The sequence below is a fragment of the uncultured Cyclobacterium sp. genome (assembly GCF_963977555.1).
Taxonomy (GTDB): domain Bacteria; phylum Bacteroidota; class Bacteroidia; order Cytophagales; family Cyclobacteriaceae; genus Cyclobacterium.
This window is the reverse complement of record NZ_CAXBPD010000010.1, coordinates 115,344-230,686: the sequence shown is the minus strand read 5'-3', so window position 1 is coordinate 230,686 and position 115,343 is coordinate 115,344. Positions and strand designations below refer to the sequence as shown.

The 115,343-nt window shown below is 38.5% G+C and carries 75 protein-coding genes and 1 pseudogene (2 of these 76 cut by a window edge); 57 read left to right on the top strand and 19 right to left on the bottom strand.

Annotated features, from left to right (window positions below):
• On the bottom strand, positions 1-294 hold the start of the coding sequence (locus AAC073_RS14450) for a sulfatase (protein WP_339924491.1). 1,110 nt of this gene lie to the left of the window's left edge; the window shows 294 of its 1,404 coding nt (coding positions 1-294); it begins with the start codon at positions 292-294; its stop codon lies beyond the left edge, outside the window.
• Positions 295-796: 502 nt separating this feature from the next.
• Between AAC073_RS14450 and AAC073_RS14445 the strand changes: the two genes are divergently transcribed.
• Entirely contained in the window at positions 797-1,426 is a 630-nt protein-coding gene (locus tag AAC073_RS14445; protein ID WP_339924490.1) for a DUF4412 domain-containing protein, read from the top strand.
• Between the two features lie 234 nt (positions 1,427-1,660).
• Here AAC073_RS14445 and AAC073_RS14440 read toward each other — a convergent pair whose 3' ends face one another.
• Together AAC073_RS14440 and AAC073_RS14435 are read right to left on the bottom strand one after the other, a co-directional pair.
• Positions 1,661-2,083 (bottom strand): response regulator, encoded by a 423-nt coding sequence (locus AAC073_RS14440; protein ID WP_339924489.1) that lies wholly within the window; start codon positions 2,081-2,083, stop codon positions 1,661-1,663.
• Positions 2,084-3,663: 1,580 nt separating this feature from the next.
• Positions 3,664-4,677 (bottom strand): LacI family DNA-binding transcriptional regulator, encoded by a 1,014-nt coding sequence (locus AAC073_RS14435; protein ID WP_339924488.1) that lies wholly within the window; start codon positions 4,675-4,677, stop codon positions 3,664-3,666.
• 275 nt (positions 4,678-4,952) lie between these two features.
• Here AAC073_RS14435 and AAC073_RS14430 point away from each other — a divergent pair, with 275 nt between their 5' ends.
• The 14 genes from AAC073_RS14430 (at position 4,953) to AAC073_RS14365 (ending at position 31,948) form a co-directional block, all read left to right on the top strand.
• Positions 4,953-8,003 carry a TonB-dependent receptor gene (locus AAC073_RS14430; RefSeq protein ID WP_339924487.1) on the top strand — a complete coding sequence of 1,017 codons (3,051 nt, stop codon included), beginning with the start codon at positions 4,953-4,955 and terminating at the stop codon, positions 8,001-8,003.
• A gap of 12 nt (positions 8,004-8,015) precedes the next feature.
• Positions 8,016-9,704 (top strand): RagB/SusD family nutrient uptake outer membrane protein, encoded by a 1,689-nt coding sequence (locus tag AAC073_RS14425; protein WP_339924486.1) that lies wholly within the window; start codon positions 8,016-8,018, stop codon positions 9,702-9,704.
• Positions 9,705-9,819: 115 nt separating this feature from the next.
• Positions 9,820-11,220 carry a sulfatase-like hydrolase/transferase gene (locus tag AAC073_RS14420; protein WP_339924485.1) on the top strand — a complete coding sequence of 467 codons (1,401 nt, stop codon included), beginning with the start codon at positions 9,820-9,822 and terminating at the stop codon, positions 11,218-11,220.
• Between the two features lie 27 nt (positions 11,221-11,247).
• Positions 11,248-13,737, top strand: coding sequence for a hypothetical protein (locus tag AAC073_RS14415; RefSeq protein WP_339924484.1), 2,490 nt, complete (start codon positions 11,248-11,250; stop codon positions 13,735-13,737).
• Between the two features lie 19 nt (positions 13,738-13,756).
• Positions 13,757-14,863: a hypothetical protein gene (locus tag AAC073_RS14410; protein ID WP_339924483.1), complete on the top strand. Its 1,107-nt coding sequence runs from the start codon at positions 13,757-13,759 to the stop codon at positions 14,861-14,863.
• A gap of 7 nt (positions 14,864-14,870) precedes the next feature.
• Complete coding sequence (locus tag AAC073_RS14405) at positions 14,871-16,700, top strand: FAD-dependent oxidoreductase (protein WP_339924482.1); 1,830 nt, start codon at positions 14,871-14,873, stop codon at positions 16,698-16,700.
• A gap of 14 nt (positions 16,701-16,714) precedes the next feature.
• Positions 16,715-18,151 (top strand): sulfatase, encoded by a 1,437-nt coding sequence (locus tag AAC073_RS14400; RefSeq protein WP_339924481.1) that lies wholly within the window; start codon positions 16,715-16,717, stop codon positions 18,149-18,151.
• Positions 18,152-18,245: 94 nt separating this feature from the next.
• The gene (locus AAC073_RS14395) at positions 18,246-19,922 is read left to right on the top strand and encodes a sodium:solute symporter family protein (RefSeq protein ID WP_339924480.1); all 1,677 of its coding nucleotides are present in this window, start codon (positions 18,246-18,248) and stop codon (positions 19,920-19,922) included.
• Positions 19,923-19,946: 24 nt separating this feature from the next.
• The gene (locus AAC073_RS14390) at positions 19,947-22,226 is read left to right on the top strand and encodes an FAD-dependent oxidoreductase (RefSeq protein ID WP_339924479.1); all 2,280 of its coding nucleotides are present in this window, start codon (positions 19,947-19,949) and stop codon (positions 22,224-22,226) included.
• 5 nt (positions 22,227-22,231) lie between these two features.
• Positions 22,232-24,547, top strand: a complete 2,316-nt coding sequence (locus AAC073_RS14385) for a discoidin domain-containing protein (protein ID WP_339924478.1) — start codon at positions 22,232-22,234, stop codon at positions 24,545-24,547.
• Between the two features lie 111 nt (positions 24,548-24,658).
• The gene (locus AAC073_RS14380) at positions 24,659-25,879 is read left to right on the top strand and encodes an alginate lyase family protein (protein WP_339924477.1); all 1,221 of its coding nucleotides are present in this window, start codon (positions 24,659-24,661) and stop codon (positions 25,877-25,879) included.
• A gap of 810 nt (positions 25,880-26,689) precedes the next feature.
• Positions 26,690-28,681: an LruC domain-containing protein gene (locus AAC073_RS14375; RefSeq protein WP_339924476.1), complete on the top strand. Its 1,992-nt coding sequence runs from the start codon at positions 26,690-26,692 to the stop codon at positions 28,679-28,681.
• Between the two features lie 523 nt (positions 28,682-29,204).
• Positions 29,205-29,921: a hypothetical protein gene (locus AAC073_RS14370; RefSeq protein WP_339924475.1), complete on the top strand. Its 717-nt coding sequence runs from the start codon at positions 29,205-29,207 to the stop codon at positions 29,919-29,921.
• An 824-nt stretch (positions 29,922-30,745) separates the two neighbouring features.
• Positions 30,746-31,948 carry an ATP-binding protein gene (locus AAC073_RS14365; protein WP_339924474.1) on the top strand — a complete coding sequence of 401 codons (1,203 nt, stop codon included), beginning with the start codon at positions 30,746-30,748 and terminating at the stop codon, positions 31,946-31,948.
• Between the two features lie 94 nt (positions 31,949-32,042).
• On the opposite strand, the gene AAC073_RS14360 is transcribed toward AAC073_RS14365, so the two are convergent.
• Positions 32,043-32,654, bottom strand: coding sequence for a DUF2911 domain-containing protein (locus AAC073_RS14360; protein ID WP_339924473.1), 612 nt, complete (start codon positions 32,652-32,654; stop codon positions 32,043-32,045).
• A 729-nt stretch (positions 32,655-33,383) separates the two neighbouring features.
• Here AAC073_RS14360 and AAC073_RS14355 point away from each other — a divergent pair.
• From AAC073_RS14355 to AAC073_RS14315, 9 genes are all read left to right on the top strand, one after another.
• Entirely contained in the window at positions 33,384-34,622 is a 1,239-nt protein-coding gene (locus tag AAC073_RS14355; RefSeq protein ID WP_339924472.1) for a HAMP domain-containing sensor histidine kinase, read from the top strand.
• A gap of 250 nt (positions 34,623-34,872) precedes the next feature.
• Positions 34,873-35,637 (top strand): type I methionyl aminopeptidase, encoded by a 765-nt coding sequence (gene map, locus AAC073_RS14350; protein WP_339924471.1) that lies wholly within the window; start codon positions 34,873-34,875, stop codon positions 35,635-35,637.
• 118 nt (positions 35,638-35,755) lie between these two features.
• Complete coding sequence (locus tag AAC073_RS14345) at positions 35,756-36,043, top strand: hypothetical protein (RefSeq protein WP_339924470.1); 288 nt, start codon at positions 35,756-35,758, stop codon at positions 36,041-36,043.
• Between the two features lie 229 nt (positions 36,044-36,272).
• Entirely contained in the window at positions 36,273-37,040 is a 768-nt protein-coding gene (locus AAC073_RS14340; RefSeq protein WP_339924469.1) for an SGNH/GDSL hydrolase family protein, read from the top strand.
• Between the two features lie 519 nt (positions 37,041-37,559).
• Positions 37,560-39,074, top strand: coding sequence for a nucleoside hydrolase-like domain-containing protein (locus tag AAC073_RS14335; RefSeq protein WP_339924468.1), 1,515 nt, complete (start codon positions 37,560-37,562; stop codon positions 39,072-39,074).
• A 636-nt stretch (positions 39,075-39,710) separates the two neighbouring features.
• On the top strand, positions 39,711-39,995 hold the full coding sequence (locus tag AAC073_RS14330; protein WP_339924467.1) for a rhodanese-like domain-containing protein: 285 nt from the start codon (positions 39,711-39,713) through the stop codon (positions 39,993-39,995).
• Positions 39,996-39,999: 4 nt separating this feature from the next.
• Positions 40,000-40,317 (top strand): rhodanese-like domain-containing protein, encoded by a 318-nt coding sequence (locus AAC073_RS14325; RefSeq protein WP_339924466.1) that lies wholly within the window; start codon positions 40,000-40,002, stop codon positions 40,315-40,317.
• Between the two features lie 19 nt (positions 40,318-40,336).
• Complete coding sequence (locus AAC073_RS14320) at positions 40,337-40,813, top strand: Dps family protein (protein ID WP_339924465.1); 477 nt, start codon at positions 40,337-40,339, stop codon at positions 40,811-40,813.
• 211 nt (positions 40,814-41,024) lie between these two features.
• Positions 41,025-41,777, top strand: coding sequence for an AAC(3) family N-acetyltransferase (locus AAC073_RS14315; RefSeq protein WP_339924464.1), 753 nt, complete (start codon positions 41,025-41,027; stop codon positions 41,775-41,777).
• Here AAC073_RS14315 and AAC073_RS14310 read toward each other — a convergent pair whose 3' ends face one another.
• Positions 41,778-45,059, bottom strand: coding sequence for an amidohydrolase family protein (locus tag AAC073_RS14310; RefSeq protein ID WP_339924463.1), 3,282 nt, complete (start codon positions 45,057-45,059; stop codon positions 41,778-41,780).
• 99 nt (positions 45,060-45,158) lie between these two features.
• Here AAC073_RS14310 and AAC073_RS14305 point away from each other — a divergent pair, with 99 nt between their 5' ends.
• Complete coding sequence (locus AAC073_RS14305; protein WP_339924504.1) at positions 45,159-46,562, top strand: NAD(P)H-binding protein; 1,404 nt, start codon at positions 45,159-45,161, stop codon at positions 46,560-46,562.
• 220 nt (positions 46,563-46,782) lie between these two features.
• On the opposite strand, the gene AAC073_RS14300 is transcribed toward AAC073_RS14305, so the two are convergent.
• Genes AAC073_RS14300 through AAC073_RS14285 form a run of 4 tightly spaced genes read right to left on the bottom strand, consistent with a single transcriptional unit; the run spans position 46,783 to position 51,860 of the window.
• Positions 46,783-48,141 carry a Gfo/Idh/MocA family oxidoreductase gene (locus AAC073_RS14300; RefSeq protein ID WP_339924462.1) on the bottom strand — a complete coding sequence of 453 codons (1,359 nt, stop codon included), beginning with the start codon at positions 48,139-48,141 and terminating at the stop codon, positions 46,783-46,785.
• Between the two features lie 49 nt (positions 48,142-48,190).
• Positions 48,191-49,348: a mannonate dehydratase gene (uxuA, locus tag AAC073_RS14295; RefSeq protein WP_339924503.1), complete on the bottom strand. Its 1,158-nt coding sequence runs from the start codon at positions 49,346-49,348 to the stop codon at positions 48,191-48,193.
• Positions 49,349-49,371: 23 nt separating this feature from the next.
• Positions 49,372-50,187 (bottom strand): SDR family oxidoreductase, encoded by an 816-nt coding sequence (locus AAC073_RS14290; RefSeq protein ID WP_339924461.1) that lies wholly within the window; start codon positions 50,185-50,187, stop codon positions 49,372-49,374.
• 26 nt (positions 50,188-50,213) lie between these two features.
• Positions 50,214-51,860, bottom strand: a complete 1,647-nt coding sequence (locus tag AAC073_RS14285; RefSeq protein ID WP_339924460.1) for an altronate dehydratase family protein — start codon at positions 51,858-51,860, stop codon at positions 50,214-50,216.
• Positions 51,861-52,266: 406 nt separating this feature from the next.
• On the opposite strand from AAC073_RS14285, the gene AAC073_RS14280 reads away from it, so the two are divergent.
• Genes AAC073_RS14280 through AAC073_RS14270 form a run of 3 tightly spaced genes read left to right on the top strand, consistent with a single transcriptional unit; the run spans position 52,267 to position 55,056 of the window.
• The gene (locus AAC073_RS14280) at positions 52,267-53,262 is read left to right on the top strand and encodes a TRAP transporter substrate-binding protein (RefSeq protein ID WP_339924459.1); all 996 of its coding nucleotides are present in this window, start codon (positions 52,267-52,269) and stop codon (positions 53,260-53,262) included.
• 3 nt (positions 53,263-53,265) lie between these two features.
• Complete coding sequence (locus AAC073_RS14275) at positions 53,266-53,754, top strand: TRAP transporter small permease (RefSeq protein WP_339924458.1); 489 nt, start codon at positions 53,266-53,268, stop codon at positions 53,752-53,754.
• Positions 53,755-53,757: 3 nt separating this feature from the next.
• Positions 53,758-55,056: a TRAP transporter large permease gene (locus AAC073_RS14270; RefSeq protein WP_339924457.1), complete on the top strand. Its 1,299-nt coding sequence runs from the start codon at positions 53,758-53,760 to the stop codon at positions 55,054-55,056.
• A 360-nt stretch (positions 55,057-55,416) separates the two neighbouring features.
• Here AAC073_RS14270 and AAC073_RS14265 read toward each other — a convergent pair whose 3' ends face one another.
• The 5 genes and pseudogenes from AAC073_RS14265 to AAC073_RS14245 form a co-directional block, all read right to left on the bottom strand.
• Positions 55,417-55,617, bottom strand: a complete 201-nt coding sequence (locus tag AAC073_RS14265; protein WP_339924456.1) for a helix-turn-helix transcriptional regulator — start codon at positions 55,615-55,617, stop codon at positions 55,417-55,419.
• A complete protein-coding gene (locus tag AAC073_RS14260; RefSeq protein WP_339924455.1) occupies positions 55,614-56,021 on the bottom strand; it encodes a hypothetical protein in 408 nt (135 codons plus the stop codon). The genes AAC073_RS14265 and AAC073_RS14260 overlap by 4 nt, the downstream gene beginning before the upstream one ends.
• A 302-nt stretch (positions 56,022-56,323) precedes the next feature.
• Entirely contained in the window at positions 56,324-58,168 is a 1,845-nt protein-coding gene (locus AAC073_RS14255; RefSeq protein WP_339924454.1) for a RagB/SusD family nutrient uptake outer membrane protein, read from the bottom strand.
• 24 nt (positions 58,169-58,192) lie between these two features.
• Positions 58,193-60,781: pseudogene (locus AAC073_RS14250) on the bottom strand (SusC/RagA family TonB-linked outer membrane protein); the annotation flags it as partial.
• 18 nt (positions 60,782-60,799) lie between these two features.
• A complete protein-coding gene (locus AAC073_RS14245; RefSeq protein WP_339924453.1) occupies positions 60,800-61,315 on the bottom strand; it encodes a carboxypeptidase-like regulatory domain-containing protein in 516 nt (171 codons plus the stop codon).
• 859 nt (positions 61,316-62,174) lie between these two features.
• Here AAC073_RS14245 and AAC073_RS14240 point away from each other — a divergent pair.
• The 20 genes from AAC073_RS14240 (at position 62,175) to AAC073_RS14145 (ending at position 96,898) form a co-directional block, all read left to right on the top strand.
• Complete coding sequence (locus AAC073_RS14240) at positions 62,175-65,177, top strand: PSD1 and planctomycete cytochrome C domain-containing protein (RefSeq protein WP_339924452.1); 3,003 nt, start codon at positions 62,175-62,177, stop codon at positions 65,175-65,177.
• A 4-nt stretch (positions 65,178-65,181) separates the two neighbouring features.
• Positions 65,182-66,621 (top strand): DUF1501 domain-containing protein, encoded by a 1,440-nt coding sequence (locus tag AAC073_RS14235; RefSeq protein WP_339924451.1) that lies wholly within the window; start codon positions 65,182-65,184, stop codon positions 66,619-66,621.
• A gap of 223 nt (positions 66,622-66,844) precedes the next feature.
• Complete coding sequence (locus AAC073_RS14230; protein ID WP_339924450.1) at positions 66,845-68,131, top strand: M14 family zinc carboxypeptidase; 1,287 nt, start codon at positions 66,845-66,847, stop codon at positions 68,129-68,131.
• 699 nt (positions 68,132-68,830) lie between these two features.
• Positions 68,831-71,737: a SusC/RagA family TonB-linked outer membrane protein gene (locus AAC073_RS14225; RefSeq protein ID WP_339924449.1), complete on the top strand. Its 2,907-nt coding sequence runs from the start codon at positions 68,831-68,833 to the stop codon at positions 71,735-71,737.
• 11 nt (positions 71,738-71,748) lie between these two features.
• Positions 71,749-73,350, top strand: a complete 1,602-nt coding sequence (locus AAC073_RS14220; RefSeq protein ID WP_339924448.1) for a RagB/SusD family nutrient uptake outer membrane protein — start codon at positions 71,749-71,751, stop codon at positions 73,348-73,350.
• Between the two features lie 188 nt (positions 73,351-73,538).
• Positions 73,539-73,946, top strand: a complete 408-nt coding sequence (locus AAC073_RS14215) for a GNAT family N-acetyltransferase (RefSeq protein ID WP_339924447.1) — start codon at positions 73,539-73,541, stop codon at positions 73,944-73,946.
• Positions 73,947-74,688: 742 nt separating this feature from the next.
• Positions 74,689-77,823: a TonB-dependent receptor gene (locus AAC073_RS14210; RefSeq protein WP_339924446.1), complete on the top strand. Its 3,135-nt coding sequence runs from the start codon at positions 74,689-74,691 to the stop codon at positions 77,821-77,823.
• Between the two features lie 18 nt (positions 77,824-77,841).
• A complete protein-coding gene (locus AAC073_RS14205; protein ID WP_339924445.1) occupies positions 77,842-79,398 on the top strand; it encodes a RagB/SusD family nutrient uptake outer membrane protein in 1,557 nt (518 codons plus the stop codon).
• Between the two features lie 628 nt (positions 79,399-80,026).
• A complete protein-coding gene (locus tag AAC073_RS14200; RefSeq protein ID WP_339924444.1) occupies positions 80,027-80,839 on the top strand; it encodes a GDSL-type esterase/lipase family protein in 813 nt (270 codons plus the stop codon).
• Positions 80,840-80,918: 79 nt separating this feature from the next.
• Positions 80,919-81,824: an alpha/beta hydrolase gene (locus AAC073_RS14195; protein ID WP_339924443.1), complete on the top strand. Its 906-nt coding sequence runs from the start codon at positions 80,919-80,921 to the stop codon at positions 81,822-81,824.
• A gap of 2 nt (positions 81,825-81,826) precedes the next feature.
• Positions 81,827-84,178 (top strand): peptide-binding protein, encoded by a 2,352-nt coding sequence (locus AAC073_RS14190; protein WP_339924442.1) that lies wholly within the window; start codon positions 81,827-81,829, stop codon positions 84,176-84,178.
• 233 nt (positions 84,179-84,411) lie between these two features.
• A complete protein-coding gene (locus tag AAC073_RS14185; RefSeq protein WP_339924441.1) occupies positions 84,412-85,908 on the top strand; it encodes an IMP dehydrogenase in 1,497 nt (498 codons plus the stop codon).
• Between the two features lie 141 nt (positions 85,909-86,049).
• On the top strand, positions 86,050-86,742 hold the full coding sequence (locus tag AAC073_RS14180; protein WP_339924440.1) for a hypothetical protein: 693 nt from the start codon (positions 86,050-86,052) through the stop codon (positions 86,740-86,742).
• Between the two features lie 164 nt (positions 86,743-86,906).
• Entirely contained in the window at positions 86,907-89,234 is a 2,328-nt protein-coding gene (locus AAC073_RS14175) for a helix-turn-helix domain-containing protein (protein WP_339924439.1), read from the top strand.
• A 109-nt stretch (positions 89,235-89,343) separates the two neighbouring features.
• Complete coding sequence (locus AAC073_RS14170; protein ID WP_339924438.1) at positions 89,344-90,375, top strand: NAD(P)-dependent alcohol dehydrogenase; 1,032 nt, start codon at positions 89,344-89,346, stop codon at positions 90,373-90,375.
• A gap of 12 nt (positions 90,376-90,387) precedes the next feature.
• The gene (locus tag AAC073_RS14165) at positions 90,388-91,419 is read left to right on the top strand and encodes a serine hydrolase domain-containing protein (protein WP_339924437.1); all 1,032 of its coding nucleotides are present in this window, start codon (positions 90,388-90,390) and stop codon (positions 91,417-91,419) included.
• A gap of 283 nt (positions 91,420-91,702) precedes the next feature.
• On the top strand, positions 91,703-93,286 hold the full coding sequence (locus AAC073_RS14160; RefSeq protein ID WP_339924436.1) for a serine hydrolase: 1,584 nt from the start codon (positions 91,703-91,705) through the stop codon (positions 93,284-93,286).
• A 173-nt stretch (positions 93,287-93,459) separates the two neighbouring features.
• Positions 93,460-95,376 carry a glycoside hydrolase family 97 N-terminal domain-containing protein gene (locus AAC073_RS14155; protein ID WP_339924435.1) on the top strand — a complete coding sequence of 639 codons (1,917 nt, stop codon included), beginning with the start codon at positions 93,460-93,462 and terminating at the stop codon, positions 95,374-95,376.
• 136 nt (positions 95,377-95,512) lie between these two features.
• Entirely contained in the window at positions 95,513-96,328 is an 816-nt protein-coding gene (locus AAC073_RS14150; protein ID WP_339924434.1) for a helix-turn-helix domain-containing protein, read from the top strand.
• A 75-nt stretch (positions 96,329-96,403) separates the two neighbouring features.
• A complete protein-coding gene (locus AAC073_RS14145; RefSeq protein WP_339924433.1) occupies positions 96,404-96,898 on the top strand; it encodes a VOC family protein in 495 nt (164 codons plus the stop codon).
• A 114-nt stretch (positions 96,899-97,012) separates the two neighbouring features.
• On the opposite strand, the gene AAC073_RS14140 is transcribed toward AAC073_RS14145, so the two are convergent.
• Positions 97,013-98,149 (bottom strand): DEAD/DEAH box helicase, encoded by a 1,137-nt coding sequence (locus AAC073_RS14140; RefSeq protein WP_339924432.1) that lies wholly within the window; start codon positions 98,147-98,149, stop codon positions 97,013-97,015.
• A 449-nt stretch (positions 98,150-98,598) separates the two neighbouring features.
• Here AAC073_RS14140 and AAC073_RS14135 point away from each other — a divergent pair, with 449 nt between their 5' ends.
• The 4 genes from AAC073_RS14135 (at position 98,599) to AAC073_RS14120 (ending at position 100,693) form a co-directional block, all read left to right on the top strand.
• Entirely contained in the window at positions 98,599-98,985 is a 387-nt protein-coding gene (locus tag AAC073_RS14135; protein ID WP_339924431.1) for a VOC family protein, read from the top strand.
• On the top strand, positions 98,982-99,587 hold the full coding sequence (locus AAC073_RS14130) for a DapH/DapD/GlmU-related protein (protein ID WP_339924430.1): 606 nt from the start codon (positions 98,982-98,984) through the stop codon (positions 99,585-99,587). Before AAC073_RS14135 ends, AAC073_RS14130 begins: the two co-directional genes overlap by 4 nt.
• Before the next feature lie 63 nt (positions 99,588-99,650).
• Positions 99,651-100,286: an MOSC domain-containing protein gene (locus AAC073_RS14125; RefSeq protein WP_339924429.1), complete on the top strand. Its 636-nt coding sequence runs from the start codon at positions 99,651-99,653 to the stop codon at positions 100,284-100,286.
• Positions 100,287-100,441: 155 nt separating this feature from the next.
• A complete protein-coding gene (locus tag AAC073_RS14120) occupies positions 100,442-100,693 on the top strand; it encodes a hypothetical protein (RefSeq protein ID WP_339924428.1) in 252 nt (83 codons plus the stop codon).
• A gap of 59 nt (positions 100,694-100,752) precedes the next feature.
• Here the strand turns inward: AAC073_RS14120 and AAC073_RS14115 are convergent, their stop codons facing one another.
• Genes AAC073_RS14115 through AAC073_RS14105 form a run of 3 tightly spaced genes read right to left on the bottom strand, consistent with a single transcriptional unit; the run spans position 100,753 to position 103,908 of the window.
• A complete protein-coding gene (locus tag AAC073_RS14115; RefSeq protein ID WP_339924427.1) occupies positions 100,753-101,628 on the bottom strand; it encodes a bile acid:sodium symporter family protein in 876 nt (291 codons plus the stop codon).
• 44 nt (positions 101,629-101,672) lie between these two features.
• Positions 101,673-102,950, bottom strand: coding sequence for an ADP-ribosylglycohydrolase family protein (locus AAC073_RS14110; protein WP_339924426.1), 1,278 nt, complete (start codon positions 102,948-102,950; stop codon positions 101,673-101,675).
• Positions 102,937-103,908, bottom strand: coding sequence for a phosphotransferase (locus AAC073_RS14105; protein ID WP_339924425.1), 972 nt, complete (start codon positions 103,906-103,908; stop codon positions 102,937-102,939). The genes AAC073_RS14110 and AAC073_RS14105 overlap by 14 nt, the downstream gene beginning before the upstream one ends.
• 131 nt (positions 103,909-104,039) lie before the next feature.
• Between AAC073_RS14105 and AAC073_RS14100 the strand changes: the two genes are divergently transcribed.
• The 5 genes from AAC073_RS14100 (at position 104,040) to AAC073_RS14080 (ending at position 114,675) form a co-directional block, all read left to right on the top strand.
• A complete protein-coding gene (locus AAC073_RS14100; protein WP_339924424.1) occupies positions 104,040-106,991 on the top strand; it encodes an FAD-linked oxidase C-terminal domain-containing protein in 2,952 nt (983 codons plus the stop codon).
• Positions 106,992-107,239: 248 nt separating this feature from the next.
• Entirely contained in the window at positions 107,240-107,848 is a 609-nt protein-coding gene (locus AAC073_RS14095; RefSeq protein WP_339924423.1) for a sigma-70 family RNA polymerase sigma factor, read from the top strand.
• Between the two features lie 303 nt (positions 107,849-108,151).
• On the top strand, positions 108,152-111,256 hold the full coding sequence (locus AAC073_RS14090; RefSeq protein ID WP_339924422.1) for a TonB-dependent receptor: 3,105 nt from the start codon (positions 108,152-108,154) through the stop codon (positions 111,254-111,256).
• Between the two features lie 13 nt (positions 111,257-111,269).
• Positions 111,270-112,979 carry a RagB/SusD family nutrient uptake outer membrane protein gene (locus tag AAC073_RS14085; RefSeq protein ID WP_339924421.1) on the top strand — a complete coding sequence of 570 codons (1,710 nt, stop codon included), beginning with the start codon at positions 111,270-111,272 and terminating at the stop codon, positions 112,977-112,979.
• A gap of 13 nt (positions 112,980-112,992) precedes the next feature.
• Complete coding sequence (locus AAC073_RS14080; RefSeq protein ID WP_339924420.1) at positions 112,993-114,675, top strand: sulfatase; 1,683 nt, start codon at positions 112,993-112,995, stop codon at positions 114,673-114,675.
• Positions 114,676-115,074: 399 nt separating this feature from the next.
• On the opposite strand, the gene AAC073_RS14075 is transcribed toward AAC073_RS14080, so the two are convergent.
• On the bottom strand, positions 115,075-115,343 hold the 3' end of the coding sequence (locus AAC073_RS14075) for a RagB/SusD family nutrient uptake outer membrane protein (RefSeq protein ID WP_339924419.1). It continues 1,453 nt past the right edge of the window; only the last 269 of its 1,722 coding nucleotides appear in the window; its start codon lies beyond the right edge, outside the window; the stop codon is at positions 115,075-115,077.

Genomic DNA, 115,343 nt, shown 5'->3' with positions numbered 1-115,343 from the left:
ATAAACGCCATGTCGGGGGGTATTTTCACCACTCATCATGCAGGCCCTGCTGGGTGCGCAATTGGCCGCTGCAGCATAGGCTTGATTGAATATCATCCCTTTAGAGGCCAATAGGTCAAGGTTTGGGGTTTCATAGAACTCACTACCCATAAAGCCGGTATCTCTCCAGCCCATGTCATCGACATTGATTAAAATGATATTGGGTAAGGTTTTTTCTGAGGGTACTTTTTGATATCCAGAAACTTGCAATGAAATGAATAGCAAAAAGCAGGATAAGGTCAGTTCCTTTGTCATTTGGATAGGTTTACTTTTTAGGAAGAATAGGTTTAAGTCTACTAAAGTTGCTAAAAGAAGTTAAAAATGGGTAAAATGACTGATTTTCTAACAAGCCGGCATACCTTTTCTTTTAACTTAGAGTTAAAGTTAGATCAAGGTGTAAATTTTAGTAGTTATGATTTCTTTACAAATTTAATGGAAGGATAGTTAAATAATCGCATAAGTTCTTAATTGAATAAGGCAACTAAGGGATTTTCAAAATTCCTCCTAGGAATTGGGTTTTATCGTTATTGATATTGGGTAATTCTATCTATCTTGTAAAGAGATGATTAGTTTACCGTGATCTAAATGATCTTATTGTAAAATTAATAAAACCTGGTATCCGAGGAATGCTTTCCTAATATTATATAGTATCAAAAGAAAATAAAACTAAACCAAGCCTACAAAATACGGTTATATTGTGCAATAAAACTGCGCCTATAGAAACCTTATGCACAATTAAATTAATACAAAAGCAACAATGAAAAAATTATTTGCAATTACGATCTTGACACTTGTATTAACATCCTTCACTTCTGACAAAGAAACTTTTGTAGGAAAAATTCTTTACAAATATTCGTTCACAGACTTAAAGGGTAACGACATCACAGACCAATTAGTACCTTATTTTGGTCGAGAGCAACACTACTTCATCGACAACTGGAATTACAAAGCGTATGATGAAAAAAATTCGTGGATGCAACTATACAATAGTGAAACAAATAGTTACTATTATTTTAATAAGGACAATACCGCTCAAAAACATGACGGTTCGACACAAACTTCACAAAAATTTACAGTAACTAAACTTGATAAAAAGGAAAAAATTGCGGGTTACGACTGTGAATCCATTCAGGTGGAGACAGACAATGCCACCACAATATATTACTTCAACAAGACCATCAAGACCGACCGTAAGAATTTTATTGAACATGAATTCGGTGAATGGAATAAATATTTAGAAGCGACTGAAGGAGCCTTAAGCTTGAAGTTTGTAATGACTGATCATAAAAATGGTTTCATCTGGACAAGTGTTGCGACCGAAGTATCAAAACAAAAATTGACATCAAGCGACTTTGTATTTCCGGCAGACATCAAACTAAAAGATTAACTGTGTATTACATCACCTTGGATACAGCGGGTGTACCCGATTAAATATTAAAATTTTTATCTTTAAGGAGAGTGAGCCAACGATGAAGCCTCGAAAAGCAAATTACAATGCGAAAGACAGGTAATTACGGTTGTAGCTGTGACATGTGTGGCGGGGATCAGGTAGCTACTGGCTACACCCCATCTGGGGTAAAGTTGACAGTGCCTGTCCCTCTTCCGGAAAACGCATTCATAATTATGCGTTGGGATGTTTGCAATGCATCCAATATTCAAAGATATTTTTTAAAAGTTTCTTTAATTCATCATAATTACTACCTTTTACAAAAAAGCCCTGGATTGTTAAGTTAAGGTAGGCTTCATCTATATTTTTTTGGCTTGCTGCTGTTGAGAAAAAAACAAATGGAATACTTTTTTTTCGTAGCTCGGGTGTTGCATCTATTTCACGCTTAAATTCTAAGCCGTTTTTTCCTGGCATATTAATATCTGAGAAAATTAAAAACATCTTGTCCGATGTCGTACTTAAGTACTTATAAGCACTTTCGGCCTCAGCAAACCATTCGATCTTATTTTGAATATTTAGATCGCGAACTATCGATTCAAAAATCTCTACATCGTCTCTGTCATCCTCTACGATAACAATTGTTCCTGATTTTGACATAATAATATTTAACTATTTATAATTTACGGATTATTCCGCAAAAGTAGACCACCATTCCGCGGCAAAGTATACCAAGGTTTGATCCTGACATATTGATACTTAATTTTTTTTACCCTAAAAGCAAAAGATAAATTTACTTTAATTTTTTGTTTCTCCAAGACGCTCCTTTACGATCTGTTCTATCTGCTTTAGCTGACCGTGTCAATGGTTGCAACGGACAGGGAAGTTTCATTGATGGAATCATACGACCTACCTAAATGAAGTTGGGAGGTGAATATTATTGGCGGTTCGTAATGACATTCTTCTAAATATCCTACAATGGAAAAACCAGATAAAGAAGTGGAAAAGGATTATTTCCGGCTTTTTAGGGTAGGGTTGATGGTTGTTGAGTAGATGGGATCAATTAGAAAATTTGAACAGATCTCGCAAAGCCGCGAAGCCGCAGAGAAAATGTTTATTGCCATTAACTAAAAATAAACCCAATAATACCTGATAAAGAATAAGTATTAAAAATTATCCATACCCACTTTGCGCCTTAGCGAGCAAATAAATAGGGATGGATTCGTTTTTAGGAATGAATTTCTCGCAGAGCCGCAAAGTCGCAAAGGATTTATTATTTGTCCCAAACTAAAAATAAACCTAAAACTAACTGATTCAGCACAATGGTATTCTCTCAATCTTCTTAGCGTCTTAGCGCCTTAGCGAGCAAATAAAAAGGAATGGATTCGTATTTAGGAAAGAGTTGCACGCAGAGCCGCGAAGTCGCAAAGAACATTTTTATCCCCTAACTAAAATAAAACTTAATACTAACTGGTTAAAGACAAAGGTTTAAAAAAAACTATCCTTACCCCTTAGCGTCTTAGCGCCTTAGCGAGCAAATATTTAGGAATACAATCGTATTCTGGAAAGAATTTCACGCAGAGTCGCAAAGTCGCAAAGGATTTATTATTTGTCCCAAACTAAAAATAAACCTAAAACTAACTGATTCAGCACAATGGTATTCTCTCAATCCTCTTAGCGTCTCTGCGCCTTAGCGAGCAAATAAAAAGGAATGGATTCTTATTTAGGAAAGAATTGCACGCAGAGCCGCGGAGTCGCAAAGAACCTTTATAATCCCCTAACTAAAATAAAACTTAATACTAACTGTTTAAAGACAAAGGTTTAAAAAAAAACTATCCTTACCCCTTAGCGTCTTTGCGCCTTAGCGAGCAAATATTTAGGAATACAATCGTTTTCTGGAAAGAATTGCACGCAGAGCCGCGGAGTCGCAAAGAACCTTTATAATCCCCTAACTAAAATAAAACTTAATACTAACTGTTTAAAGACAAAGGTTTAAAAAAAAACTATCCTTACCCCTTAGCGTCTTTGCGCCTTAGCGAGCAAATATTTAGGAATACAATCGTTTTCTGGAAAGAATTGCACGCAGAGTCGCAGAGTCGCAAAGGATTTATTATTCGTCCCAAACTAAAAATAAACCTAAAACTAACTGATTCAAGGCACAGGTATTCAAAGGAATTACCTCTATCTCCTCTTAGCGTCTCTGCGCCTTAGCGAGAAAAAAATAAACGCAAATGCATTGCTCAGGTGCTCTCCCTAATAATAAGTTTTGGCATTATTATTTCTGTCCTTTTGATGCAGTACTCACCTGACAATTTTATCTCCTCCAGAATTATGTTAGCCGCCAGCTCTCCCATTTCAAAAGAGGGTTGGGACATGGTGCTGATAGATGGACTTATAAAACGACTGGTTTCATCATCTCCAAATCCGGCAACCGATAGTTCTTCAGGAATCTTTATACCAAAATTATGGGCAGCATGTATGGTACCAATGGCCAGAATATCGGCAAAACAAAGGATTCCATCTGGTTTTACAGGCAATTTCCAAAGTTTTTCCAATGCCTGCCCTGCTTGCTCATACCTAAAATCTTCAACTTCTATCACATACTCCTGCTTAAAGAGCAAACCTGCTTCTTGCAACGCTTTTTTATAACCCATTAATCTATCTCTGCAAACCATTAAAGAAATCGGACCGCAGATATAGGCTATATTTCTTCTTCCTTTATCTATTAAATGTTTTGTGATGGTGTAAGCACCATTTTTATCATCTGTACTTACTTTAGAAGCCTTTAGGTTTTCACTGGTTCTTTCGAGCATAACTACAGAAATGCCTCTTTCAATCACCTGCTGCACATGTATAAAGTCTTTGGTCTGCTTGGAGAATGCAATAATAATCCCGTCGACACGACTATTGGCCAGGGTTTCCACAATCTCGACTTCTTTGGTGAATAATTCCCCTGATTGAAAAATCATCACTTTATAGCCTTCTTTATAGGCGATGTTTTCAATCCCGGAAATAGAATTGGACCAAAAATACCTGTTGATGGTAGGAACGACCACACCGATTATTTTAGATTTTTTACTGCTAAGACTACTCGCTAGTAGGTTTGGGTGGTAATCCATTGCTTTGGCCATCTCCAGGACCGCCATTTTGGTTTCCTTCTTTATTTCAGTAGAACCTCTCAAGGCTCTGGACACTGTGGCAACAGAGATGTTTAACTTAAGCGCTATATCTTTTATCGTAATTGGTTTTGACATGCATTACTGGGTTTACTTATTTAAAGTCAAATCACCTAACTAAATAATTAATTATATGTTTTCTAAGAAAAGGCCAATTTATGATTTTTCAATAAAAGTAAGGTTTTATTGTCTTATTTCTAAATGATAACGTTATCGAAAACGTTTGCAATATAAAAATTGTAAATTTGGTAAAAAAATGATGATAATGATTGCGAATTATACGTAGCTTGGAATTTAATTTCGATCCATAGTGGTTTATCTACTTTGGCATGCTAACCTAAAAATAACCCAAAATGACAAAAAAACTACTTTTATTCCTATGCCTGGCCTTGATGCTGGAATTAGGTGATTCTTATGGACAATCTGTGCAGGTACAAGGTACCGTAACGGACGACACCGATTTACCCATTCCAGGGGTAAGTATCCTAGCCAAGGGTACCAATCAGGGAACAGTAACTGATATTGATGGCAATTACCAACTTAGTGTACCTAGTGCCCAATCCGTTTTAGTCTTTTCTTTTCTGGGGTTTAAAAACCAGGAAATAACAGTTGGAAACCAGGATAAAATTGATGTTAAACTACTATCAGAAATGTCTGACCTCGGAGAGGTAGTGGTAGTGGGCTATGGTACCCAGAAAAAATCTGACCTTACAGGGGCAGTTGCAACCATCGGAGGTAGAGATTTGGCCAATAGAAGGACTGCAAATGTTTCTCAGGCCTTGCAAGGACAGGTTTCAGGTGTAATGGTCACTCGTAACAACTCTGCTCCAGGATCATCTGCCAATATTAGGATCCGAGGCATTACTACTATAGGGGACAGCAATCCCCTAATAATTATGGATGGGGTGCCTGTAAATAGCATAGATCATATCAATCCCAATGACATCGAAAGTATATCAGTTTTGAAAGATGCAGCCTCAGCATCCATTTATGGGTCGAGAGCTGCTGCAGGAGTTATTTTGGTAACTACCAAAAGGGCTAAAAAGGGAGAGTTAAGCCTAAATTACAATTTTGAGTATGGCACAGAAGTACCTACCAGAATACCGGAATACGTGAACGTAACCCGGTATATGGATATGGTAAATGAATTGCGATGGAATGACAATGGAAATGATGGCAACGAATATCCCTTGTACCCCCAAGAAATGGTAGACAACTACATGGATTTAAATGCCTCCAATCCTGATTTGTACCCTAATACTGATTGGGTGGGATTAATCTTGAAAAAAAGTGCACCTAGACAGCGCCACTCCTTAGATATTTCTGGAGGTACTGATGCTATAAGGACTAAAGCTTCTTTTGTATATGATAAATTCGACGCTTTGTATGAAGGAAGAACCTTCGAAAGGTTTACAGCCAGGGTCAATACAGATGGGAACATTACAGATAAACTAGGTTTTACTGCAGATATTTTCCTTAGAAGAGAAATCCTGAATCAACCAAGTATGGATCCCATTTATATGATGAACATATCAGCTCCCGTATATGCTGCTGAATGGCAAGATGGTAGAGTAGCTGAAGGCAAAACAGGAGCCAATATTTATGGTCAATTAAAATATGGTGGAACACGTCAAAATTGGGAAAACCAAGTTGGTGGCCGTTTGGGATTGAATTATGAGATTACCAAGGGACTTAAAATTTCGGCCATAGCCTCTCCAAATTTTGGTTTTGACAAGGGGAAAAACTTCCAGAAAAAAGTGAGCTATACAGCATGGGATGATCCTACTGTGACACTCGGTAACCTGCAATGGGCCAATTCCACTTATTTAGAAGAAAGCAGAAATGACAGTCACCAACTGACAACTCAATTGCTACTCAATTACGATAAAGTTTTCGGAAAGCATACCTTAAACTTATTGGCCGGAAATGAAAGTTTTCAATCATTTAATGAAAACCTTTCTGCCTCCAGAGATCAGTTTTTATTGGACAATTACCCTTACTTGAACTTAGGACCACTTGAGTTTAGAGGGAATGGAGGAAGTGCCTATGAAAATGCCTATAACTCTTGGTTTGGACGTTTTTCTTATAATTATGACAGCAAGTATTTTCTTCAGGGAAATTTAAGGTACGATGCCTCTTCTCGTTTTGGTAGTGATTACCGTTGGGGATCTTTCCCTTCCTTTTCAGCTGGCTGGGTATTGTCTGAAGAAGACTTTTTGAAGTCCAATGAAGCCATTTCCTTCCTTAAAATTAGAGGTTCTTATGGTACTCTTGGCAACGAAAGAATTGGAAACTATCCTTACCAGTCTACCATTGGATTCAGTAACGTATTGTTCCATCAGGGGTCCAATGTAGTGTCTTCCCAATCCTCTGCACAATGGCAATATGCGATCCCAAATATTACTTGGGAAAAAACCTCTTCTTATAATATTGGTGTGGATGCCAATTTCCTCAATTATCGATTGAGAGTTTCTGGTGAATATTTTAATAAAACAACCAGAGACATGTTGTTGCCTTTGGAAATTCCAGATTATATAGGTTTTGACAACCCTGACCAAAATACAGGTAAAATGAATACCAAAGGCTGGGAATTGGACCTTGGCTGGGCGGATGATATCAATGAACTGGGCTACAGCGTTAGTTTCAATATTTCTGATTTCAGGTCTGTAATGGGCGATCTGGGAGGAATTCAGTTTCTAGGAAGTCAGGTAAGGAAAGAAGGTTCCGAGTTTGACGAATGGTACGGTTATGTATCTCAAGGTTTATTCCAAACGCAAGAGGAAGTAGACAATTCTCCAGTGATGAATGCCAATGTGAAACCCGGTGACGTTAAATACCTCGACATCAGTGGGCCTAATGGAGAGCCTGATGGTAAAATTTCCCCTGAATATGATCGAACTCTTTTGGGAGGTAGTATGCCAAGGTTTATGTATGGAGGGAACATCCAGTTGGATTTCAGAAACTTTGATTTTGGACTGGTAATTCAAGGAATAGGTAAACAAAATAGCCGGTTGTCAGGGCTAATGGTAGAGCCAATTGTTGAAAACTGGGGGTCGATCCCACAAATAATTGACGGAAACTACTGGAGCACTTACAATAGTCCTGCAGAAAATGAGAGTGTAAGTTACCCAAGATTATCTAGAAACAGCCAATCAAATAACTATGCCATGTCAGATTATTGGATGATTAACGGGTCTTATTTCAGGTTGAAAAATATCTCGCTGGGATATACCCTTCCTACAAGCATGGCCGAGAGACTGGGCATGCAAAATATCAGGGTTTATGGCAATGCCACAGACCTACTGACCATTGATAATTATCCACAAGGCTGGGATCCTGAGGTTTCTGTAACGGGTTATCCGATTACTTCCTCTTTCCTTATGGGTGTTTCTGTTCAATTTTAAACCAACTTTACCATGAAATTAAAAACAATATTAAATACCGCACTTTTGGTAGGAATGGTTGGCTGCGCTGATCTGGATTTAAATCCACTGTCAGAAGGTTCCAGTGAAGCCTGGTATTCTAATGCCACAGAAGTTGAAATGTCAGTTAATGATATCTTTAGATCTGTTTTTTGGCAGGGTTATGAAGATGCTTGGACAGATGACTTTACCAATAGAGAGGCGCTGACGCCTGTTACCAATGCTACAATCAATGGAGAATGGGGAACGTTAAATACGCTATGGGCCAATACCTATAAAGTAATCGCGAGATCAAATACACTGTTACTCAATATGGATAAAATTCAGGGGTCCGTTCCCCAAGCCACTATTGATACCTATAAAGGGAATGCACATTTCGTACGGGCAGCCAAGTATGGAGAATTGGTCTTTTATTTTGGTGATGTTATCTATTCTACTGACATTTTAAGTTTGGAGGAAGCATTTACAATGGGACGAACCGATAAGAACACCATAAAAGAAGCGGTTTATCAAGATTTCGATATTGCAGCAAGTTTACTTCCTGAAGCCTATGGTTCATCTGAAAACAAACTGGCAACCAAAGGCGCGGCTTATGCCATGAAAGCGAGGTTTGCTATGCAAATGGGTGATTTTGCCATAGCCAGAGATGCAGCTAAAGCCTGCATGGACTTGGGAGTTCATGAATTGTATCCCAATTATGAAGAACTGTTTCTAACAAGCACAAGAAATCCGAGTGAAGTGATTTTTGCCATGCCAAGGTCCAGGTCTCTGAATGTGACCTGGTCAGTAAGGAACTACCTTCCCAGAAATGTTGGTGGCTGGGGTGCGGCTTTTGCGCCATCATGGGATTTGTTACATGCCTATTTATGTACAGATGGGTTGCCTATAGATGAATCCCCCTTGTATGATCCAAGAAATCCATTTGAAAACCGAGATCCGAGGTGCGGGGCAACTATCGTTCCATTTCAATCTAGACACCTTAATTTTACCTACCAACCCCACCCTGATTCCACTCAGGTTATGAATTTTAATACAGGGAATTACCAAACCAATAATGATACACGTTCGGTAGCTGCATTTGCTTCTTTCAATGGATTGATGCGCAAAAAAGGCGTTGATGACCAATGGTTGCAAAATTATGCTGCGGAAAATGATGAAATATTGATGCGTTATGCCGATGTATTGCTAATGTATGCCGAGGCAAAAATAGAATTGGGAGAAATCGATGCCAGTGTGCATGAGGCCATGAATAGGGTTAGGGCAAGGGCTTACGGAGTGGACTTAGGGCAAGTGATGGAATATCCTGCTATAACCACCACCGATCAAGCAGCACTAAGAACCATATTGAGGACCGAAAGAAGAATGGAGTTTGGTTTTGAAGGCATCAGGTACAGTGATATAATCCGTTGGGAAATTGCAGAAAAAGTGCTTAACAGAGATGTTTATGGCATGTTGGATGTAGCGGAGTTAAAAGAAAAAGTAGTCGACCAAAACCTATGGTTTTTTTCTGTAACACCCGAGATAGATGAAGATGGGATAGCCGATCTTTTGCCTATGTACGAAGCAGGTCTTGTAAAAAGACTAGCTATAAGACAATTTGAGGCACCTAAACAATACCTCTGGCCAATCCCTTCAAAAGAGATTTTGATCAATAGCAATTTGGAACAGAACCCGGGCTATTAAATTACCAATTGGTTTATCAAATAAATTCCGGTCAGGAGAATTATACTTTTCTGACCGGATCCTTTATGTTTAAAAAATGCTTTTGATCAGGTGTCAACTGTTAAAATATAAAATAATGAAGCGTTTTAAATTTTCATGGTTTATAGCATGCATGGCATTGATTGGTCAATCTTTGGGTGTTTTAGCCCAGTCAAACACAAAGGAAAAGAAACCAAATATTATCTTTATTTATGCGGATGACTTGCGCTTTGATGGAATAGGCATAAATGGAAATCAGCATATAATCACCCCCATGTTGGACCGCATTGCTGAAAAAAGTGTGCGATTCAATCAGGCCAATGTGGTTTTTTCCCTATGTAGCCCTAGCAGGGCTGCACTCCTAACAGGTCGATATGGCAGTGCCAATGGCGTATTGGAATTGGGTAGTGACCTCAATGACGGGGAAATAACTATAGCCCAATATTTAAAAAAAGCAGGATACCATACTGGTATGTCTGGAAAATGGCACATCGGAAAGGAACCGAAAGCTGTAGGCTTTGACTTTTCTGTGTTTTTTAGAAGCAATGGCACCTATTATGGAAGAACAATTAATGATGAGGGTACAGTAGCGAAAGTGGAAAAACACTGTGACCTCTATTGTGCCGAAAGGTCGATGGACTTTATTAAAGAAGCGGCAAAAAATGAGGCTCCCTTTTTCCTCTTCCACAATACCCAATTGCCACATATGAATGGCGAATTGATATGGGATGCGCGACAAGAAACTAAAAAGAAGTATGAAACTTCTAAAATGCCGGTGGCAGCAAACCGGATGGACGACTTATCAGGTAAGCCAGAATACCTAAAATCGGTAAGGAATTTAAGCCAAGCAAAAGTCTATGGCTATCCGGATAGTTTGGCCATCCAAAAACATACCCTGGATTATTATTCAGTAATCACCGAAATGGATGAATACCTTGGCTTACTCTTTCAAACGATTGAGGACTTGGGTTTGAAACAAAATACCTATGTGTTTTTTATGAGTGACAATGGCTGGATGCTTGGAGAACATGGTTTTACAAGTAAAGTATTGCCATATCAACCTTCTACTAAGGTTCCTCTTTTTGTAATTGGGCCTGACTTAGTACCTGTTGATTTGGATCAGATGGTTGTTAATATAGACATAGCGCCAACCATATTAGAGTTGGCAGGAGTAGGGTTGCCAGATAATTTCCATGGAAATAGCCTTTTGCCACTTTTAAAAGGGGAGTCTCTAGATTGGAGAGATGCTTTTGTATATGAAGGTCTCGGTACTTATGGAGGGGCTTTACCTAATTTAACAGTAATCAACAAAGATTTTCGTTATATTGAAACTTATGAAAATAGAAGCTTGGAAAAAGTTATTTTTCGAGAGTTTTATGACCAAAATAAAGACCCATTGGAAGTAAATAATTTAATGGATTCTGCGGAAATAGACGAAAAAGTTAATGCCGCTCAAGAGCTTATCAATGCACATAAAACCAATATATTAAACCAATAATTATCTCTCAGAATCAAAGGAATAGAAATGAAAAACAATAGATTTCTGTATTTGTTATCGCTAATACTATTGGCTGCTTCAGCATGTCAGCCTGAGGAGGTTGAGCAGACCTCATCCCATAGATCAATTAGTGGGATTTACCCACATTTGGCTTACTATAACAATGAAGGAGAATGTGGAACAGGTGCTGTGGTGCCCTGGGCGGATAAATTGTGGGTGATCACCTATGGTCCCCATTTGCCCTTTGGCTCATCTGATAAACTTTATGAGATAGATCAAGACCTTAATTTGCAAATCAGGCCTGAAAGTATTGGTGGTACGCCTGCTAACCGAATGATCCATAAGGAAAGTGAACAATTGTTCATTGGCCCTTATGCCATCAGTAAAGATGGTGAGGTTAGGACGATCCCCTATACAGATATGCCCGGAAGGCATACAGGGAATGCCAGACACCTGACCGATCCAGCCAATAAAATTTACTATGCCAGTATGGAAGAAGGCTTTTATGAAGTGGATGTGCATGACCTTTCAGTCAAACAGTTTTATGAAGATGGGAATGTAACCAACAAAAAAAAGAATGACACGGATGCCAATCCGGCCGGCAGTCTTTTAAAGGGTGCCCATGGCAAGGGGTATTATTCCGGTCAAGGCGTTACAGTTTATTCAAACAATGGCGAGTCAGGAGGTTTGGCACAAAAGCAATTTGACATAGAAGCAGGCTCCCTTTCTGAATGGGATGGGAAGGATTGGAAGCTTGTTCGTAGAAATCAGTTTGTAGAAGTAACTGGTCCAGGAGGGATCTATGGCAATGCTAATCCGGAAACTGATCCCATATGGGCTACAGGATGGGACCATAAATCTGTAATTCTAGCCTCAAGGGATGCCGAAAAAGGCTGGTCATTTTATCGCCTGCCGAAAGCAAGTCACAGTTATGACGGGGCACATGGATGGAATACAGAATGGCCAAGAATCAGGAATGTAGGGACAGAAGGAGCGCCTGATTATTTGATGACCATGCATGGCATGTTTTGGAAATTTCCTAGCGAGTTCAACGAAGGCAATACTGCCGGAATTCGCCCTAGATCTGCTTATTTGAAGGTTATAGGAGACTTTACCCGATGGAATGATGGACTGGTATTTGGAACGGATGATTCTGCCAATAAGGAATTTTTGAATAAAAGAAGTGCCAAAGGTAATATTCAAGGCCCCGGACAATCCAATTCCAATTTATGGTTTGGGAACATGGATTTGCCTGACGCCTTAGGTCCCAATACCGCAAATGGGGCCGTGTGGTTGAATGAAGAAATAGCAGCCAATGCTCCTTCTGAGCCCATGTTGTTTGCAGGCTGGGAAAACAGGAACCTTTGGATAAAAAATGAAGGCAAAACCAATGTGAATTTCACCATAGAGATTGATGTCAAAGGTGATGGAAATTGGGAAAAACTTGATGAAGTAGCCTTGCAGGCAGGAGAAAGCACAAGGAAATACTTTGATCAAAACACCAATGGGGAGTGGATCCGATTGATTGCTAGCAAAAACACAAGGGCTACGGCCCATATTGCTTTTGCTAATTCGGATGATAGAAATGCCTATCAAACCGGAATTTTTGAAGGGGTCAATACCATAGCGCAAAATGATTTCACCGGAGGATTCTTGTATGGGTTGGGTGACGACCGAAGGAAGTTAGGCTTGGTGGCCAAGTCCTACAAAGATGGGCAGCCAACAGACATTGGGTATTATGAAATGGATGACAAATTCCAATTGGTAAAAAAAGAAGATCCGACAACCCAACAATTTATCAATGATAATTTCGAAATTCCTACCAACGTTTTTGAAGTAGATGAAGCTTCCGTTTTAATCATTGATGACAAGGGTAGAAGATGGCGTTTGCCAAAGGGAGATGAGAGGTATAGTAAACCGTCGTTAGCTGGCAACCTTAGAATAGACCGGGAAGTGGCTACAGAAAGAGACCTGTTCAATTGCCATGGCACTTTTTATGAGTTGCCTGCTGAAAATGCGGATGGATATGCTAAAATAAGACCGGTGGCATCGCACCAATTGAAAGTCAACGATTACGCCTCATATAGGGGAATGTTATTGTTAACAGGTGTTGATCCAGCAGCGGCAACTTCCAATGAGCACATCGTAGTTTCTGACGATGGCAAAGTAGCTGTGTGGACGGGAGCGATAGACGATCTTTGGCAATTGGGCAAACCTGTTGGGAAAGGTGGTCCATGGGCTAACTCAGTAATCAAAGCTGGAACACCTTCAGATCCATACCTTTTTGCATTCTATGACGATCGTTCTCTTGAACTTAGTCACGATTCGGACGAAGAGGTTACGTTTACCCTTCAAATGGAGCCGATAGGACATGGCCCATGGATGGATTGGAAAGAAGTAACGGTACCTGCAGGTAAAAAGCATGTGGAACAATTTCCTGATGGCATAGAGGCAAGATGGGTTCGATTGGTAGCCAACCAAAACTGCAAAGCAACTGCTCAGTTCACCTACAAGTAAGCTTAGAAACACAAAGCACATGATTGAACAATGTTCAAAACACTTTACCAGTGGTTTATTTTTAGTAGTTCTTACTTTGATCCTTGCTGGATTCCAAGGCAATGTTAAGTCGGGTAATAGAGTTTTGATCGAAAGTCTAGAGACGGATTCTTTGCGCTATGACATGTTTCTATTGGAAGATGACAGTGGACAACCAAAGGGCTATATGGCAGAAATTTTTACTCCAGTTTGTCATACCAACGAATGTTACCCTGTTTATGTAAATTTTTATTGGGATTTGCTGGGCAATTATCAAAGGTATGGTGTTCCGGATGGAGAGCTGCTAACCAAATTAGACCATGTTCCTTTTGATGCTGCAGATCATGAAAAGTTACAGGAAATTCTTAGCAATGAGAGGTCTTTACTTAAAGATTATAAAATCGAAGAACTGGTAGGAGGCACCCAGACAGCAGCTGCCAATGGGGTGGATGCAGTGACGGGTGCGACTCTTAAAACAATAAAGAATGAAGTGATTTATGGTGCGGTCTACTCATGTTATACCTTGTGGCACCTGGCACATGGTGATATGGCAACTATTGCAAAGGCTTATACCGCTGAAAATTATTCCGATGAACAATTGTTTAACTTTCTGGAAGGTGGTCATTACCCTTACCAGTATTGGGCCATAGAAAAGGTGCTGGCGAAGGGCTTAGAGAAAGATGATAAAATAGCCAAGGCAATGTTACAAATATTGCGAAGTGATAATATTTTCTTAGCAAGGCATTTAATAGCGGTTCTCCCCATTGAGGTTTATTCTTCCAGGGAAAGACAACTTCAACTATGGGAGACGCTGGAAAATAGTCAATACCGCTTGCAAATGGACCTATTTGACAAATTAAATGATTTGTCATTGCACCCTGAAATTCAAAACAAATTGTTAATTGGATTGAATGAAGCAAATCCTGCACAGCAAAGGAAAATCCTAACTGTACTCCAAAATCAGTCAAACCTAAACAGAGCTGAACAAATATTGGCCCTAAATTACCTTGCCGAAGGCAAATGGGCACCTGAAATGGAAGCACTCCTCAAAGGGCAGGAAAAATTAGATAAAAAAGTCAAAAAACAATTGAACACTCAAAATAAATAAACCTGAAATGAAACGAATACTATGGATTTTTGGCCTGTTGCTGGGCTTTACCCAAATAAACCCGTCACAAGCCCAAGACAGGGTTTTGGTGGAAGCAGAGTCATTTGAAAACACTGGAGGCTGGGTGATAGACCAGCAATCCTTTGATGTATTGTACAGTTCCTACCTGATGGCCCACGGTATGGGGAGAGTGGTAGAAGATGCGAGTACTAAAGTGAATTTTCAAAAAGCGGGAACTTACCATATGTGGGTAAGAACAAAAGATTGGGCACCCTATCCTACAGGACCAGGCGCTTTTAAATTGGCCATAAACAGCAAAGAACTTGATCAGGTTTTCGGACAAAGTGGCATTGTGGATTGGGACTGGTATTATGCGGGAGAAGTGGCCATGAAACAAGGAGAAAATGAATTGGTTGCCAAAGACCTTTCAGGGTTCAATGGTAGGTTTGACGCGATTTATTTTTCCACATCTAAAACGGACAAGCCAACCAATGACAATGAAAAACTTCTGACCCTTCGCAAGGAACTTTTAGGCTTAACAGATGGACCTGAAGAAATTGGAAAATTTGATTTGGTAGTTGTAGGGGGAGGTATAGCCGGTACCACGGCCGCCATTTCTGCAGCAAGAATGGGCTTGAAGGTTGCTTTGATCCAAAACAGACCCGTATTGGGAGGGAACAATAGCTCTGAAATCAGGGTGCACCTTATGGGTAGGGTGGATGTAAACCATTACCCAAAGCTAGGTAGAATTGTTAGGGAATTGGACAACGGGGATCCGGGGAACGGAAATCCTGATGACAAAAGGTATGGAGATGACAGAAAGCTAGAAATAGTAAGAGCAGAACCAAATATCTCCCTGCATCTCAATACCCATGTGTATGAAGTGGAAATGGATGGGAATAGCATCAAAGCGGTAATAGGCCGTGACATTGCGACCAACCAGGAGTATCGTTTTGAAAGTACTTATTTTTCTGATTGCACGGGTGACGGCACATTGGGTTATCTTGCAGGAGCCGAATACCGAATGGGACGAGAAAGTAAGGAAGAAACCGGAGAATCCTTGGCAGCCGAAACAGCCGATGATTTTACTTTGGGTACCTCAAATTTATGGGCTTCTTTAGAAAAGGAATATGAATCTAATTTCCCAGAAACCCCTTGGGCATTACAGTTTTCAGACGAGTACCACATAGATGAACACAAGGCGGATTGGCAGTGGGAAACTGGCTTTGGCAACTTTAATACTATCTATGAAGCGGAACAAATCAGGGACCATAATCTGCGTGCAATATATGGCAACTGGTCTTATCTGAAAAAGGAGAAAGCCGATAAGTACAAAAACCATGAATTGGCATGGGTATCTTACATAGGAGGTAAAAGGGAATCGAGAAGACTAATGGGCGACCATATTTTGACGCAAATGGACATACAGGATGGGGTAATGTATCCTGATGGCAGTGTTACAGCCACCTGGACCATTGACCTTCATTTCCCTGATGCCAAGAATTCAAAATACTTCGAAGGGGAGGAGTTTTTTGCTGCGACCAAGCACATTAGGGTGAAGCCTTATACTATTCCTTACCGGGCATTATATTCCAGAAATATTGACAATTTATACATGGCGGGAAGGAATATCAGTACTACACATGTAGCCTTTGGTAGCACTCGGGTGATGCGTACTTGTGGCATGATGGGAGAGGCAGTAGGCTATGCAGCCTATGTGGCCAATAGGAACAATGCCAGCCCTAGAGAGGTTTATACCCGTCATTTGGATGAGTTCATGGGTATTATCGAATCTCCCTTGAACATTTACAACTACCCGACATTGCCCAATAAATAAAGGCAACTTCAAAGATGAATTACTCAAAAATACCAATCCTTTTATTGTTGCCTTTCTTGCTGAGACCATTTGGAGTTTGGGCTCAAGATTCTTCTCCTAATTTCGTCTTTATTATTACAGATGATATTTCAGCGGAAGACCTCAGCATCTATGGAAATCAATCCATAGATACCCCTAACTTAGAAAGACTGGCGATGATGGGGTTGGTATTTGACAATGCCTATTTGACTACAAGTTCTTGCTCACCCAGCAGAATCTCCATGATTACCGGAAGGTACCCCCACAATACCGGCGCACCTGAGATCCATGTCGAGCTGCCTCCAAGTCAAAATACCTTTGTCAAAGAATTAAAAAAGAATGGGTACCATACCGTATTATCCGGTAAAAATCACATGGCTCCTCCCGCACAATTGGGATTTATGGAACATTCAGACAGTAAGCCTGCTGGTAGCGAAAACTGGCTGACCCATTTGAAGAACAGGCCTAAAGACCAACCTTTCTTTTTCTGGTTGGCTTCCCATGATGCCCATAGAGACTGGCAGATCAATGGGAAGGCTCGAATCTATCTTCCCAATCAAGTGGAAGTACAACCCTATTTGTATGACGGGCCACTCACCAGGAAAGACCTTACTGGGTATTACCATGAGATCAGTCGGCTAGATCATTATGTGGGCTTGGTATTGGATGAATTGGAGACTCAAGGTATTATAGACAATACTTACATCATATTTCTTACAGACAATGGAAGGCCATTTCCCAGAAGTAAAACTTACTTGTATAAAAATGGTATACAAACCCCTTTACTCATTGCCGGGCCACAAGTCAAGCAGGGAAGAACCAATGCCCTTGTAAGTGCCATAGATGTATCTGCCACGATCTTGGAGCTTGCAGGCTTAAGTGTCCCTGAAACCATTCAGGGCATAAGTTTTTCTGAAGTTTTTCAAAATCACGGAGCTGTTGTTAGGGAAGTGGCTTTTGCTGAACGTAATTGGCATCGATACAGTATGCATGAGCGGATGGTGCGTATGGGAGAATGGATTTACATTAGAAACAACTGGCCCAACAAGAGGAATCTTTCAGGAGAATCGGATCCCTCCGCCTTTCCTGCGGCAAAAGAATTGTGGAGCAAGCTTGAAGAGGGTCAATTGACACCTGCACAATCATTGATTACCTTATTGCCTCAACCCGCAGAAGAACTGTACCACATTAAAAAAGATCCTCATAATTTGAATAATGTGGTTTATGCCCCTGAAAATAGGGAGTTATTAAACCAAATGAGGATTTTACTTATAAGTTGGACCAATCAGACAGGGGATAATATTCCGGATGATCCCACACCACATAAAGCAACATTGGAAGGAAGGTTATTAGAATGGGAAAGAAGGGAAATGCCCGGAGATGCTACTAACGCTTCCCAAATCAATCAATCAGGGCCAATTAGGATAAAATGACACTTTATAAAGCCTTTCAACAGGCTGATGGTTTTAAAATAATGCGCTTATCTTTAAACTTCTTTAGTTTATTTCTGGCCTTTTTTTAATTGTTATGCATCAACTAGATTACCTAACCATATTTATTTTCACCCTTATCATTCTTGGAGCAGGATTGTCCTTTGGAAGGCAAGGTGGAGACATGAAATCCTTTTTTGCAGCCGGGGGAGCAGTTCCCTGGTCTATCAGCGGTCTATCCCTCTTTATGAGTTTTTTTTCCGCAGGAACCTTTGTGGTTTGGGGGTCTATTGCTTATGAGTGGGGCTGGGTGGCCATCACCATTCAAATGGCCATGTGTGTCAGTGGTTTCCTGATCGGTAAATACCTTGCTCCAAAATGGAAGGAAACACGGTCGATTACAGTGGCTGCTTACCTGACCAATAGGTTTGGTAAAAAAGTCCAACAATACTATACTTTTATTTTCCTCGTGCTATCTCTTGGGTATACAGGGGCATTTCTCTACCCTGTGGCCAAAATCTTAAATGTAGTAACAGGCTTTGATATCTACTATGCCATTTTGCTCTTAGGAGGCATGATCATGATCTATACTGCCGTAGGTGGCTTGTGGGCAGTGATTGTAACAGATGTCTTACAATTTGTCATCCTTACAGCTGCTGTTTTGATAGTATTGCCTCTGTCCTTAGAAAAAGTAGGTGGAATTAATCAATTCATTGCAGAAGCACCCGATACCTTTTTCAATATTTTTAATGGTGAATACACCTTGTGGTTTATTCTGGCATTTGTGGGTTATAATACTATTTTTATAGGAGGGAACTGGGCCTATGTACAACGCTATACCTCAGTAAAAGATACAACTTCAGCGAGTAAGGTAGGCTACCTCTTTGGCATTTTGTACTTGATAAGCCCTTTGATCTGGATGTTACCTCCCATGATTTACCGTGTTCTTGATCCTAGCCTCACCGGTTTGGAAACAGAAGGAGCCTACTTAAGAATGTGCATGACAGTGCTCCCTGTGGGTATGCTTGGACTAATGCTGGGAGGAATGATCTTTGCTACGGCCAGTTCCGTAAATACATCCCTAAACCTGGCAGCTGCTGTTTTAACCAATGATGTATACCATCCGCTAAACCCAAAGGCCAGTCACAAGACCCTGATGAAAGTAGCCAGGCTTGCCACTTTGCTTTTTGGATTGGGGACGATTGGTGTTGCTTTTATGGTTCCTTTGGCCGGTGGAATAGTTGAGGTAGTTTTAAGTATTGGCGCTGTTACAGGAGGTGCTTTGTATGCCCCTGCCATTTGGGGTTTGTTTTCTAAGCGTCAGACAGGGACCTCTATTTTGATGGTCACCGGGATTTCCTTGGTAATAAACCTGTTTTTTAAATTTATCTCTCCCTCTCTGTTTTCATTTTCTTTAGGCAGAAGTAGTGAAATGATTGTAGGCGTGTTTTTACCCATCGTTTTACTGGCAGCCTATGAGCTATATGCCAGGAAAAGAAATTTAGAAAGTAAGCAATATTCAACCTACTTGGCCAAAAACAAGCACAATAAGGATGATTTGACTGAAAGTTTAAATGATAGTCAAGGTCAGAATACTTTTGGATATAAAGTAATGGGCTGGGCATTTACCGGCATAGGCTTGCTATTCTTTGGTTTAGGGGTTTGGGGTGGAGGAGGAAGCATTTACCTCTTTATCATGGGAACTTTAATTTTATCCCTCGGAATTTATGCCATTCAATACGCGCAAAAAAAGGAAAAGGCGCAAACTTTATAATTATATCAGAACCAATTTTATTTAATGATCTTAGAAAATTTTACTGAAAAAAAACGATCCCTAAAAACTGAAACCATAGCTTCAGATTTAGTGATAGTTGGTGGAGGTCTTGCGGGGACATGCTGTGCCATTACAGCAGCCAGACAAGGTATCAATGTGGTATTGGTACAAGACCGACCCGTATTAGGCGGAAACGGCTCTTCTGAGGTTCGGTTATGGATCTTGGGAGCAACCTCCCATATGGGCAATAATAACCGCTGGGCGAGAGAAGGAGGGGTAATAGATGAGCTTTTGCTGGAAAACCTCTACAGAAACCCTGAAGGCAACCCATTGATTTTGGATACTATCCTGATTGAGAAAGTAACAGAGCTTCCCAATATAAGACTACTTTTAAATACTTCCATGTATGATTTGGAAAAGAAAAGTCCGGATGAGATTGATCATGTATGGGCTTTTTGCAGTCAAAACTCAATGCAGTACAAGCTTAAAGCCCCTTTGTTTGTAGACGGATCCGGAGATGGTATCATGAGTTTTATGGCTGGAGCTGCTTTCCGTATGGGTGCAGAATCCGCTGATGAATTTGACGAGGCCTTTGCGCCGGATCATCAATATGGCGAATTGTTGGGACACAGTTTGTACTTCTACAGCAAAGACACAGGAAAGCCGGTTCGCTTTGTTGCTCCAAAATATGCCAATACGAAAATCGACGAATTACCTCGGTTCAAATCCTTCAATTTGAAGGACCATGGTTGTCGACTTTGGTGGGTAGAATATGGCGGAAGAAAAGATACCATTCATGAATCTGAAACGATAAAATGGGAATTGTGGCGGGTGATCTATGGCATCTGGAACCAGCTGAAAAACTCCGGAGAATTCCCAGAAGTGGAAAACCACACCCTGGAATGGGTAGGCACAATTCCGGGTAAAAGGGAGAGTAGAAGATTTGAAGGAGATTATATTTTGTCCCAAAAAGATTTGGTTGAACAACGGGAATTTGAGGATGCCATTTCTTTTGGAGGATGGGCGCTTGACCTACATCCCGCAGATGGTGTTTACGGGGAAAAACCGGGCTGTACACAATGGCATACCAAAGGGGTTTATCAGATTCCATACCGGACCATGTACAGCAAAAACATCAAAAATCTTTTGCTTACTGGAAGGATAATAAGTGCCAGTCATGTGGCCTTTGGATCCACTAGAGTGATGGCCACTTGTGCCCACAATGCACAGGCTGTAGCCATGGCCGCTGTGCTTTGCAAAGAGCAAGGAATTTCTCCTTCAGAAATCCTAAAAGAGGGTAGGATGGAAGCCTTAAAAGATCGCTTGGTTTTACAAGGACAATACATTCCCAATCATGTTTTAAAGTTGGAAAAAGACCTGACCCAGACCGCCAAAATTTCTGCTTCCTCTACCATGCAATTGAATGGACTTCCCTTTGATGGGCCTTGGAAATCATTGACCTTTGCAGCGGCTCAGATGTTGCCGCTCTCTTCCGGGAATTTACCGGCAATGAAATTTCAGTTTAAGGCCTCAGAAAACACTACAATTGTAGTGTCTTTGTTGAAAAGTGAGAAGAAGGGAAATTTTAGCCCAGAGATAACTCTTGCTGAAAAAGAATTCGAATTAACTTTAGGTGAGCAATCATTAACAATTGATTTAGAGTTTAATATAAAGGAAACAGAATATTATTTTGTAGCCTTTTCTGCCAACGAAAAGGTCTCAATAAGAAATTCTCAAATCCGAGCTACAGGGCTATTAACTGTCTTTCAAAAATTCAACAAAGCCGTGGCTACCACCAGTAGGCAAGAACCTCCAAAAGGTATTGGTATAGAGGCATTTGACTTTTGGCTGCCGGAAAGAAGACCTGAAGGTTATAACTTGGCATTTGAATGCTCACAAGCCATTGACCTTTATTCAACAAAGTTTTTAGGTAATGGAATTTTCCGTCCCACAATAAGGACAAATGCTTGGGCAGCGTGCCTGGATGATACTAATCCTAAGATTGAGATGGTTTGGGATAAAGTTCAGAATATTCGTGAATTAAAGCTGTATTTTGATACTGATTTTGACCATGCGCTGGAATCAACCCTGATGGGCCATCCGGAATCTGAAATTCCTTTTTGTGTAAGTGATATTCAATTGACTGACGGAAGTGGAAAAGTCTTGGCTGAAATCCAGAATAACCATCAAACAGTAGTAACATTTAAATTTAAAACCCCGGTACAAGCGGACAAGTTGTTGCTTACATTTAAGCAGCAAAATGCACATGTTCCGGTGGCCTTATTCGGAATAGTATGTTTGTAAATTGTATGAATAAAATTGGTATGTTGTATCCAAAATATTGGGTATTTGCAGTGCTCTTTTTCTTTGGGATTTCATCAGTTCTAGCCCAAAAAAACTTGTCCTTTTCGGCCACTGCAAGCAGTAGTTCTTCGCAAGAAAATCATGCTGAAAAATTGTCCATAGATGGAGACCTGCAGACTCATTGGAGCAGTTCGGCTGAGGATGAAAATGCATGGTTAGTTTTGCGTTTTCCGGGAGCCACGGAAGTTATAAAAGTAGAAATAAATTTTGCTCAAAGCGCTGTTCCCAATGAGACTATTTACCTGCAATATTTACTAAATGGAGAATGGAAGACTTTCCATAAAGTGGAAAATAATAAGGCAGAAAAAATAGAAATTGAACTGAAAAAACCTCAATTAATTGACCGAGTTCGGCTGGCTGCTAAAGATGAAAAAGTGATGGAGATAAGTGAAATATTTTTGCTCGGTCAACAATATTCGGATGAAAGTGGCTTGGAAAACAAACCTATTCTTGTCAATCAAAGTGGCTATAATCTTTACCGAAGCAAACGATTCACGGCCCCGGGAATTTCTGACAATACTCCATTTTCTATTGTAAATGTCAAAACTGCTCAGGTCCAATTCTCAGGAAAAGTTTCTGCCGAAAAAGGAGATTTTTCAGATTTTAATCCGCTAACTGAAGAGGAGTTTTTGGTTCAAATTAAGGATCTCCAATCTTTCCCATTTAGGATTGCGCCCAATTGGATCGAGCGGGTCACTTACCGAAACATGGTGGATTTTATGTTAGGGGCACGACATTATGTAGGCACAGTGGATGATATCCGGCGCATCAGTTTCGCTTGGAGGGATGGAGATTTCTTCAACTGGGCCATGCAAAGTTTGGTCGCCATGTACTTGAGCAATCCAGAAGCTTATGAACGCATGGAAAAGAAAGGTCGATATGTTTCTAATGAAGCATTTCCTGAAAACTACAAAGGACTTTGGGGACAATTGGAGCCATATGCCGAAGATACACCAGACATTGTGCAATTAATGCATTGGGATGCTGATGTAAAAATAAGCCAGCAACTGGATCATGAAATGCAAAAGGCCGAGTTGGCTCATTTTTTATATGCCTGGCCTTATTTAAAGCAATGGCTACCTCAGCAAAACTTTGATCTGGTTTACCAGTATGTAAAGGACAATTGGGAGAAAGAAACGGTTTCTGAGCATTCTCTTTCCCAGTACAATTTAAGCAAGGAGCACGATCTTCTTTCCTTGAAAACCCAATTGGGAACGACCAAAGGGGAGATGCCTCCAGGTTTTTCTGTGATTCCAAATTTGATGCTGTATGAAGTGGCCAAACTGGAAGATGAACCAGATGCAGAAAAGTATTTTGAGGCAGCTTACCAACAAATGAATTGGATGGTGCAAAATCTCGATTGGGCCGACCCCATGACCACCAAAGGACAAAGGATGTCTGAGCACATGACCATGCGGGCTTTTGCTTACTTTCAGGAACAGTTTCCAGACAGAGCTCCCAAAGGAATCCCTGAAAAGGTCAAGGAATGGGCAAAAATGATGCTGGAGCGATCTGACAACCTTTGGGATTTTAGAAAATACAGTGCCGATGAATGGACCCCTCCGGGCTGGAATGAAACTGGAAATATTTTGGGATTTCCAGCGGCAGTTTTTGCAGCAAATGGCATTTTGGAGGATAAGGCCTTAATCAAGGATTTGGAAATGCTAGCTTGGTCTCATTTTGAAAATGCCTTTGGAAGGAATCCCACAGGCAGGCAATTTTCCTACAAAGGGCCTGAAGAAATAGAAGGAGTAGATCTGGGTTGGTACAGTCGGCATAGGGGAGGAATTGGTTTATTGGATGACGTTCGATTTGTTTTTGATGGCTCTCCAAAATCTTTCCACTATCCCAATTTTCCTGAGGCAGGTGACTTGGGATGGACGGAAGGCTGGGTACAATTCAATACCGCTTTTAATTTGAGTATGGCCTATATGGCCAATTATTATACGGATATAGCATTGGAGAAAACGGGTAATGGCAAATACATGGTTGTTCTCACTGCTCCACTAAATTTTGATTACGAGAAAGTAGAAAAGGCTTCTCTCAAAATTTCCAATGACGCTGGTGATAGCATTATTGTAGAACTACAGGAAGATCAACGGTTGGGGCCAAATTTAATCGGTACCATTGTATTAACTGGAGATGGCATTCTTTTCGAAAACAAAAAGCTACCTTTTGGTAAGGATGATACCCTTAGCCTGAGTTATGGTCATGGTTTTTTTCAGCGAAAGCTTGTTTTATCAAGTTCTGATTTTAAATAAATGCGATAAAAAAAAGGATTGGGGCATCTTTCATCTTTTTACCTATCCTTTTATATTTTCCCTTTTCTACTTAGTTTTAAAACCAAAAATAGTTAAACCCAAATCCTTAAAATGAACTTGAACCCAAAATTTTGCCATACCCTTTTTGTTGTCTTGTTTATTGTGTTTTCTCCAAGTTCGCTTTGGGCTCAGCAAGAATTTATTCTATGGGAGGAATCTGTTTTAGCCAAAGCAAAACAAAATGCAGGCACATTGAAGTATAGTTCTGCAATAGAGAAACTGAAAGTTGAGGTGGATAAGGCTTTGGAAAGTGGGCCTTTTTCAGTGGTTCATAAGAAGCAACTGCCACCAAGTGGTGATATCCATGATTACACCAGTATGGGGCCTTATTGGTGGCCTGACCCCGAAAAAGAGGATGGATTACCTTATATCCGGCGGGATGGTGAAGTAAACCCTGAATTTCATGATTACAAGGATCACAATGAATTTGGTGCCTTAATGAAATCTTTGAAAACATTAAGTCAGGCCTATTATTTTACCGCGAATGAAAAGTATGCCAAATATGCATTGAAACTGGTCAATACATGGTTTCTGGATGAGGGCACTAAAATGAATCCAAACCTGAATTATGCCCAACGAATACCTGGAAGAACAGAAGGCCGAGGAATTGGAATTATAGACACTAGGCAGATGGCACTATTGCCAGATATTTTAAAAGTTCTTTCTGCTTCTACACATTGGGATGCTGGATTAGAAAAAGGAATGGAGAATTGGTTGACTACTTATGTTTCCTGGTTAATTAACAGCAAACATGGAAAAGAGGAAGCCGTTCATGGTAACAACCATACCACCTGGTATTTTGCTCAGATAATTCCTTTGACCTTGTATATTGGAGAAACAAATAGGGCGGATAGTTTGGCCAAAGCAGGACTGCCTTTGATCATAGAAGAAATGATTGAGAAGGATGGGAGTCAACCTGCGGAGCTTGCAAGGACCATTTCCTGGAATTACAGCAGCATGAACTTGCTGGCGATTATGTATTATGCACAAGCTTGTGAAAAGGTTGGTATCAATCTTTGGGATGTTGTTAACCAAAAAGGAGGGGGCATACAAAAGGGTTTGGACTTTTTGTTCCATTATATCCAGCAAAAAAATGAGTGGCCCTATCCGCAAATTAAAGCTTTGAAGCTATCACTTATTAAAGAGCAACTGAATCTTGCTGCCTTTGAATATCAAAACAAAAAATATAAGAAAGGTGCTGATCAAATGAAAGGTGAGGATACTGAATTTAGTTATTGGGACCTGGTAAATTTTAAGCAAATGCGGAGATAGTTGAATTGAATAAGTAGCTAGTATTGATATTTTTAAGCTTTTAATAGCCAAAAAATTAATGAGATAAATTTTAAGGTGGAAATGAGTAAAGTAATTAGCTAATTAAATCCAATTTTATCCTATCTAATTATGCTTTTGCAAAAAATTTGATTTTTCATCGTTCCTATTTAATAATGAAATAGGATTTTGCTATTGTGGGGATTAGCTGCGAAGGTCAAAATCAGCCATTTTGTTAGTATTTTGACATCACCATATGTAGTGCGATAAATCATTTTTTTAATCGCCAGTTTTCCTTTGATTACTGCCATGCCTGATATGGGTCAGGGCAGGCAATAGGGATCCTGTTTAAATCCTGATTAAAATTAAAAATCGTTAAACATTTTGGTTGTAATTAAATATTTAAAGCAGGTAAATCCCTTAGCACCAATACAGCATTTTTGTATTCTCCATTTAATTATTTAATTTTAGACCCACATTCAAATTATGAAACAACATTACTTTTAACAATTATTTCGTATAGGATTTTCTATGAACTTTTAACTTTAATCTAAAGTATTAAACAAATTAATATTTTGGTTTTTAAAACTTTTTACCCATTTCACTAAATCGCTATTATACATAAGTGTTTTACGATTTTTTTTCAAAGTTTTGAAAGATATTAGAACTCGTTTAGCAAAGTCGAAAAATTGAGGGAGCTCTAAGGTAACACCAAGATTCATCATAAACGATTTAATTAATTATAGTATAATAATAGGTATTCAATTTTTTTGAATCAGGGTTAATCGAACCAAAACAGCAAATACCAAAAATATGAAAACTGCCATAAATTTCTTTTTAAAAATCAGTATAACTGTACTATTATTTTACGGTTGTAATTTTCCCACAAATGATGATATTGATGATTTAGACGATGATATTAATTCGTTAACTATACCGGTAGGATTTGACTTTAGTACTTATCATGATGTAACCGTAACCATAAATGACAACGGTGGTTACGCAAAATATGACGTTTATGCTTATACGGATGAATTATACGATGCCGGTACAGAGACCTTTGAAGATGAATCGGGCGAAACAGTGACAGAAACAGTCTATAAGTCTGAAGTTTTAGATAAATTAATTTTTAGTGGCGTGCCGGTTAATGGGCAGTTGATACAGACTGTTAATATTCCTAAATTTTACGATAAAATATATATTCGTAGAAACGAGCATTTGAATTATACTTCCTCAATAGTGGCTATTGTTGATCAAGAAGTGAATTACAGTTTTACAAATAGTCAGGCTGCTTTAAGAACAATGGCTGTTAAGAATGTGACCGATTATTTGTATTCGGTCAATGGGGATGGACAATTGTTTCAAATTGACCCGCTTACCGGTGTACTCACCGATTTGTCAACCATGCCAATGGGAAGTTATACCTGTGCAATTGATCAAGAAAATAAACTGCTGTATTCTATAGGTAGAAGCAGTCCTTATCCCCTAATGAAGTATTCAATTGTAGCGGATTCATGGGAAACAGTGGCAAATATTGGGTTTGGAGGGCCTCGATTAGAGTTTAATTCAAAAAATGGATTACTGTATTATTCAAGTGGATCAAGACTTTATACCTTCAACCCATCCACTGGGAAAAGATTAGATACTTGGAATATTATCGGGCTTCACAATACAGATGGGGGTGATTTAGTTTTCGCAGATGATGGCAAGCTGTTCCTATGCTCAGCATCAGGTTTGTATGGCTTAGAATTAGATGAAGACAATAATTATCAAAGTACTAGAATAAGCGCAGACAACTTACCTTTTACGCCAACTTCTATGACTTTTGATTCAAATCAAGAATTATGGATAGCTGATATTTCCGGCTATGCTAATTTGATAATAATGGATACTGAAACTGGGGGATGGAAATACCAATATGGCGTAAAAGCCAACAACAATACAACCTATAAACGTTCAATTCATGATTTAAGCACTTTTAGGGTATATGCTGATAATAAAGATGAAACTGATTCGGATGGTGACGGAATTTTAGATCAAGATGATGCTTACCCAAATGACGCTGAAGCAGCCTTTGAATTGTTTACCCCAAGTAAATATGGTAAGGGGACAATTGCTTTCGAGGATTTGTGGCCTGCAACAGGGGATTACGACTTTAATGATGCTGTTTTGAGCTACCAAGCCATAGCTGTACTTAATGCTGAAAATTTGGCTGTACGGTTAGAATTAATCTGTAATATTAAAGCGAATGGTGCAGGGTATACGAATGGAATTGGTTTGGAAATTGAAGGTTTGGATCCGTCCCAAATTGAAAGTGTAACAGGGCCTATTTTAACCCACAATTACATTGGCTTAAATGCAAACGGTACAGAGTCTGGTCAGGATAATGCTGTAATTATTTTAGCAGATGATGTTGACAATATATTAAAGGAAACCACCATTTCCATTAATTTTGTAGCACCAGTAAGTACAGATGATTTGGGTGTTGCTCCCTTTAATCCATTCATAATTGTTAATAAGGTAAGGGAAAAAGAAATTCACTTGCCTAATAAGTCCATTACTAGTTTAGGAAGTGGAAGTCTGGAATTTACCGGACAGAATATTGATAAAGATGGCGATTTTATTTCCGATAATGGTTTACCGTGGGCAATTAGCATTATACATGATTTTAAGGTTCCCAAGGAAAAAACAAATATTATAAATGCTTATAACTTTTTTGGTGCTTGGGCAGAATCGGGAGGTAAAACCAATGTAGACTGGTATAAAGATAATCCTGGGAATAGAAATGATGATTTATTGGAATAACTAAAGTGACTTTTCCAATTGCTAACTGAAGCCATGCGTATTATTTAAAAAACCACCCTGAACTCCACATCAGGGTGGTTTTTTTTGGAAGCGAAAATTTGTACCTTAACTTTTGGCATTCAAAGTATTTCTTTAATTTTTTGATTGACAATGCCTAAATGTTTTTTCATGTGCATTTGCAATGCATTGTTGATAAAAGACTATTTATGGAATGAAAGAAAATTATTCATGCACTGTTCTATGTAAATAAATGAATTATTTGTAAAAATAAATTGTATACATATCAATGCCAAGCACATAGTATACGATATTTCTCAAAAGATATTTATTAATATTTTTGTGTGGCAAAAGCTATTTTATAAAGGATATTAAATATTATAGCCTTAATGATAGATTTATTTGAGGTACATTTTTCCGTATTTAATAGATGTTTCAATTAATTTTATTATTTTTATTTTATTAAAAAATATATTTTAATAAAATTACAAAGAAAAGCATTCTCTACCTTTTACTCCCTATTACTATGAAAATTAAGTATTTATTACTGGTTCTTTGTGTATTTATTGGGTTTTCTTCTATTGCCCAAACCTTTTCTCCAGCTTTTCAAGGTTACAGTAGAAAAAAAACTACCTATATCACCCTCAAAGATGGTAGTGAACTTTCTGTAGTCATTAAAAAATTATTCTTTAAAAAAGGTTTAATCGATGATTTGAAAGTAGAAAAATCTAGTGATGGACAGAAAATAAAAATTAATCCTGAGGACATTGACCACATGTATGTTCCTCCTAGTGCCCTTTCCAAAATTAGTCAAAAATTAGATGCGTCATCAGATTTACAAAAAATACAGGACAATGAACTCTCCGGAGAACATTTGGATGATGGCTATCTCTACATGGAATCATCGAACGTACAAGTGAAAAAAAATAAAACACAATATTGTATGATGCAGGTAATGAATCCTACTTTCAGTAAAAAAATTAAAGTATACAATGATCCATTTGCAAAGGAATCAGCAAGTATTGGTTTTGCGGGCATGACTGTTGCCGGTGGCCTTGACAAGTCTTATTACATCAAGAAAAATGGTGAAGATATAGCAAGGCGTATTAAGAAAAAAGAATACAAAAAAGACATTGAAGAGCTTTTTGCTGAATGTCCGGCTGTGATCGAGAAATATAAAGATAGTCCAAAATGGATGGAGTTTGAAGAATTTATTTACGATTATTCTACCTTATGTGATTAAATAGTAGCCACGAAAAATAATCATTTTAAAGCTTTTATTTCATATATGGATTTAAAATTCTATATATGAAATAAAGGTTTTATGGTTAGTTCCAAAAATTATCAAGTAGTAGAATAATGATGTTGTATTTCTCCAGTAGTATTAGCTAATTTCTGTTTTATCTTATCGATTATTTCCCGTAATTTTTTAATAAAAATTGGTTCAGCCTATAACTTCGCAGAAGGTAAATTGATCTTTGTAACCGTTACGTTTTTATAAAAAGTGCCAAATTGCTGAATTTTTAAAACTATTTATTTTTTTGTTTAAAATAGTTTGAAAATGAGGATGGTTATATTTTAGGAGCAAGTGTAATTTTTTTATTGGTAGTTGTCATTTACACTAATTCCCAAAATCACGAACAAGTAAATTTGAATCCCGGTAAAATTGACGTCCCTCATGAAAGAACAATCAATTGGAACGAAGGTTCAGCGTTTTAAGATTCTATCGTTGGTATATGGGCCAACAAATCTGTAGAATATGGTCCATAGCGAGGGAAAGTAGAAAATCCTCGGATACTATTGGCTCAGCTACATTCGAAAGCTAACATTGAATTTGAAAATTGATGGGCTATAGCGACTTAGGAAAATTAAAATACAGGTAAAATGTAGCCTTCAATTCATCAAGAGTTATGAGTATGCCCTTGTATTGTAGGTAAAGTTAAGATTTACTATTTGTGGTAAATACTTTTTTTGGTAATTCTCATACATTAAAACGGTGTTTTTAAAAAATTTAGGAAAAGGCATTTTTTACTATTAACTTCCATTAAAATTAATAACTGTATTTTTATGGAAAGTCCAATCTCCTCGAATGAATTCGATAGACTGTTAGCATTGGCCGATTACGATCTAGATAATCAAGAATTAGAGGGCCAATTAAAAGACCTTACCAAACTTGCCGCTAAGGTGGCAGGGACGGATATTTCATTTGTTAATTTAATTGATGCTGTAACTCAGTGGAGTGTTGCGAGTGAAGGTTTACCCGTCATGCAATTACCCAGAGAAGAGTCTGTTTGCCAGTATACCATTATGGAAAACAATTCTCTTGAAATTCAAGATCTTTCTAAAGATGAACGATTTAAAAATAAGCTATATGTAACTGCTGATCCAAATTTAAGGTATTATTTAGGGGTGCCATTGACGACTGAATCAGGGTTTAATCTTGGGGCACTGTGTGTGCTAGATAAAAAGTCTAGGGTTATCAGTCCTGAAAAGATAGCTCTGTTGGAAATTATTGCCGGAGAGATCATGAACAGGTTAAAAATTATTAAGTCTGTGAGTGAATTAAAATCCAAGGTCAAGGACTCTTTGGAAAAACAAGAGCAGGTAGCCCATGACATTAGAGGTCCTATAGGCGGCATCATAGGTTTGGCGCAAATAATTAAAGAACAAGGTGACCAAAATCGGTTGGATGACGTTCTGGAGTTTATTAAAGTTATTCAAAGTAGTAGTCAATCTTTGCTTGAATTAGCCGATCAAATATTGACTACCCATGACAACCATAAACATGCCCCTACTTTAACGAATGAGGGCGATTATAATCTCTTAATTTTAAAAGAGAAATTGAAAAACCTATATGGAGTTCAAGCCGATCAGAAAAAAGTCGAATTTAATATTGAGTTGACCGGTAATAATTTAGAAATGAGATTCCCAAAAACGAAATTACTTCAAATAATAGGTAATTTGATTTCAAATGCTATCAAGTTTACGTCTGAAGGTGGTAAAATAGGCGTTGGACTCAGTCTTTCTGAAAAAAATTATAGAAAGGAATTGAAGATTGAGGTTACTGATACCGGAGCAGGGATGACAGAAGATCAAATTGAAAAAATTATGAAAGGTGAAGGTAAAACTACAGAGGGAACAGCTGGGGAAAAAGGTTATGGTTTCGGTTTACCTTTGGTTAAACATTTAATAGACTCAATGGGAGGAATTTTAAAAATTGATGCTAAAATGGGTGCTTATTCCAAGTTTGAAGTAAAGTTGCCTGTTTAATTTTACAGGCTAAACCAAGACATATTTATCTTTAGAACATAAAAAAAACCTCCGTCAAGAGGTTTTTTTTATGTCTTTAGAATAACTTTTTAAATTAAAAAGCACCCTTAAAGCCTTCCATTAATTTATCTACTTGCGTATCTACCATAAAGGAAAGTTTTACGTTGTCCCAACCAAAGGTGACTTTGGCTACTTTATTGTCCTCTGCAGAAATAGAATAGGAAAGTCTTTCTTGTGCATCCATGGATGTCTTAGGACTTACTTTTATAGCGACAGCATCATCACTTGCAAGCGCAGTCGAATTTACTTTTCCATCTTGAATATAGGCGTAGATCGCATTGCCTTTACTATTAAGATGAATGGTCCAGTCACCGGATTGTGCAGGAGTAATAAATACAGTGTATTTACCAGCGTTTACTGTTTTGCCAGCGATATTTACAGCTGTACTGAATTCAATGGTTGTTGGTGCATTGGCGCCGGCTCTCCATGGTGTACCGTAAGGAACGAGGTCACCAAATACATTTCTGCCTTTTACTGCAGGAGAGGAATAATCAATACTAATCTTAGTGAAGCCCACATTTTGAGAAACAAAGCTTGAAGGGCTGGGTGCTGGGGCTTGAAGTTGGGCATGGGATTGGTAAGTGGTTGAAACGACCATCAAAATGGTTAATGTCAAAGCCAAGCAAAGAGATTTCATTTTTTTCATAATTGGTTTTTTTGAGCGTGTAAAGAGGAAAGATACAAAAGGCATATGAAAATTTAACTTTTTTATTGAATGATTTTTGAAACATCTTAAGTAGATATCTATGTATCAATTATAGTAAACTAGGTAAGTTACTGTATGTCAATATGCCCAAATTCTTCCGTAAATGGCAAACCGTTGAAAAACTTGGTTTCCTCTTTAAAAATCTTCCACGACCCTCGCGAAGTTGTAATGAAATTAAATATTTAGCTGATTGGGTCATTACTTCCACTGAATAATATGAAGTAATGACCTTATTTGAGTTATTAAATAGTATTAACGTATCTAGTTTTACCAGACAATTTTTTACTCGCAATGCTTCCCGATATAGCTAATTCCGTTAATTTAAATCCTAAGTGTTTCAAATCTTATGATTTAGTTTCAATATTTGTTGATTTTTTTTAATATCTTAAATTATTAATTGGAGGTTTAGGGAATTTTAATAAGAATAAGTGATTTATGCTCGTATAAAATAAGGTAGTATTCGTTTAATATAGGTCCTATGGTTTGGAGTTTTTAAAGGGGATTTAAGTAATAGAAAAGAATATTAAGCATTTTTCTAATCATATTTCTGTTAAGGTTTATAGTTTAAATGGAGATTGACTAGATAATTATAATAACAATGAATACGGAGACAAACGAACTTTTTTAATTAATGATTGGGCTTCATTATAATTCATCAAATTTTAAAATATGAGTAAAAAACAATCATATCAGGAATTAGAAAGACAGATTGCTGCGCTTACAAAGCAATATGAGCTACTTCAGTTAAATGGAAAGTCGAATGGAGAGACAGAACCACTTAGAAAAGAGGACCCCAATTTAGGTAAAGTTAAAATAGGTAATCAGAAGTTCTCTCATATATTGCTCAACAATATGGGGGATTCAGTTTTCATAAAAAATGATGAAAGTAAATTAGTATTGGTGAATGACGCTTTCTGCAAGTTGTTCAATCTTTCGAGAAACGATATAATTGGTAAAACTCTCGCTGAACATGTTCCTCCGAATGAACGAGAGAGTTTTATGAAAATTGATAGGATGGTACTAGCAAATGGTATTGAAAATATTAATGAAGAAACCCTAACAGTTGGAGGAATAACAAGAATAATATCTACCAGGAAATCACAATTTATTGATAGCAATGGAAATAAATTTTTGGTAGGTGTAATTCGTGATATATCAGAACGAAAAAAAGACGAATTAGCATTAAAAGAAAGTGAAGAGCGATTTAAAAATCTTAATGCTACTAAGGATAAATTATTATCAATAATAGCCCATGACCTAAGGGGGCCATTTAACAACATAATAGGCCTTTCGGAACTTCTCCTCAAAAGTGATAATTTTGGGGAGAATGATCAATATGAAAAATACATAGAAATTATAAATTCATCAGCCAAAAATACCTTAGTATTACTGGACAATTTATTGAATTGGGCAAAGTCTCAAACTGGAGAACTAGCCTATGATCCAAAGAAAATCATTTTATCTGAAGTTGTACATGAGATTTTAAATCATGAAAAATCTCTAGCAAATGTTAAAAATATTTCTTTAGAATATATCTCCAAAAACGAAATAGTACTTCATACGGATGAAAATTTATTGACAACTGTTCTGAGAAATTTAATTTCCAATGCAATAAAATTTACAAATTTTGGAGGTAAAATAGAATTACTTGCGACGTTAAACGACCAACAGGTTGAAATAGCTATTATTGACAATGGAGTTGGCATGAGTGAAGCAAAAAAACTTAAACTTTTCAACTTATCTACTAATTTATCATCCATTGGTACAGGAAATGAAAGAGGATCTGGTTTAGGCTTAATTCTCTGTAAAGAATTTGTAGAAAAGCTTGGTGGAAATATTTGGGTAGAAAGTACTATCGGAATAGGTAGTAAGTTCACGTTTAGTTTGCCATTGAGCTTGGAAGCGTAGAAACTAAAAATAGCTATTTGGAAGTTACCTTAATCAATTCAGTTGATCCCTAAGATCTTTGCAAATTTGTTTGTAATGGTATTAGTAAAGAGTTATTACCTTTTAATTTTTATAATAATTTCGTCTTCAGGGATCATTTTACATTCCGATTTCGAGATTAGGGGGAACAACTCCCTTATTATTGCTACTTTTGCTCTGAAAACGATTAATAACTTTTCGGAAGACTAAGCCAAATATAAAAAATAATAGTATGTCAATAACAAAAGAGTCTGACCTAATTGGAATGAAAAAAATTAGCGAGGTAGTCGGAACAACTCTCAAGCTAATGATTGAGTATGCTAAAGTGGGTATGTCAACCAAAGAATTAGATGATTATGGTGGTGAAATTTTGAAAAGTTACGGAGCGAAATCTGCCCCATTTGAAACGTATAATTTTCCAGGATTCACTTGTATCAGTGTTAATCAAGAAGCGGCACATGGTATACCCTCATCAAATAAAATCTTGGTAGAAGGTGATTTGATCAATATAGATGTCTCTGCCGAGCTAAATGGTTTCTGGTCGGACAATGGAGGTTCATTTGTAATCGGAAAGGACATTCATAACCATCAACCACTAGTAAATGCCTCCAAGAGCATTTTACAAAAAGCTATTAACAGGATAAAAGGAGGTGTCAAGATTGCAGATATTGGCTATGTAATAGAAATGGAAGCCAGGAAATCAGGCTTTAAAGTTATCAAAAACTTAGCAGGGCATGGAGTTGGAAAAAGTTTACATGAAGCACCTGAAGATATCCTAAATTACAGGGTTAGAAGCAATCGTAACCGATTTAAGAAAAATACCACCGTAGCAATTGAAACTTTTATTTCAACAAAATCTACCTACGCTGTAGAACAAATGGATGGATGGACATTGGTAGGAAACAAAGGAGGGTATGTAACCCAACATGAACAGACAATTTTAATTACTGACAGTGACCCTATTATTCTCACCGCCTCCAATGGGCTTTGGGATTGATAACACCTTAATTACCAATGTGGTAAAAACTATTTTTGATGTCAATTGAAATTTCTTAAATTCTACAAATCATTAGAAGGTAAGGTTTTTAAAATTTGCTTAAATAGCGAACCTAAAAATGAATACATTGAAATGGCTTTTTCTGTCGATATTAATTATTTCCTTGGATTTTGCACATCCAGTGAATGCACAAGAAAATTTATTAGATCGTTTAGCGTCACCCATTATTTTTTCGGGAAACGATTCAGTGGCATATAGAGACCCAGCGGTTTTATTTAATGAGAATACTTTTCACCTTTATTATACGGTTGTGAGGTCTGAAAATGGGCTTATATATTCCTACACAGCCACTAGTCATTCCCAGGATTTAATAAACTGGGATTGGCCTAGAAAAACAAACAGATAAGCTATGTCTTGTAGATTTTTTTGTCGTTAATAACAGGTTGACAAAATAAATACCTATAAAGATATATCCACCACGCAATCTTTGCAATGGAAATATTCGGTCTGAAGAATTGATTGGTCCCTTCAATGATAGTTTGTCTATTTTTTTATAGCTTGAGGTGTTAACAATCCCTGAATGGGGTTTCAAGAATAACAGAAAATGGTAGGTTCCAACTTAAAACAATCCTCAAATGCAGACATCAAAAAGAGCGTTTTTCATTCAACTTGGACTAACAGGCTTGTCTTTATTAAGTTGGCCTAGGATGCTTAAGGCAGGCAAAAAGAAAAGTAATGCGCTTAAAACCAAAAATTGGAAAGGTTTGACGGTCTTATTTCAAGGAGACTCGATTACTGATGGTGGGAGGTCTCGAAACCAAGATTGGAACCATATTATGGGGCATGGCTATGCTTATCTTGTATCCAGCCGTCTATGGTTTGATTATCCAAAAGAGGGTTTAATGTTTTACAATAGAGGCATAAGTGGAAATAAAGTAAAAGACTTGCAAGAACGCTGGCAGAAAGATGCCATTGACCTAAAACCCGATGTGCTAAGTATTTTAATAGGAGTGAATGATGTATCTGGAATTCTTGCAAATGAAAACGCAATAGAGACCTGGCATGAAAATTATAAAATGCTTTTAGATACCACCAAAGCAGAACTGCCGAACACCATTCTTATTTTATGTGAACCTTTTTTATTGCCAGCTGATTGGGCAAAAGAAAAAGTGGACGCCTGGCAAAATGTGATTCAAAAAATGCAGGCTATAATCCGTCAATTGGCGAAAGACTATAAAACCATTCATGTGCCCTTTCAAGAACCTTTTAATAAAGCTTGCCAAGAAGCACCTGCAAAATATTGGGTTTGGGATGGGGTTCATCCTATGCCTGCGGGACATGAATTAATGGCGCGTGTTTGGATCAATGAGGTAAGTGAAAAGCTGGATTTTATTGGAAAGTAATAGCAACCCTTACATTTTTTGCTTAGGAACTCTCTCTTGGCAATACAAAATTTTTAATCATCCAAAAAGTGATTGGGCTTTGCTTCTGCAGAAGGCAAGGATTTGATTTCCCATTTTAAGTACTCCCAGAGATACAGGATAAGTAGGTCATCTTTACTAATAGTGGCAATGTATTAAGCAATGAAAATGCACTTAACAGAAGTAAAAGCCGCTGAATTCTAATTGGCTGTATTAGCCTTATTCCATGCTACTGGAACGCATAAAATGGATAGGTATTTTGGCTAATGTTTGTTTTCGTTTATTTTTTTATTATTACTTTTATTTTTGTTTTGTGAAAAAAAAACAAAATAAATCAATAGTTTTACGAAAGCGTTTCTTTTTAGATGCCTGTCTTAATTACACTAAGGTTATATAGGGGAAGATATTTGTATGGGTTACATGAAATAGCATGTGCTAGATTTGTTTCATAGCTAAACCCTAAATTAATTGATTATTAATATAAAGGTTAAACGATAATATATGACTCAGTTGAAAAACGAAATTGGCGCTAACTGCTCATCTCATAAAAGAAAAATAATTACGATTATTTGTACCCTTACAATAGGTGTATTGGGCATTGTCATGGTAAGTTATTCACATAGTAAAAATACATTTCAGCAAAAAGACGGTTATCTTATAAAAACAGAATTGGGTAAGGATGCGAAAATTACTAGTGAAGGAAATTCCAATCAATCCTATGTGCCAGCCATCCTTTCGATAGATAATGGTATATATAAACCTAGGGTCATCAATACCACTGATTTGGGGGCGGATCCGGATGACAAACAATCCATGGTGCGGCAATTGGTCAGTGCCAATGAATTCGATATTGAAGGCTTGATCGTTTCTACAGGTTGTTGGAGAAAAACTCAAAGTAATACAGATATGCTGGACAAAATTGTCAATGCTTATGCTGAAGTTTACGATAACCTTACGGTTCATGCCAAAGGATTCCCAAGTCCAGAATACCTGAAATCAATTTCCATTATGGGGCAATTGGGCTATGGCATGTCTGATGTAGGTTTAGGAAAAGACAGTCCTGGATCAGAATTGATTATAAATGCTGCAGACAAAGCCGATCCACGACCAGTTTGGATTATGGGGTGGGGAGGAATGAATACTGCTGCTCAAGCCATTTGGAAAGTGAGGGAAACACGTTCTCAAGAAGCCTTCAATGCATTTCTAAGTAAACTGAGATTGTTCGATATTTTGGGTCAGGATGATTCAGGTGCTTGGATAGCGAAAAATTTCCCGCAAGTATTTTACATCCGTGCTACAGGAGTATATGGCTGGGCTCCTTCCGATGAATATTTAGACAATCACATCCAAAACCATGGGCCTCTTGGTGCCGAATATCCTGATCGCCAATGGGCAACAGAAGGGGACTCGCCTGCCTTTATGCATGTGTATCCCAATGGGTTAAATGATCCTGAGCAAATTGATCAGGGAGGCTGGGGTGGTCGTTTTAGTTTTGCCAAGCAAGAAGGTATCAGAAGCATGTCCGAAGTGAAGAAAATAAAAGAAGATGCAGAATTAATGTACGATCCTTATTATATGTATGGCAATACTCCTGAAAAGGCCAAAGCAATTAAAAAATGGAGTGATGGCTATAACAATGATTTTGCAGCACGTATGGACTGGAGTATTACAAGCAGATATGAGGATGCAAACCATCATCCAAAAGCAGTGTTGAATGGAGATATAACGCTTTCGGTATTAAAAAGATCGGCAAAGGCAGGAGCAACCATTGAATTAAATGCGGAGGGGTCCAGTGATCCTGATGGAGATGAACTGAGTTATAAATGGTCTTTTTATGATGAACCGAGTTCCTATGATGGTTCGGTAACTATTCAGAATAGTGAATCTTCTTCAACTAAAGTGCTTATCCCTTTAAATGCTTTGAACAAGGAAATCCACCTTGTTTTAGAAGTTCATGACAATGGTTCTCCCAATTTATACGCTTACCGACGCCTCATCGTAGAGGTGCATCCTTAGGCTGTGCTGATTAAAGACACAAATGGTACATGGTCATTTGCTTTATAAAAAGGTAACAAAATTTTAAAATAAACCATAAAACAATTGGAAACCCTGAAAGAATTTCTAGAAAAAAAACTTAGCAGGTAAAAGGGTTTTAAGCCTATTTATACTGGCCAATATTGTATATTTCTTTATGCTTTCCGTCACAATTCCCCATACAATGGCATTCTCTAATGGATTGGATTTGTTGGACCTGAAGCCTTTTGGGTCCGATTGGGATGCGTAAACAATTTATTCAGTACCTTGGAGAGGGTGGACGCAGGACTTATCTAATCTCTAGCTAATCCTCTGCTTGTAAATAGCCTATAAAAAGGCATCCCAATCCTCAGGTTTTATCAGTATAAAACTTAAAAACCAAAGTAGTTGGTAACCTATCGAGCAGCTATTTATTTCTCTTATGTAACAAAAGTACCTGTACAGGTTAATACATTTTCACACCTTTACATTATCAAAACGTCCAACAGTTTACGGTCTTTGCTGGAAATAGCTTATAAAACAGTAATTACATCGGAATTGGTGTCAATTAAACTGTGATTAATGGTAGGGTGGTTTATTGTTAACAACGTTTGAAAAGAAAATCTAAACTTATAAAAAATGAACGTAATTGAAATAATCAAAAATAAACAAGGTACCATAATAGATGTAAGAACTCCTATGGAGTTTAGCGGCGGAAATGTAGCGGGTTCAATTAACATACCTTTACATGAGTTGGATAAAAGAAAAGAGGAGCTTACGTCTTTTGAACATCCATTGGTATTGTGTTGTGCAAGCGGGGGTAGAAGTGCTCAAGCTACGCAATATTTAAAACAACAGGGGATTGATTGTCACAACGGTGGTTCTTGGTTAGACGTTAATTATTACCAAACTCAAACTGCATAAAATAATGATAAATACAATCAAACAAATTTTTGGTTTTGGCCCAAAGGTGGATTTCGCCGGATTGGTAAAACAAGGGGCTATTATTTTAGATGTTCGTAGTAAGGGCGAATTTCAAAGTGGACATATAAAAGGGTCAACAAATATAGCTGTAGATGCGTTAAGTAGTAATCTTGGTAGGCTTAAAGACAAGAGCAAGCCCATTATTACCTGTTGTGCAAGTGGAATGAGAAGTGCCTCTGCCAAAAGAATATTAAAATCCAAAGGTTATAGTGAAGTTCACAATGGAGGGGCTTGGCACAGTTTGCAAAATAAAATTCAATAAAAATTTTAAAATAACCAAAATGAAAAAAACCAATCACATCGGACTCGACGCAGTTAAAAGTAAATCTTTAGCTGAAGGATTAAATAACTTACTTGCAGATTATATGATGTTTTATCAAAATACCAGAGGTTTGCATTGGAATATTAAAGGAGACAAGTTTTTCGAGTTACATTTAAAATTTGAAGAACTTTATAACGATTTACTCCTAAAAGTAGATGAAGTAGCTGAAAGGATATTGACATTGGGAGTAACACCCTTACACACCTTCGAGGATTACACAAATGTTGCAAAAATAAAGGGCGTAAAAAATGTGTCTGAAGGAAAAGAAGGTGTTCAAACAATCTTGGAAGCATTTGAAATCATAATAATGAAACAGAGGGAGTTGTTATCTCTTTCTGCTGATGCAGAAGACGAAGGAACCAATGCCCTGATGAGTGACTATATTAGTGAACAGGAAAAGCTCGTTTGGATGTACTCCTCTTTCTTGAATAAATAGCCTTGAAAACTTTGTTAGCTTCCTTTATTGTGGTTGGTACAACTATAAATAAGGAAGCTTTTGTGTTGTATCCGTTCTGATGTGTAAGCGTCCAGAAATATGTAGGTGAGTTTTCTCCTAACTGGAAAATTTTTGCCTAAATTTGAGTGGCCTAATCAGTGTTTTAGGTTAGCAATAGCATTTGATTGCCATAGGCTTATTTAAGAATTTTATGGACGAAATTTCAAAGCGCTTATCGTCAGATATTTACAGGTTAGGGGTAAGAAGAGGAGACCATTTGTTAATCCATTCTTCACTCAACGCTATGGGGAGATTTCCCAATCGAGCTGAAAGAATTGTGAAAGTTTTGTTGGATTGTTTGGGCGAGGAAGGAACCCTATTAATGCCAAGTCTTTCCTACACCACAGTACACAAAAATCAGCCTATTTTTAATGAATTAACTACAGCTTCTTGTGTCGGAGGTCTAACGGAATTTTTCAGAGCTTACCCAGGTGTGAAAAGAAGCATTCATCCTACTCATTCGGTGTGTGGGCTGGGAGCTAAAGCAGATTTCCTTTTAAAAGATCATCTTAAAGATGAAACACCTTGTGGCCCTTACTCACCTTTTGCCAAATTGCCATTGGTAAAGGGAAAGATACTGTTTTTAGGATGTGGAACACGTCCCAATACATCTATGCATGCAGTCGAAGAAAAATTCATTTCACCTTATTTATTTGGCGAAAGGGTTGCACATGAAATTCAGCTTGCAAATGGAGAAACCCTAAACAAAACCTATCAAAGGCATGGCTTTAAGGGCTATGAGCAACGTTATGACCGTCTTTTTAACATTCTTGAACTTGGAGATTATAGAACTGGAAATATGCTAGAAGCAAAGACTGTGGTGATGGAGGCAAGAGCTGTATGGGAAACAGGGATCCAGTATTTACAACAAGATCCCTTTTATTTTGTAGACAAGGTAAATTAATCAGTCTGCACTCAGATGGCAGCCACAGCCGCTGTGTGTGTTGCTCTGAATGCTTTCATGCCATGGAAAGGCTTCGTTAAAAAGATTGTTTTCCCAATAAAAAGGCCTTCTTTTTTTAGGTTCATTTCCAATTTCATCCATTGTATCCGACTTATAAAGCCTTCCATTGATCATCGTATGTGTGATGGACTTGGAGTTTTTTATGTCTTCCAATGGGTTTTTATCCATAATAATAAGGTCTGCCAATTTCCCCTCCTTTAAAGAGCCAATTTCCTTGCCCATTCCGATATATTGTGCACCATTTATTGTTGCAACCTTCAATGCGTCGTGATTAGACATGCCTCCCTGAACAAAACTCCAAAGCTCCCAATGGGCTCCCAAACCTTGCAATTGCCCATGTGCTCCTAAGTTTATTTTCACTCCTTTTTCCGCAAGTGCATTGACTTGTTTGGAAGTGAGGATGTGTCCATTTTCATATTCCTCATCAGGTGCCATGGTTCTATGTCTTGACCGCCCATCGATTACCCCTCTTGGCGTAAAGCGCAAAAGCTTCTCATTCTCCCAAACATTGGTCTTTTGGTACCAATAATTCTCCCCATTAAGCCCGCCATAATTGACAATAAGGGTAGGGGTGTAGCCAACTTTTGACTGGCTCCAGAATTCAAGCACATCTTTATAAACCGGGGCTATTGGGATGTTGTGCTCGATGCCGGTATGGCCATCCTGCACCATAGACATGTTATGGAAGAATGTTGAACCTCCCTCTGGCACTACATTTACGCCGAGTTCTCTGGCTGCTTGCAATACTTGTTGTCGCTGGTCCCTTCTTGGCTGGTTGTAAGATTTAACGGAGCCTGCTCCAAATGCTTTGGTACGACGGATAGAGGATTTGGCGTCTTCCAATTTATTAATTACAGCCTTAAAATCTCCATCGGCGCCGTATAAAATAAAGCCTGTACTGAAAATCCTAGGCCCTACTAAACTGCCATTTTTTACCATTTCAGATAATGTAAATACGGTTTCGCTATTGGCAGAAGGATCATGGGAAGTGGTGACCCCAAAGGCCAGGTTTGCATACAATTGCCAGTTTTGTTGCACAGTAAGGCCATCTCTAAAAGCTCCAATATGGGCATGTGCGTCCACCATTCCTGGCATTATGGTTTTGCCACTCATTTCGTAAACCTTTGCACCTTTTGGTAACTTGACCTTATCCTTTTCGCCAATAGCCAGAATCTTGGCTCCATCTGTAACGATAGTGCCATTTTCAATGACCTCATCTCCCTCCATGGTGATAATCGTGGCTCCTGTAAAAGCTATGCTTCCTATTGGTTGGTCCACTTTAGCACTGAGGCCTATGCTTATTCCTTCTTCTCTTGGCTCCTTGCCTTCTCTGGCCGCTGCACCAAGGAATGTAAACGTCTCATTTAGTTTTTTACTGTAGTACTGATCACCCAAACTCCAATGCACGGTCTTGCTGTCTTTGGACCAGTGAAGGTAAAGTCCGGCGTCTTTATCCAATGTGGCAACAGGCACTGATTTACTATTGTCATCAAGATTATTCGTTTGTCCGTTGAGGACTAAGGGCGCTACATATGCTTTATGAAGGTGAATGAAGGCGACCCATTTATTGTCTGGACTTGGAACCAACCGGTTGCCATATTTTGATTCAATATGTGTTCTTTCATCTTTTCCATTAATGTCCACCGATTTTAGGCTTTTGGTCAGGTTACCAAAGAACTTGCCACCTGTCTGAAAGAAAATCCTTTCACCAGTCCGTGTAAACATTGGGAAATCACCAGCAGCGGTTATAAATTTACTTTTGCCGGTTTCGAAGTTAAGTAAATAAATCCCAGGGTTTTTAGTGAATGTTCTCCCTTGGTCCAGGTTACCTCCTTCTTTTTTATATACCAGGCTTTTCCCATCTTGAGAATAGGAGGGCTGTCTGTAAATCCCCTTTTCTTGGATTAGGGTTGTGATTTTTCTGCTTTTCATGTCAATTTCTGCAATCGTACCCTTGTTTAAATCATTCCAGGTAACCATTGCAATCTTACTCCCATCTGGAGAAAAGACAGGCTCCGCTTCAAAATCTTCTCCTGATGTTAACCTTTTGGGTTTGCCATTGGGCAGCTCTTTTGTCCAAACGTAACCCAAAGCCCTAAATACAATGGATTTTCCATCAGGGGAAGTGCTCACATCCCTTATCATTTTTGAGGTGAAATTTTCGCGTTCGATTTGATGTTCAAAATGTACCCTTTTTGCCAGTGGCATGCTGACATCTACAGAAAAAGGAATTGTAACCTGGTCAAGATTGGAAGTGTTTATTTTTTGAAATTTTCCTTTTGCCCATATTACCAATTCGTCGCCTTTTGGCATCCACGAGAATCCAGGATACACTCCGAAAATGGCCCAAGCTGTTTGCTGGTCTTTGTTTAATTGGTCATATACAGGCCATTCTTCACCAGTTTCGAGATCGTGGACATATAACACTGTCTTTGTTCTTACCCGCTTTACAAAAGCAAGTTTGCTTCCATCAGGAGATATTTGCGGCCTTGCTGCCCCGCCAGGTCCACCAGTAATAATTTCTATTTCTCCATTTTGAAAATCATATCTCTTGATCACGTAGATTTGACCATTTGGATCTCGGTTGTATTGAAAACTGCCTCCAGGAGACATGTCCTCACTATAATACAGGTACTTGCCGTCTGGTGAAACAGATGGCTCGTTTACATCTTGCTGGTCATTCTTTCTCTTGGTCAGTTGTAAACCATCACCTCCGGAAATGTGGTATTGCCACATTTCTCCAGCACCAAGGGACCTGCCAGAAGAAAAATGCTTTCTTGCAATCAGAAAGTTACCATCGGGCATCCAATCAGCGTTATTGAGCAAGCGGAAGGATTCCTTGGTGATTTGTTTTGCTTCGGTTCCATCTGCTTTCATTACCCAGATATTGTCTCCTCCTCCTGCATCTGAGGTGAAAGAAATCCATTTTCCATCTGGACTAAATCGCGGTTGAACATCGAAAGGCATTCCAGTTTTTAAAGGCTTTGCTGTACCTCCATCTATAGGGATTGCATAGAGGTCACCTAACATGTCAAAAATTATGGTACGACCATCAGGGCTTACATCTAAATTCATCCAAGTACCTTCATCCGTTGTGAAATTTACTCGATCAAATTCCCAATCACCATTTGGCTCGGAAACATTCCAATCCGTTTCCTCCTGAGCTGATAAATGTGATAGCATAAATACTCCTACTATCCAAACTATTAAAAACTTTTGCATAATGATTGAATTTTTACTTGTCTACACAAAGATATAGGCAATAAAATGAATAACTTATAGATGTGCCAACAATTTGGACATTGACTTGTTTGTAATATGATGAAGCTAACAGAAAAAAAGGTTGTAGCCATTGCAGGAGCTACAGGATATATAGGTAAATGGTTTATGGACAGGTTTAAGGACCAGTACCACATAGTAGGCCTTAGTAGAAAGGAAGTCGAAAGCAATCCTGAGCAGGATATAGAATGGAGACAGGTGGAATTGTATTCCATTTCTTCAACTACCCAAGCACTAGAAGGGGTGGACTTTGCCATTTATTTGGTACACTCTATGAATGCTTCCACCAGGCTTAACCAGGGAAGCTTTGAAGATACGGACTTACTTTTGGCCGATAATTTCTCAAGAGCGGCTACGGCCAATGGGGTGAAACAGATCATTTATTTGGGAGGTATTTTACCCAAAGGGGAACCTGAAGAGGAATGGTCACAACATTTGAAAAGTCGGCTGGAAGTAGAAGAAACCTTATCTACTGGAACTGCCGCTTTGACTGCCCTGAGGGCAAGTATCATTGTGGGGCCGGGGGGTTCTTCTTTTGATATGATCAAGAACCTGGTAAAAAAATTACCTGTTTTGATATGCCCGCAGTGGACAGAATCGGAAACCCAACCTATCTCTCTAAAAGACACACTTACCATAATTGATGCCTGTTTAGGTAATGAAGAGGTGTATGATAAAGCCATAGAAATAGGTAGTCCTGAAGTAATGACTTACAAGGAAATGCTAATCAAAACTTCTGATGTGATGGGTAAGAAGCGATTGGTTTTTTCTGTTCCTTTTTTCTCTCCTGGGTTATCAAAATTATGGGTGGGATATTTTGGAGAAAGTCCGTCTCAGCTTGTTTCACCTTTAATAGAAAGCCTGAAACATACCATGACGGTTTCCAAAGAATTGGCCTTTGATGCCGCTCCTATTGATTACCAAAGTTATGATGAGGCGGTTAAAATCGCACTTGAGACGGTGAAGGAGCCTTTGTTACCAACTTTCAAACCAATCGAAAAGCATAAAAATACGGTTAGAAGTATACAGCGTTTGCCAAATGTTCTTCGTAAAAGCGCCTATTGGGCAGCAAACCGTTATAAGACCTGGTTACCTATTTTCTTTAAATCCATAATTATTGCGAAAGAGAACAAAGACAGGGTCATCAGTTTGCACCTGTCATTTATAAAAACGCCAATGCTAAAATTGTCATGGGTGAAGGATAGAAGTGATAAAAAACGACAGCTTTTTTATATTTCAGGCGGTTGGTTAGTAAGTCGGTCAAATTATGGTTGGCTGGAGTTCCGAGAGGTATTGGGTGGTAAATATATTATTACTGCCATCCACGAATATGTGCCTAAAATTCCCTGGTTTTTTTATGTAAATACCCAAGCAAAGTTACACCTTTGGGTAATGAATAGGTATGCAAAATACTTAAACACCATAAGTAAGAAAAGAGGGGGTTGAATTGAAATAAATAGCATGCTTTGAACAGATAAATCAAAAAAAAATAAATGCCTTCCATTTACCGATTTTAGCCCTAACCTTGATTTATTCTCGATTTTTAATTGGCATAGCTCTTAAAATAGACAAGCTGAATAGCTATTATAGTGAAATTGGTAAAAAAAATCCCCGAAATACATCCGGGGATTTAAAGTTGACTATTGTTTTGAAAAATAATAAAAGCTTAAGCTTTTAACTTAGGCTCCCATCCTTTTTCATACTCTCTTTTCCAAAGTGCTTTCCCTTTCTTACTATTAGTAATGTGACCATTTGAAGTATCACAAGTCAGTACTTCTCCTGTTCTGGAAGCGATATTGGCCAAGTGGCAAAGCAATACACTTTTAGCACCTTCATCGATAGGGCTTTTTTGTTCTGCTTTTCCTCGAATAGCATCGAAGAAGTTAACCACGTGAAGGGTAGACATATCGCCTCCGCCTCCAAGTGCAGTGCCAGCCTCATTGCTACTGGATTCACTGTTTTTAACTAACTTACCACCTCTATCGTATAGCTTGTAACCGCCTCTATCAATATAAGCAGAACCGTCTGTTCCATAAACGATGGTACCTCTTCCCGGGCCATAGGTATTGTGTCCATTTCGGCTTTTGCAGTCCCACTGAATGGTTCTATTGCCTGAAAACTTAAATACAGCATCCATAGTATCGTACATGGTCCAGCCATCATTTGGCCAATGGTACTTTCCTGAATCTACGGAAACTTTTTCAGGGAAATCTACCTGAAGTGCCCATCTGGCAACATCAATTTCATGGGTGCCATTGTTGCCAGCTTCAGCTGTTCCATGGTCCCAACCATACCAATGCCAGTTGTAGTTCCAGGTTTCTTCTGTATACTCTCTTCTCGGCGCAGGTCCTTGAAACAATTCCCAATCCAAACCATTTGGAGGTGTAGCCTTCTTTTGGTTAGGCACTTCCCCTCTGGCTGAATTGTAAAATGCCGTTGCTTTGTAAACATTCCCGATCACACCTTCATGAATATCCTTGATGATTTGGATACTTTCAGGAGAGGAGCGCTGCTGATTACCCATTTGCACCACCTTATTGTAATGCTTTTGGTAAGCTACTAAAAGCTCTCCTTCATAAGGATTGTGGCTACAAGGTTTTTCTACATAGACATTTTTACCTGCTTCAAGTGCTAGCCAGGTACCTGGTGCGTGCCAGTGATCTGGGGTAGCATTGATCAAAGCATCTACCTCTTTGTCTTCCAATACTTTGAGAATACTATTTTCAAGTTTTGGTTGATAATCGATGTGTTTCTGGAAATTCTTAGCAGCCTTTTCTCTTTGCGATGGCATTACATCACAGAGGTACATAAGGTTTATATTGCTGGATTTTAATTTTATAGGCTCATAATATGCGCCCAATCTTCTTCCTAAACCGGCTATGGCTAAGTTAATTCTGTCATTTGCTCCGATGATATTCCCGTAGCTTTTGGCAGAAAACCCTACAGCTCCTAAAGAAGATATGCCCATGGTTGCCAAAGCAGATTTTTTAATAAAATCCCTCCTGCTATCATTAGATTTATTCATAATAATTCCTAGGTTAGTTGATGTATTGTTAATAACTTCTATTTTGCATTCAAATGCTTCTGGCAATTCCAATTTCCAAACCTCTCAATTCAGCAAGTCCTTTCAGTCTACCAATGGCAGAATAACCAGGGTTGGTGACTTTTCCCAGATCATCCAGCATTTGATGTCCATGGTCTGGACGCATAGGAAGTGATTTACCAATTTTCTGCTGTAATTTCACAATGGCTTCTACAACATCTGCCATAGGAACATCACCTTCCATGTGGTTGGCTTCGTAGAAATTTCCTTCTTCATCTCGCTGAGTACTTCTCAAATGAATGAAATGAATGTGCTCACCATATTTTTCTACCATTGCAGGAAGATCATTGTCTGCCCTGATTCCTAATGAACCGGTGCAAAAGGTGAAACCGTTATAGGGACTATTGTTGTTTTCCAGGATACGGTCATAATCCTTGGCAGTACTTACCACTCTTGGCAAACCGAAAATAGGAAAGGGCGGATCATCAGGGTGAATACAAACGGAAACTTTGTTTTCTTCCGCCACAGGAACAATTGCATCAAGAAATAAATTAAGGTTTTCACCTAATTTATTTGCATCAATTCCTTTAAATGTATCCAATGCTTTTTGAAAATCTTCTACAGAGTAACCTTCTTCTGCTCCGGGTAAGCCAGCAATGATATTATTAACCAATTGGTTCTTTTCCTCTTCAGACAAAGTATCAAAATGAGCCTTGGCCTTTTGCTTCATGCTTTCACTATAATCTGCAGCAGCACTCGGCCGTTTGAGAATAAATAAATCAAAAGCAGCTATGGCTTTCATTTCAAAGCGAAGTGCTTTTGCCCCGTTTGCCATAGGATAAGCAAGGTTAGTCCGTGTCCAATCCAATATGGGCATAAAATTGTAACAAACAGTGAAAACTCCTTCAGCAGCTAGGTTTCTAATGCTTTGTTGATAATTTTTAATGCACTCTTCAAAATTCCCTGATCGGGTTTTGATGTTCTCATGTACAGGTACACTTTCTACGACGGACCAGGTCAATCCGGCCTCTTCGATGATGGCTTTCCGCTCCTTTATTGCTTCCCGGGGCCAGACCTGGCCATTGGGAATTTGGTGCAAGGCGGTTACTATGCCAGTAGCTCCTGATTGTAAGATATCTGATAACTGAACTGGATCATTCGGACCATACCATCGCATGGTTTGTTCCATGTAAATTGGCTGCTTATTACTGCTCATACTCCTGAATACGCGCTAAATCCCCCATCTATTTCTGTAATTGTTCCTGTTACGAACTTTGAAGCTTCACTGCTTAGCCACTGTACAGCCCCAAAAAGTTCTTCTGGACTCCCAAATCTAGCCATTGGTGTATGCGCAATGATTTGATTGCCCCTCTGTGTGAGGCTGCCATCCTTATTGGTTAGCAAAGCTTCATTTTGTGCGGTTAAAAAGAAGCCTGGTGCTACAGCATTGACACGTAATCCTGCGCCATATTTTTTAGCAAATTCTACAGACATCCATTTGGTCATATTGTCAATAGCCGCTTTGGCTGAAGCATAACCCATTACACGGGTCATTGGTCTGCTGGCCGCCATGGAGGAGATATTTATGATGGACGCTTTATTTGATTTCACCAATAATGGCAAAAAGGTCTTTATTGGAAGGAAGGTTCCCATATAATTGAGATCCATGATCGTTTTTACAGCTTCAGAAGACAGGTCAGTGACCATTTGATCTGGCATTACAGTAGCTCCTGGCATATTGCCTCCAGCAGCATTGATCAAAACATCTATCTGCTCAAATTCTTTCTCTAGATTTTCTTTGACCTGAGTAAGGTCATTTTCGTTGGTTACATCTGCTATGGCAGGGTAGGCATAACCTCCATCATCCTTGATTTCACTTACCAGAGCAGCTACTTTCTCCTCATTCCTGCCAAGGATTATCATCTGCGCACCTTCCAAGGCCAGGTGTTTGGCAATTGCTTTGCCTAAAACACCGGTTCCACCACTAATTATGATGACTTTGTTTTTTACTGAAAATAATTGAGACATTGTATGTATTATATTTATTATTTAATTTAAAGTGAAACTCCTCGTTTCCAAGGTATGAAATCGTCCTGATTCAACAAAACCGCTTTCGCTTTTATCTTACCACTAGCCACTTGGATAATATGTTCCATTAACTCATCACCCATTTCAGGTATGGTTTTTTCACCTGAAATAATTCCGCCAGTGTCTACGTCAATGATGTCAGACATTCTATTGCTCAGCTTGTGGTTGGAAGATACTTTAATAACAGGAGTAATGGGATTCCCCGTCGGGGTGCCCAAGCCTGTAGTGAAGAGAATGATGTTGGCGCCAGAACCAGCCATTGCGGTAGTGCTTTCGACATCATTTCCAGGGGAACACAATAAGCTGAGTCCTGGTTTTGTGACAATTTCAGTATAATCAAGGATGTCTACAATAGGAGAGGTCCCACCTTTTTTGGCCGCTCCAGCTGATTTTATGGCATCAGTGATCAAGCCATCTTTAATATTTCCTGGACTTGGATTCATGTCAAAACCAGAACCTACGGCTTCAGCGGATGCGGAGTAGGCACGCATTAACTTTACAAATTTTGCAGCATTCTCATCGGTAGTGCACCTATTGATTAACTCCTGTTCCACACCGCATAGCTCGGGAAATTCAGAAAGGATGGTCTTCCCTCCCAATCCGGCAAGAATATCAGATACCTGACCTAAAGATGGGTTGGCAGAAATCCCAGAGAAACCATCAGATCCCCCACATTCCAACCCTATAGTCAATTGACTCAAAGGAGCAGGCGCTCTTACCAGTTGATCGGCCTCTGTCATGGCCAGAAAAGTAGATTGGATGGCTTTGGTGAGCAATTGCGGTTCGGTGCCTTCTTCCTGTTGTTCTAAGATGATTACTGGTTTTTTGAAATCCGGATTTATATTGGCTAACTTTTCTCTCAAAATCGCAGGTTGAGCATTTTGGCAACCAAGACTTAAAATAGTTGCGCCCGCCACATTAGGATTATTGATGTATCCCGCAATCAATGCGCAAAGTGCCTCAGAATCTTGTCTGGTACCTCCGCAACCTCCGTTATGGGTTAGGAATTTGATACCATCTAAATTTTTGAATAATTTTTCTTCGCCTGCCTGTTCTAGCGTTTCCACACCAACTTGCTGAAGCCCTTCTTTGTCTCCATCAAGATAAAGTTGCTTCATTTGCTTCACAAACGATTTATAGGGATTGGGCTTTGCAAAACCCAGTTCCTCTACAAAAGCTTGCTTCATGATTTCTATGTTTCGGTTTTCACAAAAAACCAAAGGAACGACTAGCCAGTAGTTGGCGGTTCCTACCTGTCCATCAGGGCGATGATAGCCATCAAAAGTCCTGTCTTTCCATTTGCTAACATCAGGAGCATTCCACTCAAACGACTTTCTTTGGCCAGTATATGCCGCTGTCTGATGAGCCAGGTTGCTCGTTGTGATTACCTCACCTGATGCAATGGGAAACAAAGCTTTACCTACGATAATACCATACATATAAACTTTGTCATCCTGAGCTAAGTCAGAAATGGTGAATTTATGCTTGGCAGAAACACTGCTTTTTAATGTTATTTCATGATTTCCAAATTGGATAATTTCGCCCTTATTAAGGTCCGTTAACGCAACCAAAACGTTGTCGTCAGGATGAATTTGTAAAACTTTATGCACCATTTCAATTATTTGATTATCTTGAGCAATCGATTGCACAATTTATAAATAAATTAAAAGAAAAGAGGCTAAGGGCTTCTTTTTTTTTAAATCCCCAGTAATTTTGCTGGTTTATTGTCATTATTTTAAAAGCTTTTTAAAGGTGTTTAGTAGTGAAATTTCACAAAAATTCTAAAATTCCAGAAAAAGAGTTGCTCAGGGCAAGAATAAATTGCAAACGAAACAGGCTGGAAACGCATGGCTAATTCATTATTAGTCAGTCTGTAGGTGAGCAGCATACTGTGCTAAAAAATATTATAGCTTAGCTTTATATGATATATATTGTACATGAATTATTGAAATAAAACTTAATTCATATAATTTTAAGAAGTAAACAAATAATAGAAACCCAAATTATATTGCAATTCATATGTTTAAATTTAAAAAGACGAATTTTCCAATCTACCTAAGTATGCTGTTTTTTGCAGCTATTTTGGTGAGCTGCTCGAAACCGGGAGGAGTAAGGATCTTAAAACTCGGTCATGGATTGGATACCAGTCATCCTGTACATGCAGCCATGTTGTATTTAGCTGATAAGGCAGAAGAAAAATCTGATGGTAAGATGATTGTTCAGGTGTATCCCAACCAACAATTAGGAACAGAACGGGAACTGGTAGAATTATTACAGATTGGTAGTTTGGCCATGACCAAAGTTTCCACTGCAGCAATGGAGGGATTTGCACCTGAAATTAAAATATTAGGTCAACCTTATTTGTTTCGCGATGATGCGCAACAAGCCAAAGTACTTGAGGGACCAATAGGTAAACAGCTACTTGCTGCTGGCGAGAAATATTGGTTGAAGGGCTTGTGCTTTTACGACGGTGGTAAACGTAGTTTTTATACCAAAGACAAGCCTGTTATGGTTCCTTCCGATATAGAGGGTTTGAAAATTCGAGTGATGGAAAGCCCAACTGCAGTAAATATGGTCCAGAGTTTCGGAGGTTCACCTACCCCAGTATCCTTTGGTGAACTTTATACTGCATTGCAACAAGGAATTGTAGATGGAGCTGAGAACAATCCGCCAAGTTTTGTTACTTCCCGACATTATGAGGTTTGTAAATATTATTCTTTAAATGAACATACTGCCATCCCAGATATGATGATTGTAAGTACCAAAGTTTGGGACTTACTTTCCGAAGAAGAAAGAAAATGGCTGCAAGATGCTGCTGATGAGTCAGCCGTTTACCAGTACAAATTATGGGAAGAATCAGTAGCTGAATCCATGAAAATTTTGGAGGAAGCTGGAGTAGAGGTTATTTATCCTGACAAAGAGCCATTTAGAAAAGAAGCGGAAAAGGTTTATGAAATCATGAAAGAATCAGATCCGGAAATGTATAAGTTGGTGCAAGAAATTAGAAAATATTAAGCAATGGTCAGTCTTAAACTAAAATTAGATAAAATTGTAGGGGTCCTGCTGATGGTCATCATGGCTGTGATGGTACTTAATGTTACCTGGCAGGTATTTTCCCGGTATGTGCTCCAATCTCCTAGCTCCTTTACAGACGAACTATCCAGGTATTTATTAGTATGGTTAGGGATGCTAGGTGCTGCTTATGTAGCAGGACAAGGAAATCACCTAGCCATAGACATATTGCCAACCAAACTGGTCGGCGAAGCGAAAAGAAGATTGTTAATCGTTATAAATATTGTCATCATACTATTTGTTATTCCTGTGATGATAATGGGAGGGGCAAACCTGGTTTACATTACCTTTATTCTGGAACAAAAATCAGCGACATTACAATTGCCGTTGGCTTATGTTTATATGATGATCCCTTTTTCAGGTCTATTGGTACTTTTTTACCAATTGGCAGATCTTAAAATTTTAATGAACAATAAAGCCCCCCAAAATATTTAAATCATGGAAGAATATTTAAGCATACTTATACTGATACTTAGTTTTGTTATTCTAATGGGTATTGGCGTTCCTGTTGCCTGGGCATTGGGTTTTTCTAGTTTCCTTACACTTACTGTTACCATAGCATCTGTTCCTTCAGCCACCACTATTGCCCAAAGAATGGGTGTGGGGCTAGATAGTTTTGCCTTATTGGCCATCCCGTTTTTTATCTTGGCTGGAGAGATTATGAACAAAGGAGGCATTGCCAATAGGTTAATTAATTTGGCAAAAGCCATGACAGGAAAACTTCCTGGTGGCTTGTTGTATGTAAATGTAATTGCGGCCATGCTTTTTGGAGCCATTGCAGGTTCAGCAGCAGCAGCGGCTTCTGCAATTGGCGGGATTTTAGGTCCAAGAATGGAAAAAGAAGGCTACCCAAGGGAGTTGGGTGCTGCGGTTAACATTACCGCTTCTACAACAGGTTTGATTATTCCCCCATCCAATGTTTTGATCGTTTATTCTTTGGCCAGCGGTGGCGTGTCCATTGCGGCTTTATTTATTGCAGGATATATTCCAGGTTTACTAATTGGATTATTCTTGATGATTACTGCTGCTATTTTTATCAAAAAACACAACCTTAAACCAGGAGAACCTACAAGTGCCAAAGAACTTGGTACAAAATTTCTAGCTGCATTTCCTAGTTTGATGCTTTTGGTCGTAGTAATTGGAGGAATAGTAGTAGGTGTATTTACGGCAACAGAAGCGTCTGCAATAGCAGTTGTATATACCTTGGTCTTGTCCTTTATGTATGGGGAAATAAAATTGAAAAATCTCCCCTCCATTTTATTGAAAAGCTCTGAAACAACAGCGATTGTAATGTTATTGATCGCTACTTCAATGAGCATGTCATGGGCCATGTCCAGTGAAAATATCCCTCAGTCAATTAGTTCTGCTTTACTTTCGATGAGTGACAATAAATTCATGATCTTGATCATGATAAACTTGATTTTATTGTTTGTCGGCACCTTTATGGACATGACGCCAGCAGTATTGATTTTCACTCCCATTTTTCTACCCGCAGTCGTGACTTTAGGTATAGATCCAATCCACTTTGGTATCATGATGGTATTGAACTTATGTATTGGGGTATGTACACCTCCGGTGGGATCTGTTTTATTTGTTGGGGTAGGAGTGGCCAAGACTACTATTGCAAAGGTATTCTTTCCATTGCTTCCCTTTTTCTTGGCGATGCTATTGGGCTTGCTTCTGATTACATTGATTCCAGAGCTTACCCTATGGTTGCCATCTGTTTTCGGTTTATAAAAATTAGACACTTCCTATATATAACTCCTCAGCTTTTGGTTGAGGAGTTTTTTTATACCCTATTGCCATAAGTCATGGAATAAGCATGGTTCTCGACGAGGTTGAAATTGAAACCAGCAAGAAAGTTACTGGTTTTGTCTTCCGAGACGGATCAGCGCGTAATAGATTGTTGCCTATTTTGGGTTTTATTTACCCAATTGGCCTTAACCGTAATACGTAAGCTATAATAAGCTTAAATATCTAAAACACTGGTTTTCCTATTATCGTAATTTGTCCTGATAAAGTGGAGGAGATTATGCGCACAATTTAAACCTAGATTTGGGTCTATAAATTGGGTTTTTCATGTCTGAAGATTTGGGTCTATTCTTCACTTTCATCAATAAATATTTCTTCAATAGCGCTACCAAACAGTTTGGCGATCTTAAAAGCAAGGGGCAGGCTTGGATCGAACTTCCCCTTTTCTATGGCATTGATGGTTTGCCTAGATACAGACAGGCTGTCGGCAAGGTCTGCCTGAGTCCAGTTGTTTTGCGCACGTAGTACTTTCAAATTGTTTTTCATTGGTAACGCATTTTTCCAATAGCGATTGCAACCAAATAAGTAAGGCTAATGGCTATTACCAAAAAGGAAATTTCAGCATCAACTGCTATTAAGTTTGTAACATCTAAAAGACTATAAGCCAAGCCTCCAAATACCCCAACTCCTAATGCTATTCCAATGGCCTCCAGTTGAATTTGCTTCTCCATTTCATCAAGCGATTTGAGAAAGCGAATATTAGCCAATAGCAAACCTACTGCGAAAAGTAGGTTGACAAAAACCCCCAACCAAGTTATCAGGTTATTGTGATGCCATAAAAACTGAGGTCCGAAAGTAACCAAAGCAACAGTTGTGACCCATAAAGCAGTCCATATTCCCAAATTCTTAGTTTTCTGTTTGCGCTGTTTTTTCCATTTTTGCGTTTCCATATCTTTTTAATTAATGTAAAATAAACTTTACATAAAGGTAAGTATGATTTTCATAAAGTCAAGTACGATTTACAAAAAAATGAAATTTATTTTTTTACCTAATTGCACCGTATGGCTTTAAGCTTATCGTGAAAATGTCATTTACTACAGAGTAAGAAACTTAGGCAGTCTTTGTATTTTTCCCTAAATATTTATAGGACTTCTATAACCTGAATTTATAAATGGTTAAAATTTTTACTTAAAAAAGAAAGCCCTGAAAAATGTGAATTTTTCAGGGCTTTGGTAGTGCGAATTAGGGTGCTTTATTCAGTTGTATTTTCCTCTATAGTAGTAAGTGGAGGAACATTGTTTTCATAACCTGAATAGCCCTTGTTTTGATTGATAATACCTTGGGTATTACTATTTATTGCAGGGGCAGGTATAGGCCACAGTACATGATAAGGACTATAGGTATAGGTATCTCCATGTCTGGTTGAAACTCCTTTATTGTAAAAGTCAGTTACAGACATTATCCTGTCGTAGAGGAAGTTTTCATCTGAAAAGTTCTCTATAGAATAAGTTTTACCATTATAAGCTTGGATGCCAGTGTTGGCAAAAATGAAAGCCATTCTGGTAAGTTCTGTTTTTCTAGGTTCTTCGTAATACAATTCTCTAGCTCTTTCATCCAATATGGTCCCAATATTCATTTGGTCAGGAGAATAAGTAGCAGCACCCGCACGGGTTCTTACCGCATTTAGGTCATTGGCAGCATTGGCTAAATCACCTTTCCAAACGTAGGCTTCAGCCCTTAAAAGATACGTTTCGGCTAACCTAAATATATACCAATCGCTATGGCCTCCACTAGGTCTTATGTTTTGAGGATCAGGTATGAATAATTTGTAATGAGGCCAAGAAAACCAGCTTCTAATGGTGTCTACTACTAATACGGTGCCTTCATTGTTTCGGAACTGTAAGGGTTCTCCGTAATAGTCATCAGTACCTTTTAAATCAGGGTTATTATGAACCAAATCAGTCATGTCCATCCAGTTTCCAGGTGCATGCCTTAGGTCGTTTTCATCATCCCATATCATACTTTGGTGGTACCAGGTACCACGAAGTCTCCCAATACCCCTACCATAGGTGCTAACTTGATCAATTTCAATTCCTGGCTGATCAATAGTGCCTCGATTACCATTTGGCGTATTGATGTTAGTAAACCAGAAAGGCACACCTTGTCGCATAGAAGACATTCCGCCAGAATTTCCTTCAGTATCAACACGATCCATGACCATCAAAATCGCTTCTTTATTTACATTTGCCGATTTATTTTCAGGTCGATGTAAATCCCAAATTAGGTTCTTCGAAGGGTCATTACCTGTAGAGCCAAATCTGTCAGTCATCAAGGAATGTGTACCTCCATCTATTAACCTTGAAGCGGATGCAATGGCATCGTCAAATTCTCCAAGTGCAAGATTTACTTTAGTTAAAAGGTGCTGAATGGCTCCTTTAGGAACTTGCCCTTTGTCCATCACTGCTGGAACCCATGGTTCTGCCCATTCTAGGTCCTCTTTCATTTTCCGGAGAATTACTTCCCTCTTGGTGGAATAAAAGTTCAGTCGAGGTACAAGTATTTCTTCAAGAATCAAAGGGACATCTCCAAATTGATTTGTAAGCCTATAGTACCTTAATGCTCTATGGAAATAAGCAGTTCCGAGGATGTGGTTTCTTTCCTCTTCTGATTCATAATCTGTTGGGTCGTCAATTCTAGAGATTACGGTATTTGCATATTTAATCCCTTTAAAACCCTCATACCAATACCAGCCTATTCTATTGTAGTTGGCAGAGTTAAGATTGGCATCTGGTGTTATCAGTAAGTTCATGTCCTGTGCAGGGCCAGATTTATCGGTTGTTCCTTCTACGGCCACCTCGGTAAATATATGCTCCGTAAGGATAGGAGGGCCATCACCAGTAAGTTCATGTCTCATATTTCTCTCACATGCAACCAATGCTCCCCAAAGCCCACTTGAAGAGTTGAAAGTGTTTTCGGGTGCATAGAAGGATAATGGTTCAGGTTCTAGCCAACTTTCATCACAAGAAGTTGTACTTACCAATAGGCCAGTGGCCAATACGGAGAGGTAAAACGTTGATTTTTTTATATTAAATTTCATGATTTTTTTCATTTTAGCCAATTATTACAAAGTTAAATCAACTCCAAGTGTAAAGATTCTAGGGGTTGGGACTGCAGATTCTGGGTCCCAGAAATTAAACTCAGTAGCATAGAAGCCAACATTCCTTACGTTCATATAAAATCGTAAATTTTCTATTTTCGCCCTTTCTACAATAGCGCGGGGTACAGTATATGCTACAGAAACATTTTCCAAACGAACAAATGACCTGCTTTGATAAACATTGAAACCTCCGGCTCCACCTTCGCTAGAATAGAGTCTGGCCCATTCATTGCTAGGGTTTTCCTCTGTCCAATAAGGGAGAATATAGGAATTGGATCGGTCAAGGAATCCTTGTCTGTTTTTCCTTTGGTTGAAAGTACCCATATGCCCTAAATAAGCATACATCATAAAAGATACATCAAAGTTTTTCCAGACTTTAAATTCATTTCTAAAACTCCATCTTGATCTTGGTTCCGTAAAACCTAAAAATTGTCTATCGGCATTTGAATAAAGCCCATCTTCGTTTACATCTTCAACTTTAAAATCACCTGGCCTTACGCCATAATCACTCGCTTGATCAGCTTCAGGAGTTTGCCAAATTCCGTCTGTTTTGTAATCCCATACGGCATCGATTGGATGACCTATAAACCATTTGTTTTCTATATCGTTTAGTTCCTCTCCATTTTCATCCAAGTCCCCATATAGACTAATTATTTTATTGCGATTCATTTGGAAATTTAAACTAGTTCTCCATGTAAGGTTTGACCTTTGAATAAGCTGACTATTCAAGCTAACCTCTACGCCCCGATTCCTTACTTCGCCTAAATTGTCATAGACAAAGTTAAACCCTAAAATATCTGGGAGTGAACGTTCTACCAAGAGATCAGTTGTGGACATGTCATAGGCCTCTATGGTACCGTCTAAAACACCATTGAATAGGGAGAAGTCTAATCCTATATTTGAAGAGGTTGTTTTTTCCCATTTGAGGTTTGAGTTTTGCATGGTATTTACATACAATTGACTTACAAAATACATATCACCGCTTGGTCTTTGGTAGAAATATTTACCTGTTTGCAAGTCTGAAAGGGCAGCGTATCTACCAATGTCACGGTTGCCATTTACACCCCATGAAACCCTTAATTTACCATAGTCCAACCATGGAATGTTGACAAAATCCTCATCAGTGAAAACCCATCCAAATGCGGCTGATGTGAAAGTGGCTCTGGGGTTGCTTTGACCAAAAGCAGAGTATCCATCTCTTCTTACAGAAAGCGTGGTGATGTATTTATCAGCAAGGGTGTATATTACCCTCCCCATAAGTGCATCTGCTGTATGGGTTTGGTCATTGCTTGAAATGATTGGGTTGATACCCGCTCCAATATTGTGGTAGCCTAACCGGTCATGTGGTTCAAATCCCACATTGGACATGGTATTGTCCCAGCTTTGGTATTTTTCTGAGTTTGCTAAAAGCGTCACATCGAAATTGTGGATATTATTAATGTTTTTGCTCCAGCTTAAGATATTATCAACCTGCCAGAAATATACCTTTCTTTGTTGTCTGCTTGCTCTTCCCCCCATGTTTTCAAAATCCTGATGAGCCGCCATTTCATGATTGTAGCGTTCATAAAATTCATAACGTGGTGTGAAGTTTGTTCTAAACTTGATACCAAAAGGGAGTTCAATTGCTGCAAATAAAGTAGCATTGATGGTGGTCTCTTTCTGTAACCTGTCTGTAAATCCAGGAGTGTAATAGGGGTGGCGTCCACCACTCACTTCTTCATTTGGTCTAAATCTAAGGCTCTCACCATCTTCTAAAAAGGGTTCTGCCCACGGAGATAAGTTGACCATGTCGCCCCAATTCACTGAAATTTGGCTTTCGTCTCGATCTGCAAATTGTGTGTTCATACCCACCGTAAGCCAATCGTTTATATTGCCTTCTATATTGAACCTACTTCTTATGGTGGTGAACTTATCACCCACAATCAATCCCTCATTGTCCAAATAGCCCATGGACCAATAATATTGGAAATCTTCATTTCTGCCTGAAAGACTTACAGTATGATCCTGTCTTAAGCCATTTTGAAACATCATATTGTACCAGTTGACACTTTCTCCAGCTTTGTAATTGGCTATTTCAAGTGGTTGCATGTTTAAACGCTGCAACCATACCGTTTCTGGATCCCCTTCTGACCCATCATATTTAAGCCAGGTGTCTAAAGAGATGTTAGCTGGAAGTGTGTTAGGATTTGAGAATCTATAAGGTTCAAATCCTCCAGCATTTATACTTTCCATTACGTCTTCTCTCCAGGAAAGAAAGCCTTCTGGGCCATATAAAGGCTCATTTTTAGACATTGTAGCCAGCCCCCAATTTGAATTAATTTTAATTTGAGTCTTTCCTAATTCACCTTTTTTAGTGTTGATAAGTATTACACCACTAGCAGCTTTCGCGCCGAATACTGCTGCAGAACTCGCATCCTTTAAAACATCTATGCTTTCGATGTCATTTGGGTTGATATCTGCAAGTTGCCCATAGTAGATGGCCCCATCAAGTACCAATAGGGGACTAGAACCTGCATTTAAGGAAGTTCTTCCACGTACTTCGAGGCTACCTCCACCTTTTGCTGATGTACTTTAGCCTACATTCAAACCAGCAATATTTCCCCTCAATACATCCTGAATTGAATTTGGATTCTCATTTTCAAGCTTGGATGCGGTAACGGATGAAACAGCACCTGTCAGGTCTCTTTTTCTTGCGGTTCCATAGCCTATGACTACCACTTCATCTAATGAAGCGGTGTCCATAATCAAGGTGACATTCAATTCTGAACGGTTCCCCACTTCCATAGTTTGAGTAGTAAAGCCAACAAAAGAAAAAGTCAAACTTGCATTGTCAGGCACTGTAATTTTATAATTGCCTTCAATATCTGTGACTGTTCCTGTTCCTTGCCCTTCGATAAGTACCGTTACTCCAGGAAGACCCTCACCGCTTTCATCAGTTACTTGACCCGAAACTGTAATGTCATCGTCAATTCTGATTTTAGGTAACTTCGCTGTAGCATCGACTGAAATGTACAGCATGCAGAGACAGAGTATCAGAATTTTCATTTCTGATACCCTGAAAAATTGTTTTTGTAATAAGTTTTTCATTCTTTTTGGGTTAGAATTAAAAGATTATTTTAGAATACAGATAGGAAATTTGATTCATGAGGTCCTATATGATATTCAATAATAGTAAAACAAAATTAATTATGCAATCGGTTTCATTATCAAAAATAATGATGTACGTAACCAATTATACAATTTATATTCTGGTTTTTGAATATTAGGAAGAATTTAGTAAATAATTAATGAGTTATTTTATTATTCTTAATATATTTAAAAAAGTATATTTAATGTATATAAAAAACAAATTAATATAAATATTTAGGTTAATATTTAGTTTAGATAGTAATTAATATAATAATGTTATTATGAAATGATTATAAATTTAAATATTAATCAAATAGTTGAATATTATTAAAAATTCAGAATGATTCATCGGATTTAAATCATGACATACCCTTTATAATGCCGGTTTGAAACTATATTTCCCTAAGTTGGTTGTGTTAATTTGCTTGCAGCTTACTGATTTGCTATTTCCAGATTTTTCAGGGTGATTTCCAAAGTCCGCTCAAAAGGTAAAGCGATCGCGGGAAAAACTAGGCTGTTTTAGAGATTTCAACCAAATAGCGATTTTAAATTTAAATTCCTAACCAGCAGATTTCGTCGAAATGACAATAAAATAGATGATTTTATGCTGATTATAGTGCGTAACAGAGTGTCTATTGGCTATTTTGGGCTAATCCAAATTTTCAAAATTACTCCTATTTTTTAACCATTTGTATGACTATTTTCTTATAAGTTGGTGTTTTCCTTCTTTTGCCATTGAAGTTTTTGTAAAATAAAGTAAATTGAAGATTATTCATTTTACTTTATATATAAGGTGTCAATTTCATATGGATTGTTAATGCTTAAATGGCTCTATTCTTTTCGTGTTTTAATAGCATTTTGTGCAGCTATTTCCTTAGGTGCTTTGCTTTCTTGTGAACAAGAAACTAAGCTGGAAATGCCTGCCCAAGTGGACTTCAATTTTCATATTAAACCTATTCTTGTACAGAAATGCTACCTCTGTCATGGCCCAGATCCAAGTAGTAGAGAAGCAGGTTTGAGATTAGACAATGAAGAGGGAGCAACAAAACTTTTGGAAAGTGGGAATTGGGCAATCGTACCTGAATCTGTTCATAAAAGTGCATTGATCGATCGAATTACTAGCCAAGATGAGGATTTTATGATGCCTCCTCCATCTTTAAAACAAACACTCTCTGACCATGAAGTGGCGTTGATAAAAAAATGGATAGCAGACGGTGCAGCATATGAACCCCACTGGGCTTTTTTGTCTCCAACCACAGAAAAGGAAACAGCAAAGGATGCCTTTAGCAGTCAAATTGATGCGCTAATTAACGATAAAATAGCCGAAAAAGGCTTGAAACCTGGCTTAAAAGCTGATAAATACCAGCTGATACGTAGGTTGTCCTATGTTCTGACAGGCCTTCCACCAGAAGTGGAAAGAGTAAAAAAGTTTGTGGAAGATGACAGGCCAGAGGCTTATGCTGAATTGGTGGATGAATACCTTGAAAACCCTGCATTTGGAGAGAAGTGGGCCAGCCATTGGATGGATGTGGTGCGCTATGCTGAGACCAAAGGACATGAGTTTGATTATCAAATTCAAGGGGCCTGGAGATTCAGGGATTACCTTATAAGAGCCTTCAATCAGGACGTTCCTTATGATCAACTAATAAAAGAACAATTGATGGGAGACATGCTTTCTTCTCCCAGAGTTAATCCCAAAACTGGTGAGAATGAATCTGTTTTAGGTACTTTGTTTTTTACCATGGGTGAAGGAACGCACAGTCCAGTTGATGTAAAAAAAGATGAAGCAGACAGAATAGACAATATGATAGATGTGGTAGGCAAAAGTTTTCAGGGATTAACCGTTGCCTGTGCTAAATGCCATGATCATAAATTTGACCCCATACCTACTGCAGATTACTATTCGCTTTATGGGGTTTTGGGAAGCACTCGTTTCAGCCCTGTACCTGTTGGAGACTCTAATTTGAAATTTGAAAGGATTTCTCAGGCAGCTGGGTTTAAACAGCAAATTAAATCTTTATTAGCCAATTCCTGGATAGACTCCACATCGGCAGATACACTTCCAGTTCAGCTTGTTAATTTAAAATCTCCAGCGGCCTATTCTGAAGATTTTGTTGTCTTGGGAGATTTTAGAGGTGCTGATTTTCAGGACTGGAAAGCTGATGGTTTTGCCTTTGGTAATAGCACCACTTTGGGAGAACCTTTGTTAACTTCTTCTAAAGGTGATTTACAAGCATTGTCTTCGGGAATTGCTTCTAGTCAAAAATTTGGAAGGGGTATCTATGGTGCATTAAGGTCTCCTGACTTTATTATTGACAAGCAGTTTATAGGTGTCAAAGCAAAAGGTAAAGGCGCAAGCATCCGTATAGTGATGGAGAATTTTCAACTCATAAGTAACCCTATTTACGGTGATCTGGACCAAAAAGTTGATGGAGAAGAATGGCAAAATTATACCATTGATGTAGGGAGTTGGAAGGGGCAGAAAGTCTATATTGAAATTTTACCAGGTTCATTTATCAGGCATAGGTATACACAAGATCCAGAGGCCTATATAGAAGCTGCCTATGCCATTGCTTTTGATGAGGTTTGGCAAGCTCCCTTCTTAAACGATCAGGAAACTAACGTTTCACTTTCTCAGGCAGTAAAGAACTGGAAGGATGGTGAAAGTACACCTTCAGAAATTGTCTTTCTCAATCAGAAATTAAAATCAAGGGCTATTGAAAATCATTTCCCTGCTGCCTGGGCTTTAAAAGCTAAAAGTGAAGCCATCAGTAATTTGGTTAAAGACAGCGTATTTATACAAGGTGTAACGGATGGTTTTGCAAGGGAAAACCCTGTTTTTATTCGGGGGAATCATACTGACCAAAGTGAGGAAACAATGCCAAGAATTTTCCTTTCCGGTATATTTGAAGAACAGAAACCCTATAAGGGCGAGGGAAGCGGAAGACAGCAAATGGTAAAGATGATTTTGTCGGAAGATAACCCTTTAACCTCTAGGGTTATGGTAAACAGGATTTGGCACCATGTATTTGGTAGAGGAATAGTAGAAACAGTTGATAATTTTGGGCTTCAAGGAAAATTACCCACAAATCCTGAATTGCTGGATTTTCTATCTTTGCAATTTGTTCAACAATCCTGGTCTATTAAAACCATGGTTAAAAACATGGTATTGAGCCAGGCTTTTCAAAGAGCAACTTCGGGCGGAAGCGTAGATAAAGATCCTGACAATTTATACCTTACAAGGTATTCTGTCAGAAGGCTTGAAGCGGAAGGAATCAGAGATGCTGTTTTGGCTGCTGCTGGAACATTGGATACATCTATGTTCGGTGAGCCGGTAGCTGTACATCTGACTTCATTTATGCAGGGGAGAGGAAGGCCTGGAAATTCAGGACCCTTGGATGGAGATGGGAGAAGATCAGTATACCTGGAAGTGAGGAGAAATTTTCTTGACCGGATGATGACCGCCTTTGACCGCCCTACGCCATTTACCACTTTCGGAAAACGTGACGTAACCAATGTGCCAGCCCAATCTTTGTTTTTAATGAATGATCCATTCATTGCAGAACAGGCAGGCCGTATGGCCAAAGGATTGTTGGACAATAAAAAGCTTTCTGAAAAAGAAAAAATCTCTGAGGCTTATTTAAAGGCATTTTCGAGGCCAGCTACGGAAGATGAAATCAGTAAAGGCCAGTTGTTTCTGAATGAAACGAGGGCTGTAGCCTCCGTTGAATCTGAGGAGGAGGGAAACATAGACTTGCTAGTATGGAAAGAATACTGCCATGCTTTATTTAATATGAAATCATTTATTTATTTACTGTAGCCCCATGAACAATCACAAGCCACTTCTCAATAAAGCCCTAAGTAGAAGAGAAATGTTGAAATTTAGCAGTTGTGGGTTTGGCACTCTTGCTCTAATGGGCATGATGGGTGGCCTGAATACTGCCTGCAAGTCTACAGACAAGCAACCGCAAAACATTCTAAGTCAATTGGCCAAGGCGCCTAATTTTCTACCAAAAGCCAAGAATGTTATTTTCTTGTACATGGACGGAGGAGTGTCTCAGGTAGATTCTTTTGATCCAAAACCCAGGCTAGCCAGAGAAAATGGTATGGATCCCAAGTTTAAAATAGATGCGACACAATTTAATAACAATGGGAAAATTCTAAAGAGCCCTTGGGATTTTAAGCAATATGGAGAATCTGGAATGGCGGTAAGTGAGCTTTTCCCTCACATTGCTGGCTGTGCAGATGATTTGGCATTGATTAGGTCAATGGTATCTAATTTCCCCGAGCATACCAACGCCAATTATTTCCTACATACTGGGAGTGGGCTGCAGGGAAGACCAAGTGTAGGCGCCTGGGTCAATTATGGATTAGGAACCGAAAACAGCAATTTGCCAGGTTATGTGGTTTTGGATGGTGGACTGATTCCTCCAGGAGGAGTTGATAATTTTAAGAATGGTTTTCTACCTGCCGATTACCAGGCGTCTATTATGAAAACTGGGACCACCCCGGTTGCGAATATTAAGCCGGACAGCAGTTTGACAAGTCACCAAAAACAGAAGTTGGATTTCATCAAAGAAATGGATGCGGAAGAGGAGGGTAAATCAAACGAAATTGAGGCTGCCATTAAAAATTACGAATTGGCTTACCACATGCAATCCTCCGTGCCTGAATTGACCGAGTTTTCTTCGGAGACCAAAGCGACAAAGCAGATGTATGGGTTATTTGATGAGGATTTGAATACAAGAAATTATGGGGCCCAATGCTTAATGGCGAGGAGACTGGTAGAAAGAGGTGTTCGCTTTGTGGAGCTTACTTGTCCCTACATGAGTGGGATTGATAGGTGGGACCAACACCATAGTTTAAAAGACGGACATGAGCGGAATGCTCATGCGGTAGATCAACCTATAGCAGGTCTTTTAAAAGATTTGAAATCCAGAGGGCTGCTAGAAGAAACACTAGTGGTTTGGACTGGAGAGTTTGGTCGTACCCCTTTTGCTCAGGGAGCTGATGGGAGAGACCATAATCCTTCCGCTTTTAGCATGTGGATGGCCGGGGCCGGTGTGAAAGGAGGAACCATTTATGGGCAAACGGATGAGTATGGCTATAGGGTAGAAGAAAACCCTGTCACGATTCATGATCTTCACGCCACCATACTTCACCTATTGGGAGTGGATCACAAGCAGTTGACCTATCATTTTGGGGGTAGAGATTTCAGGCTTACAGATGTACATGGAAACGTGGTCAAAGATATATTGGCCTAAAATACTAAGTAAGGTAGAGGTTAAACGCTAAGGCTTTTACTAAAAGTGCTAGTGGTATAACTCAAAAATATTGACATGTCTTAACATATTTTAATAAGCAAAGCGCACTTAACCCTTAACGACGATTTTTTCTAAGTTTATAGGCTTGGATTACTAGAAAAGCTATAGCTGATTTCCAATAAAACCAATTTTGCAAACACCTCTCCCCTATATTTTAATAGCTATGAAATCAACTTATCCTTTTTACCTTGTTTTGATTGTTATGGTTTTAGCTGTATTTGTTTCGCAAAACCTACTTGCCCAAGAAGAGTTAAAGAATCCTTTAAAAGTAAGGAGTACCAACAAGTTAAATTTGGCCAATAGGACGGCTCAAATTCCAGTAATTGCAATTGATTTTCCTGGTGGAAATGTTGTTGTCGAGAAAATTTTAGGAGATACCATCTTCTTTAAGCCTGACCTCCGGGATACTAAAGGAGAGTGGTTTTATTGGTGCTTTACTGTTAAAAACACTTCGAATAAGAAATGGTTTTTTAAAGCGACTAAACCCAATGTTTTGACCAATATGGGAGCGGCGTACAGCACAGATGGTGGCTATGAATGGAATTGGATTGATAAAGAAAATCACCTGGGCCCTGAACTTTTTAGCTTTGATTTTTCTGGTAGCGGAGCCCCTGTTATGCTAAGTATGGGTATGGCTTACACGCAGAAAAACTTCGATAGGTTTATGTTAAAGCACAAAAATTCTAAATACATTAGAAAGTCTGTGCTCAGTAAAACCCGAGCAGGGAGAGGTGTTGAAAAACTGTTAATCAGTAACTTTGATCACCAACCCAAGGTTAGAATTTTGTTTACTGCCAGGGCCCATGCTGGAGAAATGATGAGTAATTATATTATTGAAGGAATGATTGACGCCATGTTATCAAAAAATCCCACCATGGTTAAGTTGTTAGAACATGTAGAGATTATGGTAATTCCATTTTTAGATAAGGATGGGGTAGAGCAAGGTGACCAGGGCAAGAACCGAACCCCTAGAGACCACAACAGGGATTATTCCGGAGAGAGTATTTATACAAGTACGAAAGCCATAAGGGAAGACATACCAAAATGGATCGAAGGATTGCCTTGGATAGGGATAGATCTTCACAATCCTTGGATCAAAGGAGAAAACAATGAATGGGTTTATTTTGTGGGTAATGAAGAGGAAAGGATTGCTGCTGCACAGGAAAAATTTGTTAATACTTTAATCCGATCACAGAAGGGGCCACTTACAATTAACAGTAAAACCGGTTTTCTAGCATATGGAACTGCCTGGAATAAAGGAAGCAATTATGAACAGGGATATTCTTTTAGCAAGTGGGCCTCAGGTTTTTTAGATGAAGGGTTAATAATGACTACAACCCTAGAGTTTCCATTTGGAATTAATAATGGGCAGCTTGTAACCCAAGAAAAAGCCAGATTATTTGGAAAGGATTTAATTTTTGCTCTTTCGGAATATATCGAAAGCCAATGAGGAGGAGTATTTTGAAAGTGATCATAAGGTAAATTTTCAATTGAATTTTTTATGCTTTCAACATATTTACTTAGGTATTCAGCCCCGTATGAGATAGATTTTATAGAAGGCGGATTAAAAATTGATTTTTATACCACCTTAAAAGCTATAATTAAGATCTGTTTATGGATAACAATTTTACCTCGCCATATTTTTTTACATGAACGGTATGTTTAATCTATGGATTCTCCACATTTGGAATTGATATTTTTTACCAATGTTAGAGAAATAGTGAGTTTATTTTTTTAGGACTCAAAACTAAAACTTACCTAAGAAGTTGATTTTCAGCAAATGATGCGGTTCTTTTTCTATTAAATACATTTGTATTTCTATTCTATATGTTATTAAAAAGATGCTTATTTACATGAAATATTATATTTCGTATAATTATTATGACTGGATTTTTACTCTTTTTATTTCTTTCTATATTTAATTTATTATTTAAATAAATTTAAAATGTTTGCCTTAATTGGTAAATATTTATAATAATTTTTAAGAAAGGAGGTAAAATATGAGTTGATGTAGTTTTAATTATCAATATTATTGATTATTCGAGTCCTTTATTTTTGAGGTTCGGAATTATGTTTAAGTAAAAAATTATAAAAAATTATAAAAAATTACTGATTGACCTAAAAATTTACTAAAAATTAAAATTTAAACATGTTAAAAAATAAAATTATTCTACTATTATTAATAGTGTTACCTGCTTTGTCTGTTTTGGGCCAGCAGAGGACTATTACCGGAGTGGTATCCGATGAGACAGGGGAACCCATTCCCTCAGTCTTGGTGCTTATAAAAGGTTCCACTGCAGGAACCACCACAGATCTTGATGGGTCTTATAGCATTTCTGTTTCAGGCGAGGTTACTTTGATTTTCAATATGATTGGGTTCGCAGGGCAAGAGATTAGCACTAAAGGAACCAATACTATAGATGTTTCTCTTAAAGAGTCAAGTGTGGATTTAAATGAAGTGGTTGTAGTTGGTTTTAGTGAAGTTGAGAGGCAACACTTGGCGTCATCAGTAGAGCAACTGGATATGGACCTTGTAAAAAGCAGGCCTATATTTAAACTGGAGGAAGCTTTTAGCGGAACCATTCCTGGTGTTACCTTAATGCAGGGAAACAATCTGCCGGGAAGCGTACCAGGGTCCATTTCAATAAGGGGAATTAGTACTTTACAAAATGCTGGTCCATTGGTTATTATTGATGGAATGGAACAATCTCTTACTGATATTGATCCTAATCAAGTTAAAAATATAACCGTATTAAAGGATGCTGCATCTGCTGCACTATATGGGTCAAGAGGAGCAAATGGTGTTATCATCATAGAGACTGACAGGGGTACAACTGGACAGTTTAAAGTTAATCTTCATTCTTGGGCAGCCCTTCATAACCCAATAGATCTTCCCAATTTTGTTGGTGCTACAGACTATATGAAATTGAATAATGAAGCGAGAAGCCACCAAGGCCAGTCACTTTTATTCTCTGATGAAGATATTGCAGCTTCTGAGAGTGGTAACTATTCGAATGTCAATTGGTTGGATCAAGTAATGCAACGTCAGTCCTATTCTCACAATACATCTGCTAGTATTTCTGGTGGAGGCGGAGTGGGTACTTTCAATTTGATGCTCGGTTACATAGATGAGAACGGAATGAATGAATTGGAAGGCTCCAATAAATTTTCGGCACGTTTTAATACCAATATAAATATTGCTGATAAATTTGTATTGTTAGCAGATTTTTACGCGCATAGGTTACAAGTAGATAGGCTTCAGGCCAATAATGACGGTCACGGCCTTTATCAGCTTGCTTGGAGAATGAATCCAACTCAACCTATTTTTTATGATTCGGATTTAGAAGATAATTATATTCTTCACAATAACATTAATCCTGTTGCCTCTATTGAACATGGTGGGTCATGGAATGCTTTGCATGATAGAAGCACAATTAACCTTAGACCCAAATATTTTATTAACAAAAACCTTAGTGTAGAAGGTAATGTTTCTTACATGATTAATAAGTCAGCAAATAAATACAAAAGGTTGACCTATAAGTTTTTTGATGGAGACGGTAAACCGGTCAATATATGGAGTAATTCAGTAGGTGCTAGTCAGGGGGTTAGTCAAAGTCAGGTGACCGCCAGGGCTCTTATTAATTATGAGAAAGAATTGAGAGAAGGTGCAGATAAGATTTATTTGCTAGGAGGTGTAGAAATAATGAACAATACCTATACAGACTATAGAGAGTTTTCTAAGTCCTCTTTTTTCGCTAAACTAAATTACTCATTGGACAACAGATACCTTATTGAGGCTACTGCTAGGGGTGATGGGTCTAGTAAGTTTGCACCTGGAAATAAATGGGGATTTTTCCCTTCCGGTGCCTTTGCATGGAACGTTCACAATGAATCCTTCATGAGTGGTCTTGTGGGGTCTGGTTTGATAAATAATTTGAAATTCAGAGCTTCCTATGGTCTTATAGGAAATGAGAATGTTGATCCTTATTTATGGCAAGAAGTTGTAAATACTTGGGGGTGGACCATGAGAGTTCCTAATCCTGATTTTAGTTGGGAAAAGCAACGTCAATCAAATTTTGGTTTGGATTTAACCACTTTCAAAAACAAGCTAAACTTTACAGCTGAATACTATCACAAATTTTCTTATGATTTAATTTATTCAAATTTCCCAGTTCCCCCATTGACAGGCTCTTACTATCTTACTTCTTCGGTAAATATTGGAGAGGTTGAAAACAAAGGTTGGGAGTTCTCAGCGAATTATTCGGATAAGGTAGGAGAGGTAGATTATAGTGTAGGTGGAATTTTATTTGACAATCAAAACCGAGTTTTGAAAGCTGGATATAATCGTTCTGACACCCTTATCTTCAAGGACAACCAAGATAAAATATGGTATGAAGGAATAGCCATTGATAATTATTTCGGATATGAAAGTGATGGTTTCTTCCAGTCTTGGGAAGAGGTAGATGGAACAGAAGCCAAATTGCCAAACACTTACCCCGGCGATATCAAATATTCTGATAGAAATGGAGATGGTGTAATAAACGATCAAGACAAAGTAAATCTAGGAGATCCATTTCCTCATATGAACTATTCAATAAATTTCAATTTGAGATTTCGAAGATGGGATTTTAATTTCTTAGGTCAAGGCGTAGGAAAAAGATTAGGAAGGCTCAATGGACAAGAAGGATATCCAGTATTGATGGATGGTGTTAATAATAACCTTGGAGCCCCTAGTGAATTTTATATGAACAATAGGTGGACACCAGATAATCCTAATAGTAGATTCCCTAGAGTCTGGACAGGTACCAGTCCAAATGCAGTGCTCAGTGATGTTTGGCTTAGTAACGCAGCCTTCTTTAGGGTGAAAATGCTGCAACTAGGATATACTATACCAAAAATTGGACGCAATATTAAAAGCGTAAGGATTTACTTTAATGCTCAGGATGCTATTACCATTACAAAATGGGAAGGTTTAGAACCTGAACGTGATGGAGGAAATGGTAATTACCCTAGAATGGCTACATTTAGTTTGGGAGTAAAAGCCACTATAAATTAAGAAGGAAAACCATGAGAAAATTAATAATAATTATAGGATTTATAGGGTTCAGTTTGTCAGGCTGTGTAGAATTTCTCGACAAAACTGACCCAACAGCAACCTCCTTTGTTGAATTCTTTAATGATGAGGAAGATTTACGAAGGGTGGTTTATAGCAGCTACTTGGATGTATTTACGCATCCAAGTTCGCATCAGAATTTATTTTATATGGAAGAAGGTAAATCTGATAACGCATACAGCAGGGTAGATGGTCACCATCACCAAAGAATTGCAAACGGTAATATCAATAGTACCTCTTCTGCATTTCTTTTTTACTATGAATTGCAAATGAAGCATTTAGGAAGGTTGAATACCTTTGTTGACAATGCTGACATACCCTATGTGGAAGATGAATCCGTTCGTACTAAGTACAAGGCGATTTTGGAGGCACTTAGGGTATGGCATTATTTTAAGCTGACTTTCAGGTGGGGTGATGTTCCTTTTCATTTACAACCTGCGGATTTAGTAGATGCATTACAGCCAACTACTCCGAAAGAAGAAATTCTGGGTCAACTTTTCCCCTTGGCTGATGACATCGCTTCTCGTTTACCTGCTGATGAGTATACTTCAGATAAATACATGTTCAACAAATACTCATTTAAGGCTTTGACGATGAGGTACGCCTTGTATAATGGTCGCTATGAATTGGCAGCAAAGTTGGCCAAGGAAATAATGGACAGTGAAAAGTATTCCTTGTATTCAAATTATGAAGAGCTTTTTCAATATGAAGGAGCATCAACTAACAATGAATTTATCATGCACTTTGATATGCAAAGCCATAACAATAGTGCTACCAATTCATTTCGTGATTTAGGACCTCATTACCGTACTGGTAATGGTCAATCTTACGTGGTACCTTTGAAATCATTAGTAGACTCATATTGGACCCTTCAAGGTAGGGCTATATCAAACTGCCCTTTACACACCGAAGAAGAGTATTTGCTTAATCCTAACTTAAACAGGGATCCTAGATATGAATCTAGTATAATGGGGCAAGGTGATACCTTTTATGGGGAGCAAATTGATATTTACAATACCAATAATCCTATGTATTTTGAAAATCAGAGAGCGAGCAAATCCGGTTTTTGGTTTAAGAAATTTGTTTCCGAAGCAGATGCATTTAGATCAGGAGGCAATTTTGATTTTGGATTATTGCGTTATGCCGAAGTCTTGTTAACCTATGCTGAAGCAAAAATCATGATGGATGATATTGATGCACTTGCCTTAGAAAGTATAAATTTGGTAAGGGAAAGAGCAGGTTTAGACATGTCAATTGCAGACGTAACGGGAAGTGAATACAGTAATTTAAGCCAAGAGGATTGGATCAATCTTATCAGAAATGAGAGAAGGGTTGAATTTGCAGGAGAAGGTTTAAGATATGAAGACATTATTCGATGGGGGATTGCAGAAGAAGTATTGAATCAACCCGCACTGGGGCACACTCGCATGGAAAATGGAGAGATGGTTTCACTAAAAATCGAAGATCGTTCTTTTCAATCTCATAATTACCGTTGGCCTTTTCATGAAAATAGCCTAAGAGTTGAGCCAGGATTGACTCAAAATCCAGGTTATTAAGAAATTGTCACATGTGATAAGTAAAAAAAGGTTCACTTAAAAAGTGAGCCTTTTTTTATTATAATTAGCGTCTCAAGCCTACCCTGAGCAAATAAGTATTAAAAAGTCAGCCTTATTTTTATAGCAATCTAAAACCAGTTAGCTTAGAGCTAAAAGCAAGTGAGTTGGGATTAAGTAAAAAAGCAAACATGAGCATTACTATTTCAGAAACGAGGGAAATTGATGTTGGACAAATTGTTGCCCTTTACAAAGCAAACAAATGGTCCGCTGCGGAAAAGCCCCATGAATTAAAAAATGCCTTGCTTAATTCTCATTCATTAATATCTGCTTGGGATAAGGAGAGTTTGATTGGGATAGGTAATGCAGTTTCCGATGGATATTTAGTTGTTTATTTTCCCCATTTATTGGTCCATCCCGATTATCAGGGGAAAGGTATCGGTAAAAGAATTGTTGCTAAATTTCAAGAAAAGTACAAAGACTTTCACATGCAAATTTTAACTGCTGATCATGAAGCCATTCCGTTTTATAAAAAAGTGGGTTTTGAGAAAGCAGGAGAAACAATGTCCATGTGGATATACAAAGGCAATGATCACTAAAATTATCTCTTTCTATTGAAAACCTGCTAAACGCACAAAAAAGGCTTAGGGTGAAACTGAAGACCTAATTCGATTGAAATATTATAGTCGCGTGGAAATAGCTGAAAAGAAGTCAATTTTAGAATCTTAATTAAAAAATATTTTTTACTGGTAATTTTCTTTTATTTTTTTGAATTTATAGGTATCATTATACCAACTTAAGGTAATAATCAATCCATTTTCCTTCTTTTTTATTAAAAGTGCAGAATTAATTGATGAATTAATCTTTGTTTTTGTTTATAAAAGGAATTTTATCTAATTTGATAAAGAACAGCTTCAATCAGTATAAATGATATAATACTTATACCAGGTATACAAAATGAATGAATTGTTTTATTATTTCTTTTAATAGACAAAAAATTCGTTCTTAATAGCGTTAATTCCATAAATTAAGGGTGAATTTGCTTGCATAGACCAACGATTAAATGAAACGGTAGAATTGGTTGAATAGCCATTTTATTGATTTCTACTCCCAATTGACCCAATAGACCAATTTATTACTTATACCTACCGGGTAAATGGGAAGTTTTCAATCCAATTTCAAAAAAAATAGCCATATGTAAAGAAAAAGCCAATAACGAAAAAGCCATCTATAAATAGATGGCCTTCACAAAAACGATAGACAAATGGGTAAGTTTCTCAGGTTCATCCATTTGATCTGATTTAATGCAATTCATAAAACAACACTAAAGCCTACAAAGTTATGAAAAAACGACTACTCTCGGGGTATCCGTCAATCAAAATATTGATATTCCTAATGGCTATTCAGCTATTTTACCCCAATATCCATAAAGGGCATGCGCATGCCCTTTATGAAGAAGTACCTAATGAAGAAGTACCTAGCTCCATTAATTCCTCTGAAAACAATGCCGTAAAACTGAATTTTATGGCAGATGTTACAGTAACAGGTACAGTAACAGATCAAAATGGTGAACCTATTCCAGGAGCAACCATTTCTTTGCCCGGAACGACTATCGGTACAGCTACTGATTTAGATGGCAAGTATTCTTTAACAGTACCGGAAGCCTCTGAATTGGTTTTTTCCTTTATTGGATTTGAAAGCCAGCAGATAAATATCGGTGACCGATCCATAATTAATGTTACCTTATTAGAATCAACTTCCTCTTTGGATGAAGTGGTTGTGGTAGGCTTTGGTACGCAGAAAAGAGCCAATGTTACTGGTGCTGTGAGTACCGTATCTGGTGAAGATCTGGCCAGAAGGCCCGTGGTCAATACTGCTGCAGCATTGCAGGGTACAACTCCAGGCCTTTCTATTCAAAACAACGGTGGTGCCCCTGGAGATGAAAGCACCAGTATCAGAATAAGAGGGGTAGGAACATTGAATAATTCCAATCCTTTGATTTTAGTAGACGGGGTGGAGCAATCGCTAAGTACAGTGGAGCCAAATAACATCGCTTCCATAACTGTGTTAAAAGATGCCGCCTCTTCAGCCATTTATGGTTCTAGGGCAGCTAATGGCGTAATATTGGTGACTACCAAAAGAGGTGAAGATGGTGCTGTCAAGATTACTTACAACAATTTTGTAGGATGGCAAAACCCCAACTTCTTTCCGGAACCAACAGATCCAGTAACCTGGATGAGGTTAGAAAATGAAGCCCAAGCCAATGTGGGGGCAAATCCAACTTACAGTGAAACCTATATTGAGAATGTGGCTGCAGGTACTAATCCTTTGCAATATCCTTTTGCGGATTATGAAGCTGGAATCTTTAATCGGAATGCGATGCAACAAAGGCACTCCATTTCCCTTTCCAGTGGTGGAAAATCCGGAAGAGTATTCGCCTCAGTCAATTATTCTGACACTGATGGTATTCTTCAAAACTTTAACAATAAGCAAGTAACCATGCGGATAAATTCCGACATGTATGCCACTGATAAGTTGACGATTAAAACCAACCTGATGTATAGGAATAGAGGCTTTAGTGGACCAGGATTTACGGGTCAGCGAATCACCCAAGCCTTATTGCATATCAATAGAAATATTGTGATGGAATACCCTGACGGTACATATGACTTGGTTTCTGGTCAATGGAATGCCCGTGCAATGGCTCAAGAGGGAGAAACCAGTAATGTAAGTGATGATGTTTTTGGTCAGTTAGGCTTCGCTTACACCATCAATGAAGCTTTATCTTTGGAAGGTAACGTTACGCTCAATACCGAGTCTACTGACGGTTTTGTGTTTCAAAATAGCTTGGCAGGGATGAGGAATTACTTGACAGGAGATTTGGTAAATGTTGGCGGTTGGTTTGCCACATCAGTGCTTACCGAAAGTCAGATGAATCAACGAGAATTAAGCCAGCGATTGTATTTGAATTATGACCAAACCTTTGGCAAACACAGTATCCAAGGAACTGTTGGTTATGAGGAAATTTACAATCGATACAAACAAATTTCTGCTTCCCGAGACAATTTCTATAGCAATGATTTACGGGATATCAGTGCAGGTGACATTCAAAACCAAACAACAAGTGGTTATTCCCAAGAGTGGAGGCTAAGGTCATTTTTTGGCAGGGCCAATTATAGTTTTGACGACAAATACATGTTTCAAGCCAATGTTAGGTATGATGGATCTTCAAGGTTTGGAGAAGGCAAACGATGGGGTATTTTCCCTTCCTTCTCAGCAGGCTGGAGAATATCAGAAGAAGACTTCCTTAGTGATGGAGATTTGTTTAGTGATTTAAGGCTTCGAGGCTCATGGGGTCAATTGGGTAACCAGAGTATTGGACTTTACAGGTACCTCAATACCTACAACTTGGGTACTGGCTACCAGTTTAACAATAACCTGGTTCCAGGTACAGCCATCACTAGCGCAGGTAATCCTGACATTACCTGGGAAACCACTACTATGTCTAATATTGGATTGGATATGGGCTTTATGGACGATAGGATTGAAGTAATCGCGGAGTATTTTTACAAATACACTGATGATATTTTGATAGAATTACCTATTCCTAGAACCATAGGCTACAACCCTCCAGTCCAAAATGCAGCCGCAGTTTCTAATAAAGGTTGGGAATTGGCCATCAATTACCATGGCTCTCCAGCCTCAGACAATGGGTTCGAGTATTCTGTAGGTTTGAATTTTTCAGATGTAGTAAGTAAAATTGAAGATTTAAAAGGTACAGGACCATTTTTCCCTGATAAATTTACAGTATGGACTGAAGGGGAATCAATCAATTCCCTGAGAGGTTTAAAATCTCCTGGGATTTATAAGACCCAAGAGGACTTAGACAATTATCCAGCGACCATTTTTCCTACAGTTACTATTGGAGACATTATATATGAGGATTTAAATGGGGATGGTGTTATTTCTCAATCTCTTTATCCTGCAGGCGATCAATACATCATGGGGAATGAAGACCCAAGATATGAGTTTGGTGTTCGGTTTAGTGCTTCTTATAAAGGATTTGATTTTTCTATGTTTTGGCAAGGAGTACTTCGTCAGCAACATTCTTTGGATGGTGCTTTGATGGAAGGTCCAAATTATACGAATTTTATTCCTACGACCATGGCTAGAGAAGCTTATCACCCTGAAAGAAATCCAAATGGCACCTGGCCAATGGTTAGATCCGGGAATTCAGCCAACCTAATGGAGTCAGATTTTTGGTTACAAAACACCAGTTATCTTAGGTTAAAGAATTTCCAATTGGGGTATACTATTCCTCAAAATCTTGTAGCCAACCTTAGGGTTTATATCTCCGGTGAAAACATGTTGACTTTTACAGAAACAGAGCTGTTCGATCCGGAAACACCTAGAGGAAGAAGTCAGTTCTTCCCACACAGCAAACTTTTCAGTGGTGGCATAAACGTCAGGTTTTAATCTAAAAAAGGAAAAGCGATGAAAATAATAAATAAAACAATAAAATACATAGGACTGTCTTATTTGGCTATTAGCTTATTCAGTTGTGATGATGGGCTGGATTTGGTGCCTCCCGGGCAGGTTTCAGAACTAATTTACTGGCAGCAAGAAAAGGATGCTAATCTGGCAGTAAATGGGATCTATACGGAGTTAGATGGTCAATTGATGGTGAAAGAATTAGATGGAGCGACGGATATTGGATTCCGAGCACCTTCCGGACCAGGTTCACTGCATGATGTGACTATGGGGTCTTTTGATCCAGTCAACGCGGCGATAGGATCTCAATGGGACAGGTATTACAGAGGCGTACAAAGGGCCAATAATGTGCTGGCAAATATTGACAGAATCGAGCAGGGTGACCAAGATTTACTGGCCAGGTACAAGGCAGAGGCAAGGTTTTTGCGCGCTTTCTTTTATACCCAATTAAGCAGTCTTTGGGGTGATGTGCCATTGATTTTAGAGCCACTGGAAATTACTGATCAAATCGGTAGAACAGCAAAGTCTGAAGTGGTTGATTTTGTCATTGCTGAACTGGATCAGATAATTCAGGGAAACCAGTTACCTATGAGTTATTCTCAGGAGGTAGGACGGGCTACTTTAGGTGCTGCCATGGCATTGAAAGCCAGGGTTGCCTACAGAAATGAGAGGTATACTGTTGCTAGAGATGCCTCCAAAGCTGTAATGGATTTAGGAATCTATGAACTCTATCCTGACTATGGAAAATTATTTAACTATGCGGGACAGAATTCTTCTGAAGTGATCTTTGATAGACAATATGCCGTAGGGGGCGATACTTACAATGCCTTTTCGTTTTCGGCGGCATCAATAGGCGGAGGGTCGGTTGTGGAACCCATTCATAACTTGTTTTTAAAATATGGGTACAAAGGACCTCAAAATCCCAACGATCCTTTTGAAAACATTGATCCAAGATGGAATTTCACGACTTATTATACCGGACAGCCAATTGGAACCACCACCTTTAACTCTTTACCGGACAGTCCAACCGCCGATAGGGTGAGGTCCTCTGAATTTTCCACAGTAAACGGCTACAACTTGAAGAAGTGGGTAGATTTTGAAGCTGATGGTAACAATCCAAACACTGGATCTATCAACATGATTTTGATACGTTACGCAGATGTGCTGCTAATGTATGCAGAGTCTAAAATCGAATTGAATGAAATTGACGATTCAGTCTATGAAGCGATCAATATGGTAAGAGGAAGACCAACAGTAGAAATGCCTCCAATAGAAACAGGTAAAACCCAAGAGGAGTTTAGAGCAATCATCAGGGATGAAAGAGCGGTTGAGTTGGCTTTTGAGGGATTACGTTTGTATGACATGAACAGGTGGAAGATCGGGGAGGACAAGATAGGTACCGTTGAGGGGCTTTATTACCTCAATACCAATAGTGGTCAGTGGGAAACCATTACCAGTGGTTTGACCAGGACCTTTAGACCTGAACGGGATTATTTATGGCCTATCCCTCAAGCAGAGATTGATATCAATGATAACATCACGCAAAATCCTAATTATTAAGGATATGCTGCATTTGTCAAAGTGAGAACTTTGATTTAACGTTGAATAAAGCCCCACAAACGAGTTGTTTGTGGGGCTTTTTATGTATTTCAAAAGCTTTGGCGTTAGGTGGATGAGTTAATTTTTAAGAAATGGCAGGGTGAATGTTATAGATGGGAATAGGGCAGTTTGAACCTTATTCCCTCTGTTCATTTTTGTCTTGACACAAAAACGAACCAAAAAAGTCAAGGCTGTCAAATCTTATTTCAAATGATTGGGCTCTTATATCCTATTTTAGGAGAAGCATGTTGTGAATTTTTATTTCCAATTGGTAAAACGAATGTGTAGGATTGAAGTAAAATACCAAAACATCAGGTCTTTGGTGATTTTTTCCCTTTGAGAAATTGAAACAAACCACCGCATAATTCCCTAATTAAAAGCACTAATCCGGTAAAATTATAATAACTCTGGCATCCGCTTGAATGCCGTCCCAATACTATGTGTAAGGCCCTAAAAGTCTAAGTTTCGCCCTTTTTCGTAAGCTACTAAACAATTCTAATGGGTTATTGGCTAAAATAACCAAGTTTGAAGGCAATATCCAGCATTTTTTATAGCTAACTTGTCTCTACTATTAAAATCTCATTAAAAAATGAAGTCAATAACAAAGCTCCTTTATCTTGCCCTCTTTTCCTTTTGCATTTTAAGCTGCAAATTGCAAAAGAAGCAAGAAATCCAAGCGGTCGAAAAACCTAGCAATACAGCCATAATACCAGTTCCAAAACTTGAAGATGACAGTTACGATTGGATGGTGCGCCATAATGATATTCTTGAGGTAAAAGATTCATTGGACCCGGAAATTGTTATAATAGGAAATTCCATCACTCATTTTTGGGGAGGCGATTACCCCCCACTGAAATATGCCGATGGAAGATCAAGAATATCCAATGGCCCAAATTCATGGCAGGAAACATTTAAGAACCATAGGGTTTTGAATTTAGGTTTTGGCTGGGACCGTACTCAAAATGTGCTCTGGCGTTTGAACAATGGGGAACTTGATGGGCTTGATCCCAAATTGGTGATTGTCCATATTGGCACTAACAATACCAGCGAAACAAAAAATGCTCGTATGAATACAGCTGCAGAAATAGTTGAAGGAATCGCTGCCATTTATATCAGTGTTAGGTCTAAAGTCCCGAACGCACAAATTGTATTGATGGAAATAATGCCACGGGAAGAAATGCCTGATAACCCACGCAGGATTTTAATCAACAAAACCAACCACTTACTAAAGCAATATGCTGCTGAGAATGAAATTATTTTGCTAGACCTTGCTTTCAAAATGCTGAGCTCAGATGGTCTTCTTACGAAAAAGATTACTCCTGATTTCTGCCATCCAAGCGATGTTGGATATCAAATTTGGGGCGAGGCATTACGCCCATATATTGAAAGAATTGAAGATTGAAATTTAAAATTTTCATGTGAAATATTTAAAAGTTCATCTTTTCCGAAGAAATAAAAATTTAAGAATTAATTCCAAATCCATGAAAGCCATTACTTTAATGCTATTTCTGATTGTTTCAATTCAGTTGGAAGCACAACAAATAGTAGACCTTTACCCAAATGCCATTCCTAACAGCAAACCTTACTCGATGATAGAAGAAGTCATTGAGAAAAATGGGCAAGTCTCTTGGATTAAAAAGGTTTCTAAACCAACATTGACAATCTATCAACCTGAAAAAGAAATGGCCACTGGTGCAGCCGTAATCATATGCCCTGGTGGTGGGTATTCAGGAGAAAGTTACCTAAAGGAAGGGACCCAAATTGCTGAAGCATTTGTAAAAAAAGGGATTGCAGCATTCATCCTGAAATATCGCCTGCCAAGCGATTCAATCATGATTGATAAATCAATAGGACCTATACAAGATGCCCAACAGGCAATTAAAACAGTGCGTCAACATGCTTCAGAGTGGGGTCTGGATGCTTATAAAATTGGGATAATTGGTTTCTCAGCAGGAGGACATTTAGCGGCTACGGCCGGAACACATTTTAATAAATCTTACATCCCAAATGATGAAAAGATAAGTTTAAAGCCCGATTTTATGATGCTGATTTATCCGGTAATTAGTATGAAAGATGAATTAGCCCATTTAGGGTCCCGTCAAAATTTGCTTGGTAAGGACGCCTCTGAAGAACAAAAGTTGTTGTTTTCAAATGAATTGCATATTGATCAAAATACGCCACCAACCTGGTTAACCCATGCAGGAGACGACAATGTGGTGACAGTGGAGAACAGTATCCGCTTTTACCAGGAATTAATAAGAAATCAAGTTCCTGCAGAAATGCACCTTTATCCTAAAGGAAACCATGGATTTGTGTTGAGTTCACCTGCAGATGAATGGATGCAGCCGCTCTTTAGTTGGATGAATAAAAGTGGTATCGTTAAATGAAAATGAAAAGAGCGTTACTAATATTAGCAACATTTGTACTTATAAGTTGCGACACAAAAGAGCTAGCCATTTATGTGAGTTCTAATGGTGATAATGAGAATGCCGGCACGAAAGAAATGCCGATTCAAACCATTGAAAAAGCCTTGGAAGAGGCGATTAAGATCAGGGAAAGTAGCAGTGAACCCATTACCATCCATTTGAAGAAAGGAGAATATCATTTATCAACTCCTTTGGTAATTCCCCCAGAACTAAGCAATATCGCTATTATTGGAGAAGGTACTGACAAAGTAAGTGTTAAAGGTTCAATGGTTTTGAATACAAACTGGAAACCATTCGATGAAAACATTTGGATTACTGAAGTTGGAGAAGACCTTGTTTTTGACCAGCTGTATATCGATGGGGAAGAACAGATTTTGGCCAGGTATCCTAATTTTGATGAAAATGGAGGTGCCTGGCAAGGGCATGCCGGAGATGCCATAGCAAAGGAACGTGTTGCGACCTGGAAGAATCCTGTTGGAGGTTTTGTACATGCCATGCACAGTGGGCGATGGGGTGGTTTTCATTATGAGATAAGTGGGGTTGATTCATTAGGAGCGCTTACCCTTATTGGTGGCCATCAAAATAATAGACCTTCACCCATGCACCCTGAACTAAGGATGGTAGAAAACATTTTTGAGGAGTTGGACAGCGAAGGAGAATGGTATTTCGATAAACAGGAAAAACTACTATACTTGTGGGCCAAAAATGAAGCTAATTTAATTAATTCAAACACTGAAGTATCTGTATTAAAGCATCTTATAGAGGTGATAGGAAGACCTGAAAATCCTGTTAAAAATGTCAAAATTGAAGGGATACGTTTTGAGCATACTATGCGGACATTTATGGAGCAATATAATAAGTTGCTCCGTAGCGATTGGACAATATACAGAGGAGGGTCAATATTACTTAGTGGAACAGAGGCCATATCTATTAAAAATTGTGAATTCACTAATTTAGGAGGAAATGCGATTTTCGTCAATGGATACAATAGAAATTCAGCAATTATTGGCAACCATATTCATAATGTTGGCGCAACAGCCATCAGTTTTGTAGGAGATTCCACTGCTGTGCGCTCACCTTCTTATCAATATAGCGAATTTGTACCAGTAGCGGCAATGGATACTGTTCGGGGCCCAGCCAATGATCTGTATCCGGCAGATTGTAAAGTAGCGAACAACCTGATTTATAAAGTTGGACGCATTGAAAAACAAGTGGCTGGAATTCAGCTCTCTACGGCCATGAATATTCATGCCAAAAACAATAGTATTTATGATGTTCCTCGGGCAGGAATCAATGTAAGTGAAGGTACCTGGGGAGGGCACCTTATTGAAAATAACGATGTATTTAATACCGTGTTGGAAACTGGAGACCATGGGGCTTTTAATTCCTGGGGTAGAGACCGCTTCTGGCATCCAAATAGGAAAGTGATAGACAGTTTGGTCCAGGCGAACCCTGAAATGCCCTATTGGGATGCCATTCACACAACCATTATCCGAAACAATCGTTTTCGTTGTGACCATGGTTGGGACATTGATCTTGATGATGGGTCATCCAACTACCATATTTATAATAATTTATGCTTAAATGGAGGTATCAAACTTCGGGAAGGTTTTGACAGGGTAGTTGAAAACAATATAATGATAAACAACGGTTTTCATCCCCATGTTTGGTTTGCCAATAGTCAAGATGTTTTTAGAAAGAACATTACCATGACCAAACATTTTCCAATACGCCTTACGGGTTGGGGTAAGGAAGTAGATTACAACTTATTTCCTGATGCTGTTTCATTGGCTTTGGCCCAGGAAAACAATACTGATGCCCACAGTCTTTATGGAGATCCCAAGTTTGTCTCTCCTGAAACAGGTGATTTTACAGTTGCAGAGAATTCACCCGTACTTCAATTGGGATTTAAAAATTTCCCAATGGACAATTTTGGGGTTCAAAAAGCTGAATTAAAAGCCATTGCAAAGCAACCTTATATTCCGGAATTAAATGCCCCTTATTCTCAAAATGAAAGCAACAGTATTACAAATTGGCTTGGAGGGACACTTAAAAACGTGGAGACCCTTGCAGAACAATCCGCATCAGGTTTGCACAGCATGGCTGGAGTGATTGTTTTAGACGTAAAAGACAAAAGTAAATTAGCCATGTCAGGAATAACAGAAGGAGATGTTGTCGTTGGGGTTGAAGGTGAAAAAATAAAAAACATTGCAGAACTGTTCATAAAATATCGGGAAAATTTATGGCATGGATATTTGAAATTAAGCATTGTCCGTAATCAGAAAGAGCGTGAAATAAGGGTTAATTTGCAATGATTTGCATGATTATAGCTACATATTTGGTAATATTGTATAAAAATAATTGCCAAGAAAACTTTTAATACAAGGGTTTTATCCGGCTCAATTGTTAGTGGTTTATCAGGCTAGTCAACGCTTGTTCTTAGTTATTGGGTGCAAGGCAAATGCTGACTTCAAGTAAAGAATAAATATAAATTTGGCCCGTCTAACAGAATTATTCTCTAATTTTGCAAAATTTTATTTGAAAAAATATGGCAAATATAATAAATGAAATTTCAAGGACTTTTAGCGAGTACTTGATATTACCAGGCTTAACAAAAAAGTCAAACACCCCAGACAACGTAAATCTAAAGACACCTTTAGTTAAATATAAAAAAGGGGAGGTCCCTAGAATCTCTCTAAATATTCCCTTTGTCTCTGCCATCATGCAATCCGTTTCTGACAATGGACTTGCAATTGCTTTGGCAAAAGAAGGAGGTTTATCATTTATTTTTGGTTCTCAGTCGATTGAGGAACAAGTTAAAATGGTAATGATAGTAAAGAAATACAAAGCTGGATTTGTAGAAAGCAGGGCCAATTTAACACCTGAACATACTTTAAAAGATGTACTGGACTTGAAAAAGAAAACGAGTTTTTCAACTGTTGGAGTCACAGATGATGGTTCGTCTTTTGGTAAACTTTTAGGATTAATTACAAGTCGGGATTATAGGGTTAGTAAGGATAATCTTGATAAGAAGGTTAAGGATTTTATGACACCCTTATCCAATTTGATAACTGCTCAAGATGGAATCACTTTAAACGATGCCAATGATACCATTTGGGAACATAAATTGAACAATTTGCCAATTATCGATAAGAATGGTAAATTAAAATATTTTGTGTTTCGCAAAGATTATGACAGTCATAAAGACCACCCAAACGAACTATCTGATGATAAGAAAAGATTAGTCGTTGGTGCGGGGATCAACACAAGAGACTATGAGGAAAGGGTGCCTGCTTTGGTAGAAGCTGGTGTAGATGTATTGTGCATCGACTCTTCAGATGGCTTTTCAGAATGGCAAAAAGAAACCATTGCTTATGTTAAGAAAAAGTACGACAATAACGTTTTAATTGGTGCAGGGAATGTAGTCGACAAAGATGGTTTCCTTTATTTGGCCAAAGCTGGAGCCGATTTTGTTAAAGTTGGTGTTGGTGGTGGTTCTATCTGTATTACCAGGGAACAAAAAGGAATTGGTAGAGGACAAGCAACTGCGCTTATTGACGTCGCCAAAGCCAGAGATGAATACTTTATAGAAAGTGGAGAATACATTCCCATCTGTTCAGATGGAGGAATTGTTCAGGATTATCACATCACATTGGCCCTAGCAATGGGTGCGGATTTTTTAATGATGGGTAGGTATTTTGCCCGTTTCGATGAAAGTCCGACCAGAAAACTGCTTGTGGGAGGAAACTATGTTAAAGAATACTGGGGCGAGGGTTCTAATAGAGCAAGAAATTGGCAGCGGTATGATATGGGAGGAAAGGACAATTTGAAATTTGAAGAAGGCGTAGACAGTTATGTCCCCTATGCCGGTAAACTCAAAGACAATCTAGACCAAACGATCGGAAAAACGAAATCAACGATGTGTAGTTGTGGTTTATCCTCAATTAAGGAGTTACAATCCGATGCCAAGTTGACGTTGGTATCCTCTACGAGTATCATCGAAGGTGGGGCGCATGATGTCATTGTAAAAGATGGTAAAAATTGAGGACCTATAAAAATCCTTATAATAGGTGGAATAAGCACCATCATGCATATTAAATTCAGGTGTGACAGATTGTTTCTCCTTCTAAAATTGGCTACTATTGTATAACCATCATTTTGGCATCTAAGCCAAAAGGAAATAGCAATGGAAAGTCTACCCTTGTACATTAGCCTGCTGTTTGGGCTTATAGTAATTGGCACTATAGCTTGGTTTTATTATGTAACTCAATCCAAAAATTTTCTCCTCATTGGTATTGGATGGACGTTTTTACAAGGTATTCTAGGTCAAAGTGAAATTTATCGATATACCGAAGCCATACCGCCAAGAATTATGCTTTTCGGTGTTTTTCCTCCATTGGTCCTTGTGGGGTTCACCTTTTTGACAAAAAGAGGTAAGGCATTTATTGAGCAGATTGACCTGGAGAAACTGACTTATTTTCACAGCATACGCGTACCCGTTGAAGTTGTTCTTGCCCTGCTTTATTATCAAGGTGTCGTATCTGTTTACATGACATTTGAAGGAACAAACTTTGATTTGTTTTCAGGTATAACTGCACCCCTTGTGGCCTATTTATCGTTTAGAACAGCCCAAAAAAACAAAATGCTGTTGTTGGGATGGAACATTCTTTGCCTCTTACTTTTATTGAACGTGGTAATAACGGCAGTATTGGCATTTCCAACTCCCTTTCAGCAGTTGGCATTTAACCAACCTAATATTGCTGTATTGTATTTTCCATTTAATTTGTTGCCAACAGTTGTCGTCCCGACAGTGTTTTTTGGTCATTTGTTGGCCATTAGACAATTGACCATTAACAAGGTAAAAAAAGAGCGAATATAAACAAGAAAGTGGACTGATAGCGCCTTTAGGAGTGGCTATGCTATTGAACGAAAGGTGCTGATTTTTTGGTTTTTATTACTATTTTTAAAGATAATAATAAGAGTAAGCTTTCAACGCCTACTTTACATAGCAATTGGATCCCTAATATTCAGAAGAAAAAATCAATGAAAGATAAGGTTACACGCCAATTGGCTGCGGTCATGTTTACAGATATCGTTGGTTATACAGCACTGATGCAAAAAGATGAGGAAGTAGCAGTGGGGACCAGGACCCGGCACCGGGAGGTTTTCGAAAGCCTACATACAAGTCACAATGGGGAAATCATACAGTATTATGGAGATGGTACACTTAGTGTTTTCAAAAGTGCCATTGAGGCAACAAACTGCGCCATCCAAATCCAGAAGCTTTTACAAGAAGGTAATCCAGTACCGGTGCGGATAGGTTTGCACTTGGGTGATATTGTATACAGTGAAACCGAAGTGTATGGGGACGGTGTGAATTTCGCTTCACGCATTGAAAGCATGAGCGTGGCAGGAGGCATTCTATTGTCTGATAAATTAAACGATGAGCTAAAAAACCATCCTACTATTGCTACAACTTCACTTGGTCATTTTGAACTTAAGAATATTATAAAGCCCGTTGAGGTATTTGCAGTTTGCAATGAGGGAATTAAAGTGCCCGAAGTGCAAGAATTAAAAGGTAAGCAAAAATCGGCCTATAAAACAATTGCAGTTTTGCCTTTTGCAAATAGGAGTACGAGTGCTGAAAATGAATATTTTAGTGATGGCATAACGGAAGAGATCATCAATGCTTTGGCGAAAATTAAGCGTCTGAAAGTTACTTCCAGAACTTCTTCTTTCTTCTTCAAAAATAAAAATGTTCCAATTAAACAAATAGCGAAAGAGTTGGATGTTTCTGCTATTCTTGAAGGGAGTGTTCGTTTGGCTGGCGATACAATGAGGATTACTGCTCAGTTAATCCAAACAGAAGAAGACTTTCATTTTTGGTCAGAAACTTGGGACAGGAAACTGGAGAATATTTTTGAGGTTCAAGACGAAATTAGTCTATTAATAGCGGATAAGTTGAGAGAGCATTTTGGACACTTTGAAATTAGTGAACACTTGGTCACCAAACCCACGAACAGTATCAGCGCCTATGAATACTGCCTAAAAGCAAAATTTTTCGTGAATAAGTGGAACCCGAATGATGTAGAAACGGGCATTTCCTATTATGATAAAGCGCTGAAAATTGACGAAAACTATTCTGAGGCCTTGATTGGAAAAGCGGACTGTTATAGTTTTTTAGGTACTACTGGATTTATGCCATTTGAGGAAGCCTGGGAGAAAACAATTCAATTTACAAATCAAGCAATTGCTTTAAACAATCAATCGTCAGGTGTTTATTATCAATTGGCCAATCAAGCTTTTTTTATAGCTTGTGATTTTACCGAATCGCTTACACAAATGAATAAAGCGATAACCGTCAAACCTAATAATGCCGATGCGCATCAATTTGTATCCTTTTTATACATCATTGCAGGCAGGAAGGATAAAGCACTAATTCATCTTGATAAAGCACTTAGCATCAATCCACTTTCGGATGAAACACATTTTTTTAGAGCGTATGTTCATTATATGATTGGTGATTATGCGGTTTCCTTGGAAATGCTAAATCGTTGTTTGTCCAGTAATGATAAAAATATCCCTGCGCACTCCATAAAAACATTGTGTCTATTAAAGTTAGAAAATTACGAAGAGGTAATCAACTACTTTGATACTGTACCTGAAGATGCCATTGTTGAAGGAGAAAAAATGGGTGCGATTGCATTGGCTTTTGCATTGAAAAAAGATAAAACCAATTCTTCACGTTATTTAAAATTGCTAGAAGAACAAGCCAAAGCGCCCAATGGGTTTACTGCAAACTCGTATTTATTTTTGATGCATGTGGTTCTTGGGGATTTTGATAAGGCATTTGCATGGGTGGACAAGGCCCTTCAAAATAAGTCATCTTTATTGATGCTGCGTTATACAGATCCTTTGGCTAATACATTGCGAAAAGATTCAAGGTATTGGAAATATCATAAAATAATTTATCCCAATAGCAATGATGAGCTACCAATGGCTACCAAAAAGGCTTTGTTAGATGAAGAAGCTGCAAGCAATTACAAAGGCCGCTTATTAACGCTTTTTGATGCAGAGAAACCCTACCTGGATAGTGATTTGTCCCTAAGGTCATTAGCGGGTGAATTAGATATGCATCCGAACCAACTTTCCTGGCTGCTCAATGAGAGTATTGGTAAAAATTTTAACGAGTTTGTCAATCACTATCGAGTAGAAGCTTTTAAGGAAATTGCGAATGACCCTAAAAATTCCCACTTGTCTCTTATAGGCTTGGCTTATGATAGTGGGTTTAATTCTAAAACTGTTTTTAACACCTATTTTAAAAAGGAAACAGGTTTAACGCCAAAGCAGTTTCTTAAAAGTCAGAATTAGAGAGGTTTATAATAGGTTCGGATTTATAATCGCGAACATTTTATCAAAACCGCCGGCTTATTTTTGTTTCATTATTAAAATTTAATCTTTAATGTCAAAAACACTAATAATGAAAGCAGTAATAAGCACGGGTTATGGATCAGCAGAGGTTCTTCAAGTACAAGAAGTGGTTAAACCTATTCCTAAGGAAAATGAAATTTTGATAAAAGTTTACGCAGCTTCTGTTACCAGAGCCGGAAGTATGATGCGTACAGGCAAGCCATATATTGGGCGCTTGTTCTTAGGCCTGTTTAAACCGAAGAATCCCATTCCAGGAACTGGCTTTGCCGGAGTGGTAGAAGCAGCAGGAGATGCGGTAAGGACTTTTAAGGTAGGTGACCGAGTTTTTGGTGAGTCCTTAGTAATCTACGGCACACAAGCTGAGTACTTATGTCTTCCCGAAGATGGTTTAATTACCACTATACCTCATAATATGACTTTTGAAGAAGCCGCACCCGTTTGTGATGGGCCATTAACCTCCATTAATTTCCTAAAGGAGCTGGCTGAAATAAAACCAGGCCAAAAAGTTTTGATCAATGGTGCTTCTGGAAGCTTAGGAACTGCTGCAGTACAGCTTGCCAAATACTATGGTGCTGAGGTAACAGGAATTTGTAGCAGCACAAATATTGAAATGGTCAAGTCTTTAGGTGCCGATCATGTTATTGACTACACGAAACAAAACTTTCCTAACATAGAGCAAACCTATGACATTATCTATGACACCATTGGGCAGCTGTCATTTTCAACCTGTAAAGGCTCCCTGACCGAGAGGGGAGTATATGTTTCACCAGTACTGGGCATGCCGCTCCTTTTTCAAATGTTACGGACTTCAATATTCGGAAGTAAGAAAGCAAAATTTTCAGCTACCGGGATAAGACCCGTTCCTGAACTTAAAATGCTATTTGAGGAAGTAAAAGAGATCATTGAAGCAGGAAAATTAAAATCAATCATGGATAGGAGCTATCCCTTGGAACAAGTAGGGAATGCCCATAGGTATATTGATAAAGGGCACAAGAGAGGGAATGTAGTTTTGACAATGGAACATAAATCAGACAAATTCCCGATGGCAAAACGGCAAATTAATAAAAGCCAATCGGCCTGAAATAGTAGGACTATGAAACGGACAAAACAAATACTCCGAATAGTATTTATCCTTGCCAGCATAGGCTCTTTAGCTTTCGTACCATGGATTTTGGTAAAGGCTTGGATAGTACCATTACCGGAAACAATTCAAGAGCAGTTAAACGAAGGAATTGATCATGGCTTTGATGGCATGGTTGTCTATGTGGATGAAGCAGGCCAGCCACCAGCATTTTATACAGCTGGCTGGCATGACCGGAAAAAGAAAATTCCTGCCCGCCCAGATGCCTTATTCAAGATTGCCAGTATTGGCAAATTATACGTCGCTGTTGCAATCGCGAAATTGGCTAATGCCAAACGCTTGTCTTTGGACAATACGCTTGCTGATTACTTCCCTGAACTTAAGGGGAAGATTGAATATGCAGAAAAAATTACTTTGAAATTAATGGTGCAACACCGATCGGGTATACCCAACTTTATCGACAATCCTGCTTATTGGGAAAATCGACCGAATTTCAATAAGGAAGCACTTGAATTAGCCATTGAATTGCCGGCTAGTTTTGAACCAGGTGAAGAATATGAATATTCGAACACCAATTACCTGTTGCTTACCCAAATCATTGACAAGGTGGTAGGGTATAACCATAATCAATATATTAAAGAGGAGATTTTGATACCTCTTGAGCTAAACAATACTTTTGCGTCCCTTACTGAAGTGAACATAGACGATGTAATGAGTGGCTATTACGTGGGAGAAGAGGAAGATTTTAAAACGGAGGAGCAGGGCATGTTAGCTACTGCTTCCGACGTAGGCATATTCTTGAGAGCCTTAAACGATGGTTCATTGTTTGATGAGGGGGAACAAGAAATCTATTCCTCAATTTACGTGTATGAACATACAGGTTTGATAGTTGGCTATCAGAGCATTGCAAAATACCACGAAGACATTGATACGGTTGTTATTCAGTTTAACAATACAACTAATTTTGATGGATACGACTGGAATTTGGCAGAAATCATGTACAGTCGGATAGTGAAAATTGTAAGGAAGAAAAAAAGTGAGTAGTGGTGAATATTAGGGTATAAGAACACTTTTTATATTTATAGGAGTGCGAATTAAGACTATCTTAAAAAAAACAAACAAAATCGTCAATTCGAACCCTTTTGTGAGTGGTTGAGGTGGGAAAAGCTGTGGTAGTTCCACCTTGCTCGACGATTTGATACTTTTGAAGATTAAAACAAGTAATCAGCTAATAATTTAGCTTAAATTGTTAGACTTCGCTATTTTTAATATATCATAAGCTAAACAATTTGGTTTAGCTGAGCCACTAAGACCAAACATGTCAAATATGAAATCCTTAAATTGTTACCTTATATACTGTTGTTTAGGAGCAATTGTCTTGTCTTGTAGCAAACAACAATCACCTGATCCGAAAGCTGAAAACTCTTTTAAGGCCTATTCTGAAACGTATAAAAATCCTGTTTTTGAAGCTGATGATAGGATTGAAAAAATTAAAAGCATTGCTCCTGAAATACAGAATTTAATAGAAATTCATGCAAAGGCTGAAAATATACCGGGCATTGCTTTTGGAATTGTTGCAGATGACCAGTTAGTGATATCAGATGCTACTGGATTAATAAATATTGGGTTGGGGTCACCTGCGACGCCCTTGTCATCATTTAGAATAGCATCAATGACTAAAAGTTTTACTGCTATGGCCATAATGAAACTTAAGGAAGATGGAAAGCTGGCATTAAGTGATCCAGTTAGCAAGTATATTCCTGAAATGGCTACATTGGAATACCTGACCAATGATGCGCCCATTATTGATATTGAAAGCCTGTTAACCATGACGGCTGGTTTTCCGGAGGACAATGCCTGGGGAGATCGGCAATTAGATGAGCCTGATCAAATGTTGAAAAATCTCCTTAGTGAAGGGGTCTCTTTTTCCAATGTACCTTCTTACGAATTTGAATACAGCAATACTGGTTATGCACTTCTGGGAAACATAATTTCACGTATATCTGGTATTCCTTACCAAGACTATATTAGCATGAATCTCTTTGAACCTCTGGGGATGCATCAAACATATTGGGAATACGATAGTGTTCCATCCGGGCAATTGGCCATGGGGTACCGTTGGGAAGACGAACAGTGGAAATTAGAACCCATGCTTCATGATGGAGCTTATGGCGCAATGGGTGGGTTAATTACTTCTATCGAAGATTTTAGTAAATATGTCAGTTTTAACCTTTCCGCATGGCCTCCAAGAAGTGATGAAGACAATGGGCCTATAAAAAGGCATTCCTTAAGAGAGATGCAAACACCACAGTACTCAACTTTGTATGCAAATGAAATGGACTTTAATGGAGATCCCTGTGCCAATATTTCAGGATATGGTTTTGGGCTTGGTATAACAACATTTTGCAATAATTTAAAGGAAGTTGGTCATGGAGGAGCTCTTCCAGGTTTTGGAAGTAATTATCGGTTCTACCCCGAATATGGTATTGGTATAATGGCTTTTTGTAACCTGACCTACACAAGTCCATGGCCTTATAGATCGATTGGTAAATTACTTTTTGAAACCTTAGCATTAGCGCCAAGACAGCTTCCTGTTTCAACTATTCTTAGAAAACGACAAGCACAAATAGTTCAATTGATTCAGCATTGGGACAATGAGCTGGAGGCTGAAATATTGGCAGAGAACTTTTACCTTGATAAATCCAGAGAAGAACGCTTGAAAAAAATAAATAATGTTTTGGATAAAGCTGGATCTATTGGGAATTCAGTTGCTTTTGAGCCAATGAATCAGCTGAGAGGAACCTTTACTTTACAAGCAGAGAAAGGTATCATTAGGATCTTTTTTTCGCTAACACCGGAAAAAAAAGCAAAAGTGCAACAACTTGACATTGCTTTTGAACCAAACGAATGAATTTGAGTCTATTATTTAGAAAAAAATATGTACAGGCATATTGCGAAAACACTTTGGAAAAAAGAGGATAGTAGTAGATTTTACAACAAAAAAATGATGATGAAAATCAATCTATTCTTAATTAAAGAAAGAGATGTATGGAAAATTGATTTCATTAAAGAAAATCAGTAACTATGAAAATTAAGATTTCGGTAATATTGTTTTTATTGGGTCTAGTATCCTGTTCAAAACAAACTGATTTTCAGCTTTTTTCGCCAGATGGTGAGCTGAAAGTAAACATTTCAAATGGTAATAATTCCAGCGTTTTTACTGTAATTAATGGTTCGGATACCCTTCTTGAATCTTCCATTATAGGTTTAAAGATAAACGGTATAAGTTTTGTCGAAAATGTAAGAGTTAGCGACTTTGAAAAGACCGAAATTAATGAGACTTGGGAAACTATAAATGGTAAACAAGCGACGGTTAATAACCATTATAATGCGTATAAATTCAAAGTTGCTAAAGCCTCGGAGTCAGCTCTTTCTTACGAGATAGTTTTCAGGGTTTATGACAAAGGTTTTGCCTATCGGTATGTCTTCCCCTCCGAAGCCATTCAAGACAGTATCAAAATTGATCAGGAATTAACCAGCTTTAATTTCAAGGCTGACTATACCTATTGGGCCTACGATGGAGAGAAACACAATTTAGGACCTGTTTCTAGGACTGAAAATAGTAATAAAGAAGTTAGAACCCCATTTGTTATGCAATTTCATGACAATAGTTTTATGGCCATACATGAAGCTGAAATCACTGAATTTGCTCCTTTTTCTATGGCTGCTTCTACCAATGACAGCTCACTCGGTTTCAATAATGCCTATTCAAAACGCTACCAACCTTTTAAGACCTCATGGAGGGCTTTTATGTTAGGGGGGAAGGTGGGTGATTTGGTTGAATCTGACTTGCTGGTGAATCTAAATGAACCCAGTAAAAATCAAGACTTTTCATGGGTAAAGCCGGGTAAATCTCTGTGGGATTGGCGTGTTTTGGGTTACAAAGCGGCGGATGGTTTCGAATATAAATTGAACACCGAATCCCATAAAAGAATGATTGATTTCGCTGCTGAAAACAATTTTCAGTACTTATTAATTGATGCTGATTGGTATGGGGATGAGTTCAATGAAAGCTCTGATCCTACGACAACGAGAGAAGGAATTGACATTGTAGCATGTATGCAATATGCAGCAGAAAAAAACATAGGGATCATCCTTTATTTAAATGATGTGGGGGCTAAAAAATTTGGCTTAGAGCGGGTTTTGAAACAGTTTTCAGAATGGGGAGCCATTGGGGTGAAATATGGTTTTATGAAAGGCGGGCCAGAAGAAAAGGTGAAGAATACCAGCGCCATTGTAGCAATGTGTGCCAAATATAAATTAATGGTAGACTTTCATGACAATCCCATTCCCCCAAGTGGTGATAGACGAACATGGCCCAACCTTATTACCAAAGAATTTGGTCATGCTCAGGGTGATGCCAAATATTCTCATTTTCCCGAAACAGCTGTCAATCAAGTTTTAATTAACCAGATAGCAGGGCCTTTGGATATGACCAATGGATGGTTTGACTTAAATAGTGCCCATGTGGGTAGGCCTAAAGTTTTCGAGGAGCTACCAGGAACTGTGGTGGCAGAAGTAGCCAAGCTTATTACCATTTATTCAGGATGGATGGTATTGCCTGATAGCCCTGAAGCCTATTTGAAAAAGGAAGATTTGTTTGACTGTATTCGGAAAATGCCAGGACAATTTGATGGTTTTAAAGTGTTGGATGCAGTGCTGGATAATTATGTGAGCATCGCCAGAAAAGCTGGGGATGATTGGTTTATTGGCTCATTGACCAATCGAGAAGCCCGCTCCATAACATTGGATTTAAGCTTTTTGTCGAAGGATGAAAAATACGAGGCAATCCTTTATGAGGATGCCGAAAATTCTAATTTCCTTACCGATAAAGAATCTTATTCTATACGGCAACAGCCAGTTGATGCCAATACCAAACTTACCGTACGTCTGGCTGAAGGAGGTGGAAATGTTGTGTATATTAAAAAGTTATCTAATTAACGGGGATGCCGAAATGCGAAGATAGAAATGTTCGCATGGTCTTTAGATAATAATGTAAATAAGCAGAGATTATAGATTCAAAAAAATTTGTAGTAAATCCCTACCCATCGAGCAGCTTAAAAACCTTAGGTAAGCCATGAACTACCAAACATTTCAACCTCATCCAGATTTACAAGCACTTGTAAATTGCTATTGGTCCTTGGAAGTCCGAGCTGAAAAGGACCCGCAAAAACAAAGAATTGTACCTGATGGCTGCATTGAAATGGCATTTATCCTGGGAGATGATATAAAACGCTATACTTCTGAAAGTGAATTTATTATTCAGCCTCGTGCAATGGTGCTAGGGCAGACCATAGCACCTTTTTATATTGAGCCAACAGGTTATGTCAATACTTTTGCGATTCGATTTTACCCTTATGGGTTTGCTAACTTCGTAAACATCCCGATTAAAAACCTTGTAAATAAGGAAACGCCACTTGAAGTTTTGTTTGGTGAAAAGGACGCCATTTCCTTAGAAAAAAAGATGATTGAGGCAAGCGACAGTAAGGAACGAATAGGGATAATTGAGAGGTTTCTTTTAGATAAGATGAATGAAAAAACAACTATTGATATTATCGTAAAATCGACAATTGAGGCCCTGTTATTAACTAATGGAAGTGCTTCAATAGGTGCAATTCTTAAAGGGGATCTATCCAAAAGGAGACAACTTGAAAGAAATTTTTTGAAACAAATAGGTGTTAGCCCAAAGCAGTTAGGTAAAGTAATCCGTTTACAAACGGCATTAAAAATGTTGCTCAACAAAGAGACGGAAAACCTCACCAATATCGCTTATGAAAGTGAGTATTTTGACCAAGCCCATTTTATAAAAGATTTTAAAGCGTTTACCGGAATCAATCCGAAAAAGTTTTTAAGCAATGAAAGTATGGCACTTTCTGCCCTTTTCTACAAATAGGCTAGGTGACGCATTTTTACAATTTTGGTACCTACAAGTATTCTAAATTCGTATTGTCAACTTAATTAGGTCAATATGAACAAGGTCATACTTTATTCAGCTACCCTACTATTCTTTAGTATGATGGCATGCAACAACCAAAACGATTCCAAAACCGAAACAATATCGGTGGACACTCACGTAAATCAAAAGACAAACGATATGAAAAGCCATGTTTCAATTTTTGAAATTCCAGCAACGGATATTTCACGAGCAGTAGATTTTTATCAAGCTATTTTAGGCATTCCCATCGAGAAAATGGAAATGCAGGGGGTGGAAATGGGGGTGTTTCCGTATGAAGATCAAATGGTTACCGGCGTTATAATGAAAGGAGAGGGTTACAAGCCTTCGGCGGAGGGTACTACCTTATATCTTAATGGGGGGGACAACCTTCATAGTATTCTTAATAAGGTCGAGGAAAATGGAGGGAAAATTATTGTTCCCAAAACTGCTCATGCAGATGACAGCGGTTTTTTTGCCTTGTTTTTAGATACGGAAGGAAACAAGCTAGGGCTGCATTCGCCTCATTAAATAGCTCTAATATAGGTACATTGTGTTAAAATAAGAACGGTTCGGGTGATAATCCGAACCGTTATTGTATTTAATTTAGTACATTTCTACTGACTTTAATTAGTCACAACAGGGTTAAAAATCCATTGTTTCGCTGTCCACCATATCGATATAGCGCTTCATTTTCTTGAGAATGACTTTGAAATGATGTGTTTCATCCCTTGTTACAAAAGTAATGGCCAACCCCTCAGTTTTGGCTCTCCCTGTACGACCCACTCGGTGAACAAAGTCCTTTGGGGACCTTGGCAATTCATAATTGATAACATATGGAAGTTCTAGAAAATCTATTCCTCTAGAGATCAAGTCTGTAGCAACCAATACTTGTAGTTTCCCAGATTTAAAATCCTCCAAGGCCTTCAATCTAGCATGTTGACTTTTCTTCCCATGAATTGAATCGGCTTCAAATCCATTGTTATAAAGCTTTCTAGCTACTGCATCTGCTTTAACGCCAGAAGAGGTAAACACCAAAACCTGGCTCATGTCATTTTCTTTGAGCAAGTGTCTTAGCAAAGGACCTTTGCGGTCATCGCTAACAAAATAGCCGGATAAATTTATTAGTTCCACGTCCTCAGGACTGTCTTTAATCTCAACTACTTCTGGATTTGAGAGCAAAACGCGGTTGATTCCAGCCAACTGATCACTTAATGTTGCCGAAAACAACATGTTTTGCTTTTTGCTAGGTAAAAGTTCGAAGATCTCTTGCATTTCTTTTTCGAAACCCAGATTTAACATCTTATCCGCTTCGTCCAGCACCAATGTTTCCACTTTGGATAGGTCTATAGCACTGGACCTTTGCAAGTCTAGTAAGCGTCCAGGGGTGGCAATTAATATATCTACGCCGAAAATAGCTTTCATTTGAGGGTTGATAGATACACCTCCATAGATGGCCATCGATTTGATCGGATGAGGTAGTTTGTGGGACAATTCTTTAAATACTTCGACAACCTGAATCGCCAGTTCTCGAGAAGGAACTAGCACCAGAACTTTGGGCTGTCTACTTTTTTCAACTGCAGGGCCATAGGCCATTTTGTTCAAAATTGGCGCCACATAACTAACTGTCTTTCCTGAGCCTGTTTTAGCGATGCCTAGTAAATCCCGTCCTTTGATTAACACAGGAATGGCTTGAGCTTGAATAGGAGTAGGGCTCTCGTATCCCAGAGAAGTAATATTGGAAAGTATCGAAGGATGGAGTTTGAGTTTTACAAAAGACATGTTCAAATTTATATTTAAGGACTTGTGGCTTAAATCATACTATAATGATATCAAAATTAAAGAAAATCCTTCAAGAAGTAATCTTTTACTATCCGTGAAGTTAAAGGTAATTGTTTGGAAAAGTAAGGTTAATCCTATGCTTTTCAATTACTTGATAGTAATGGGGGTTTAAATTTTATTTTTAGAATAAGGAGAGAAATTCACTATAACAATAATTAAATCAGCCAACATTGACGTTGCCTGGCAGGTCAATCACAATTAGGGATTTTAGTAGAAGGGAGAACTGTCTCGTTTATTGATTATGGTAAGAAACTATGTAAAAATGTTTTCAAGTAGGTGACAATACTTTTAAATCCTCTAAATTAGTAATGTATAAAGGATTGAACGCTGCTTAGCAGCAGCTATTTAACTGTTTTGTTCATAACCTTCAAAAACCAACGACATAAAAAGTGAAAATCGAAAAGCTACACCACATTGCAATAATCTGTTCCGACTACCATAAGTCTAAAAAGTTCTACACAGGTGTTTTGGGATTTACGATCGACAAAGAGATTTATAGAGAGGAAAGACAATCCTATAAACTGGACCTTTCCTTAAATGGGGACTATTTAATTGAACTATTCTCTTTTCCCGACCCGCCCAAAAGACCCTCAAGACCTGAGGCTAATGGGTTGAGGCATATTGCTTTTGGAGTAAAGGATATAAACGAGGCAATTGAATATTTGAAATTAAAGGAGGTAATAGCAGAAGCGGTTCGAATAGATGAGTTCACGAATAAGAAGTTCACCTTTATCGCTGACCCCGACAATTTGCCAATTGAATTTTATGAAGTATGATAAATATTGAGGGTTATATTAATGGATTTAATTTGCTTTTTCCTCAAACACTAGACATGCAACCCTGGGAGTTCATTAATGACTTGGAAAGCATAATTAATGAACGAATGTCCAAATTATCAACTGAATATAGAATTGAAAATAATATAGCAATACATAAAACGGCAACATTAGAACAAGGTGCAATATTGAAGGGGAGTGTGATCATTTCAGAAAATTGTTTCGTTGGCGCGAATTCCTACTTTAGAGGGCCTATTTATTTAGGTAAATCTGTTAAAATTGGTCCAGGTTCAGAAATCAAACAATCTATAATTCTAGACAACTCAGCGATTGCCCACTTTAACTATATTGGAAACAGCATTATAGGTAAAAATATTAATTTTGAAGCAGGTTCAATTTGTGCCAACCACTTTAATGAAAGGCAAAATAAAACTATTTTCATAAAGTATAAAGGACAGTTAATTGACACCAAAACGGGAAAATTCGGGTCATTGGTTGGCGACAATTCCAAAATTGGTGCCAATGCAGTATTGTCTCCAGGTTCAATTTTAGAAGTAAATAGTATCGTCAAAAGACTCGAATTAATTGAACAAATAAAATGAATAAAAGGGCCAAGCCCTTTTATTCAACCACTATAAATAGCAATTTATTGAAATTAGCGCCTTATGAAAATAATCTCAACGAATATTGGAACACCAACTACCTTCCTTTGGAAAGGTAAAGAAGAAACAACTGGCATCTATAAGAAGCCTACAAATGAACCACTTTATCTAACTAAAAACGATGTTTTAGGAGATGAGATTTCCAATCGATTGAATCATGGAGGCTATTATAAAGCATGCTATTTGTTCTCAGCTGCGCAATATCCGTACTGGAAAAATTTGTATCCGCATCTAGACTGGTCCTGGGGCATGTTTGGGGAAAACTTAACTGTAGCCAATTTTGATGAAAGAGAAGTATTTCTGGGTGCCATTTATAAGGTGGGGGATGCCATCGTTCAGGTTTCCCAGTACCGGGAACCCTGCTACAAATTTGGACATAGATTTGGGACCCAAAAAGTGCTGAAGCAATTTATTGAACATGGTTTTGGGGGTACTTATGTAAGCATTCTAGAAGAAGGACATGTTGCAATTGACGACGATTTTATCATGGTAGAGCGACCAGAAAACAGTTTAACGGTAGCAGCACTATTCCAACTGGTGTTCGCCAAAGAAAAGAACCAGCAAATGCTCAAAATTTCAGCAAAGAGCAAAGCAATTCCTCCTAAAAAGAGGATATGGCTGAGCACATTTATAAAATAAATTGGGTTGTATAATCAAAAGAGTAAGTAGTAAACTTTAAAAAAACTGCCTTTGCACCTGCCATAAATATTTTCTAATACCTTAAATAACATTATATTACAGCTAGTAAGGCATTTAACTATGAATATTTTAGGATCCCTTCACTTTAAATTCACATGATGCAAGAAACTAAAAAATACGATGGATTTTATATTGGAGGATTGGTCGCCATACTTTTGGCCAGTTATTTTTCATGGACGATTTTCTTTTTATTCCTAAGCCTTATTTTGTATCCAATCGGGATAATCCTTGTTTTGCTTTCAAGAAAGAAGTGGTGGATAAAAGTGCTCACAATATTTTTACCATTGTCCTTTACCTTACCTACGGCTACTGTACTGAGTGATTTTATTGAAAGTTTAATTTCTTGAGAAAGGAGATATTTCTCCCAATATTATAGCCTTAGGAGCTGGAGCAATCTAGCTCTATTTTAATTCCCCACCAACGCAGGTTTTTCTTTATTGCCGAGAAATACGACTACCAATATGGAGGCAATAAACATGATCAAGCTGTAAATTACGACAGGAATTACCATGGCGGAATTTTGCAGCAGCGTGGCCGCAATCATAATGCCCAAGGTTCCATTCTGAATTCCTGATTCTATGCTTATTGATACTTGCTGCTTGTAAGGCAATGCGAAGAGTTTGGCTAAGAGAAAGGCAAAACCGAAAGTGAGCACATTTAGGATCAAAGTAACTGGGCCCGCCTCTGCAAAAAAGCCCACAATATTGTCTTTTTCTTTGAACAAAGCTCCACCAACGATTACCACAAAGAAAACGATAGAAGCAATTCTTACTGTCTTATCTGCTTTCAGAGAAAGAGTTGGCCATTGATGTTTTAGAAACATGCCAATCGCCACAGGAATTAAGGTTACACCGGTTATTTGTACTATGGTTTCTAAGACCGGCAGGGCAACACTTCCTTCTTCACCAAAATAGGTAATAGAATAATTGATAAACAAAGGTATGGTAACGATAGTAATGACGGAACTAAGGGCAGTGAGGCTGATTGAAAGGGCCGTGTCTCCTTTGCAAAGATGGGTGATCATATTAGAAGTAGGGCCACCGGGACAACTGGCTATGATCATAACCCCTACAGCCATCGATCCACTAAGGCCAAAACCTAGGATAAGTAAAAAACCCAAAATTGGCAACATAATCAGTTGACAAAAAAGCCCCAGACCAATGGCTTTGGGAGAAACGAAAATGTTTTTAAAGTCTTTAAGGCTTAGGGTAAGTCCCATGCCTAGCATAATAAAGGCAAGTGCTAATGGTAAAAATACAGCGGTAAATACGTTGCTTTCCATAGTTGTTATTTTGGGTTTTTATAGACTTAAATACTGTAACTATTTCAATCAGGCCATATGTAGAGGGACTGAATGTTTTGAAAATGTTTATCTGACATTTTTTCAAGGTCGATATCTAAATGCGTTTTATTAACCGCAATGACTTTCTCGCGCATGTCTTTTGGGAGGTTTTCATAGCCATGAAAAGCACCCAAAATTGCCCCAGCTATGGCAGCTGTTGTATCATTGTCCCTTCCATAGTTTGTAAGAAAAACCAAGGTTTCCGTAAACTTAAAGTCACTGAACAACATCGCGGTTAATACCTGTAGGTGTATCTCTGCGGCGTGAAATGGCATGTCCTGTTGTTTCTGATCGAGCAGTTTATAAGCCCTAAGAATGCTGTCTTCGGGAATGACCGAACCATCACTTGTAGTGTTTGCAATTGTTGAACTATCTTTGGCTTCTAATACAATGGATCGGGCAAGTTCTAAAACCCTATAACTGCTTCGCCCTACCAGTCGGCTTGAAAAATAGCCTTCAGGATCTACCTCTCTCAATACGTTCAAAACCTGATTTTGATCTCCACTGGCAGTCATTGCTGCTGCGGTCATTGCTGCTGAAAGGGAACTAATGTCTTTGGCCAAGCCCAAATCAAAAATGCTCAATTCAAATGCCTGCTTGTAAGCCTCCTCAGGTTGTCCGGGGAACATTAATCCAATAGCAGGTGAATAGAGTAATCCTGCACAAACCATTTCACCCCCGTAAAATTTACCCAATGCTTTATGATAGTCCCGCAGGTTATTTGATTGGTAAGAAAGTGAAACTTTGTACCATTCTTGTAACCACAATACTTTAAGATTAACAGACTCAAGTGCCAAGGTTTGCTCCGGTTTCAGAGGTTTGATGGCGTCGAAATATTGCTCGTAGTCTTTTATAATGTGCTTAGAAAATGACTGGGCATCAAGTTTTAGACTATTCTCACCCACCATATAATCCACCAACAAAGATTTCCACCTGGTATCATCTGTAGTACCTCCCGCTGGGAGGTTGGCTTTCCAAATTCCTTCTGGAGAAACCTCCCTTACCATGGAGTCCAAGCCTGTGATCCAACCATAAGTTTTTTGGATGTCTTCTCTTGCCCACATTTCTGTAGGAGCTCCCATGGCATCGCCTATGGCACTTCCTACCAATAGCCCTTTAATTTTATCAGAAAGCTCCGATTTGGATAACTCAGCGATGATTAAGTTTGTCTTTTTAGGCTCGATTGAAGATTTTTTCTCCTCTTTGCAAGACCAAACTAAACAGCTTATTAAGACCCCAATCCAAAGGCTAAATTTTTTCATTGACAATTAAGTTTATGGCATAAGTTGCCAGTTCTTTTTTCTTAACCAATGACAAAAATAAGGGCAGTTGTGCTAAACCAAAGAGTCGGCGCAGTATTTCAGCACCTGTAAACTGTGCCAAAAGCGCATTGTTGAGTGGATAGCTCTTAATGATTCGCTGAAGTTCATTTTCCGAAGTTCCAGCCATTTTTAAGTGCGCCAACATGATTGCTAAATCAAATTCAGGATCGCCAAGGAAAGAAAATTCAGTATCAATGATTTTTAATCCCCTTCCAGTTTCAAACCAGCTTCCAGGATAGAAATCACCATGGATAAGCACCTTACCGGGACGCAAGTATATTTCCCCTAATAGCTGTATTTTTTCTATTAAAGTAGGATTGTTTTTTACGATGGCGGATAATTCCTGCAAGCCCACCTGAACATCATCTAAGTCAAAGCCATTGTCTGAAAGATAGGGGAATACAAAAATGTGACGGTGATTCAATTTTCTCATTTCCTGATTGCTGGGAAAATCAGGGACTGGCAATTGATGCAGCCTCTTTAAATAGGTCAACATCAGGTCGACAACTCCATCTTTAAGGATAGATTTTTCATCGTAAAGCCATAAAAAATCACCTCCCAAGTCCAGGAATTCTAAAGCCAAAAGGTTAGAATCCTTTTCGAAACCTAATATTTCTGGAGAAAAGTTGGCCAGCAAATTGTCCTTGTTTATGGCATTGTAATATTTGTATTCAATTTCAATACGCTCCAAAGGAGCAGGTATATGTGGATATTTGGCCACAAAAGGGCGGGATTGTTTTAAAATAAAGGTGCGTTTATTTGTTTTTATAGTTAGGGTAACGTTCATATTTCCTTCCCCTGCCTTGAAAGAATCTAATACATCTTCCTTGGCTTGAAGCATTCCAATTTTTTTCAGAAAAGCGATTTGAGTCACATCAAGTGGTGCTTTGATAAACATCCTGTTGGTTTTTATTAAGAAATACCTTTCAATGCACAAATTAGAAATCAAATTGTTAACAAAGGTCATTTTCCTTGAATAAATTCTTGCTCCTAGTTCTTTTCTAGCATTAACTGTTTTATTTTTGGGCCATGAGTAAAACAATCAAAGACAGTCCTCTTTTGAGCCAATTATCGCTTGAATTGGATGGTGAGCTGCACTACGATAGTTTGATGAAAACTTTGTATGCCACTGATGCTTCAGTGTACCGGTCGCTACCTACAGCAGTGGCCTTACCAAAAAGTCATTCCGACATCAAGAAACTGATTCATTTCGCCAATTCTAATGGGCTTTCATTGATTCCGAGAACAGCAGGAACCTCTCTTGCTGGTCAATGTGTAGGAGATGGAATAGTTGTGGATGTTTCCAAATATTTGAATAAAATTATAGAGTTTAATAAAGAAGAAGGTTGGGTAAGGGTTCAACCGGGAGTTGTTCGAAATGAGTTGAACAATTACCTAAAAGAATACGGTTATTTTTTTAGTCCAATTACGAGTACGGCCACCCGCGCAATGATTGGGGGAATGGTTGGGAATAATAGTTGTGGAACCACTTCCATCGTTTATGGCAGTACCAGAGAACATGTACTTGAACTCAAAGTATTGTTAAGTGATGGGTCAGAAACTGTTTTCAAATCCATGACTCCTGATGATTTTGAGCTTAAATGCAAAGAAGATAGTCTGGAAGGTGAGCTTTATAGGCATGTGCGGGAAGAGTTAAGTCAACCTGAAATCCAGAACAATATCAGAGAACACTTTCCTAAGGAAAGTATTCACCGGAGAAACACTGGTTATGCCTTGGATTACTTGCTGGAGTCTCAGCTATTTTCTGAAAAAGAGGCTCAATTTGATTTTTGTAAATTGTTGTGTGGTTCTGAAGGTACGCTAGCGATTACTACAGAGATAAAGATTCACCTTGACCCACTTCCTGATCCTTTTGATATAGTGGTTGCGGCCCATTTTGATACAATCCATGATAGCATGAAAGCGGCGCAGGTAGCCATGAAGGAAAAACCTACTGCTGTGGAATTGATGGACAAAATCATTCTGGATTGTACCAAAGAAAATGTGGAACAAAGTCGAAACAGGGACTTTGTGGAAGGTGATCCCATGGCTATATTGATGGTTGAATTTAGAGGAAAAACCATAGAGGAAGCCAGGGCCCAAGGCCAGCAATTTATATTGGCCTTGAAAAATGCGGGATTGGGGTATGCTTATCCAGTAATAGGGCCGGAAAGAACGAGTAGTGCCTGGGAACTTAGAAGTGCAGGTTTAGGCCTTTTGGCCAATATTCCCGGAGATAAAAAGGCCGTTGCTTGCATTGAAGATACGGCGGTGGACATTGATGATTTAGCAGATTATATTGACGAATTTGCAAAAGTTATAAAAGATTTTGGTCAGCAGCCGGTATATTATGCGCATGCCGGAGCCGGGGAAATTCACCTACGTCCTATTCTTGACTTAAAGAAGTCCAAAGACGTAGAAGAGTTTTACAAAATCAGTGAAGCAAGTGCTAAACTCGTTAAAAAATACAATGGATCATTAAGTGGTGAGCATGGTGATGGCAGGGTAAGGGCAGCATTTATCCCATTAATGGTAGGTGATGAAAATTACGCGCTTTTTAAACGATTAAAAGCCAAGTGGGATCCAAAAGGTATTTTTAACCCTGGAAAAATAGTAGATGCCCCCCCTATGAATTCCTCCCTTAGGTACGAGCCTGACTTGCCAAAGAGAGAACATAACACCAAATTTGATTTTAGCCAAGTAGGAGGAATTCTCCAAATGGCCGAAAAATGCAATGGCTCTGGGGATTGCAGAAAATTACCTAATTCTGGGGGAGGTACCATGTGCCCAAGTTATCAAGCTACTCGCTATGAAAAAGATACGACTAGAGGTAGAGCAAATACTTTGCGTGAGTTCCTAACCAAAAGTGACAAGAGCAATCCATTTGACCATCCTGAAATCAAAGAAGTCATGGACCTCTGTCTTTCTTGCAAGGGCTGTACTTCAGAATGTCCTTCCAATGTAGACATGGCCACCATCAAAGCTGAGTTTCAGTACCAATATTTTAAATCCAATCCAGTTCCATTACGTTCCAAAGCATTTACCTATATTAATTCTTTGAATGAACTTGGTAGTATGGTTCCAGGCATAACAAATTTCTTTTTATCCAATGGCGTCACTGGTGGTCTTATGAAAAAAGTGCTTGGGGTAGCTCCAGCAAGGCATTTGCCTACTTTGAGTCCTCAATCCCTTCGAAAATGGTACAAGAAAAATTATGCGGACCTTACTGGTAAACCAGTAATTAAATCCGTTTATTTCTTTTGCGATGAATTTACAAATCACAATGATACCCTTACAGGGATTAAAGCCATAAAGTTACTTCGGCACCTGGGATATGAAGTGAAGATGGTAGACCATGTTGAGAGTGGGAGAGGAGCAATGTCTAAGGGCTTGCTCGACCATGCCCAAAAAATGGCAGATAAAAATGTGGAAATATTCTCTTCATTATTAACGGCTGAAAGTCCGCTGTTGGGCATTGAACCGTCAGCTATTCTTAGTTTTAGAGATGAATATCCTAGACTGGTAAGTGCTAATTTGAAAGAAAAGGCAAAATCTATTAAATTTCACTGTGAGTTGGTAGATGAGTTTTTGGCCAAAGAAGCCATAGCAGGCAATATAAAATCAGAAAGTTTTACCAAAGAAACCCGGAAAATAAAGCTCCATGGACATTGTCATCAAAAGGCATTGTCTTCTGTCAATTATTCTAAGAAAATACTGGAATTACCGCAAAACTACCAAGTGAGTGTCATCCCTTCAGGATGTTGTGGAATGGCAGGCTCTTTCGGTTACGAAAAGGAGCATTATGAATTAAGTATGCAGATTGGTGAAATGGTTCTTTTTCCAGCGGTTAGAGCGGCCGGTCAGGAAGATTTAATTGCTGCCCCTGGCACAAGTTGTCGTCATCAGATAGCAGATGGAACAGGAAAAAAAGCCAGCCATCCTGTCGAAATTTTATTTGATGCTGCAGGCCTAAAAGAATAATAAGTTTAAGCTCAACCGGGCAAATTGCTGTCCGGTTGAGTTGGCTATTGTTGAAGCATAATAATTTGAACTAGACCACATGGTTTTTAAAGATTTTGTGATCAATTTTTTTTGTATTATTTTTATAAATAAAACTAATTTTTCAGGATTTAACCAAATAACTTATATACTAACCGTTACACAAAATAATCCTTGTAGGAAAAGCTAATTTTGGCTATTATTGAAAACATTATTTTCAATAACCCAAAATGAACCCAATTAGCAAAAACAGTCCAGGCTTGGAACCCAATTTTTATTGGGACCTGTTGATGCAGGGTGACCGGCAGGGGTTAGCAGGACTTTACAAAGAATTTATTAAAACACTTTTTAATTATGGGTTAGGGCTGGTAAAGGATGAAGATTTTATTCAAGATTGTATTCAGGAAGTTTTTATAGATTTATGGAAGTACCACAAATCTTTAGGAAAAGCTGAAAATGTCAAAGCATACCTTGTCAGGGCTTTATCTCATAAAATTTACAGGGAAAGCAAGCATAAATCCATTGCGAAGACTGAACCATGGCAAGATGGATTAGCCAATACCATGGTGGTGGAATCCATTGAAAGTGAAATGATCGGTATTCAAAGGGAAAAGAACCTGCAATTCAAATTGGCCAAAGGATTGGATAAGTTACCAATGCGACAAAAACAGGTAATTCACCTACTGTTTTTTGAGCAAATTTCTTATGAAGAAATTTCAAAAATGATGGGTATAAATCTTCGATCAGTATATACCCTTGCCTGGAAAGCCATTGCTAATCTTAAAAAATACCTCGTTTCAGGAGTTCTAATTTTTGCAGTTGTTCTTCAGTTCTATTAATGGTATTGAAAGAATGGATCGTGTTACCTACTCTTTGATCCACTACAATAAATTGAAATTCATTTGTTCCATGACGTACATATCAAAATCCTAGAACCTTATTTTAAGCATCACAAAGCGATCTAATTGATTTCGAGTAATGGCTAAATATCACTACAATTTCTTTACAAATAACAGAATAATTCTTTCACCCAATACTGTAATACCTGCCTATGTGAAAAATTAAAAAACAAAAACAGCAGCGAAAAATTTCCAATAGCTAATGGATTTAATTAATTGACTACCCAAAATAATGTAACTAAAATGCAAAAACACTTACTAAATGGTTTGAACAATACCTTCATGCTATTTGCGCTTTTTTTCATTCTTCTACCTCTCGGTACAAACGATTTACTGGCAAATTCGAGGAATGATTTCATTAAAGAGACTCCAAATAACCTTGAGAATGTTAAAAGCTTTTTTGGCTTAAGTTTGGCTAATACCCAAGCTGTACGCGTAAATATAACTGGGGTTATTACAGATGAGAATGGTGATCCTATGCCAGGGGCAACGATCACAGTTGAAAATAGTACCCAAGGAACAGTTTCTGATATTGATGGAAATTTCTCTCTCGATGTAGAAAAAGGAACTACACTAGTGGTTTCCTTTATTGGTTATACGACCAAGAGGATTCAAGTAGGAAATCAGACCCAAATCAATATTTTAATGGAACTGGACGATACATCACTTGAAGAAGTGGTGGTGGTAGGCTATGGTACTCAAAAGAAAAGGGATGTTACCGGATCTGTGGTAAGGGCAGATATTGAGGCTTTTCGAGAGTCGCCTAATGTTAACCTTGCCCAATCTCTACAAGGATCTGTTCCAGGCTTAAATGTAGGACAGGTCAATAGAGCGGGGGAGAATCCTTCTATTTCAGTAAGAGGAAGGACGACACTAAGTGGCAATCAAAGTGTTTTGATTGTTGTAGATGGAATTATTTTCACGGGGAGTATGGGGGATTTAAATCCTACAGACATTGAATCCGTTGATGTTTTGAAGGATGCAAGCAGTATGGCCATTTTTGGTGCCCAGGCTGCAAATGGAGTGATCATGATCACCACAAAAAGTGGTAAAGTAGCGCAAAAGCCTATTTTTAATTATACGGGTACGGTCACCACCCAAACACCAACCAATAGGCCGAAATTATTGGATAGGGATGGTTTTTTACAAAAAGTCAGGGATCAGGATTGGCCTCAATCTTATTTGGCACCTGATTATACGCAACCGAACCCCGACTACAATGTTGCGGCTTTGTTTGAACCTACTTTATATGCAGGTTTCGAAAATGGCACCAACTTCGATTGGTGGGATGCAGCAACGCAAACGGGATTAATCAACAATCATAATTTAAGTGTTAGAGGAGCTTCAGAAGCTACTTCTTATTATATTTCTACTGGGTATACCAAACAAGAAGGCTTTATATTGAATGACCAATATGAAAGGGTTACTGCCAGGATCAATTTGGATCATCAAATATTGGATTGGTTTAGATTTGGTGTTCAAACATTCGGTTCATTTGCTGACAATTCTGGTGAAATTCCTGCTTTAAGCCAAATTACCACCATGCCTCCATTGGTGACGCCTTATGATGAGAATGGAAATGTGATTCTCAATCCTGACGGAGCCATTCGTGCCAACCCGTTTTTAAGCCCATTGTCCAATGATTTTGATAAGACCAATACTTTATTTGCGAATGTGTATATGGATATAGAAATCCCTTTCATAGAAGGATTAAAATACCGTGTTAACTTCGGTAACAATTACAACTGGAGAAGGCATTACAGAAGCAATGTATATGGAGCAGGTGCTGCAGGTGAGGCCTTTAAAAGGAATTACAGCAAATACGACTGGACCCTGGATAATATTGTAACTTATCGCAAAAGTTTCAATAACAACCACAACCTGGACCTGACAATGGTGGTAGGTCGTAGGGAGCTTAAATATGAAAGTACAGAGGCCAATGGGACCAATTATTCCAATCTTAGTTTAGGATACAATGACTTAAGTTTAGGACAGCTTCAGTTAATAAACTCCAGTGCCTGGGATGAGAGTTATGTTTACCAGACGGTAAGAGCTAATTATGATTTCAGTAGCAAATACATGCTGACAGCAACTGTTAGAAGGGATGGTTTTTCGGGTTTTTCAAAAAATAATAAATTTGGAATTTTTCCTTCTTTAGGTGTAGGATGGGTGATAAGTGAGGAAAGTTTTATGGAAGAATCCATCCTAAATTACCTTAAATTTAGAGGCTCCTATGGTACCAATGGAAACCTTACCAGTAGGTATTCTTCACTTGCCAGAGTATCCATTTATCCAGCCTATGTTTTCGGAAATGGAGGGAGTACGGTCTTTGGACAAACTGTAAACACCTTGGCCAATTCAAATCTAGCATGGGAAACTACTACAGGGTATAATTTTGGTTTCGATTTCTCCGTATTGCAAGATCGGTTTTCTGGTACTTTAGATTATTACCAAAACACTACCAATGATTTGCTTTACGACATTAATATTCCTGAGATTACTGGATTTTCAAGCATTTCTACTAATGTAGGAGAAATTGCCAATAGAGGAATTGAATTTGTTTTAAGGGGGGATGTCATGGAGAAAGGTGAATTCAATTGGAATGCTAGTTTCAATATAGCTTCAAATAGAAATAGAATCGTTTCTTTATTAGGTCTGGACGCCGATGGTGATGGGCAAGAGGATGATTTAATTGGTAGTGATTTGTTTATTGATGAATCCATCAATTCTATTTACGATTATGAATCTGCTGGAATAATCCAGCTAGGAGAAGAGGCCCCTCAGGGATTCTTTGTAGGAACACACGAAATAATTGATCAAAACGGGGATGGAGTAGTGGATGCGCTTGATCGGGTTATTAGAGGTAGAGAAGAACCCGCCTATAACTTCGGAATACTTAATGAATTCAATTATAAAAACTTCACCTTCAGGTTTTTCATTAATTCCATCCAAGGGGGTAAAAATGGTTATTTAGGTTTGAATAACCCAAATTTTGGGCAGTCAGACAATGCCAGGAGAAACAATTATTTTGTGGATTACGATTATTGGACTCCGTCCAATCCAACAGCAAGGTACAGAGGTCAAGATCAAGAAGCGGGCATAGAGTACAGGTATTATGGAGACAGAAGTTTTGTACGTCTTCAAGATGTATCGCTTTCCTATCGTCTAAATAAGGATTTAATAGTTGAGAAATTAGGACTTCAAGGTGTCAAATTTTTTATAAGTGGAAAAAATTTAGCAACCTGGACAAGTTGGGAAGGATGGGATCCAGAGACAGGTAGTGGTCTTCAACAATCTGGATTGCCCGTGATGAAAGGGTATTCCTTAGGTTTGGATGTTAGTTTTTAATTCTAATTTATTTATGAAAAATATAAAATATAAATTCGTATTCTTCAGCTTATTGCTGCTGAGTTTTCAAGCATGTGATGAATCCAATATTCTCGAGGAAATTCCCCTGGACTTTGCAAGTCCAGAAAACTCCTATATATCCTATTCTGATTTTAATTCGGCAGTATATGCCCTTTATGACCAATCTAGGGAGATTCTTTCCAATGGGGAGCACCGTCCCTTGGACTATATATATGGTACCGATTTGGGCTACAATGGAGCAAACCAGCTAAATGTTAGATTCGGCTCGTATTTGGCCACGCTATTGCCTACGAGTGATGTAGCTGAATTTCATTGGCAGCGCTATTATAAAGTGATTTCAGGAGCCAATATTATTCTTAGTAGAATTGAAGGGTCAATGATGTCAGCTGAAGAAAAAACTTCTATCGAGGCCAAGGCCAAACTATTCAGAGGACTTTCCTACCGGAATCTGGCCCACCTTTATGGAGGAGTACCATTGGAGCTGGAGGAAGTAAGTTCTCCTAAAACAGACTACGTAAGGGCCAGCAGAGTAGAAGTTTACCAACAAGCAGCATCTGATTTGGAGTTTGCGGCTACCAATCTTCCGGGAATTGCTGAAGTTCAAGATGGAGAAGTTAATAACTTAGCAGCCTATCATATTTTGGCTGAAGTTTACCTATCTCTAGAAAGATGGTCAGATGCTATTCAGGCAGCTTCATTGGTAATTGATAACCCTAATACCGCCTTAATGACTGAAAGGTTTGGATCATTGTCAAGTGCTGACGGAGACGTGTATTGGGATTTGTTTAGAAGGTACAATCAAAATAGGGGGATTGGCAATACTGAAGGGATTTGGGTATGGCAATATGAGGTGGATGTGCCTGGTGGTGTTATCTCCTCTTCTTCAAAAGAAGGCCCACAATTGGAAAGAGACCATGCACCTAGACCTTGGAGCTTCATTGTCAGAGACCCTTCAGGAGTATCTCCATTTTTACCTGTTGGCGTTTCAGATTATACTGGTGGTAGAGGGATAGGAAGATTTAGAGGAACAAATCACTTCAACTATGGTATATGGGATTACGATTGGGATGACATGCGTAACTCAGAATACAATTTTGTAAGAGATGTATTGTTTAACAATCCAGCATCAGAATGGTATGGACAGAGAATATCTGATCATATGGATTTATTTCGCCAAAGCCTTGATGATACCATAAGGTATTTCTACCCTTATCAGTCAAAAGTGACCACTCCCGGTCAGCACCCTGCTGAATTGTACGTTGATCCTGAATTAAAAACGTTAAATTCGTCAACAGCCGGTACTACGTATAGCGATCAGTACCATATTCGATTGGCAGAGACTTACTTATTACGTGCTGAAGCTTATCTTGGCAATAACCAAGTTGCCGAAGCCGCCAATGATATTAACGTTGTGCGCACACGTGCCAATGCCAAGTTGGTGTCACCTGCAGAGGTAGACATTGATTATATTTTGGACGAGCGTATGCGGGAACTTGGCGTAGAGGAGAAACGCAGACTTACTTTAAATCGGTTGGGAATGTTGTATGAGCGAACCAATAAATATTGTGATGGAAGACCTGATGTAACGAATCATGGCGTGGATGTGCAACCTTATCATAACCTTTTGCCAATACCTTATTCAGAAATAGAAAGAAATATAGGCGCTGTATTGGTCCAAAACCCAGGCTATGGGACAGAATAAACATATAAAAAGTATGGAAAAGAAAAATAAATTGCTGGTCCTTTCAAAGGACCAGCAATCCAAAAGCAAGAGACACCAAAGCTGGATCTTTGGCATTCTATTTATCCTAGTGATTTCTAGTTGTGGAACTAAAACGGAAGAAACGAGTAACAAACCGCCTAATATTTTGTTTGTGATCAGTGATGACCAGTCCTTTTATCACACAAGTTTTGAAGGTAGTAAATTTATCAATACACCGGCTTTTGATAGGATAGCAAAAGAGGGAGTGTACTTCACCAATGCCATGGCTGGTTCTCCGGGATGTGCACCTTCCAGAAGTAGCATTATTACAGGTAGGTACCACTGGCAAAACGAATCTTCAGGTCAGCATGCAGCCCCATGGCTAAAAAAGCATGTACCTTTTGTAGATTTACTTGAAGCCAATGGATATAAAACCGGTAGAACTGGTAAAGGAGTGTCGCCTTTTAGATACGCAAGGGATGAAAATGATTCATTATGGAGAGCAACGGATGCTGCTGGAATTGAATACAGCAATATCAGGTATGAAGATGGTCCGGCAGATATCAGGCCTGGAGATAAAATCAGCAACCTAAATTATTTTGAGAACTTTAAGTTTTTCATGGAAAATGTAAAAGAAGAAAAGCCATTTTTCTTTTGGTTTGGAGCAACAGAACCGCATCGTGCCTATGAAAAAGATTCCTGGAAAAGAACCGATAAAAAATTGTCTGATGTAGAAGTTCCAGCATTTTTTCCGGACAATGACATTGTCCGTGGTGATATGTTGGATTATGCTGTGGAAATTGAATGGTATGATCGCCATTTAGATTCCATGATCAACTATCTGGAGAAAATTGGAGAACTAGAAAATACTATTATTATAGTCACCGCTGACAATGGAATGCCTTTTCCAAGGGCCAAGGCGAATAGTTATGATTATGGCATCCATGTTCCGTTTGCAGTAAGGTATCCTAAAGATTTCCCAGGAGGTAGAATTGTGAATGACCCTGTAGGATTTGTAGATCTTGCTCCTACCATCCTTGACCTAACCCAAACAAGTGAAGATGGGATGATGCCTATTACAGGCAAAAGCATAAGGCCATTATTGGAGTCTGACAAGCAAGGAACAATTGACCCTTCTAAAAAGTATGCCTTTTCAGGAAGAGAAAGGCATTCCGCTTCCAGGTATCTAAACTGGGGTTATCCGCAACGTTCTATTAGGAGTGAAGACTATTTATTGGTATGGAACATGAAACCAGATCGCTGGCCAGCGGGAGCTCCTCAGCGGATTAATCCAGAGGATGAAAGTGAATTGTTGCCGATGTATGGCATTGATGAGGAGGGTATCAGTCATTCAGACTGGGCATTTACAGATGTGGATGAATCTCCTACCAAGTCTTTTATCATAGAAAATTACCAAGATCCTGCTATAAAACCATTTTTTGATGCTGCCTTCGAGAAAATTCCTGAAGTGCAGTTCTTTGACATCAATAAAGATCCTTATTGTTTAAACAATCTGGTAAATGATGCGCAATATGCTTCTGTAAAAGAGGAAATGCAAGCGGCTTTATTGAATGAATTAAAGGCATCGAATGACCCTAGGGTGGTAGGCCCTGATAAGGAACTTTTTGACACCTATATCAGGTACAGCCCGATGAGGGAATTCCCAAAACCCATACCAGGGAGCGATTTAAAATAAAGGATTTTGTAATATTGAATTAACCCTAAATGATAAAAATACCGGACAATGGTCCGGTATTTTTAATTAACCACTGGATGTAATTTGCAATTTCAAGCCACTAAGGCTTACGAAGAAAATTTTCATTAGTCTACCACCTGAATTCAAAGTTCAAAATTTGCCGTGGACCAAAACATTTGAAAATTTTTCCTATTCCAATATTCAAATGTCATATTATTAAATCTCCGACTTGGCGCTTTAGGGGTTGATCCATTTCAGCATCAGGCAATCCTGGGCCTCCGTTGTATTAATAAGAGTAAATGGTCCAGCAAAGAGGTTATTTAGAGCCTATGCTTGCACATAGGCCAGGTGGCCTGCACTCAACATCCACAGTGTTTTAAGCGAAGGAAATTGAAACTTTTAATACCCAGGATTTTGTATTAATTCACCACTGGTGTTAGATTCAAACTCCAAAGGAGGAAGTGGCATGGCATAATGTTCATCTCTCCATACAATCTGCCGTCCAGAGGCAACTGTTTTATAATAAACAGATTCCTCATCTCCAAGTCGTAATCGACGGATATCTTCCCACCATTTTGCTTCTCCAAAAAACTCAGCCCACCTCTCATACAATAGTGGATCATTTGACAAATGATCACCTGATGGCGCCTTAGTATCGTCAGTTAAAG

Bases quoted from the DNA above. Each gene is read 5' to 3' on its own strand.
- AAC073_RS14445 (WP_339924490.1), top strand. From the start codon at position 797: ATGAAAAAATTATTTGCAATTACGATCTTGACACTTGTATTAACATCC.
- AAC073_RS14440 (WP_339924489.1), bottom strand. From the start codon at position 2,083: ATGTCAAAATCAGGAACAATTGTTATCGTAGAGGATGACAGAGACGAT.
- AAC073_RS14435 (WP_339924488.1), bottom strand. From the start codon at position 4,677: ATGTCAAAACCAATTACGATAAAAGATATAGCGCTTAAGTTAAACATC.
- AAC073_RS14430 (WP_339924487.1), top strand. From the start codon at position 4,953: ATGACAAAAAAACTACTTTTATTCCTATGCCTGGCCTTGATGCTGGAA.
- AAC073_RS14425 (WP_339924486.1), top strand. From the start codon at position 8,016: ATGAAATTAAAAACAATATTAAATACCGCACTTTTGGTAGGAATGGTT.
- AAC073_RS14420 (WP_339924485.1), top strand. From the start codon at position 9,820: ATGAAGCGTTTTAAATTTTCATGGTTTATAGCATGCATGGCATTGATT.
- AAC073_RS14415 (WP_339924484.1), top strand. From the start codon at position 11,248: ATGAAAAACAATAGATTTCTGTATTTGTTATCGCTAATACTATTGGCT.
- AAC073_RS14410 (WP_339924483.1), top strand. From the start codon at position 13,757: ATGATTGAACAATGTTCAAAACACTTTACCAGTGGTTTATTTTTAGTA.
- AAC073_RS14405 (WP_339924482.1), top strand. From the start codon at position 14,871: ATGAAACGAATACTATGGATTTTTGGCCTGTTGCTGGGCTTTACCCAA.
- AAC073_RS14400 (WP_339924481.1), top strand. From the start codon at position 16,715: ATGAATTACTCAAAAATACCAATCCTTTTATTGTTGCCTTTCTTGCTG.
- AAC073_RS14395 (WP_339924480.1), top strand. From the start codon at position 18,246: ATGCATCAACTAGATTACCTAACCATATTTATTTTCACCCTTATCATT.
- AAC073_RS14390 (WP_339924479.1), top strand. From the start codon at position 19,947: ATGATCTTAGAAAATTTTACTGAAAAAAAACGATCCCTAAAAACTGAA.
- AAC073_RS14385 (WP_339924478.1), top strand. From the start codon at position 22,232: ATGAATAAAATTGGTATGTTGTATCCAAAATATTGGGTATTTGCAGTG.
- AAC073_RS14380 (WP_339924477.1), top strand. From the start codon at position 24,659: ATGAACTTGAACCCAAAATTTTGCCATACCCTTTTTGTTGTCTTGTTT.
- AAC073_RS14375 (WP_339924476.1), top strand. From the start codon at position 26,690: ATGAAAACTGCCATAAATTTCTTTTTAAAAATCAGTATAACTGTACTA.
- AAC073_RS14370 (WP_339924475.1), top strand. From the start codon at position 29,205: ATGAAAATTAAGTATTTATTACTGGTTCTTTGTGTATTTATTGGGTTT.
- AAC073_RS14365 (WP_339924474.1), top strand. From the start codon at position 30,746: ATGGAAAGTCCAATCTCCTCGAATGAATTCGATAGACTGTTAGCATTG.
- AAC073_RS14360 (WP_339924473.1), bottom strand. From the start codon at position 32,654: ATGAAAAAAATGAAATCTCTTTGCTTGGCTTTGACATTAACCATTTTG.
- AAC073_RS14355 (WP_339924472.1), top strand. From the start codon at position 33,384: ATGAGTAAAAAACAATCATATCAGGAATTAGAAAGACAGATTGCTGCG.
- map (WP_339924471.1), top strand. From the start codon at position 34,873: ATGTCAATAACAAAAGAGTCTGACCTAATTGGAATGAAAAAAATTAGC.
- AAC073_RS14345 (WP_339924470.1), top strand. From the start codon at position 35,756: ATGAATACATTGAAATGGCTTTTTCTGTCGATATTAATTATTTCCTTG.
- AAC073_RS14340 (WP_339924469.1), top strand. From the start codon at position 36,273: ATGCAGACATCAAAAAGAGCGTTTTTCATTCAACTTGGACTAACAGGC.
- AAC073_RS14335 (WP_339924468.1), top strand. From the start codon at position 37,560: ATGACTCAGTTGAAAAACGAAATTGGCGCTAACTGCTCATCTCATAAA.
- AAC073_RS14330 (WP_339924467.1), top strand. From the start codon at position 39,711: ATGAACGTAATTGAAATAATCAAAAATAAACAAGGTACCATAATAGAT.
- AAC073_RS14325 (WP_339924466.1), top strand. From the start codon at position 40,000: ATGATAAATACAATCAAACAAATTTTTGGTTTTGGCCCAAAGGTGGAT.
- AAC073_RS14320 (WP_339924465.1), top strand. From the start codon at position 40,337: ATGAAAAAAACCAATCACATCGGACTCGACGCAGTTAAAAGTAAATCT.
- AAC073_RS14315 (WP_339924464.1), top strand. From the start codon at position 41,025: ATGGACGAAATTTCAAAGCGCTTATCGTCAGATATTTACAGGTTAGGG.
- AAC073_RS14310 (WP_339924463.1), bottom strand. From the start codon at position 45,059: ATGCAAAAGTTTTTAATAGTTTGGATAGTAGGAGTATTTATGCTATCA.
- AAC073_RS14305 (WP_339924504.1), top strand. From the start codon at position 45,159: ATGAAGCTAACAGAAAAAAAGGTTGTAGCCATTGCAGGAGCTACAGGA.
- AAC073_RS14300 (WP_339924462.1), bottom strand. From the start codon at position 48,141: ATGAATAAATCTAATGATAGCAGGAGGGATTTTATTAAAAAATCTGCT.
- uxuA (WP_339924503.1), bottom strand. From the start codon at position 49,348: ATGGAACAAACCATGCGATGGTATGGTCCGAATGATCCAGTTCAGTTA.
- AAC073_RS14290 (WP_339924461.1), bottom strand. From the start codon at position 50,187: ATGTCTCAATTATTTTCAGTAAAAAACAAAGTCATCATAATTAGTGGT.
- AAC073_RS14285 (WP_339924460.1), bottom strand. From the start codon at position 51,860: ATGGTGCATAAAGTTTTACAAATTCATCCTGACGACAACGTTTTGGTT.
- AAC073_RS14280 (WP_339924459.1), top strand. From the start codon at position 52,267: ATGTTTAAATTTAAAAAGACGAATTTTCCAATCTACCTAAGTATGCTG.
- AAC073_RS14275 (WP_339924458.1), top strand. From the start codon at position 53,266: ATGGTCAGTCTTAAACTAAAATTAGATAAAATTGTAGGGGTCCTGCTG.
- AAC073_RS14270 (WP_339924457.1), top strand. From the start codon at position 53,758: ATGGAAGAATATTTAAGCATACTTATACTGATACTTAGTTTTGTTATT.
- AAC073_RS14265 (WP_339924456.1), bottom strand. From the start codon at position 55,617: ATGAAAAACAATTTGAAAGTACTACGTGCGCAAAACAACTGGACTCAG.
- AAC073_RS14260 (WP_339924455.1), bottom strand. From the start codon at position 56,021: ATGGAAACGCAAAAATGGAAAAAACAGCGCAAACAGAAAACTAAGAAT.
- AAC073_RS14255 (WP_339924454.1), bottom strand. From the start codon at position 58,168: ATGAAATTTAATATAAAAAAATCAACGTTTTACCTCTCCGTATTGGCC.
- AAC073_RS14245 (WP_339924453.1), bottom strand. From the start codon at position 61,315: ATGAAAAACTTATTACAAAAACAATTTTTCAGGGTATCAGAAATGAAA.
- AAC073_RS14240 (WP_339924452.1), top strand. From the start codon at position 62,175: ATGCTTAAATGGCTCTATTCTTTTCGTGTTTTAATAGCATTTTGTGCA.
- AAC073_RS14235 (WP_339924451.1), top strand. From the start codon at position 65,182: ATGAACAATCACAAGCCACTTCTCAATAAAGCCCTAAGTAGAAGAGAA.
- AAC073_RS14230 (WP_339924450.1), top strand. From the start codon at position 66,845: ATGAAATCAACTTATCCTTTTTACCTTGTTTTGATTGTTATGGTTTTA.
- AAC073_RS14225 (WP_339924449.1), top strand. From the start codon at position 68,831: ATGTTAAAAAATAAAATTATTCTACTATTATTAATAGTGTTACCTGCT.
- AAC073_RS14220 (WP_339924448.1), top strand. From the start codon at position 71,749: ATGAGAAAATTAATAATAATTATAGGATTTATAGGGTTCAGTTTGTCA.
- AAC073_RS14215 (WP_339924447.1), top strand. From the start codon at position 73,539: ATGAGCATTACTATTTCAGAAACGAGGGAAATTGATGTTGGACAAATT.
- AAC073_RS14210 (WP_339924446.1), top strand. From the start codon at position 74,689: ATGAAAAAACGACTACTCTCGGGGTATCCGTCAATCAAAATATTGATA.
- AAC073_RS14205 (WP_339924445.1), top strand. From the start codon at position 77,842: ATGAAAATAATAAATAAAACAATAAAATACATAGGACTGTCTTATTTG.
- AAC073_RS14200 (WP_339924444.1), top strand. From the start codon at position 80,027: ATGAAGTCAATAACAAAGCTCCTTTATCTTGCCCTCTTTTCCTTTTGC.
- AAC073_RS14195 (WP_339924443.1), top strand. From the start codon at position 80,919: ATGAAAGCCATTACTTTAATGCTATTTCTGATTGTTTCAATTCAGTTG.
- AAC073_RS14190 (WP_339924442.1), top strand. From the start codon at position 81,827: ATGAAAAGAGCGTTACTAATATTAGCAACATTTGTACTTATAAGTTGC.
- AAC073_RS14185 (WP_339924441.1), top strand. From the start codon at position 84,412: ATGGCAAATATAATAAATGAAATTTCAAGGACTTTTAGCGAGTACTTG.
- AAC073_RS14180 (WP_339924440.1), top strand. From the start codon at position 86,050: ATGGAAAGTCTACCCTTGTACATTAGCCTGCTGTTTGGGCTTATAGTA.
- AAC073_RS14175 (WP_339924439.1), top strand. From the start codon at position 86,907: ATGAAAGATAAGGTTACACGCCAATTGGCTGCGGTCATGTTTACAGAT.
- AAC073_RS14170 (WP_339924438.1), top strand. From the start codon at position 89,344: ATGAAAGCAGTAATAAGCACGGGTTATGGATCAGCAGAGGTTCTTCAA.
- AAC073_RS14165 (WP_339924437.1), top strand. From the start codon at position 90,388: ATGAAACGGACAAAACAAATACTCCGAATAGTATTTATCCTTGCCAGC.
- AAC073_RS14160 (WP_339924436.1), top strand. From the start codon at position 91,703: ATGAAATCCTTAAATTGTTACCTTATATACTGTTGTTTAGGAGCAATT.
- AAC073_RS14155 (WP_339924435.1), top strand. From the start codon at position 93,460: ATGAAAATTAAGATTTCGGTAATATTGTTTTTATTGGGTCTAGTATCC.
- AAC073_RS14150 (WP_339924434.1), top strand. From the start codon at position 95,513: ATGAACTACCAAACATTTCAACCTCATCCAGATTTACAAGCACTTGTA.
- AAC073_RS14145 (WP_339924433.1), top strand. From the start codon at position 96,404: ATGAACAAGGTCATACTTTATTCAGCTACCCTACTATTCTTTAGTATG.
- AAC073_RS14140 (WP_339924432.1), bottom strand. From the start codon at position 98,149: ATGTCTTTTGTAAAACTCAAACTCCATCCTTCGATACTTTCCAATATT.
- AAC073_RS14130 (WP_339924430.1), top strand. From the start codon at position 98,982: ATGATAAATATTGAGGGTTATATTAATGGATTTAATTTGCTTTTTCCT.
- AAC073_RS14125 (WP_339924429.1), top strand. From the start codon at position 99,651: ATGAAAATAATCTCAACGAATATTGGAACACCAACTACCTTCCTTTGG.
- AAC073_RS14120 (WP_339924428.1), top strand. From the start codon at position 100,442: ATGATGCAAGAAACTAAAAAATACGATGGATTTTATATTGGAGGATTG.
- AAC073_RS14115 (WP_339924427.1), bottom strand. From the start codon at position 101,628: ATGGAAAGCAACGTATTTACCGCTGTATTTTTACCATTAGCACTTGCC.
- AAC073_RS14110 (WP_339924426.1), bottom strand. From the start codon at position 102,950: ATGAAAAAATTTAGCCTTTGGATTGGGGTCTTAATAAGCTGTTTAGTT.
- AAC073_RS14105 (WP_339924425.1), bottom strand. From the start codon at position 103,908: ATGTTTATCAAAGCACCACTTGATGTGACTCAAATCGCTTTTCTGAAA.
- AAC073_RS14100 (WP_339924424.1), top strand. From the start codon at position 104,040: ATGAGTAAAACAATCAAAGACAGTCCTCTTTTGAGCCAATTATCGCTT.
- AAC073_RS14095 (WP_339924423.1), top strand. From the start codon at position 107,240: ATGAACCCAATTAGCAAAAACAGTCCAGGCTTGGAACCCAATTTTTAT.
- AAC073_RS14090 (WP_339924422.1), top strand. From the start codon at position 108,152: ATGCAAAAACACTTACTAAATGGTTTGAACAATACCTTCATGCTATTT.
- AAC073_RS14085 (WP_339924421.1), top strand. From the start codon at position 111,270: ATGAAAAATATAAAATATAAATTCGTATTCTTCAGCTTATTGCTGCTG.
- AAC073_RS14080 (WP_339924420.1), top strand. From the start codon at position 112,993: ATGGAAAAGAAAAATAAATTGCTGGTCCTTTCAAAGGACCAGCAATCC.